Origin of the sequence: Macrococcus hajekii (genome assembly GCF_004359505.1) — a bacterium.
Classification (GTDB): domain Bacteria; phylum Bacillota; class Bacilli; order Staphylococcales; family Staphylococcaceae; genus Macrococcus; species Macrococcus hajekii.
Map to the genome: position 1 here is coordinate 1 of NZ_SCWE01000001.1, position 114,183 is coordinate 114,183.

At 40.2% G+C, this 114,183-nt stretch carries 112 protein-coding genes, 32 tRNA genes, 1 rRNA gene and 3 riboswitches (1 of these 148 only partly in view); of the genes, 112 read left to right on the forward strand and 33 right to left on the reverse strand.

Annotation, left to right across the window (positions count from 1 at the left end):
• Positions 1-119 precede the first annotated feature (119 nt).
• From rrf to ERX37_RS00120, 24 genes are all read left to right on the forward strand, one after another.
• Positions 120-234, forward strand: a 5S ribosomal RNA gene (gene rrf, locus ERX37_RS00005).
• Positions 235-245: 11 nt separating this feature from the next.
• Positions 246-321, forward strand: a tRNA-Val gene (locus ERX37_RS00010).
• Positions 322-332: 11 nt separating this feature from the next.
• Positions 333-408: transfer RNA gene (locus ERX37_RS00015), tRNA-Thr, on the forward strand.
• A gap of 5 nt (positions 409-413) precedes the next feature.
• A tRNA-Lys gene (locus ERX37_RS00020) sits at positions 414-489 on the forward strand.
• A gap of 20 nt (positions 490-509) precedes the next feature.
• Positions 510-593: transfer RNA gene (locus ERX37_RS00025), tRNA-Leu, on the forward strand.
• A 5-nt stretch (positions 594-598) separates the two neighbouring features.
• A tRNA-Gly gene (locus tag ERX37_RS00030) sits at positions 599-673 on the forward strand.
• Positions 674-710: 37 nt separating this feature from the next.
• A tRNA-Leu gene (locus ERX37_RS00035) sits at positions 711-799 on the forward strand.
• A 13-nt stretch (positions 800-812) separates the two neighbouring features.
• A tRNA-Arg gene (locus ERX37_RS00040) sits at positions 813-889 on the forward strand.
• A gap of 11 nt (positions 890-900) precedes the next feature.
• Positions 901-974, forward strand: a tRNA-Pro gene (locus ERX37_RS00045).
• Positions 975-1,001: 27 nt separating this feature from the next.
• A tRNA-Ala gene (locus ERX37_RS00050) sits at positions 1,002-1,077 on the forward strand.
• Positions 1,078-1,096: 19 nt separating this feature from the next.
• A tRNA-Met gene (locus tag ERX37_RS00055) sits at positions 1,097-1,170 on the forward strand.
• Between the two features lie 30 nt (positions 1,171-1,200).
• A tRNA-Ile gene (locus ERX37_RS00060) sits at positions 1,201-1,274 on the forward strand.
• A 10-nt stretch (positions 1,275-1,284) separates the two neighbouring features.
• Positions 1,285-1,377: transfer RNA gene (locus ERX37_RS00065), tRNA-Ser, on the forward strand.
• A 51-nt stretch (positions 1,378-1,428) separates the two neighbouring features.
• Positions 1,429-1,502: transfer RNA gene (locus ERX37_RS00070), tRNA-Met, on the forward strand.
• Between the two features lie 4 nt (positions 1,503-1,506).
• Positions 1,507-1,582, forward strand: a tRNA-Asp gene (locus tag ERX37_RS00075).
• Positions 1,583-1,587: 5 nt separating this feature from the next.
• Positions 1,588-1,660 (forward strand) — tRNA-Phe (locus tag ERX37_RS00080).
• 12 nt (positions 1,661-1,672) lie between these two features.
• Positions 1,673-1,748: transfer RNA gene (locus ERX37_RS00085), tRNA-Thr, on the forward strand.
• A 5-nt stretch (positions 1,749-1,753) separates the two neighbouring features.
• A tRNA-Tyr gene (locus ERX37_RS00090) sits at positions 1,754-1,837 on the forward strand.
• Positions 1,838-1,874: 37 nt separating this feature from the next.
• Positions 1,875-1,948, forward strand: a tRNA-Trp gene (locus ERX37_RS00095).
• 2 nt (positions 1,949-1,950) lie between these two features.
• Positions 1,951-2,023: transfer RNA gene (locus tag ERX37_RS00100), tRNA-His, on the forward strand.
• Positions 2,024-2,032: 9 nt separating this feature from the next.
• A tRNA-Gln gene (locus ERX37_RS00105) sits at positions 2,033-2,104 on the forward strand.
• 10 nt (positions 2,105-2,114) lie between these two features.
• Positions 2,115-2,188 (forward strand) — tRNA-Cys (locus ERX37_RS00110).
• 58 nt (positions 2,189-2,246) lie between these two features.
• Positions 2,247-2,328, forward strand: a tRNA-Leu gene (locus ERX37_RS00115).
• A 169-nt stretch (positions 2,329-2,497) separates the two neighbouring features.
• Positions 2,498-2,764, forward strand: a complete 267-nt coding sequence (locus tag ERX37_RS00120; RefSeq protein ID WP_165981918.1) for a hypothetical protein — start codon at positions 2,498-2,500, stop codon at positions 2,762-2,764.
• A 35-nt stretch (positions 2,765-2,799) separates the two neighbouring features.
• Here the strand turns inward: ERX37_RS00120 and ERX37_RS00125 are convergent, their stop codons facing one another.
• The 3 genes from ERX37_RS00125 to ERX37_RS00135 form a co-directional block, all read right to left on the reverse strand.
• Positions 2,800-4,335 carry a TcaA second domain-containing protein gene (locus ERX37_RS00125; protein WP_133428626.1) on the reverse strand — a complete coding sequence of 512 codons (1,536 nt, stop codon included), beginning with the start codon at positions 4,333-4,335 and terminating at the stop codon, positions 2,800-2,802.
• Between the two features lie 9 nt (positions 4,336-4,344).
• Entirely contained in the window at positions 4,345-5,205 is an 861-nt protein-coding gene (locus ERX37_RS00130) for a zinc ribbon domain-containing protein (RefSeq protein ID WP_133428627.1), read from the reverse strand.
• Between the two features lie 171 nt (positions 5,206-5,376).
• A complete protein-coding gene (locus tag ERX37_RS00135; RefSeq protein WP_165981919.1) occupies positions 5,377-5,703 on the reverse strand; it encodes a hypothetical protein in 327 nt (108 codons plus the stop codon).
• 228 nt (positions 5,704-5,931) lie between these two features.
• Here ERX37_RS00135 and ERX37_RS00145 point away from each other — a divergent pair, with 228 nt between their 5' ends.
• Complete coding sequence (locus tag ERX37_RS00145; RefSeq protein ID WP_133428630.1) at positions 5,932-6,210, forward strand: hypothetical protein; 279 nt, start codon at positions 5,932-5,934, stop codon at positions 6,208-6,210.
• 86 nt (positions 6,211-6,296) lie between these two features.
• On the opposite strand, the gene ERX37_RS00150 is transcribed toward ERX37_RS00145, so the two are convergent.
• Positions 6,297-6,836, reverse strand: coding sequence for a TM2 domain-containing protein (locus ERX37_RS00150; RefSeq protein ID WP_133428631.1), 540 nt, complete (start codon positions 6,834-6,836; stop codon positions 6,297-6,299).
• Between the two features lie 415 nt (positions 6,837-7,251).
• Positions 7,252-7,350, forward strand: a riboswitch (SAM riboswitch).
• A 54-nt stretch (positions 7,351-7,404) separates the two neighbouring features.
• Between ERX37_RS00150 and ERX37_RS00155 the strand changes: the two genes are divergently transcribed.
• The 7 genes from ERX37_RS00155 to ERX37_RS00185 all read left to right on the forward strand — a co-directional run bounded on the left by ERX37_RS00155 (position 7,405) and on the right by ERX37_RS00185 (position 17,527).
• Positions 7,405-8,748: an amino acid permease gene (locus ERX37_RS00155; protein WP_133428632.1), complete on the forward strand. Its 1,344-nt coding sequence runs from the start codon at positions 7,405-7,407 to the stop codon at positions 8,746-8,748.
• On the forward strand, positions 8,732-9,640 hold the full coding sequence (gene mmuM / locus ERX37_RS00160; RefSeq protein WP_133428633.1) for a homocysteine S-methyltransferase: 909 nt from the start codon (positions 8,732-8,734) through the stop codon (positions 9,638-9,640). Before ERX37_RS00155 ends, mmuM begins: the two co-directional genes overlap by 17 nt.
• 145 nt (positions 9,641-9,785) lie before the next feature.
• Positions 9,786-10,847, forward strand: coding sequence for a hypothetical protein (locus tag ERX37_RS00165; RefSeq protein WP_133428634.1), 1,062 nt, complete (start codon positions 9,786-9,788; stop codon positions 10,845-10,847).
• A gap of 9 nt (positions 10,848-10,856) precedes the next feature.
• On the forward strand, positions 10,857-11,699 hold the full coding sequence (locus tag ERX37_RS00170) for a hypothetical protein (protein ID WP_133428635.1): 843 nt from the start codon (positions 10,857-10,859) through the stop codon (positions 11,697-11,699).
• A 1-nt stretch (position 11,700) separates the two neighbouring features.
• The gene (locus ERX37_RS00175) at positions 11,701-13,221 is read left to right on the forward strand and encodes a class I SAM-dependent DNA methyltransferase (protein ID WP_133428636.1); all 1,521 of its coding nucleotides are present in this window, start codon (positions 11,701-11,703) and stop codon (positions 13,219-13,221) included.
• Positions 13,211-14,416, forward strand: a complete 1,206-nt coding sequence (locus ERX37_RS00180; RefSeq protein ID WP_133428637.1) for a restriction endonuclease subunit S — start codon at positions 13,211-13,213, stop codon at positions 14,414-14,416. The genes ERX37_RS00175 and ERX37_RS00180 overlap by 11 nt, the downstream gene beginning before the upstream one ends.
• Before the next feature lie 3 nt (positions 14,417-14,419).
• Positions 14,420-17,527, forward strand: coding sequence for a type I restriction endonuclease subunit R (locus tag ERX37_RS00185; protein ID WP_133428638.1), 3,108 nt, complete (start codon positions 14,420-14,422; stop codon positions 17,525-17,527).
• Positions 17,528-17,540: 13 nt separating this feature from the next.
• On the opposite strand, the gene ERX37_RS00190 is transcribed toward ERX37_RS00185, so the two are convergent.
• Positions 17,541-18,500 (reverse strand): IS30 family transposase, encoded by a 960-nt coding sequence (locus ERX37_RS00190; RefSeq protein ID WP_133428639.1) that lies wholly within the window; start codon positions 18,498-18,500, stop codon positions 17,541-17,543.
• Between the two features lie 296 nt (positions 18,501-18,796).
• On the opposite strand from ERX37_RS00190, the gene ERX37_RS00195 reads away from it, so the two are divergent.
• The 4 genes from ERX37_RS00195 to ERX37_RS11365 all read left to right on the forward strand — a co-directional run bounded on the left by ERX37_RS00195 (position 18,797) and on the right by ERX37_RS11365 (position 22,233).
• Positions 18,797-20,401, forward strand: a complete 1,605-nt coding sequence (locus ERX37_RS00195; protein WP_133428640.1) for an AAA family ATPase — start codon at positions 18,797-18,799, stop codon at positions 20,399-20,401.
• 19 nt (positions 20,402-20,420) lie between these two features.
• Positions 20,421-21,530, forward strand: a complete 1,110-nt coding sequence (locus ERX37_RS00200) for an HNH endonuclease (RefSeq protein ID WP_133428641.1) — start codon at positions 20,421-20,423, stop codon at positions 21,528-21,530.
• A gap of 7 nt (positions 21,531-21,537) precedes the next feature.
• Complete coding sequence (locus tag ERX37_RS00205; RefSeq protein ID WP_133428642.1) at positions 21,538-21,957, forward strand: 5-methylcytosine restriction system specificity protein McrC; 420 nt, start codon at positions 21,538-21,540, stop codon at positions 21,955-21,957.
• 132 nt (positions 21,958-22,089) lie between these two features.
• Entirely contained in the window at positions 22,090-22,233 is a 144-nt protein-coding gene (locus tag ERX37_RS11365) for a hypothetical protein (RefSeq protein ID WP_165981920.1), read from the forward strand.
• Between the two features lie 9 nt (positions 22,234-22,242).
• Here ERX37_RS11365 and ERX37_RS00210 read toward each other — a convergent pair whose 3' ends face one another.
• On the reverse strand, positions 22,243-22,683 hold the full coding sequence (locus ERX37_RS00210; RefSeq protein ID WP_133428643.1) for a hypothetical protein: 441 nt from the start codon (positions 22,681-22,683) through the stop codon (positions 22,243-22,245).
• Between the two features lie 174 nt (positions 22,684-22,857).
• Between ERX37_RS00210 and ERX37_RS00215 the strand changes: the two genes are divergently transcribed.
• The 6 genes from ERX37_RS00215 (at position 22,858) to ERX37_RS00240 (ending at position 28,106) form a co-directional block, all read left to right on the forward strand.
• Positions 22,858-23,667: an alpha/beta fold hydrolase gene (locus ERX37_RS00215; protein ID WP_165981921.1), complete on the forward strand. Its 810-nt coding sequence runs from the start codon at positions 22,858-22,860 to the stop codon at positions 23,665-23,667.
• A 67-nt stretch (positions 23,668-23,734) separates the two neighbouring features.
• Positions 23,735-24,769 carry a PTS sugar transporter subunit IIC gene (locus tag ERX37_RS00220; protein ID WP_133428645.1) on the forward strand — a complete coding sequence of 345 codons (1,035 nt, stop codon included), beginning with the start codon at positions 23,735-23,737 and terminating at the stop codon, positions 24,767-24,769.
• A gap of 93 nt (positions 24,770-24,862) precedes the next feature.
• The gene (queG, locus tag ERX37_RS00225; RefSeq protein WP_133428646.1) at positions 24,863-25,987 is read left to right on the forward strand and encodes a tRNA epoxyqueuosine(34) reductase QueG; all 1,125 of its coding nucleotides are present in this window, start codon (positions 24,863-24,865) and stop codon (positions 25,985-25,987) included.
• Positions 25,987-26,460: a tRNA (uridine(34)/cytosine(34)/5-carboxymethylaminomethyluridine(34)-2'-O)-methyltransferase TrmL gene (gene trmL, locus ERX37_RS00230; protein ID WP_133428647.1), complete on the forward strand. Its 474-nt coding sequence runs from the start codon at positions 25,987-25,989 to the stop codon at positions 26,458-26,460. The genes queG and trmL overlap by 1 nt, the downstream gene beginning before the upstream one ends.
• A gap of 12 nt (positions 26,461-26,472) precedes the next feature.
• On the forward strand, positions 26,473-27,213 hold the full coding sequence (gene nfsA, locus ERX37_RS00235; RefSeq protein WP_133428648.1) for an oxygen-insensitive NADPH nitroreductase: 741 nt from the start codon (positions 26,473-26,475) through the stop codon (positions 27,211-27,213).
• Between the two features lie 275 nt (positions 27,214-27,488).
• Positions 27,489-28,106: a 6-phosphogluconolactonase gene (locus ERX37_RS00240; RefSeq protein ID WP_133428649.1), complete on the forward strand. Its 618-nt coding sequence runs from the start codon at positions 27,489-27,491 to the stop codon at positions 28,104-28,106.
• A 358-nt stretch (positions 28,107-28,464) separates the two neighbouring features.
• Here ERX37_RS00240 and ERX37_RS00245 read toward each other — a convergent pair whose 3' ends face one another.
• Positions 28,465-29,367, reverse strand: a complete 903-nt coding sequence (locus tag ERX37_RS00245; RefSeq protein WP_133428650.1) for a nuclease-related domain-containing protein — start codon at positions 29,365-29,367, stop codon at positions 28,465-28,467.
• 80 nt (positions 29,368-29,447) lie between these two features.
• Here ERX37_RS00245 and ERX37_RS11370 point away from each other — a divergent pair, with 80 nt between their 5' ends.
• The 4 genes from ERX37_RS11370 (at position 29,448) to ERX37_RS00260 (ending at position 34,838) form a co-directional block, all read left to right on the forward strand.
• Positions 29,448-29,597: an SAS053 family DNA gyrase inhibitor gene (locus tag ERX37_RS11370; RefSeq protein ID WP_165981922.1), complete on the forward strand. Its 150-nt coding sequence runs from the start codon at positions 29,448-29,450 to the stop codon at positions 29,595-29,597.
• 83 nt (positions 29,598-29,680) lie between these two features.
• Complete coding sequence (gene fumC, locus ERX37_RS00250) at positions 29,681-31,066, forward strand: class II fumarate hydratase (RefSeq protein WP_133428651.1); 1,386 nt, start codon at positions 29,681-29,683, stop codon at positions 31,064-31,066.
• A gap of 20 nt (positions 31,067-31,086) precedes the next feature.
• The gene (locus tag ERX37_RS00255; protein WP_165981923.1) at positions 31,087-32,622 is read left to right on the forward strand and encodes a Ppx/GppA family phosphatase; all 1,536 of its coding nucleotides are present in this window, start codon (positions 31,087-31,089) and stop codon (positions 32,620-32,622) included.
• A gap of 53 nt (positions 32,623-32,675) precedes the next feature.
• Positions 32,676-34,838, forward strand: a complete 2,163-nt coding sequence (locus ERX37_RS00260; RefSeq protein WP_133428653.1) for an RNA degradosome polyphosphate kinase — start codon at positions 32,676-32,678, stop codon at positions 34,836-34,838.
• Positions 34,839-34,880: 42 nt separating this feature from the next.
• Here ERX37_RS00260 and ERX37_RS00265 read toward each other — a convergent pair whose 3' ends face one another.
• Both ERX37_RS00265 and ERX37_RS00270 read right to left on the reverse strand, forming a co-directional pair.
• Positions 34,881-35,486, reverse strand: coding sequence for a nitroreductase family protein (locus tag ERX37_RS00265; protein WP_133428654.1), 606 nt, complete (start codon positions 35,484-35,486; stop codon positions 34,881-34,883).
• Between the two features lie 55 nt (positions 35,487-35,541).
• A complete protein-coding gene (locus tag ERX37_RS00270; RefSeq protein WP_133428655.1) occupies positions 35,542-36,363 on the reverse strand; it encodes an RluA family pseudouridine synthase in 822 nt (273 codons plus the stop codon).
• A 78-nt stretch (positions 36,364-36,441) separates the two neighbouring features.
• On the opposite strand from ERX37_RS00270, the gene ERX37_RS00275 reads away from it, so the two are divergent.
• Genes ERX37_RS00275 through ERX37_RS00285 form a run of 3 tightly spaced genes read left to right on the forward strand, consistent with a single transcriptional unit; the run spans position 36,442 to position 39,712 of the window.
• Positions 36,442-37,980, forward strand: coding sequence for a bifunctional GNAT family N-acetyltransferase/carbon-nitrogen hydrolase family protein (locus ERX37_RS00275; protein WP_133428656.1), 1,539 nt, complete (start codon positions 36,442-36,444; stop codon positions 37,978-37,980).
• A 9-nt stretch (positions 37,981-37,989) separates the two neighbouring features.
• Positions 37,990-39,078: a GAF domain-containing sensor histidine kinase gene (locus ERX37_RS00280; protein ID WP_229713127.1), complete on the forward strand. Its 1,089-nt coding sequence runs from the start codon at positions 37,990-37,992 to the stop codon at positions 39,076-39,078.
• Positions 39,079-39,082: 4 nt separating this feature from the next.
• On the forward strand, positions 39,083-39,712 hold the full coding sequence (locus tag ERX37_RS00285) for a response regulator transcription factor (RefSeq protein ID WP_133428657.1): 630 nt from the start codon (positions 39,083-39,085) through the stop codon (positions 39,710-39,712).
• 40 nt (positions 39,713-39,752) lie between these two features.
• Here ERX37_RS00285 and ERX37_RS00290 read toward each other — a convergent pair whose 3' ends face one another.
• Together ERX37_RS00290 and ERX37_RS00295 are read right to left on the reverse strand one after the other, a co-directional pair.
• Complete coding sequence (locus ERX37_RS00290; RefSeq protein ID WP_133428658.1) at positions 39,753-40,451, reverse strand: SDR family oxidoreductase; 699 nt, start codon at positions 40,449-40,451, stop codon at positions 39,753-39,755.
• Positions 40,438-41,325, reverse strand: a complete 888-nt coding sequence (locus ERX37_RS00295; protein WP_133428659.1) for a cation diffusion facilitator family transporter — start codon at positions 41,323-41,325, stop codon at positions 40,438-40,440. The genes ERX37_RS00290 and ERX37_RS00295 overlap by 14 nt, the downstream gene beginning before the upstream one ends.
• Before the next feature lie 138 nt (positions 41,326-41,463).
• Between ERX37_RS00295 and ERX37_RS00300 the strand changes: the two genes are divergently transcribed.
• The 8 genes from ERX37_RS00300 (at position 41,464) to yhaM (ending at position 51,559) form a co-directional block, all read left to right on the forward strand.
• Positions 41,464-42,753, forward strand: coding sequence for a dicarboxylate/amino acid:cation symporter (locus ERX37_RS00300; protein ID WP_133428660.1), 1,290 nt, complete (start codon positions 41,464-41,466; stop codon positions 42,751-42,753).
• Positions 42,754-42,923: 170 nt separating this feature from the next.
• The gene (xdrA, locus tag ERX37_RS00305; RefSeq protein ID WP_133428661.1) at positions 42,924-43,388 is read left to right on the forward strand and encodes an XRE family transcriptional regulator XdrA; all 465 of its coding nucleotides are present in this window, start codon (positions 42,924-42,926) and stop codon (positions 43,386-43,388) included.
• Between the two features lie 45 nt (positions 43,389-43,433).
• On the forward strand, positions 43,434-44,564 hold the full coding sequence (locus ERX37_RS00310) for a DUF445 domain-containing protein (RefSeq protein ID WP_165981924.1): 1,131 nt from the start codon (positions 43,434-43,436) through the stop codon (positions 44,562-44,564).
• A gap of 64 nt (positions 44,565-44,628) precedes the next feature.
• The gene (locus tag ERX37_RS00315) at positions 44,629-44,985 is read left to right on the forward strand and encodes a YlbF/YmcA family competence regulator (RefSeq protein WP_133428663.1); all 357 of its coding nucleotides are present in this window, start codon (positions 44,629-44,631) and stop codon (positions 44,983-44,985) included.
• A gap of 58 nt (positions 44,986-45,043) precedes the next feature.
• A complete protein-coding gene (locus tag ERX37_RS00320; protein ID WP_133428664.1) occupies positions 45,044-46,510 on the forward strand; it encodes a coproporphyrinogen III oxidase in 1,467 nt (488 codons plus the stop codon).
• 72 nt (positions 46,511-46,582) lie between these two features.
• Positions 46,583-47,722, forward strand: coding sequence for a metallophosphoesterase family protein (locus tag ERX37_RS00325; protein WP_133428665.1), 1,140 nt, complete (start codon positions 46,583-46,585; stop codon positions 47,720-47,722).
• Positions 47,712-50,618, forward strand: coding sequence for an ATP-binding protein (locus ERX37_RS00330; RefSeq protein ID WP_133428666.1), 2,907 nt, complete (start codon positions 47,712-47,714; stop codon positions 50,616-50,618). Before ERX37_RS00325 ends, ERX37_RS00330 begins: the two co-directional genes overlap by 11 nt.
• A complete protein-coding gene (yhaM, locus tag ERX37_RS00335; RefSeq protein ID WP_133428667.1) occupies positions 50,618-51,559 on the forward strand; it encodes a 3'-5' exoribonuclease YhaM in 942 nt (313 codons plus the stop codon). The genes ERX37_RS00330 and yhaM overlap by 1 nt, the downstream gene beginning before the upstream one ends.
• A gap of 49 nt (positions 51,560-51,608) precedes the next feature.
• On the opposite strand, the gene ERX37_RS00340 is transcribed toward yhaM, so the two are convergent.
• The 5 genes from ERX37_RS00340 to ERX37_RS00360 all read right to left on the reverse strand — a co-directional run bounded on the left by ERX37_RS00340 (position 51,609) and on the right by ERX37_RS00360 (position 54,639).
• On the reverse strand, positions 51,609-52,535 hold the full coding sequence (locus ERX37_RS00340; RefSeq protein WP_133428668.1) for a foldase protein PrsA: 927 nt from the start codon (positions 52,533-52,535) through the stop codon (positions 51,609-51,611).
• Between the two features lie 61 nt (positions 52,536-52,596).
• Positions 52,597-53,142 carry a DUF3267 domain-containing protein gene (locus tag ERX37_RS00345; protein WP_133428669.1) on the reverse strand — a complete coding sequence of 182 codons (546 nt, stop codon included), beginning with the start codon at positions 53,140-53,142 and terminating at the stop codon, positions 52,597-52,599.
• 36 nt (positions 53,143-53,178) lie between these two features.
• Positions 53,179-53,724: an HTH-type transcriptional regulator Hpr gene (locus ERX37_RS00350; protein ID WP_268234319.1), complete on the reverse strand. Its 546-nt coding sequence runs from the start codon at positions 53,722-53,724 to the stop codon at positions 53,179-53,181.
• 87 nt (positions 53,725-53,811) lie between these two features.
• Entirely contained in the window at positions 53,812-54,165 is a 354-nt protein-coding gene (locus ERX37_RS00355) for a YtxH domain-containing protein (RefSeq protein WP_133428670.1), read from the reverse strand.
• Positions 54,166-54,219: 54 nt separating this feature from the next.
• The gene (locus tag ERX37_RS00360; RefSeq protein ID WP_133428671.1) at positions 54,220-54,639 is read right to left on the reverse strand and encodes an HIT family protein; all 420 of its coding nucleotides are present in this window, start codon (positions 54,637-54,639) and stop codon (positions 54,220-54,222) included.
• A 104-nt stretch (positions 54,640-54,743) separates the two neighbouring features.
• Between ERX37_RS00360 and ERX37_RS00365 the strand changes: the two genes are divergently transcribed.
• Together ERX37_RS00365 and ERX37_RS00370 are read left to right on the forward strand one after the other, a co-directional pair.
• Positions 54,744-55,481: an ABC transporter ATP-binding protein gene (locus ERX37_RS00365; protein WP_133428672.1), complete on the forward strand. Its 738-nt coding sequence runs from the start codon at positions 54,744-54,746 to the stop codon at positions 55,479-55,481.
• Entirely contained in the window at positions 55,474-56,688 is a 1,215-nt protein-coding gene (locus ERX37_RS00370; protein ID WP_133428673.1) for an ABC transporter permease, read from the forward strand. Before ERX37_RS00365 ends, ERX37_RS00370 begins: the two co-directional genes overlap by 8 nt.
• 36 nt (positions 56,689-56,724) lie before the next feature.
• On the opposite strand, the gene ERX37_RS00375 is transcribed toward ERX37_RS00370, so the two are convergent.
• Positions 56,725-57,228: an antibiotic biosynthesis monooxygenase gene (locus tag ERX37_RS00375; protein ID WP_133428674.1), complete on the reverse strand. Its 504-nt coding sequence runs from the start codon at positions 57,226-57,228 to the stop codon at positions 56,725-56,727.
• Positions 57,229-57,376: 148 nt separating this feature from the next.
• Here ERX37_RS00375 and hemE point away from each other — a divergent pair, with 148 nt between their 5' ends.
• From hemE to lplA, 4 genes are all read left to right on the forward strand, one after another.
• Positions 57,377-58,414: a uroporphyrinogen decarboxylase gene (gene hemE / locus ERX37_RS00380; RefSeq protein WP_133428675.1), complete on the forward strand. Its 1,038-nt coding sequence runs from the start codon at positions 57,377-57,379 to the stop codon at positions 58,412-58,414.
• Positions 58,415-58,423: 9 nt separating this feature from the next.
• Positions 58,424-59,347 carry a ferrochelatase gene (gene hemH, locus ERX37_RS00385; RefSeq protein ID WP_229713158.1) on the forward strand — a complete coding sequence of 308 codons (924 nt, stop codon included), beginning with the start codon at positions 58,424-58,426 and terminating at the stop codon, positions 59,345-59,347.
• 18 nt (positions 59,348-59,365) lie between these two features.
• A complete protein-coding gene (hemY, locus tag ERX37_RS00390) occupies positions 59,366-60,730 on the forward strand; it encodes a protoporphyrinogen oxidase (protein ID WP_133428677.1) in 1,365 nt (454 codons plus the stop codon).
• 77 nt (positions 60,731-60,807) lie between these two features.
• Positions 60,808-61,788 (forward strand): lipoate--protein ligase, encoded by a 981-nt coding sequence (lplA, locus tag ERX37_RS00395; protein ID WP_133428678.1) that lies wholly within the window; start codon positions 60,808-60,810, stop codon positions 61,786-61,788.
• 60 nt (positions 61,789-61,848) lie between these two features.
• Here lplA and ERX37_RS00400 read toward each other — a convergent pair whose 3' ends face one another.
• Positions 61,849-62,049, reverse strand: coding sequence for an IDEAL domain-containing protein (locus ERX37_RS00400; protein WP_133428679.1), 201 nt, complete (start codon positions 62,047-62,049; stop codon positions 61,849-61,851).
• A 190-nt stretch (positions 62,050-62,239) separates the two neighbouring features.
• Between ERX37_RS00400 and ERX37_RS00405 the strand changes: the two genes are divergently transcribed.
• From ERX37_RS00405 to ERX37_RS00470, 14 genes are all read left to right on the forward strand, one after another.
• The gene (locus tag ERX37_RS00405) at positions 62,240-62,800 is read left to right on the forward strand and encodes a competence protein ComK (RefSeq protein ID WP_133428680.1); all 561 of its coding nucleotides are present in this window, start codon (positions 62,240-62,242) and stop codon (positions 62,798-62,800) included.
• Positions 62,801-62,878: 78 nt separating this feature from the next.
• Positions 62,879-62,953, forward strand: a tRNA-Asn gene (locus tag ERX37_RS00410).
• A gap of 1 nt (position 62,954) precedes the next feature.
• Positions 62,955-63,043 (forward strand) — tRNA-Ser (locus ERX37_RS00415).
• Between the two features lie 93 nt (positions 63,044-63,136).
• On the forward strand, positions 63,137-66,157 hold the full coding sequence (locus ERX37_RS00420) for an efflux RND transporter permease subunit (RefSeq protein ID WP_133428681.1): 3,021 nt from the start codon (positions 63,137-63,139) through the stop codon (positions 66,155-66,157).
• Between the two features lie 212 nt (positions 66,158-66,369).
• A tRNA-Met gene (locus tag ERX37_RS00425) sits at positions 66,370-66,443 on the forward strand.
• 4 nt (positions 66,444-66,447) lie between these two features.
• Positions 66,448-66,520, forward strand: a tRNA-Asp gene (locus ERX37_RS00430).
• A 10-nt stretch (positions 66,521-66,530) separates the two neighbouring features.
• Positions 66,531-66,603: transfer RNA gene (locus ERX37_RS00435), tRNA-Phe, on the forward strand.
• Positions 66,604-66,610: 7 nt separating this feature from the next.
• Positions 66,611-66,683 (forward strand) — tRNA-His (locus ERX37_RS00440).
• Positions 66,684-66,699: 16 nt separating this feature from the next.
• Positions 66,700-66,773, forward strand: a tRNA-Gly gene (locus ERX37_RS00445).
• 7 nt (positions 66,774-66,780) lie between these two features.
• A tRNA-Asn gene (locus tag ERX37_RS00450) sits at positions 66,781-66,855 on the forward strand.
• Positions 66,856-66,927, forward strand: a tRNA-Glu gene (locus ERX37_RS00455).
• A 42-nt stretch (positions 66,928-66,969) separates the two neighbouring features.
• Positions 66,970-67,058, forward strand: a tRNA-Ser gene (locus tag ERX37_RS00460).
• 106 nt (positions 67,059-67,164) lie between these two features.
• The gene (locus ERX37_RS00465) at positions 67,165-67,638 is read left to right on the forward strand and encodes a PH domain-containing protein (RefSeq protein ID WP_165981925.1); all 474 of its coding nucleotides are present in this window, start codon (positions 67,165-67,167) and stop codon (positions 67,636-67,638) included.
• A gap of 18 nt (positions 67,639-67,656) precedes the next feature.
• Positions 67,657-67,917 carry a hypothetical protein gene (locus tag ERX37_RS00470; protein ID WP_133428683.1) on the forward strand — a complete coding sequence of 87 codons (261 nt, stop codon included), beginning with the start codon at positions 67,657-67,659 and terminating at the stop codon, positions 67,915-67,917.
• Positions 67,918-67,970: 53 nt separating this feature from the next.
• Here the strand turns inward: ERX37_RS00470 and ERX37_RS00475 are convergent, their stop codons facing one another.
• Positions 67,971-68,891: a 1,4-dihydroxy-2-naphthoate polyprenyltransferase gene (locus ERX37_RS00475; RefSeq protein ID WP_133428684.1), complete on the reverse strand. Its 921-nt coding sequence runs from the start codon at positions 68,889-68,891 to the stop codon at positions 67,971-67,973.
• Positions 68,892-69,032: 141 nt separating this feature from the next.
• Between ERX37_RS00475 and ERX37_RS00480 the strand changes: the two genes are divergently transcribed.
• From ERX37_RS00480 to ERX37_RS00505, 6 genes are all read left to right on the forward strand, one after another.
• Complete coding sequence (locus ERX37_RS00480; protein WP_133428685.1) at positions 69,033-70,265, forward strand: isochorismate synthase; 1,233 nt, start codon at positions 69,033-69,035, stop codon at positions 70,263-70,265.
• Positions 70,262-71,926, forward strand: coding sequence for a 2-succinyl-5-enolpyruvyl-6-hydroxy-3-cyclohexene-1-carboxylic-acid synthase (gene menD / locus ERX37_RS00485; RefSeq protein WP_133428686.1), 1,665 nt, complete (start codon positions 70,262-70,264; stop codon positions 71,924-71,926). Before ERX37_RS00480 ends, menD begins: the two co-directional genes overlap by 4 nt.
• Complete coding sequence (menH, locus tag ERX37_RS00490; RefSeq protein WP_133428687.1) at positions 71,904-72,692, forward strand: 2-succinyl-6-hydroxy-2,4-cyclohexadiene-1-carboxylate synthase; 789 nt, start codon at positions 71,904-71,906, stop codon at positions 72,690-72,692. The genes menD and menH overlap by 23 nt, the downstream gene beginning before the upstream one ends.
• Positions 72,685-73,503 carry a 1,4-dihydroxy-2-naphthoyl-CoA synthase gene (menB, locus tag ERX37_RS00495; protein ID WP_133428688.1) on the forward strand — a complete coding sequence of 273 codons (819 nt, stop codon included), beginning with the start codon at positions 72,685-72,687 and terminating at the stop codon, positions 73,501-73,503. Before menH ends, menB begins: the two co-directional genes overlap by 8 nt.
• 65 nt (positions 73,504-73,568) lie before the next feature.
• Positions 73,569-74,954 (forward strand): o-succinylbenzoate--CoA ligase, encoded by a 1,386-nt coding sequence (gene menE, locus ERX37_RS00500; RefSeq protein ID WP_165981926.1) that lies wholly within the window; start codon positions 73,569-73,571, stop codon positions 74,952-74,954.
• Entirely contained in the window at positions 74,944-75,909 is a 966-nt protein-coding gene (locus ERX37_RS00505; protein ID WP_133428690.1) for an enolase C-terminal domain-like protein, read from the forward strand. The genes menE and ERX37_RS00505 overlap by 11 nt, the downstream gene beginning before the upstream one ends.
• A 609-nt stretch (positions 75,910-76,518) precedes the next feature.
• On the opposite strand, the gene yidD is transcribed toward ERX37_RS00505, so the two are convergent.
• Positions 76,519-76,743 (reverse strand): membrane protein insertion efficiency factor YidD, encoded by a 225-nt coding sequence (gene yidD / locus ERX37_RS00510; RefSeq protein WP_133428691.1) that lies wholly within the window; start codon positions 76,741-76,743, stop codon positions 76,519-76,521.
• Positions 76,744-76,854: 111 nt separating this feature from the next.
• Here yidD and ERX37_RS00515 point away from each other — a divergent pair, with 111 nt between their 5' ends.
• Both ERX37_RS00515 and ERX37_RS00520 read left to right on the forward strand, forming a co-directional pair.
• Positions 76,855-77,310: an NUDIX domain-containing protein gene (locus tag ERX37_RS00515; RefSeq protein WP_133428692.1), complete on the forward strand. Its 456-nt coding sequence runs from the start codon at positions 76,855-76,857 to the stop codon at positions 77,308-77,310.
• Positions 77,286-78,044, forward strand: coding sequence for an alpha/beta hydrolase family protein (locus ERX37_RS00520; RefSeq protein WP_133428693.1), 759 nt, complete (start codon positions 77,286-77,288; stop codon positions 78,042-78,044). Before ERX37_RS00515 ends, ERX37_RS00520 begins: the two co-directional genes overlap by 25 nt.
• 47 nt (positions 78,045-78,091) lie before the next feature.
• Here ERX37_RS00520 and pckA read toward each other — a convergent pair whose 3' ends face one another.
• Positions 78,092-79,675, reverse strand: a complete 1,584-nt coding sequence (pckA, locus tag ERX37_RS00525) for a phosphoenolpyruvate carboxykinase (ATP) (protein WP_133428694.1) — start codon at positions 79,673-79,675, stop codon at positions 78,092-78,094.
• A 188-nt stretch (positions 79,676-79,863) separates the two neighbouring features.
• A riboswitch (SAM riboswitch) is annotated at positions 79,864-79,963 on the forward strand.
• A 104-nt stretch (positions 79,964-80,067) separates the two neighbouring features.
• Between pckA and metK the strand changes: the two genes are divergently transcribed.
• From metK to ERX37_RS00540, 3 genes are all read left to right on the forward strand, one after another.
• Positions 80,068-81,261, forward strand: a complete 1,194-nt coding sequence (metK, locus tag ERX37_RS00530; protein ID WP_133428695.1) for a methionine adenosyltransferase — start codon at positions 80,068-80,070, stop codon at positions 81,259-81,261.
• A 137-nt stretch (positions 81,262-81,398) separates the two neighbouring features.
• A complete protein-coding gene (locus ERX37_RS00535) occupies positions 81,399-82,316 on the forward strand; it encodes a nuclease-related domain-containing protein (protein WP_133428696.1) in 918 nt (305 codons plus the stop codon).
• A 118-nt stretch (positions 82,317-82,434) separates the two neighbouring features.
• Complete coding sequence (locus ERX37_RS00540) at positions 82,435-83,277, forward strand: aldo/keto reductase (RefSeq protein WP_133428697.1); 843 nt, start codon at positions 82,435-82,437, stop codon at positions 83,275-83,277.
• A gap of 41 nt (positions 83,278-83,318) precedes the next feature.
• Here the strand turns inward: ERX37_RS00540 and ERX37_RS11375 are convergent, their stop codons facing one another.
• Complete coding sequence (locus ERX37_RS11375; RefSeq protein WP_165981927.1) at positions 83,319-83,492, reverse strand: hypothetical protein; 174 nt, start codon at positions 83,490-83,492, stop codon at positions 83,319-83,321.
• 157 nt (positions 83,493-83,649) lie between these two features.
• On the opposite strand from ERX37_RS11375, the gene ERX37_RS00545 reads away from it, so the two are divergent.
• Positions 83,650-84,879 carry an aminoacyltransferase gene (locus ERX37_RS00545; RefSeq protein WP_133428698.1) on the forward strand — a complete coding sequence of 410 codons (1,230 nt, stop codon included), beginning with the start codon at positions 83,650-83,652 and terminating at the stop codon, positions 84,877-84,879.
• A 118-nt stretch (positions 84,880-84,997) separates the two neighbouring features.
• Here the strand turns inward: ERX37_RS00545 and ERX37_RS00550 are convergent, their stop codons facing one another.
• The 4 genes from ERX37_RS00550 to ERX37_RS00565 all read right to left on the reverse strand — a co-directional run bounded on the left by ERX37_RS00550 (position 84,998) and on the right by ERX37_RS00565 (position 87,744).
• The gene (locus ERX37_RS00550) at positions 84,998-86,659 is read right to left on the reverse strand and encodes a 5'-nucleotidase C-terminal domain-containing protein (protein ID WP_306440577.1); all 1,662 of its coding nucleotides are present in this window, start codon (positions 86,657-86,659) and stop codon (positions 84,998-85,000) included.
• 94 nt (positions 86,660-86,753) lie between these two features.
• Positions 86,754-87,068 (reverse strand): fluoride efflux transporter FluC, encoded by a 315-nt coding sequence (locus ERX37_RS00555; protein ID WP_133428699.1) that lies wholly within the window; start codon positions 87,066-87,068, stop codon positions 86,754-86,756.
• Positions 87,062-87,409: a fluoride efflux transporter FluC gene (locus tag ERX37_RS00560; protein ID WP_133428700.1), complete on the reverse strand. Its 348-nt coding sequence runs from the start codon at positions 87,407-87,409 to the stop codon at positions 87,062-87,064. The genes ERX37_RS00555 and ERX37_RS00560 overlap by 7 nt, the downstream gene beginning before the upstream one ends.
• A gap of 41 nt (positions 87,410-87,450) precedes the next feature.
• Positions 87,451-87,744 (reverse strand): hypothetical protein, encoded by a 294-nt coding sequence (locus tag ERX37_RS00565; RefSeq protein WP_133428701.1) that lies wholly within the window; start codon positions 87,742-87,744, stop codon positions 87,451-87,453.
• Positions 87,745-87,857: 113 nt separating this feature from the next.
• Between ERX37_RS00565 and ERX37_RS00570 the strand changes: the two genes are divergently transcribed.
• From ERX37_RS00570 to ERX37_RS00585, 4 genes are all read left to right on the forward strand, one after another.
• A complete protein-coding gene (locus tag ERX37_RS00570) occupies positions 87,858-88,568 on the forward strand; it encodes a transaldolase (protein ID WP_133428702.1) in 711 nt (236 codons plus the stop codon).
• A 136-nt stretch (positions 88,569-88,704) separates the two neighbouring features.
• Positions 88,705-89,556 carry a helix-turn-helix domain-containing protein gene (locus ERX37_RS00575; RefSeq protein ID WP_133428703.1) on the forward strand — a complete coding sequence of 284 codons (852 nt, stop codon included), beginning with the start codon at positions 88,705-88,707 and terminating at the stop codon, positions 89,554-89,556.
• Between the two features lie 246 nt (positions 89,557-89,802).
• Positions 89,803-90,660 (forward strand): N-acetylglucosaminidase, encoded by an 858-nt coding sequence (locus ERX37_RS00580; protein ID WP_133428704.1) that lies wholly within the window; start codon positions 89,803-89,805, stop codon positions 90,658-90,660.
• A 17-nt stretch (positions 90,661-90,677) separates the two neighbouring features.
• A complete protein-coding gene (locus tag ERX37_RS00585; RefSeq protein ID WP_133428705.1) occupies positions 90,678-91,217 on the forward strand; it encodes a hypothetical protein in 540 nt (179 codons plus the stop codon).
• A gap of 33 nt (positions 91,218-91,250) precedes the next feature.
• On the opposite strand, the gene ERX37_RS00590 is transcribed toward ERX37_RS00585, so the two are convergent.
• A complete protein-coding gene (locus tag ERX37_RS00590; protein WP_133428706.1) occupies positions 91,251-92,444 on the reverse strand; it encodes an amidohydrolase in 1,194 nt (397 codons plus the stop codon).
• 135 nt (positions 92,445-92,579) lie between these two features.
• Between ERX37_RS00590 and ERX37_RS00595 the strand changes: the two genes are divergently transcribed.
• The 5 genes from ERX37_RS00595 to ERX37_RS00615 all read left to right on the forward strand — a co-directional run bounded on the left by ERX37_RS00595 (position 92,580) and on the right by ERX37_RS00615 (position 98,293).
• Complete coding sequence (locus ERX37_RS00595; RefSeq protein ID WP_133428707.1) at positions 92,580-92,930, forward strand: TIGR04104 family putative zinc finger protein; 351 nt, start codon at positions 92,580-92,582, stop codon at positions 92,928-92,930.
• A gap of 78 nt (positions 92,931-93,008) precedes the next feature.
• The gene (locus ERX37_RS00600) at positions 93,009-93,554 is read left to right on the forward strand and encodes a DUF805 domain-containing protein (protein ID WP_133428708.1); all 546 of its coding nucleotides are present in this window, start codon (positions 93,009-93,011) and stop codon (positions 93,552-93,554) included.
• Complete coding sequence (locus ERX37_RS00605; RefSeq protein WP_133428709.1) at positions 93,555-94,127, forward strand: DUF805 domain-containing protein; 573 nt, start codon at positions 93,555-93,557, stop codon at positions 94,125-94,127.
• Positions 94,128-94,304: 177 nt separating this feature from the next.
• A complete protein-coding gene (locus tag ERX37_RS00610) occupies positions 94,305-94,598 on the forward strand; it encodes a hypothetical protein (RefSeq protein WP_133428710.1) in 294 nt (97 codons plus the stop codon).
• Between the two features lie 563 nt (positions 94,599-95,161).
• Positions 95,162-98,293 carry a DUF3427 domain-containing protein gene (locus tag ERX37_RS00615; RefSeq protein ID WP_165981928.1) on the forward strand — a complete coding sequence of 1,044 codons (3,132 nt, stop codon included), beginning with the start codon at positions 95,162-95,164 and terminating at the stop codon, positions 98,291-98,293.
• 11 nt (positions 98,294-98,304) lie between these two features.
• Here ERX37_RS00615 and ERX37_RS00620 read toward each other — a convergent pair whose 3' ends face one another.
• A complete protein-coding gene (locus ERX37_RS00620) occupies positions 98,305-98,697 on the reverse strand; it encodes a (deoxy)nucleoside triphosphate pyrophosphohydrolase (protein WP_133428712.1) in 393 nt (130 codons plus the stop codon).
• Positions 98,698-98,918: 221 nt separating this feature from the next.
• Between ERX37_RS00620 and ERX37_RS00625 the strand changes: the two genes are divergently transcribed.
• The 6 genes from ERX37_RS00625 to ERX37_RS00650 all read left to right on the forward strand — a co-directional run bounded on the left by ERX37_RS00625 (position 98,919) and on the right by ERX37_RS00650 (position 102,316).
• Positions 98,919-99,137 (forward strand): helix-turn-helix domain-containing protein, encoded by a 219-nt coding sequence (locus ERX37_RS00625; protein WP_133428713.1) that lies wholly within the window; start codon positions 98,919-98,921, stop codon positions 99,135-99,137.
• A gap of 246 nt (positions 99,138-99,383) precedes the next feature.
• Positions 99,384-99,620 (forward strand): hypothetical protein, encoded by a 237-nt coding sequence (locus ERX37_RS00630; protein WP_133428714.1) that lies wholly within the window; start codon positions 99,384-99,386, stop codon positions 99,618-99,620.
• 277 nt (positions 99,621-99,897) lie between these two features.
• Positions 99,898-100,098, forward strand: a complete 201-nt coding sequence (locus ERX37_RS00635; RefSeq protein ID WP_133428715.1) for a DUF6366 family protein — start codon at positions 99,898-99,900, stop codon at positions 100,096-100,098.
• Between the two features lie 108 nt (positions 100,099-100,206).
• Entirely contained in the window at positions 100,207-101,643 is a 1,437-nt protein-coding gene (locus ERX37_RS00640; RefSeq protein WP_133428716.1) for a 6-phospho-beta-glucosidase, read from the forward strand.
• 3 nt (positions 101,644-101,646) lie between these two features.
• Positions 101,647-101,823 (forward strand): HAD hydrolase family protein, encoded by a 177-nt coding sequence (locus ERX37_RS00645; protein ID WP_133428717.1) that lies wholly within the window; start codon positions 101,647-101,649, stop codon positions 101,821-101,823.
• Positions 101,824-101,956: 133 nt separating this feature from the next.
• Positions 101,957-102,316: a hypothetical protein gene (locus ERX37_RS00650; protein ID WP_165981929.1), complete on the forward strand. Its 360-nt coding sequence runs from the start codon at positions 101,957-101,959 to the stop codon at positions 102,314-102,316.
• Between the two features lie 33 nt (positions 102,317-102,349).
• Here the strand turns inward: ERX37_RS00650 and ERX37_RS00655 are convergent, their stop codons facing one another.
• Both ERX37_RS00655 and ERX37_RS00660 read right to left on the reverse strand, forming a co-directional pair.
• Positions 102,350-102,655, reverse strand: coding sequence for an arsenic metallochaperone ArsD family protein (locus ERX37_RS00655; RefSeq protein ID WP_133428719.1), 306 nt, complete (start codon positions 102,653-102,655; stop codon positions 102,350-102,352).
• Positions 102,656-102,725: 70 nt separating this feature from the next.
• Positions 102,726-103,079, reverse strand: coding sequence for a hypothetical protein (locus ERX37_RS00660; protein ID WP_133428720.1), 354 nt, complete (start codon positions 103,077-103,079; stop codon positions 102,726-102,728).
• A 149-nt stretch (positions 103,080-103,228) separates the two neighbouring features.
• Here ERX37_RS00660 and ERX37_RS00665 point away from each other — a divergent pair, with 149 nt between their 5' ends.
• Positions 103,229-104,725, forward strand: a complete 1,497-nt coding sequence (locus ERX37_RS00665) for an N-6 DNA methylase (protein ID WP_165981930.1) — start codon at positions 103,229-103,231, stop codon at positions 104,723-104,725.
• A gap of 83 nt (positions 104,726-104,808) precedes the next feature.
• On the forward strand, positions 104,809-106,227 hold the full coding sequence (locus ERX37_RS00670) for an MDR family MFS transporter (protein ID WP_133428722.1): 1,419 nt from the start codon (positions 104,809-104,811) through the stop codon (positions 106,225-106,227).
• Between the two features lie 62 nt (positions 106,228-106,289).
• On the opposite strand, the gene ERX37_RS00675 is transcribed toward ERX37_RS00670, so the two are convergent.
• Positions 106,290-107,003 carry a hypothetical protein gene (locus tag ERX37_RS00675; RefSeq protein WP_133428723.1) on the reverse strand — a complete coding sequence of 238 codons (714 nt, stop codon included), beginning with the start codon at positions 107,001-107,003 and terminating at the stop codon, positions 106,290-106,292.
• Positions 107,004-107,089: 86 nt separating this feature from the next.
• Here ERX37_RS00675 and ERX37_RS00680 point away from each other — a divergent pair, with 86 nt between their 5' ends.
• The 5 genes from ERX37_RS00680 to ribH all read left to right on the forward strand — a co-directional run bounded on the left by ERX37_RS00680 (position 107,090) and on the right by ribH (position 112,091).
• Complete coding sequence (locus ERX37_RS00680) at positions 107,090-108,547, forward strand: FAD/NAD(P)-binding protein (protein WP_133428724.1); 1,458 nt, start codon at positions 107,090-107,092, stop codon at positions 108,545-108,547.
• Between the two features lie 67 nt (positions 108,548-108,614).
• Positions 108,615-108,744, forward strand: a riboswitch (FMN riboswitch).
• Positions 108,745-108,855: 111 nt separating this feature from the next.
• Entirely contained in the window at positions 108,856-109,884 is a 1,029-nt protein-coding gene (ribD, locus tag ERX37_RS00685; protein WP_133428725.1) for a bifunctional diaminohydroxyphosphoribosylaminopyrimidine deaminase/5-amino-6-(5-phosphoribosylamino)uracil reductase RibD, read from the forward strand.
• The gene (locus tag ERX37_RS00690) at positions 109,865-110,464 is read left to right on the forward strand and encodes a riboflavin synthase (protein WP_133428726.1); all 600 of its coding nucleotides are present in this window, start codon (positions 109,865-109,867) and stop codon (positions 110,462-110,464) included. Before ribD ends, ERX37_RS00690 begins: the two co-directional genes overlap by 20 nt.
• A complete protein-coding gene (gene ribA / locus ERX37_RS00695; protein WP_133428727.1) occupies positions 110,449-111,633 on the forward strand; it encodes a GTP cyclohydrolase II in 1,185 nt (394 codons plus the stop codon). The genes ERX37_RS00690 and ribA overlap by 16 nt, the downstream gene beginning before the upstream one ends.
• Positions 111,630-112,091: a 6,7-dimethyl-8-ribityllumazine synthase gene (ribH, locus tag ERX37_RS00700; RefSeq protein WP_133428728.1), complete on the forward strand. Its 462-nt coding sequence runs from the start codon at positions 111,630-111,632 to the stop codon at positions 112,089-112,091. The genes ribA and ribH overlap by 4 nt, the downstream gene beginning before the upstream one ends.
• Positions 112,092-112,134: 43 nt before the next feature.
• Here ribH and ERX37_RS00705 read toward each other — a convergent pair whose 3' ends face one another.
• Positions 112,135-113,133 carry a proline dehydrogenase family protein gene (locus tag ERX37_RS00705; RefSeq protein ID WP_133428729.1) on the reverse strand — a complete coding sequence of 333 codons (999 nt, stop codon included), beginning with the start codon at positions 113,131-113,133 and terminating at the stop codon, positions 112,135-112,137.
• 131 nt (positions 113,134-113,264) lie between these two features.
• Positions 113,265-113,393, reverse strand: coding sequence for a hypothetical protein (locus ERX37_RS11690; RefSeq protein WP_268234320.1), 129 nt, complete (start codon positions 113,391-113,393; stop codon positions 113,265-113,267).
• A gap of 146 nt (positions 113,394-113,539) precedes the next feature.
• Between ERX37_RS11690 and ERX37_RS00710 the strand changes: the two genes are divergently transcribed.
• On the forward strand, positions 113,540-114,183 hold the 5' portion of the coding sequence (locus ERX37_RS00710) for an AAA family ATPase (protein WP_133429642.1). 436 nt of this gene lie beyond the right edge of the window; the window shows 644 of its 1,080 coding nt (coding positions 1-644); the start codon lies at positions 113,540-113,542; its stop codon lies beyond the right edge, outside the window.

Here is a 114,183-nt window from a genome sequence, read left to right on the forward strand (position 1 = left end):
GTGGAGCTGACGGATACTAATCGATCGAAGACTTAATCAATTTTAAGATTTTTTAGCTCGGTGAGCTTGGAATCGATTTTTCTTACTTATCTAGTTTTGAGAGTATAATTCTCAATTTGTCTGGTGACGATGGCAGAGAGGTCACACCTGTTCCCATACCGAACACAGAAGTTAAGCTCTCTAGCGCCGATGGTAGTTGGACTTACGTTCCGCGAGAGTAGGACGTTGCCGGGCAATTTTAAAATGGAGGATTAGCTCAGCTGGGAGAGCATCTGCCTTACAAGCAGAGGGTCGGCGGTTCGATCCCGTCATCCTCCACCATTTAATATTATGCCGGAATAGCTCAACTGGTAGAGCAACTGACTTGTAATCAGTAGGTTGAGGGTTCAAGTCCTTTTTCCGGCACCATGTTAGAGCCATTAGCTCAGTTGGTAGAGCATTTGACTTTTAATCAAAGGGTCAGAGGTTCGAATCCTCTATGGCTCACCATTATTTTTATCATTCATTTAGCGGGTGTGGCGGAACTGGCAGACGCACTAGACTTAGGATCTAGCGCCTACGGCGTGGGGGTTCGACTCCCTTCACCCGCACCATAAATGCGGAAGTAGTTCAGTGGTAGAATACAACCTTGCCAAGGTTGGGGTCACGGGTTCGAATCCCGTCTTCCGCTCCATTATTTTTTTGACTACAATTGATATTTATTATACATTGCCGGGGTGGCGGAACTGGCAGACGCACAGGACTTAAAATCCTGCGGTAAGTGATTACCGTACCGGTTCGATTCCGGTCCTCGGCACCATTTAGTTTTATATGCGCCCGTAGCTCAATTGGATAGAGCGTTTGACTACGGATCAAAAGGTTAGGGGTTCGACTCCTCTCGGGCGCGCCATTTATTAGCTACGGGAAGTAGCTCAGCTTGGTAGAGCACTTGGTTTGGGACCAAGGGGTCGCAGGTTCGAATCCTGTCTTCCCGACTTACTTCTTGAAAGCAAAATTTATTTGGGGGCTTAGCTCAGCTGGGAGAGCGCCTGCTTTGCACGCAGGAGGTCAGCGGTTCGATCCCGCTAGTCTCCACCATTTAAATTAATACCATTTCGGCGGCGTAGCTCAGCTGGCTAGAGCGTACGGTTCATACCCGTGAGGTCGGGGGTTCGATCCCCTCTGCCGCCACTTATTTTTAATAGTGAAACCTTGGAATTAGGACCTTTAGCTCAGTTGGTTAGAGCAAACGGCTCATAACCGTTGGGTCGCAGGTTCGAGTCCTGCAAGGTCCACTTATATAATGGAGGAATACCCAAGTCCGGCTGAAGGGATCGGTCTTGAAAACCGACAGGGGCTTAACGGCTCGCGGGGGTTCGAATCCCTCTTCCTCCGCCATTATTTTTTACTTCAGCAAACAGCAATAAATGTGTCATTATTTTCTATTAACGCGGGATGGAGCAGTCTGGTAGCTCGTCGGGCTCATAACCCGAAGGTCGGTGGTTCAAATCCGCCTCCCGCAACTTTGGTCCCGTGGTGTAGCGGTTAACATGCCTGCCTGTCACGCAGGAGATCGCCGGTTCGATCCCGGTCGGGACCGCCATGTATGGCTCAGTAGCTCAGTCGGTAGAGCAATGGATTGAAAATCCATGTGTCGGCGGTTCGATTCCGTCCTGAGCCATCTTTTTATTATGCCGGAATAGCTCAACTGGTAGAGCAACTGACTTGTAATCAGTAGGTTGAGGGTTCAAGTCCTTTTTCCGGCACCATTCACGGAGGGGTAGCGAAGTGGCTAAACGCGGCGGACTGTAAATCCGCTCCTTCGGGTTCGGCAGTTCGAATCTGCCCCCCTCCACCATTTATTTTCTTAGATAATTTATAAATAAATCATAAATAGGGGCATAGTTTAACGGTAGAATAGAGGTCTCCAAAACCTTTGATGTGGGTTCGATTCCTACTGCCCCTGCCATGGCGATTGTGGCGAAGTGGTTAACGCACCGGATTGTGGTTCCGGCATTCGTGGGTTCGATTCCCATCAGTCGCCCTTAATCATTGGGGTATAGCCAAGCGGTAAGGCAACGGACTTTGACTCCGTCACTCGTTGGTTCGAATCCAGCTACCCCAGCTTTTCGTAAGGCGCCATAGCCAAGTGGTAAGGCCGAGGTCTGCAACACCTCTATCATCGGTTCAAATCCGGTTGGCGCCTCCATCTTAATTTAAATGAGTTATGATGCAGGAGGAATCCTGTTTTTTTATATATTTATCAGGCCACCGTGGCGGAATTGGCAGACGCGCCGGACTCAAAATCCGGTTCCTCACGGAGTGTCGGTTCGACCCCGACCGGTGGTATCGAAGAAAACCTATCCAGCAATTCAGTTGGATAGGGTTTTTTGTTTATGTGTTTCTCATTTGTGAAATTGCTGTTTCTCATTTCTTATTTTGCGATGTTGATCAATGATGTTAATGCTAAAAATAAACATGAACTTGCAGAGATGTTTACGGAAGTGTGACTTATACAATGCAGCAGGCAGAATTTGATAATGAAGCGATTAAGCTGTGCTTTGAATGTGCAGGTACTGCAGGTACTGTTGAAGTCGGAGTGGGTCATAATCGCCGCACGAATGGCTATATTAATGATGCGCGTGAAATGCTCAGCTACCATGGCATACAGAAAGATGTGCCGTATTCGTTTAACGAGATTGAGTATATTAATAAAATGCCAATATATAAATTAAAGAGTATCAGCGTTGAACTGATGAAAGAAACGGTGGAGAAGCTCGTATAAAAAATAACCCCATCCGAAGTGGATGGGGTTTCATGCTATTGACGCCATGGGTCTGATGACTCTTCAGGTTTCTGGTACATATAATCGATATAGCCGTTATCATCCATAAGGATGACAATGACAAAACCATTATTCATATTACCATCCATGTAGTAACGTTTATGGCCATCTTCGTCTGTATCATTATACATAGGTTTACCATAATGCTCATTGAGTTCATCGTAATCAATATCCATATAGTCATCCGGCACAATCAGGATATTTTTAACTTTATCGTCATCTGTATATTCGATGCCAAAGTTACCGCAGCGACGTAAGTTGTCCTTAGATGTATCAATATAAGATGAATCAGAACCTAGTAAGTCTTCTGCTTCATCCTTCGTCATCCCCACTTTTACACTTTTAAACTCATCAAGATGTGGACCTTTCATATAATCCATGAAGAATTGCTCAGATGTAACATCAATATTACGTCTATCAGAACGTTCTTCTTCTTTTAATGCTTCTTTTTCCCTATTATCACTGACATAATTCTGCATTTCATCCTCATCGAATTCGATATCAGCAAGGTTAGCATCAGCATCTTTAGTGACTTTGACAGCTTGTGTCGATGATTTGAAGTTCTTACCGTCAATATCTGTTTCAGCGTGAACTTTCACTTCTTTATCCGTGTCAAACGGTCCGATTTTATTGGTATCATTATTTAAGTTCACTTCTTTGCCGTCAGCGAAATAGTTGATGCTATCTGTTGATAGACCATATGCATTGGTCAGATTAACAGTGATGTAGCCTAAGTTGAAGTCTTCAGTGACTTCATTGTCATTACTCATTTTGATATTTAAGTTGCCTTTGAAAGATTTATCATTAATCTTCTTCGTTGCAGGAATTTCATAATCGCCTAACACGAAATGGCCGAGCTCAGCCTCTTCAGATGAGACATTCTTAATAATCTGGTCTTTATCATTATGTTTGAACTGAAGAGTAGAGTCATCGTTAGCATAATATGAAATGTTCTTTTTAGGAACATCAAATTGGTATTTCTTGAAAAGACCTAATGCTTTACCATCTTTGGAGAGTGTCAATGCTTTTTCATTATTTGCATAGATTTCAGTAGAGAACTGATTGAAGCGGTTCAGTGTATCAACCTGTGATTTTAAATCGTAAGTAAATTGATTCCCATTATCAGTTGCTTTGATATATTTGATGAAAGCAGCTGCTTCGTCTTTAGAAATCGCTTTGTTTTCACTTTCAACGAGACCTTTCAATTTGTCAGCATTTTCCTCATTGATGGCTTGTGTAATTTTATTTGCTTGTCCGACAACTGAATACTGGCTCTCAAGAAGCTTATAAACACCAAATAATAATAGCAGTCCGAGCAAACTAGCTAGTAAGATGATTTTTGTTCTTTTTGGCATCGGTTGTTTAGGTTCTTTGTGTACAGGCGTCGTGTATGTGGTAGTTTCAGCTGCTGTTGTGCTAGTCGCTGTTAAATCTTCAACAGGCGTGCCACATTTCGTGCAGACTTTCTGTCCTTCTTTTAGTTCAGCGCCACAATTCTTACAGAATTTCATAATTGCCTCCTAATAATTATTGAAGTAGCCGTTACCGATACCTTCTAATACATTCTGGAAGATAGAGGAGAACGAACCTGCTAATGATGTAATGAGTGAATCTTTAAAGACATTGAGGATGATACAAATTAAGGCGATGTAGATGATTGCGGCATAAAAGCTCGGCATTGACGGTTTAGTATGTGAAGAATATTTGCCGATCATATAAAGAGGCGAAAACATAAAGAGGAGTCCACCCAGGAAAATAAGACCGCTGCCGAAATTAAAGAGATCAATAGCCAGAAGTAAAATACCGACTAAGAAAATAATGAAAGAGAACACATTGACAAGTACATAGTCAGATAAGACTTTCTGGAAAGTCAGTGCATGATTGATTGTAAATTTAGTCAGTAGGAAAGTTGAACCGATAATAACAGCAAGCAGAATTAATAAATAGAAGCATAGTTTGAAAAGAACAGAAGACTTAGTGACCCCCATATAAGAGATGCTTTCAGGAATCTTCATGCCAAGAAGTATAGCTGTCAGAATAAGACCGGCTAAGATAAGAACAGCAGATAGGATAAATGAAAATTTGTGAGTGCCAGAGAAGACAGTGTCATGATTCTTAAATGCCTGACGGAAGAATCCTTTTCCTTCATCGACAAGTTCACGAGACTGAGCATTCAGCTGCTCCTTATCAACAAGTAGCTTAGACGGTTCATGTCCTGGTGTAGTGAATACTTGCTTCTCAATTGTTTCACCCTGAACTGACTGTTTTTCAACAGACACTTGTCCGGCATCAGTTGTTTCATTGCTTTGTACTTTTGTTCCACATTCGCCGCAGAAGAGATCAGACGGCCCGAGCTTATGCCCGCAATTTGTACAAATCATCAAATAAAACCTCCTCAAAAGTATATGTATCAAGTAAATTATAATGTATATCTCTAAAAATAAAGTAATATTTTACAAAAAGTTAAAATATTTAAAATATATATAATGAGTACCATGGTAAATAGAAGAAGAAAGGCCTTATTTATAGATCTATATATAATATAAGATTGTTCATCCTGAAGATTTATCAAGTTGCAAATTGTGTATAGCCTGCTGTGAAGATCCACCTCCTGTTCTGACCAGTGCCTCTACATACTTAAGTCCATGTTGAGCGGCAATGTCACGGGCAAGGTCAGTCGTCAGATGAGAGCTCACACTCATCGGCACGCACACAGCACCGCTCCTGCTTGATATCGACTTTCTGAACCACAAGCCGAACGTCAGCATGTGGATTGAATTCGCGCTGCACACCGCTATCAGCCTGGCAATCGCCTGGACAATCGGCATACTGTATGAAAGTCGCACAACAATACGGACGGTTATGACAGGTCTGTTCATTTTCTTTATTGTGCTATTCCCGCTCATGATAATGATGGCGCAATCGCCGCTTTATACCTTGTCGATAACAGAATATACTGTCTGGATGATCGGCCAGGCGATTTATCTGTTGAGCTTATATCTATTAATGAGAAAAATGTTTTAACGTGGATAAATTGAAAGGAAGTGTTCATTTGACAAAGTCGTTCAATAAAATAGAATTCAGCTACATATTACCAGTCGTATTTCTTGCAAGGTATATTGGGCTCCGTCTTCGGCTATATCTTTGCACTTATCTTCACCACTACAATCGCATGCCTGCTGTGTAATGAAAAGCGAGACTCAGCTGTCTTAAGAGGCAATATTATATCAATGATTGTATCAATTATCCTGCCCCTCATCATGATACAGTCCGGACCAGACGGCACCTTCTTTAAACCATTCGGCTTTGTGGTCTTTCTGACAGTTGTACTGACTATTCTGCAGTTTGTGGTGGGGAAGGTGATGGTTGGTATAAAGAAAGGATGATGCAGGGAAAAGTGCATCAACTAAAGCATGTTTAAAATAAAAAAACTCTAAGTAACTGGAAAATCACTTAGAGTTCTTTCATATCATTATATTTCTTTAATTTTTTGTTCTTCATGATCATTAGTGGTTACCGGTGATACAACTTCTTGTACGGGTATTTGAGATAAACCTGGTTGAACAGGCTCTTTACTTTCGCCGGCAGTGAATACTTTTTTTTCCACTACTTTATCAGGTTCAGCCACTTCTTCTGTTTTATCATGAGTGGTTTTGTCAGCGCTGTGATGAATATTCACCGATACTGCTGAAGGAGCAGATGTATTGTCAGTCTGTTTATAAAGAGCTAACTCGTTTTGAGCATTGTATCTAACACGTGCCTCATTTTCTCTTAACCAGCCAGGAATCAGAAAGGCATCGACAATAACCCAGATAGCTGTAGGAATGAAGAACATCCACCAGTTAATCAGCAAAGTAACAGCAATCATGACAATACCCGAAACAGTCTTGCCCATATAAAAACGATGAGCACCTAATGAACCGAGGAAAAACCACAATAAATAAGCAATTGGACCGCTCTTTTTCTGAGCAGCCACTTTTGATTCGATAAAAGACATTTCTTGAATATTCATTACCATTCCTCATTTCAAATTATTAAAATTTATTCCATCTTTTTGAAGTATAAATACATGTTAATGATACATTATTTCTCCATTTGAAACAATAAGCAATTATTTGATAATCACAAAGGGGCCATTTATGCTGACAGAAATGCATAAAGAGTTTCGGATGACTGAAGTAAAAAGGGCGATTGAGGCAACTTGTGTTAGATGAAATATCGCTACCTTATGATTACATCATTCTGGAAAGCTATCAAACCGAAGAACTGTTTAATAAAACGGTGCTGATCTATAGACCGAAGGAACAACGCCTAACTTTAGTAAGAGAGATGAAAGATTATCAGCATATAATTTTTCACAACCAATAATATCTAAATATATATTGACCTTCTTAAATTTTAAGTGTTATGCTGTATAACAATTAAATAACTTATAAAGAGCAGACGGAGGGAATTGGCCCGATGAAGTCTCAGCAACCGGCAGCTGCACGGTGCTAAATCCAACAGGTTCGCCTGAAATATGAGTGTATACTTTGATACCCCTCTTTTTCAGAGGGGTATTTTTTATGGGAGGAATTAAGATGGCAAATGAATTTAGAAGAGGATTGGAACAGCGTCATGTCATGATGCTGAGTTTTGGCGGTGTAATTGGAACGGGTCTGTTCCTCAGTACAGGTTATACGCTGCAGCAGGCAGGGCCGATCGGCACAGTGGTCAGTTATATTGTCGGGGCCCTGCTTGTCTATATGATCATGAAATGTCTCGGAGCACTAGCTGTCAAACACCCGGATGTCGGTGGTTTTCATACTTATGCGAATATCTATATCCATCCGTCTGTGGGTCATGTCGTTGCCTGGAGTTACTGGCTCTGCTGGACCATCGCAATCGGCTCAGAGATAACGGCAGGCGGGATATTGTTTCAGAAATGGCTGCCGAATTTCCCGGTCTGGCTCTTCAGCCTGATTTTCATCGCTATTATTATCGCCATCAATCTGACGTCCAGCAGGATTTACGGTGAAGCGGAGTTCTGGCTGTCACTCGTTAAAGTCCTCGCTATTGTAGCGTTCATTCTGATAGGTCTATTGATTTTGTTTAATGTCATTCCATCATCACTTAAACCGGTAACAGCAAGCACACAGCTATTCGATGTACCGAATGGTCTCTTTGGTATCTTCATCACTATGCTTGCCGTCAACTATGCCTTCAGCGGGACGGAACTGATTGCGATTGCAGCGGGTGAGACGAAGAATCCTGAAAGCGTCATCCCGAAGGCCATCCGGGCGACCATCTGGCGACTCGTCTTACTCTTCATCGGGACGATTGTCATTATGGTCCTGCTACTGCCGACGGACAAGGCGAATCTCCTGGAAAGTCCTTTTGTCTCCATTCTGGATAGTGTCGGTGTTCCGTATGCAGGTGACATCATGAACTTCATTATTCTGACGGCTCTGTTATCCGCCGCGAACTCAGGCCTTTATGCCGCAAGCCGGATGCTGTGGAGCCTGTCAGAACAGGACAATATCCTGCCGGTTGCGAAGAAACTGAGCAGTAAAGGGATGCCTGTCAATGCCACACTCATCAGTCTAGCAGGTGCGCTATTAAGTCTGTTATCGAGTGTCATCGCCCCGACGATGGTCTACCTCGTCCTCGTCTCAGTCGCAGGCTTCGCAGTGGTCGTTGTCTGGATGAGCATCTGTCTGTCACGTATCAACCAGCTGAAAGCAGAAGGCGTCCGGAAGCGTTCAGCCTACATTCTGCCGGTCACAGCCTTCACCTTGTGCCTCGTCTCATGTATCGGTGTCCTCTTTGACCCGAACCAGCGACTCGCGACACTGATCGGTCTGCCATTCTGTCTCATCGTCTGGCTGATTCACTACACCCTCACACAGAAGAAAGGAGACGGAATCCATGAAACTGCAAGATAAACTGAAAGAGACGATGACTATCCTGGACGGCGGATTCGGCACGACAGTCGAGCAGTTCGGCTACGACGTCAAGCATCCGCTCTGGTCATCGAACTTGATCAAGCATCAGCCGGAAGCGGTATACAATGTCCATAAGGCCTTTGTCGACAGCGGTGCAGACATCATTCTGACCAACACCTATCAGGCAGCTGTCCCGTCATTCCTGAATATCGAACTGACAAGAGAAGATGCAGCTTACTACCTGCAGCAGGCAGTGACACTCGCAAGACGTGCGGCAACAGACCAGACCATCGTCGCAGGCTCACTCGGACCGTACGGCGCGATGCTTGGTAACGGCGCAGAATATACGGGCGATTATCAGCTGACCCAGGAGGACTATATACATTATCACAAAGAACGACTGGATACCCTGATAGAAACAGGTCTCACAGTCTTCGCCTTTGAGACCATCCCGAACATAGAGGAGATCAAGGCAATCAAGACGCTGCTTGAAGACTATACTGACATCGAATGCTGGCTGTCCGTTACGCTGAAAGATAGCACTCATCTGTCTGACGGGACAAAGCTTGAAGAAGCATGCAACGTCGTTAATACGATCAAGAACGTCTATGCATTCGGTGTCAATTGTACGAGTGTCAAAGTCATCGATGCAGCGCTCGAAGGTCTTCTGGAGTACAGTAAGCATCGACTTATCCTCTATCCGAACGGCGGCAGAAAATATGATGCAGTAAATAAACGATGGATTGATCAGACGGACGGTTCACTGGTGGAAGCGGCAGTCAGATGGCAGGCACAAGGCGTTAAGATTATTGGAGGCTGCTGCCAGGTGGGACCGGAGGAGATAGAGGAGCTTGGTTTTAGTCTAAAAGGTAATGAGCAACTGAATAAATGATGACAGGAAGAGAAGTCTATTTAGCTTCTCTTTTTAGTTTCATTAGACTTTTATAATTAAATTGTTATCCGCTTACATTTTCTATTCCTTATATTAGTAATAGAGCATATAATTATATGTAACAATGAATATAAGGGGTGTAATGATGGAGAATTATCTATTTCAGACTTATCATCAACGGGAAAATGTTTTAACCGCTAACTTCTTATTCTTCTTATCGAATGTTCGTAGAATTTCTGAGAAAGCTTATAAGGAATTTCTTTTTACTTTATATGAGCGTGATATCGAAACAGATAATAACTTGTTGTCTCCTAAATTTGTTAACCAAGACAAACGTAAAGGACATGACAGTATTCCGGATGCTACTATCACTCAAGGTTCTAGTAACATTATTATTGAGACAAAGGGTAATGGAGCTTTCTTTAACCAGCAGCAGTTGGAAGCTCATATCGCAAGATTTAACGATGAAGATTTGATGTTATTGATTACGCTAGATAAGTATATGATGGATACAAAATTGCTAGAAATCACTCAACATCTGATTGATGAAAAAAATAAAACATTTAATAATGTGCTTGTTCATAGACATCTTAAATTCGAGGAAGTAATTAAGATAATGAAGTCTATTGTGAATAATCAGAGAGAATTCGATTTGGTAGATTTAATAGATGATTATGAACGCTATCTTGTACAAGAAGGATTAATAGATGATATCGAAGGTAAAATGAGAATGCCTTTAGCGTCAAGCTCCATGGATTCTAATATTAAACATAATATTTACTATCATCCAGCTGATAAAAAAGGATATCGATTTACACCGGTTGAATATATAGGTCTTTATAGTAATAAAGCTATCCGTCAAATCGGCAAAGTGAAATATGTGATCAAGAGTAGCTTTGAGAATAGTGAAATAAAGTTTGAAGCAGTCTATCCTAAGAATTTTTCATTATCTGAAGAGCAGCAATTCGATCTAAAAGAAAAGATTGCGGAAACTGTAAAAGATACAGGCTGGCACACTGTAGCTGAAATGCCCCATTATTTCTATGTAGTTGAAAAATTTGTTGAAACTAACTTTGCAAAAACCACACCAGGTGGAGCAATGGGTGCTCGTTATTTCTCATTGAAGGAGTTATTAAATCAAGAATCATTGTATGACTTTAGTATGGAAGAGATAGCCGAAAAATTGAGTCAAATTAGTTGGAAGTAGAGGTCAGTGATGATTAAGAAAAAACAAGATATTTCTGATGTAACTAAAGAATCAATATTAGATGGGTTTATTCAAGCATCTACTGAGCACATAGCTGATAGTGCAAAAAATACTACTACATCTCTTTTAGGCGATTTATTGATTGATACAACAGCAGGAGCTATTCCAGGGATAGGAGGAGCACTTCAAGGAATCAAACTAAAAAGATTAGAAAAAAACATTCATAAACTTATTTTTGAACTAGCATCACGATTAAGCGAAGTCAATGAAGATTTGAAAAAAAGAATCACAGATCACGATGAGCAATTAAATGAAGCATTTGAATATATTTTTGAATATGCAGCCGAAGAAAAACAAGAAGAAAAAATTAAATATATGGTTAATGGTTTCCTCAATTTAGCAAAGTATGACGGAGTAATTAGTAATGAATTCATAATCACTTATTATGATGTTTTAAAGACATTACGATTAATAGATATTGGAGTACTGAAGTTTATGTACGATGTCAAATATAGACCATTTGACAATGAGCATGATTTAAAGGACTTACTTAATACTTTTAATATCAATTACGATCAGTATCAATCTGTTAGAGTTAATCTTGAAAGAATGGGATTACTAAGTACTAAGATTCAGTCTAATATAGTGAAGGATTTAGACGAAATATCTGACAAAATAGATGAGATTCATAAATATCTAAGCGTATTAGATGACCCTAAAAAGTTAAAAAGGCTATCAAAACCTAAATCATTAAAATTTAAATCTACAGATAAATTTGAAATATCAAAGTTTGGAAGAGAATTTGTAAAGTTTTTTATAGAAGAAGAGAAAAAGAATGGTGAGGATTATTAACATGGCTACAGCTAATCTAGGTTTCGAAGAAAAATTATGGCAGATGGCGGATAAATTGAGAGGATCGATGGATTCTGGGGAGTATAAGAATGTGGTACTGGGATTACTCTTCTTAAAATATGTTTCTGATTCCTTTGTGGAAAAATATAATGAGTTACAACAGGACGAGTGGGCTGACGAAGAGGACCGTGATGAATATGCGGCTGACAACATCTTCTTCGTACCGAAAGAGGCGCGCTGGTCATATATCAAAGACAACGCGAAGAAATCGGAAATCGGTCAGATTATTGATGCGGCGATGGTAGCGATTGAAAAAGAGAATAAATCACTGCAAGGTGTTCTGCCTAAATCATTCTCTCGTCCAGAACTTGATAAAACACGTCTCGGTGAAACAATTGACTTGTTCTCCTTTAAAGTGGGCGATACAGAGAATCGTGACAAAGATACGTTAGGTCGCGTATATGAATACTTCCTCAGCAAGTTTGCCGGTGCTGAAGGCAAGAATGGTGGAGAGTTCTATACACCATCTACAGTCGTCCAATTATTAGTTGAGATGCTAGAGCCATACAAAGGACGTGTCTATGACCCTGCATGTGGCTCAGGTGGACTGTTCGTGCAATCTTCTAAATTTGTACAGGAACATCAAGGAAGAATTGATAATCTGTCAGTCTATGGTCAGGAATCCAATCCGACCACGTGGAAGCTGGCGAAGATGAACTTAGCGATTCGCGGTATTGACTCCAACCTCGGCGAACATAACGCAGATACTTTCCATAATGACCTTCATAAAGGACTGAAGGCAGACTACATACTAGCCAATCCACCGTTTAATATCAGTGACTGGGGTCAGGAGAAACTGACTGAAGACGTCAGATGGCAATACGGTATTCCACCAAAAGGGAATGCCAACTTCGCTTGGGTACAACATATGATATCCAAACTGTCCCCAAGAGGTACTGCAGGATTTGTCCTCGCAAATGGATCGATGTCTTCTAATGCATCAGGTGAAGGGGAAATCAGAAAGAACATCGTAGAAGCGGATTTAGTAGAGTGTATCATTACATTACCAGGACAGTTATTTTATTCAACACCTATACCAGTCTGTCTATGGTTCCTATCTAAAGATAAAAGTAAGACTGGAAAGCGTGAACGAAAAGACAAAGTCCTCTTTATAGATGCGAGAAACCTGGGATTTATGTCCACACGTACTAATAAGGAGTTCAGTGCTGAAGATATCGCTAAAGTAGCGGACACTTTCCATGCATGGCGCGGCACTAATGAAAATGAGTATAAAGATGTATTAGGATTTGCAAAAGAAGTCACATTAGAAGAAATAAAAGAAAATGATTACATCCTGACACCAGGACGTTATGTCGGGCTTGAAGAAGCTGAAGAAGATCAGGAAGTATTTGAAGAGAAAATGGAACGACTAACAAGTGAACTACATGAACAATTTGCAAAATCGCGAGAACTAGAAGACCAAATCCGAAAAGCATTGGAGGGGATTGGTTTTGGAATTTAAAACACTGTTATTAGGTGATTTAGCTAAATACAATAGTGAAAAAATCCTTGTCAATGAAACAAATGAAAAATACTATATTTCCACTGACAATATGCTCGCAGATAAAAAAGGAGTTAGTGGTGTGAGTAAACTGCCTGAAAAAGGAAAGGTTAATTATTATAGAAAGGAAAATATTTTAATATCAAATATAAGACCGTATTTTAAAAAAATATGGTTTTCAGAGTCAGAAGGTGGCCACTCATCAGATGTTTTAAATTTTAGAATCTATAATAATAATATAATTCCTAAATATCTTTATTATTGTTTATTTCAAGATGAATTTTTTAATTATATGATGTCTACAGCAAAAGGAACAAAGATGCCACGTGGTGATAAAAACGCTATAATGAAATTTCCTATTTTTGTCCCGGAAATTCATGAGCAACGTAAAATAGTAAAGCTTTTATCAAATCTTGATGAAAATATAAATGTTAATAATGAAATGATAAACAACTTAGAACAAATCTCTCAAACTCTTTTTAAACGATGGTTCATTGATTTCGAATTTCCGAATGAAGAAGGGCAGCCCTATAAATCAAGTGGCGGTGAAATGGTGGAGAGTGAGTTGGGAGAGATACCAATGGGATGGGAAAGTAGTAGACTTTCTCATTTAGCAGAAATCATTATGGGACAATCTCCTAAAAGCGATACATACAATAATAATAACGTAGGTCTACCCTTAATTAATGGTGCAGCAGATATCAAAAATAGTGTGATTAGTGCTAATAAATACACTACGGCTCCTAAAAAAATAGGTGTAACAGGAGATTATGTCTTTGGGGTACGTGCAACTATTGGATTAGTAACACGTTTAGATACCGAATATGCAATTGGTAGAGGAGTAGGAATTGCTCGAGGTAAAAATGATATTGTAGATGAGTACTTATTTGAATTATTAAATATTGCATTTGAAAAGTTTAAGATAACGGCAAGTGGTAGTGTATATCTCAATGTATCAAGGAATGATTTGAATAATTACAAATTCATACTACCAACGGATTCAATCCTTGTTAAATATCATCAGTTATTGGAACCATTTTTTGAGCAAAAAATGAGTTTATATAAAGAAATTCAAAACTTAGAACAACTCCGCGATACCATTCTGCCTAAACTACTTTCCGGAGAAATTGAAATTCCTGACGATTTGGAGGTGTAATGGTTGAGTCTTTTTAATGAGTCTTATTTAGAAGAAGCTTGTTTTGAGTGGCTTGAAGAGATTGGTTATGAGATTATTTCTGGTCCTGAGATTGCGCCTGATGGTGATTATCCTAAGCGTTCTTCTTATCGTGATGTAGTACTTGAAGAGCGTCTTCGTAATGCTTTGTTTCGGATTAATCCTGATGTTAGTCGTTCTGTCATTGATGAAGCAGTACGTAAGGTAATTGCGAATACGTCTCCTAATATTGTAGTGAATAACCGTAATTTTCATCGTCTTGTGACGAATGGGGTAGATATTCAGACGATTAGTGATGACGGCGTTAATCCGACAGTTAAGGTCTATTTGTTTGATGAGGAGAATATCTATAACAATGATTTTGCTGCTGTTAGTCAGTTCACGATTGTCCAGGACAATGTCAATAAACGCCCTGATGTTATTCTCTTTGTTAATGGTTTACCTCTTGTTGTCATTGAACTGAAGAATGCATCGAATGAAGATGTTTCTATTTCAAGTGCTTATCATCAGCTGCAGACGTATAAGGATAAGATATCTAGTCTATTCAGATTCAATGAGATGATGATTATCAGTGATGGGGTCAATGCACGTGTAGGTTCGCTGACTGCGAATGAGGAACGTTTCATGAAATGGCGGACAGTCGATGGTCAGACCAAGGCTGAGTCTAATATGATGGAGCTTGAAGTGATGATTAGAGGCATGCTGACGCCTGAACGTCTGCTTGATATTGTGAAGCATTTTGTGCTGTTCCAGACAGATGGTGAAAAGGTCTATAAGATTCTGGCTGCTTATCATCAGTACTTCGCAGTGAATAAGGCTGTTGAAAAGGCGAAACTTGCCAGTAGTGCTGAAGGTGATAAGAAGATTGGGGTTGTCTGGCATACACAAGGATCAGGAAAGAGTCTGTCCATGGTTTTCTATGCAGGTAAGTTAGTACAGGAATTAAATAATCCGACCATTGTTGTACTTACTGATAGAAACGACTTGGATGGTCAGCTCTATGATACCTTTAGCAAGTCACAGGAGATTCTCCGTAATTCACCGCGTCAGGCTGAGTCCAGTGAGCATTTACGTGAACTGCTGAATGTTGAGGCTGGGGGTATCATCTTCTCGACACTGCAGAAGTTTTCACCTGATGCTGATGGTAAGATGCCTTCACTCACTGAACGGAGCAACGTCATTGTTATGGCGGATGAGGCCCACCGTTCACAATACGGTTTTGGTGCTCATTTGTCGCGTGCCAAGGATTCTGAAGGTGAAGTGAAATATGGCTTCGCTAAATATGTCCGTGATGCCCTTCCTAACGCTTCATTTGTTGGCTTCACCGGTACACCTGTTGAGACATCGGATAAGAACACACCGGCTGTCTTTGGTGACTATATTGATATCTATGACATGACACAGGCAGTAGAAGACGGTGCGACGGTCAAGATTTATTATGAGTCTCGTATCATTCCATTGGTGTTACCAGAAGATATTCAGCTTGATGATGACTATGAAGATATCACTGAAGATCAGGAAGAGGCAGTGAAAGACAAACTGAAATCTAAATGGTCCCGAATAGAAGCGGTCGCAGGTTCAACTTCAAGGCTTGAGAAGTTCGCCAGTGATATGGTGACGCATTTTGAAGAACGTCTTGAAGGTATGGATGGTAAGGCGATGGCAGTAGTCATGAGCCGACGCATCGCAGTGAATTTATACAAGGAAATTATTAAATTGAGACCAGAATGGCATTCTGAAGATGATGATAAAGGCGTCATCAAAGTGGTGATGACTGGCTCCTCCAGCGATCCTGAAGACATGCAGCCGTTCGTTAAATCAAAGGCAGTGCGTAAACTATATGAGCGGCGTATGAAGGATGTGAATGACCCGCTTAAGATTGTCATTGTGCGTGATATGTGGCTGACAGGATTTGATGTACCATCAATGCATACAATGTATATCGACAAACCGATGCAAGGACATAACCTGATGCAGGCTATTGCACGCGTCAACCGTGTATTCAAGGATAAGCCGGGTGGTCTGATTGTCGACTATATTGGTATTGCTGATAGCTTGAAAGAAGCATTGAAGCAGTATACAGAGAAAGACAAGGGTAATACAGGCATCAATACAGAACTCGTTGCTGATCTGATGATGGAGAAGTATCAGTTAATCAAGGAGATGCTGCATGGTCATGATTATGCAGGCTTCAATTCTGAAAAAGCTTCAGTTCGTATGCAGTCACTGATTAATACCATGGATTTCGTCATCGGCTTAGGAGAGAGTGAAAAGAAGCGTTTCCTGAATACAGTGACTGAACTGGCAAAGGCTTATGCCCTGTGTACAACGACTGATGAGGCACAGGCAATCAATGATGAAATTGCCTACTTCAAAGCGGTGAAAGCGACAATAGTTAAAAAGCTAGGCGGAGGCAAAGAACGTAAGACGTCAGATCAGCTTGATTATGAGTTGAATCAATTGATTTCTAAATCAGTGATATCAGAAGAGGTGATTGATATCTACAAGGAACTTGGCATTGATAACCCAGATTTATCGATACTGTCTGATAAGTTCCTGGAAGATGTAAAAGCCCTACCACAGAAGAATCTGGCAATTGCACTGTTAGATCGGTTACTGGCAGGTAAAGTTAAGAGTATTGAGCGAACAAACTTAGTCCAGGCACGTAAGTTCTCAGAGATGCTAAGCGATTCATTGAACCGGTACAATAAGCGGACTATCGAGACATCAAAAGTCATCGAAGAGTTAATTACGCTCGCTAAAGAAATGGATGCCGCCCACAAACGGGGTGAGCATACAGGAATGATACGTGAAGAAATCGCCTTTTATGATGCGCTTGCATCTCACGAGACAGCAGAACAGGTGTTAGGCGATGATGTACTGAAAGCTATTGCGCATGAACTGACTAAATCCATTAAAGACAATATGAGTGTTGACTGGAACTTAAGAGAAAATGCACGTGCTAAAATGAGAGTCGTCGTCAAACGATTGCTAAAGAAATACGGTTATCCACCAGATCTGCAGAAAATGGCTATAGACACGGTAATCGAGCAGGCGGAGTTAATGGCAGAGCAGATGAGTTGGGAGTTATAGAACTTTTCGTTTGTCAAAATAAGCTAGACAACTTCTCATCTTCGATGAAACTCATAAATACTTCCAATGGTGTCCTATAACCAAGAGATTTTCTAGGTCGATTATTTAGGGAATGTGCAACTTGAATAATATAGTCGTCTGTAACTGTGTTGAAATCCATATCTTTGTCCAGACCGTTTCTTCTAAGCATTCCATTTGAATGTTCATTAAGACCACGCTGCGAAGGTGTGCCTGGATCAGCAAAAAAGATAGATATATCGTGTTGGTTACTGATTAACTCCCAGCTGGAAAACTCTTTACCGCAGTCGAATGTAATGGATTTAAAGAGACGATAAGGTAAAGCCGAAAACATACTGTTTAATGCTTTTTCAATGTCGGATGCCTTGCGACCTTCCGGTCGTAGGGTGATGATCATCTTAGAAACGCGTTCAACAAGGGTGATGACTGCGCTACCATGACGACGACCAACAATCGTATCGCCTTCAAGATGACCGAACTCCTTATCAAAGTCGGGAAATTCAACTGTTCTTTCTGAAATGTGACGTTTGAAAGTCTGACGACCTCTTTTCTCATGATGACCGTTAGGTTTTCTTTTCCCTTTCATCGGAAGTGATTGAACAGGAAGAATATCTTCCCTGAACATTCTGTACAGAGTTTTGACAGAACAGCTGATAGGTTCTTCATTTCTGCCTATGATGGTGTCAGGTGTCCAGCCGTCGGCTATCCTTTTTTGAATATAACTGATCTGATGCTTAGGAAGGACGATTCTACGTCTTCCACAACGGGATTTTCTTTTCTTATAGTTCTGATAGAATTCCAGTGCAGATATACCTGCTTTGAATGCATTAATTACATTATAGACGGTCTGTCTTGAACGCTTAATTCTCCGGCAGATCTCACTGACCGAAATTTTCTGGTGGTAATATGATTCTATGAACGCAAGTTCATCCGTGGTAAGATGTGTATAGGCCATTTGTGCTAACTCCTTATGTTTTCTTTGGTCGGAAATACATATTGAGTTTAGCACAGAAGGCTTTTTTAGTTGTTTAGCTTAATTTTACAATCGGCGACTATTAAATATAAAGGTTAAAATTAAGGTAAAGTTTGTTAAAAAACAATTTTTAAACAGTATGTAGTACGAAACTATCTCGAAAAACAATAGGTGCTTGAAAGTTTAGTAAGTGGAGGTTAAAAGTATTGCGTTGTAGCATAGATAATATTGAAAAAAATCTATATTAAGAAGATAGGGAGATAGTATCGGAGGTTCATATGAGAATAAAAAAAATTGATTATATACTTGAAAATGAAAAAAGTGTTATACATTTAAATGAAAATGAAAAATATTTTAACGATAATAATACTTATACTCTTTTATTAGGGGAAAATGGTACTGGAAAAAGTAAGTTATTAGAAAATATTATGATTTACTATAGTGGAAAAAATAGTTTAGTAATGCATATGGAGTTTGAAAATCAAATAGAACCTACGAATTTGATATATTCAACTTATACTCCTTTTGACAGATTGAGGATTAACAAAGAATTTCGCTATTCAAACAATGGAATTAGAAAAAATATATATTATCCTAGTAGAAATCATAATGATCTAATTAATTTAACTTGTATTTCATATTTAAAATGTAGACTAATAAATCATAGTAGATTCAAAAAAATTGCAAATGTTTTAAACAAAACAATGAATTTTAATATTTTAGATGGAGAACTATTGATTGAGAGTATAAATCACATAGGCTATGAATCTTTAGGTAGAAAGGCTCATAGTACTTCAAAAATCATGAAGAAAGAATACATTTCAAAAATACAACTGAGAAAAAAAGAATTATTATCATACTTTAAAAATTTTACGTCTTTTATTGAAGAAAATTATTTCTTAGAAGAGCTAGTAGATGAAATAATTAATAAAAACCGTTTTCCTATTTTTTATAATGAATCAGGTGACAGTAAAACTGAATTAATGATTTTATTAAGTATTATAAATGCGAAATTAGATGACAAAGATTTTGAGAAAATAATTTCATTTATTAGAAAAAGTGATATTTATTATGACATAGAATTGTATTTAATCTCTATCACTATTAAATTGGATTATATAGAACTGAAACAAAATTATGGACATCTTAAGAATTATAAAAATAAAAATAAAATGTTTTTAAAATTAGAAGATATATTGTATTTTTTTGAGAAGAAATATAATTTAGATAGATCAATAGAATTCATAAATAATGATATTGAAATATTAGAGTTTTTAAATATAAAAATGATTGATGACCTTTTATTTGAAGGAAATTTTGAAACTAAAGTTTTAACTATGTTTAGTTCAGGAGAGTTTTCTCTTTTTACTAGAATTTTTGAAATTAATTTGTATATTAATAAACACTCATTAATACTTATCGATGAACCTGAGGTTCATTTGAATCCAAAATGGATAAACGATTTCTATTATATTTTAAGAAGTTGCTTTCAAAATCTAGAATGTCACTTTATTATTGCTTCACAATCTCCTTTTATAGTTAAAATGATGACAAAAGAACAAGTGTATATTTTCAAGCGTAAAAATAATTCAGTAAAAATTGAAAATATAAATTTCGCCACATTTAATGCAAAATATGATGCTATAGTAAATAGATTATTTAATTTAAGTAACTATAATTCAGAAATAAAGGAAAAGATGAATCTAATTGAAAGAAATTTGAATTCTTCTGAAGATGCTAATGAATTTATGGAAAACCTTAAGGTTTTGAACTCAATGGCTGGAAGTTATGAAAAATATGCATTAGTTGATAATGTTATCAATATTGAGAAATTAAATGAATTGGAAGAGTTAATCAAGAATGAGGAGAAAAGAAGAAAGTGATCTTTAGAGGGTTTATAATATGATTGATGAGATTAGTAAAGATTTTCAACTTGTAATTAATAATATTTGTGATTTAATGACTGAAAAGAATCCACCTAATCAGGCTATAAAAAAACATCGATACGACATTATTTATGAACACTATAAAAATAGTGAAAAATTTAAAAATTTAGTTAATAATTTATATTACAGTGACTTAAAAGATTATTTTATCTACTTAAACACCTATTTTAAAAAAAATTACTTCAAGTTTTGTAATTACTCAGGCAATATCAAAAATTTTAATAATCTTATTAATGTAAATAATTCAAACTTGGTCTATGACACTTATACAATTTATACAAACTTTAAACATGATTATTATTTTAAATTACTTCCTGATATATATGATTTGATTAATAATAAATCACAAACTGAAAAATTAAGGCACTTTATCAAGGAATGGAAAAATGTTTTAGAAGAATGCAATAATTTTAAATATTTATGTCCTTTTTGTCAATCTAGAGATATTGAATATAAAGAATTAGATCATTTTCTTCCTAAAACGGTAATTCCTATTTTATCGATTCATTTAGATAATCTTGTGCCTGTATGCAAAACTTGCAATTCAAAAAGAGTTAAAGGAAATAGGTACCCTTCGTTTCCGATTATTCATCCATATGATTCCAATGTTAAGGAAATTGGCATGCCTATAGACTTTGTTAAGTTCGATTTTAATGGAATAAAAGACGGAGTAGAAGTAGGATGTGAACATTTTGTATCGAATAATCAAAATGAACAACCTAATAGGCAAGCTGTAAATAATTATATCGATTTATTTTTAATAAAAGAACGATATGAAAAATTATATAAAGTACTTGTAAGTGATGTTTTAGAAAAAATTAAGGAGTATATTATTATTTATATTTCTCAAACTCCTTCATCTAACAGACTACAATATAATGAATTTTTAAAAATTGTTATATCTTCGAGAGATTCTTTAGAAAGATATTATTCAAACTCAAATCAAGAATACAATAAATTTAAAAAAGATTTTATTTCTTCTCTTGATGTAAATACACTCAGAAAGTTAGCAATAATGTTTTATGAAGAGCTAATATCAGAACATTTGTCTGGAGAAAGTGTTTGAGTCTTATATGGCGCATCACCTGGAAAAAAGGCTAGGCAGTGATACCGTTCAAGCACAAGAAAAACGTTATTATCTCTTTAAGGATGGTAAAGAAAGAGGGAATTACAGGCTCAGACCGGATATCGTAGTGAGAAAGAATAATGAGACTCGTGAAGTCATCATCATAGATACGAAATGGAAACGCCTCGATTCAACGGGACCTTCACAGGCCGATCTCTATCAGATGTATGCCTACTATACGAGATATCATCACCACCAGCAGAATGTGAAGAAAGTCGTGCTCCTTTATCCTTCCAGTCCTTTATTCAAGGAACTTCAGTATGTGAGTAGGGGACTTGATATGGCAGAAGAAGCAGTCGTGGAAGTGTGTTATGTTGACTCACTGAACCCAGAATGGCAAGGTAAACTGATGAAGATATTAGAATAGATGTTAAAAATGCAAAATCTCCTCTGAAACATTCTCAGAGGAGATTTTTTACTTTGTCCTATCCCCTAACAACTACGTCATTTCTTGTCACGACCATATCATATACTCCTCTAAAAAGGAGGTCGTTCGCACATGGATAAATTCAAGAAGATGCTGTTTGACTACTTTGTCGTCCTGGAGGAGGAATATGAGCCGCCGTCCATTAATGCTATTCTGCTATTTCTCATGGTTCATACTCTTGTCTCTGCTTGGGTATTTTATCTAGGTAATTTGTAATAAGGCATCTTAAATTCTAAAGCCTGTTTTACTTTCTCCTCCCATCCATCTTCTTCTTTGCCGCCATTCCCGGTAAATGTTATAGAAGCACAGCAGTATCCAGAGAAGACTCAGTATGCGCCATAACCACTCGTCACTCAGATAAAAGGTGAGGTAATAACAGATGGCGGCGAAGGCGATGATGCAGAGTCCCTGAACGATTGTATTGATCCATGACCAGCGCAGCCGGACTGAGAGGGGATAGTGTCTGCTGTAATCTTCGCGGTTCAGGGTATTGGTGAAAATGTTTGTGCCGAAGCCTGCGACGAGTGTCAGTGCGCCGAGTAGCATAAAGAGACCGTATAGATTATCCGGTGTCAGTCCTGATCTGATGATGTCAGGTAAGTACAGCAAGCCGAGGATAAGCATGCCGATCTGGCTGAAAAGAAGAATAGCATCGGTTCTATTCATAGGCGTCTCCTTTACTGGTTAAGAGTAATTTTATCCATGTTATCATATATTTGGCAGATGCTGTATGATGAAATATCTACCTATATATTTTTCACGTTTATTCATTTTATAACGGATTATTTCATCTTCTGAGGGGTATAATTTCTTGTTATCAAAATGGAAGGACGTGATGAGATGCAAATAAAGATTAAAAATGTCACCTTGAACTATCAGGAGGTCGGCACGGGTAGGCCGGTCTACTTCATCCATGGCAACGGGCTGAATCTGTCCAGTCAGTATCAGCTGTATGATCATTTATTTGAGGATTCATTCAGACGTATCTATCTGGATCTGCCTGGCATGGGTGAGTCGGAGGCGGATCTATCTATCACGACAACGAATGATATGCTGGATATTATTATGGCATTCATCGATACACTGACGCCGCATCAGGATATCATCCTGTTCGGTCATTCATACGGTGCCTATATGTGTCTCGGTCTGATGGATCGCTGGAAGAACCGTATTACGGGCGCGTATCTGACTTGTCCGGTTGTTGAAGGTCAGTACAGTAAACGCAACCGGGAACAGCTTGAACAGCGGGTTGAGGCGCGTGTAGATGTCCAGGCGGATGCGGATTACTACGATGAGTATACTGATACGACGGTCATCATCAATCAGCAGACATGGGAACGGTACCGCAATCAGATTGTGCCGGGTATCAAGCAGGCTGATAAGACTTTCATGAAAGAACTGAGACGCGACGCGAGTGTCTACTATCAGTTCCGTTGTGAAGATGTGATTGATATCGGTGACGCTACTGTGCTGCATGTCGTCGTCAGTAAACAGGATACAGTTGTCGGATACAAGGACCAGTTGTCGTTCTTTAGCAAAGAACCGAATGCCACTGTAACACTTGTAGCGAACGCCGGCCATAACCCGATGATAGAGGAGATGGAACTGATTCAATCTCTCGCAAAAATATTTCTTTTTAAACTCAAGTAAAGATTGTACAGCCTTCACTTTTAGTCTATGATAAATGACTAGGTAACGATTTAAAGGAGTGAAGTATATGCAGAGATTCAAGTCTTTTTTCTTTAAGATATTAAATGGTATGGCAACAGGTATAGTGGTTGCATTGATACCTAATGCGATGCTAGGTGAACTGTTCAAATATTTAGCACAGTATCATGATATTTTTAATGTGCTATTACAGTTCCTTCTTATTTTTCAGTTTAGTGCATCGATTATCATCGGTACATTAGTGGGTCATCAATTTAAGATGAACGGACCACAAAGTGCGATTATCGGGGGGGCAGCCTTTATTGGCTCTGGAGCTGTCAAGTTTACAGAACAGGGTGCTGCATTAAATGGTATAGGCGATTTAATTAATATCCTGCTGACTATTGCATTATCAGTGTTGATCATTCAGTTGATAGGTAATCGTCTAGGGACGCTTAATCTTGTCTTTCTACCTATCTTAGCGGGTATCCTGCCTGGTATCATCGGTTCGTTAACGCTGCCTTACGTCAAGATGATCACAGGCTCATTAGGACAGCTGATCCATCACTTTACAACGCTTAATCCTCTTCTGATGTGTGTTCTGATATGCGTATCGTATTCTTTACTGATGGCTACACCCATTTCACTCGTAGCGATTGCGACAGTTATCAACTTATCTGGTTTAGGCAGTGGCGCAGCTAATCTGGGTATCGCGGCTTGCTGCTACACATTTATTGTCGGATCATGGCTTGTAAATGATAAAGGTGTTAATACAACGCTCGTTATCGGAGCAGCTAAAATGATGATGCCTGCATACTTCAAAAACCCTATCATTATGCTGCCACTCGCTCTTAATGGTATCGTAGGTGGACTCATGGCTTATTACATGGGTATTCAGGGGACGCCTATGTCAGCTGGATTTGGTTATACAGGACTTGTAGGTCCATTGAATGCACTGCCGACAATGGAGGGGAATGTATTACTTAAGCTGCTACTTGCTTATCTGATTGTTCCATTACCAGCAGCTATCCTATTCCACTATTTACTTAGGAAGTTAGTTCCTCAATATAAAGATGAAATCTATCGTTTTACTCCAGAAGTTTAATAGTGATGATTAAAAGTATTCAAAAAAAGCACAACACCTCAGTGTTGTGTCTTTTTTATGGTAAAATAGGTGCATTGATTTGGAGGTGAGAAGATGTCTGTTGCACTGAAAAATGACATCATTGCTTTCAGCAAGACGATTGGTATTGATGCAATACGATTTACAACAGCAGAACCATTTGAAGAGCTGAGGCCAAAGCTGATTGACTATTTTAGTAAAGGTTATGCTTCTGGATTTGAAGAGTCAGACATCGAACTCAGAATTGATCCGAAGAAATCTCTCGCATCGGCTGAAACCATCATTGCAATAGCAGTCGGCTATCCGAACAAGCTGCCTGATGCACCGAAAAGTGTACGAGGAGGTCGGCGCGGCATATTCGCTCGAGCATCGTGGGGAATGGACTATCATTCACTTTTAAGAAAGCGACTCGAACAACTTGAAGCATTTATCAGGGAGCGGGTACCTGAAGCGGAATGTATGTCTATGGTCGATACAGGAGTCCTTAGTGACCGGGCAGTTGCAGAACGTGCGGGTCTCGGTTACGCTGCAAAGAATGGCTTTATATTGAATAAGGAGCTTGGAACGTGGACTTATCTCGGTGAACTACTGATATCGATTAAACTGCCGCCGGATGCTCCTGTGCTTGATAGCTGTCTGGACTGCACAATCTGTATTGACCGGTGCCCAACTGGTGCTTTAGTCGGTAATGGTCAGCTCAATTCACAGAAGTGTATCAGCTTTCTGACACAGACGAAAGGCTTTATGCCTGATGAATATCGTAGTAAAATCGGCAACCGTCTGTATGGCTGTGATACATGTCAGCAAGTCTGCCCGAAAAACCGGGGGATTAATACGACCCATTCAGATATTGTACTGGAGCCACTTAAGCTGAAACCCCTGCTTGAACCTCTTTTGACAATGAGTAATAAGATGTTTAAAAATGAATATGGCGATTTAGCGGGTAGCTGGCGCGGTAAGAAACCGATTCAACGTAACGCGATTCTGGCACTTGCACATTTTAAGGAAGAAAGCGCATTACCTGTTCTGAAAGAAGTGGCTGTGAATGATGAGCGTCCTGTTATCAAGGGGACTGCCTACTGGGCAATTGGCCGGATCGCCGGGGCGGGCGAAAAAGGATTTTTAGATGAGCGATTTGAAGTGGAACAAGATCCAGAAGTGAAGAACGAAATATTAAAAGGATTAGAGGAGATATATTAATGTCTATTAACGTCGTATTATATCAGCCGGAAATACCGGCGAACACTGGAAATATTGCAAGAACATGTGCTGCTACAGACACAACCTTACACTTAATCCGTCCACTCGGTTTTTCGACAGATGATAAAATGTTACGCCGAGCAGGTCTGGATTACTGGAAGTTTGTGAATATCGTTTATTACGATAGTATTGAAGAATTTTTTGAAAAAACTGAAGGAGGACAGTATTATCTCCTGACGAAGTTCGGTAAAAAACCGCATACAACATTTGATTATTCTGATACAGCTGTGCAGCATTATTTTATCTTCGGACGCGAGACGACTGGTCTGCCTGACTGGGTAAAGGAAAAGTATATGGATACAGCATTACGTATTCCAATGAATGATAATGTCAGATCGCTTAATTTATCGAATACGGCTGCTATTTTAGTATACGAAGCACTCAGACAGCAGGATTACCCGAATCTTAAATAAGAGGTGAAGACAATGAGTGAAATGATCAATCAGTTAATGAACCATCGTTCTATTCGCACATTTACAGACGACAGACTGAGCACTGAGCAAGTGCGTACGCTTGTTGAAGCTGCACAAATGGCTTCAACATCAAGTTATTTGCAGGCCTATTCCATTATGGGTGTAACAGATGTTGAAAAAAAGAAAGCACTGAAAGAAATAAGCGGTCAGAATTATGTGGAAGAGAATGGTCATTTATTTGTATTTGTAGCGGATTTCTATCGCCATAAACGCATGAGTGATCAACTCGGAGTCAGTATAGAGGATTATCTCGGGGCGACGGAAAGCTTCCTTGTAGGAACAGTAGATGCGACGCTCGCCGCACAGAACCTGGCAGTAGCTGCTGAAAGCATGGCATTAGGTATTTGTTATATCGGCAGTTTGCGTAATGATATGCAGCGAGTGATTGATATACTGGATTTACCTGCACATGTCTATCCTTTATTCGGTATGGTTGTAGGATATCCGGCTGATAGCGGCAGTCAGAAAGAGCGTCTGCCGTTTGAGCATATTTATCATGAAAACGGCTATGACAGCAGCCATTATGATGAAGAAATTCAGGCATATGATAAGCGTATTATGCAGTATTATCAAGAGCGTACAGATGGCAAACGCGCTGATAAATGGAGCGAGCAAGTGATAGGGATGCTGAGCGGGAAAACACGTCTTGACGTCGATGAAGTCGTCAAGAACCAAGGATTTTTAAAGCAATAAAAAAAGATTGGCATCTGCCAATCTTTTTATTTTAAGTCTTTAAGTTCTTCGTCGCGGATACCGTAAGTAGATTCACGACCAGCTGTTAACATCGCTGTAACGAATGATAAGCCGACCATACAGAGCAATAAAGCTTTCATAATTGAATGCCCTCCTCAAAAGTAATTACTCTTATTATATACCATAACAATTAAGAGCGAAACACTATGTTTCAATGATATACTATTAAGGGTATAAGTAATTTAATAAAAAAGTGGGCTCAGGAGGAAAATATCATGGCAATGAATTTTAAGATTTTTGAAACTGAAGGTATCGCATCACAATACGCAGCAGATATTGTCAGAAAACAATTCAATAATAATCCAACATCAATCGTCGTCTTTGCTCTTAATGACGAGCAAAAACATTTTTACCGTCAATTGCATGAAGAAATTGCTGAAAACCCGGTAGATGCAAGTCAAATTCATATTTTTGATTACGATAGTGCAAGTGCAGACTTTCTGAATATGGGAATGGTGAAAGATCAGCTTCACAGTGTGAAAAAAACTGTGGATATCGAAGGCGAAATTAAAGATAAAGCTAAAACAAAAGAGAATAAAGGCAAGTTGACAATGTTTGTCGGCACGCTTAACGCTGATGGTACAGTAGGATATCGTGAAGTGAACGCTGATTCAGATAAAGGATTACTGACAGCACGTGAAATTGTTCTCTTAGTAACAGGTTCACATAAAGCGGATGTTATCGCTAAACTTTATAGTTCAAACGAAACGAATACTGACTTTGAAGCAGGTAACCTAAAATCACACCGTATGACAACAGTTATACTCGACTGGCAAGCAGCACAAGGTCTGCCAACTGATGTGCGCGACTACTATTACTCAGTATTTTCATAAAATGAAACACCGACTTGATTGGAAGTCGGTGTTTTTTTATGGGGAATTTTGGAGTGAAGAGATGGAATAGGCGTAAGTAAGTATGAATGTCGTGAACCGCGCCACTCAGAGAGGAATCTGCATGCGAGTGACGTGAACCGCGCCACTCAGAGAGGAATCTGCACGTGAGTGACGTGAACCGCGCCACTCAGAGAGGAATCTGCATGCGAGTGACGTGAACCGCGCCACTCAGAGAGGAATCTGCACGCGAGTGACGTGTGCCGCGCCACTCAGAGAGGAATCTGCACGTGAGTGACGTGAACCGCGCCACTCAGAGAGGAATCTGCACGCGAGTGACGTGTGCCGCGCCACTCAGGCTCTATTCTCTTTTACTATAGGACCGACTCTCTTTTTCATACACATAGTGTTCAGCAAGTATTCGCTGAAGTGTCCGATGACTTATCTCTCCTGCCACCCATTCATGCAGAACCCTGGTTGTTAACTGCCGATCACTAAATAGATGTCTAAATACATCGATTTGATGATTTACTATGCATTGAGTGCTGAAATGCTTATCACAAGTTTCACAATAATAATTTCTTTGGGATTTCTTGATGATTTTAAGGTGACACTTCGGACAGTAGATGCCTTTTGCTACATGAGAATAATCAATTTCAAATTTTCGATTAAAGTCATTTTCCTGGTTTAAAGAAATAAGATAGTCAGCAATTGCCTGATTGCCCGGCTTTTTATCAACAAATTTTCTTAATACATGCCGGAAGTTTACAGGAGTCAGGACAGGACCATCCACTAGCACACCGTGAACCGATTGATTCACATCAACAAAAAACGGCATCACCTTCACTTCGATATGCATATCATATGACTGCAGTGCTTTAGTGATGAGCCGTGCTAGTTTACTGAGCTGATTATTTAAGCCGGTCAAAGGCTCACCGGCTATTGAATAAAACTGTCCATTTTGACAGCGAATGTCCATACTATAGTTTTTAACTTCCAGCACAATGACCGAATTATGAAAAACAATGGCACTATCAATCTGTACTTGTTCATAATCTACATTTAATCTCAGATCATTCACATAAAAACAATCACAGTCAGCAAAAAATTCAGTCAGCCATCGCTCCGCCTGTTCTTCGCCTTGAATCCCTTTTCCGATTCTTTTCATTTTTTCATGGCTATCTAAAGTAAAGTCGTAACGATATTCCAGCATTTGGTAGCTTAAAAATTGATGAATAAGGGTACGTGAATGATAGATAATCATTATAGGCTCCTCAGTATATTTAACAATTCCAATATATACCACAAGTGAGCGACTGACAATTTTTAAGGAGGTAAAATTACATGACTGAAAAGCAGTTTGATCCTGAAAATGAAATGGTTACAAATTTCGATGAAGTAGTGGAACTCGGCAAAGAAATGGAACAGATTTCTGAGCAGAACGCAGAAGAACATCAGTATGATGGCGACCAGGACGAACGAGAAGACAGCTGACACGTCAGCTGTTTTTTTTCTGGTGAATGTAAGCGTTATTTAAGGTAGAATAGAGGTATTAAAGAGGATAAGGGGAGAAGAAGATGTCTGTAAGAATTGAACATGATACATTTGGTGAAATTGAAGTACCTGCTGATAAATACTGGGGTGCTCAGACTCAAAGAAGTAAACAGAACTTTCCAGTGGGTAAAGAACAGATGCCTATTGAAGTGATTTATGGTTTTGCTCATTTAAAACGAGCAGCGGCAGTGGTCAATAAGGAACTAGGTAAATTATCAGAAGTTAAATCTGATGCTATCGTTAAAGCATGTGACGATGTACTTGCAGGTAGGCTGGACGCTCATTTTCCATTAGTTGTCTGGCAGACAGGAAGCGGTACACAGAGCAATATGAATACGAATGAAGTCATTGCCTTTGCTGCGAATCAGTATTTAAAGGAAGCGGGCAGCGAGGAATCTGTTCATCCGAATGATGATGTCAATAAATCACAAAGTTCAAATGATACTTATCCAACAGCGATGCATGTCGCACTCTACAATGAAATTGAAGTCAAATTAATGCCGGCTCTCGATAAACTGCGCAATACTTTAAAGGAAAAAGAAGAGCAGTTCGCTCATATTATTAAAATTGGACGTACTCACTTGCAGGATGCAACGCCGTTAACATTGGGTCAGGAGATATCGGGCTGGCGCTACATGTTAGATAAATGCGAAGAACTGCTGAATACATCTAAAAAAGAACTGCTTAATCTTGCAATCGGCGGGACAGCAGTTGGTACGGGTATTAACGCACATCCGGAGTTCGGAGATCGCGTGGCAGCACAAATTAAAAAGCAGACTAGTTTTGACTTTGTGTCATCGCCAAATAAATTCCATGCATTAACAGCTCATGACGAAGTAACGTTTGTACATGGCGCATTAAAAGCGCTTGCTGCTGACTTGATGAAAATCGCCAATGATGTTCGCTGGTTAGCATCAGGACCTCGTGCAGGTCTCGGTGAACTATCAATCCCTGAAAATGAACCGGGTTCTTCTATTATGCCGGGTAAAGTCAATCCGACACAGAGTGAAATGCTGACGATGGTTGCTGTGCAGGTAATGGGTAATGATACAGTAATCGGCATCGCTGCCAGTCAAGGAAACTTCGAACTGAACGTTTTCAAACCGGTGATTATGTATAATACGCTGCAATCGATTTACTTGCTTGCAGACGGCATGAATTCATTTAATGATAACTGTGCAGTTGGCATTGAACCGATTGAGGAGAACATCAGTCATTATCTCAACCAATCATTGATGCTGGTCACTGCCCTTAATCCGCATATTGGTTATGAAAAGGCAGCGCATATTGCTAAAACGGCGCACAAAGAAGGGCTGACACTTAAAGAATCTGCTCTGCAAAGTGGCTATCTCACTGAAGAGGAATTCAATGAGTGGATTAAGCCAGAGGAAATGATCCACCCGAAATAAATGCTTGAAGAAAGAGGTTTATGATGAAAAGAATAGGATTAGTAGACATCGGATCAAATACAATCCGCCTTGTTATTTTTGAATACTCTGAGAAGACAGGACTTGTAGAACTTCAGAATATTAAAACACCTGCGCGACTTTATCAATATCTTGACGAAGATAAGGTGATGAAGGAAGAAGGTATTGAAGTGCTCTGTGATACGCTGGAAAGTTTCCAGAAGGTAGCTGATAAATTTGAAGTAGCAGCCTTGTATCCTGTAGCGACTGCTGCTGTCCGACAATCTGAGAATATCACTGAAGTGATTGATAAAGTTAAAGCGCATACGGGTATTAAGATGCGTATCATCTCTGAAAAAGAAGAAGCGTACTATGGTTTTTATGCTGTTGTCAATACGCTGGACTATGAAGATGGTGTAACAGTAGATATAGGTGGAGGAAGCACGGAAGTCACTTATTATGAAGACAAGGAACTTAAGTTCTCTCATAGTTTTCCATTTGGAGTCGTGACATTACAGAAACTATTCTTTAAGGGAAAAAATCACAATGATTCAGAAGCCATTGAAGAAGCGAGAGCGTTTGTTAAGGAGCAGCTCAGCTCCCTTAAATGGCTTGGTATGCGTAAAGTACCTATTATCGCTATAGGTGGATCTGCGCGTAACTTTGCGCGTATTCATCAGTCTCTGAGTGAATATCCTATTGCAGGCGTGCATGGCTATTCAATGACTAAAGAAAATCTGGAGTATGTCTTCAGTACATTAGTGGATTCAACAATGGATCAGCTTGAGGATCTGGATGGTCTGAGTAAAGATCGGCAGGATATCATTGTACCGTCTGGTATCGTCTTCACAACGTTATATGAAGAAGTGACGGCAACAGAGTTCATCTTCTCAAGAAAAGGACTTAGAGAAGGAATTACCATGTCTATTCTGGAAGAAGATTATAAACATCCTTTTGATAAAAATGAAGTGTTCAAGGAAAGTCTGCGCAATCTGGCATACACTTATAATATTCATCATGAAGATGCAATGCAGCGTCAGAAGCTTGCAGATCTGCTGTACTTTGAACTTGAGAAACAGGGCATTATTGAAGGAGATAAGCATCAGAAAAAATTGATGCTTCAGGCAGCATATCTATTCTATCTAGGCAGTTATATCGATTCGGATGCTTCAAGTCAGCACACTTACTATATTATTTCTAATTCCAGCTTGAATGGTGTCGACCACCGGGAGCGTGTCAAACTAGCGCTTCTTGCCAGCTATAAGAGTAAATCATTACTCAAATTCTATATGGATGAGACTAAATGGTTCTCTGATAAGGAAAAATCAGAGATTCAGATGCTGGGCAGCATTCTCAAGTTTGCACATGCGTTAAACGTGAGTAATACACAGGTCGTCCATTCACTTTATCTTGAAAAACAGAAAGATCATTATGATTTAGTGATCAACTATAAAGGTGACCCTATCGCAGAAGAATATCAGGCTGACCGTCAGAAGAAGCATCTCGAAAAAATAACAAAGTCAAAAATTCACATTATCTTTACAGAAAATTTACATTAGTTAGTTATAACTGAATAGGTAGAGTTAATTATGACTTAATTGAGGTGACTAAAATGGAGACGAACAATCAGATAGATTTGAATAATAAAGCCTATTACAACAATAGAGAAGTCAGTTGGGTCGCTTTCAATTATCGTGTAATCGAAGAATCGATGGATATTAAAAATCCACTACTTGAGCGTCTTAAATTTCTTGCCATCGCATCTTCTAATTTAGATGAATTTTTTATGGTACGTGTCGCTGGTCTTAAGGATCAGGTTAAACTGAATTTCACCGAACGTGAGAATAAGACTCAGATGACACCGACAGAACAGCTGATTGAAATCGATCGTAATAATCGTGAAAATGTACGGATTCAATATGAACAGTATCAGAAATTAACTAAAGAACTGGAAAGTTTTCAAGTATTTTTCAAAACACCTGAAGAATTATCACCTGAAAATTATGACATGATCAAACAGAAATTTGAATTTGAAATCTTGCCGACTTTAACACCCCTTGGTATTGATGCCTATCGTCCATTTCCTAAGCTGGCGAATAAATCACTCAATATTTTTGTGGATGTTGAAGATGACTCAGGTGAGAAGAAATCAGCAATCGTTCAAATTCCAGCTCTTTTAAACCGTGTAATTGAAATTAAGGACGACCAGCGCCTGATTTATGTCCTGCTGGAAGATGTCATCACTCATTTTATTGGACGTTTATTCAGCGGCTTTGAAGTGACTCGAACATTCGTATTCAGAATTACACGTAATGCTGATTTGACCATCCATGAGGACGGAGCAGAAGATTTACTTATCGAAATCGAGAAGTTTCTGAAGAAGCGGAAAAGTGGTGCAGCAGTTCGTCTGGAGATTGATGTCCGACATGATCCGACCATCAATGGCTCGTTTCTGACCAAGGAACTGGATATCGAAGAGCGTGATATCTATAAATTGGACGGCCCACTCGACTTAACGATGCTGTTCCAGCTGACCGGACGAGTAGCGAAGAAATATCCGCAGCTTGAATTTAAATCATTTACAGCGGCACCTCCTATGAGTCTGAACAACCGGAACATTTATGAGGCAGCTAAAGAACGTGATATTTTCTTCCATCATCCTTATGAATCATTTCAACCGATTGTTGATTTCATTAAAGAAGCTTCAGAAGATCCGAACACGCTTGCCATTAAACAGACTTTATACCGTGTATCCAGTGATTCTCCTATCATCGATGCCTTGAAAAATGCAGCTGAATCAGGTAAACAGGTCACTGTTCTGGTGGAATTGAAGGCGCGCTTTGATGAAGAAAATAACGTTCACTGGGCGAAGATGCTTGAAGAAGCTGGATGCCATGTCATCTATGGTATGACACACTTAAAAACGCACAGTAAAATCACATTGGTTGTTAAGCGTGAGAATGATGAACTGATTCCGTATGTTCATTTAGGTACGGGCAATTATAACGACAAAACAGCTAAAATCTATACGGACATGGGTATCATTACGACTCATAAAGAGATTGGTCAGGATGCGATGAATTTCTTTAACTATTTAAGTGGTTATTCAGAGAAACCTGAATATAAGAAACTTCACGTAGCGCCGTTTGAGATTCGTGATGAATTTCTTGACCATATCGATCAGGAGATTGCATCGCATAAAGAGAATGATAATGGACTGATAATTGCGAAGATGAATTCCCTGACAGATAAGGCTGTCATCAAGAAGTTATTCGAAGCAAGTCAGGCAGGTGTCAAAGTCAACCTTATTATCCGAGGTATCTGCTGTTTGAAACCGGGTATTCCAGGTGTGAGTGAAAATATCCGTGTTATCAGTATTGTAGGTCGTTTCCTTGAGCATTCCCGTATCTATTATTTCTATCATAATGGTGAGGAAAGAATGTACTTATCCTCAGCGGATATGATGACCCGTAATATGATTAAACGTGTGGAAATTCTTTTCCCAGTGCTTGATGAAGTGATTATCGCACGTCTGAAAGACAGTATTGCGCTGCAACTGAATGACAACTTGAAGGCACGTGAACAGGATAGTGAAGGTATCTACCATTATGTTAAAAATGAGCAGGAACCGACTAATTCACAGGAAAAACTTGTTCAGGAAGCAGAGCAGTACAAGCGAAGCCTTGTGAAGAAAAAAGAAGAACCCCCAAGACCATTGATGTCAAAACGTGCACGTTTATTTGACCGTGTACGTGCACGTATCAGAAGAAACTAAAAAATCGTCCCTGCCAGTTGTAGTGCAGGGACGATTTTTCGATTATAGGAATGTAGCCGTTTCCTCCACGGATAAGCGTGAAGTTGAACGAGGTTCCTTCGCTGATTTACCGACTGGAATTAACATAATAGGTAAATAGCGATCTTCAATATTGAATGTTTCAATCAGTTCAGTACGATTGAAACCGCCGATTGGACATGTGGACAGACCAGCGAGTGTAGCAGCGTTCATAAATTGCATAGCTGCCAGAGAGGCATTGAGTACACCTGCTTCAAATGCATACTCAGGGTTAGAATGAGCGCCGTTGATCTGGCCTGCAAGACGCTCTTTCAATTCGGCTGGCATACGTCCGGCTTCAACATCTGGATTGAAGACAGCATCTATATTTCTCTCTGCTTCTTTGTCAGCAAGGACGATAACTGTCGCACTTGCATCAACAATCTGCTTCTGATTGAATGCAAGAGGAAGCAATCGTTCTTTCATTTGATCACTATGTACAACGATGTATTTCCAGTGCTGCAAGTTCCAGGCAGAAGGCGCACGATTGGCTTTCTCCAGTAAATCAATTAATGCTTCTTTTGATAATTGATATGAGGCGTCATATTCTTTGACGGCTTTTCTATCTGTGAAAATATTGAACTCTGTCATATTCATCCTCCTTATACGTCATTTATAGTAAGGGAATCTGCTTAAAATTTCAATTTTACTGTTTGAGTTCAGCTTCGACAGGCTGATGAGTGATAGGATGTTCAAAAGTCAGTTTATAACCAGTCAACTGCAGCTGTCTCAGCTTTGAATCACTATAAAGTGGATCGCCAAGAACAGGATGCCCAATTGCAGCGAGATGGACACGGATCTGATGGGTACGTCCTGTATCGAGTTTAAGCTCAACTTCAGTTATACCGTCACCAAGTACTTTAGAACCAATGATATGTGTCACAGCATGCTGGCCGCTATCTGAGATACGACGTTTATTCGGATGAAATTTATCTTTACCGATGGGCAGTTCGATCGTCTGATTTTTAATCGGCAGTAAGCTGCGTACTTTGGCTTTGTAAGTACGATTGATCTGACGTTCTTCCAGCATACGATCCAGAATTTTTTTGACCAGTGGATTTTTAGCGACAAGGACAAGACCTACTGTCTCCTGGTCCAGTCGGTGAATCGGTTCGACATAATCTGATTTAAGTGTATAAATCGCATGATTGAGCAGTGTATTCGTCTCCATCATATCGTTAGGATGTGTTTTAACGCCTTTTGGTTTAACGAGAATAGCGAGATATTCATCTTCATAAACGACTTCGCAGAGACGATAAGAAGATTTATACTGACTCTTTTCTTCAGCAATCGGCAGCATAAGTGTATCATCTGTATGTAGCACAGTGCTGAAAGTAGCTGCATCCCCGTTCACGGTCAGTTCTTTAGACATTCTTAGCTCGTGAATCATCTTCTTCGGCAGCACCCAGTGTTTTAGGAGCTGTTCGATGGTCATGCCATCAAATGCCTGATTAATTATAATATTCATTGTATCCTCCATTTAATGTTTAGTGACTGCAGCAGTCGTGTATAATATTTATTATAGATGAAATAGAGGAGTATGAACATGACTGAAGAATTAAACTTAGAGAATTTCAATAAATCAATCGAATCAAGACTGATGACATTTGACGATATAGATGATGTCATTAAACTGCAGGAAGTCTGCTTCCCTGGTATGGAGCCGTGGAAAAAAGAACAGCTTGAATCCCATTTAAATCTTTTTCCACGTGGCCAGGTAGTGATTGAATATGAAGGAACTTTAATCGGATCATCCTCCAGTTTAATCATTAACTTCGATGAATACGATGATCGACATACTTGGGATGATATTACGGATAAAGGCTATATCACGAATCATAATGAAAACGGCCATAACTTATATGGTATCGAAGTCATGGTACATCCTGACTTCCGCGGCATGCGTGTAGGGCAACGTCTCTACGAAGCACGACGTGAGATCGCTTATGAGCTCAACCTGAAGAGTATCATCATTGGTGGACGTATTCCGAATTATCATCTGTACAAAGATGAACTGACACCCCGTGAATATGTGACAGACGTCATGAAACGTAAAATTAAGGATCCAGTGCTGACGTTCCAGTTTATGAACGGCTTTACTTTAATGCGTATTAATCCAGGTTATCTGCCGGACGATGTGAAGAGTAATAAATATGCGACATTAATGGAATGGAATAATCCTGACTTCGTTGCGAAAAGCAATCTGCACTTTAAGACGAGTTATCCGGTCCGTATCTGTACGGTTAACTATATGATGCGTAAAATTGATTCATTTGAAGAATTTGCGAATCAGATTGAATACTTTGTCGATGTTGCTTATGACGCAGGAAGTGACTTTGTTGTCTTCCCTGAACTGCTTACCACACAGCTGATGAGTTTTGATGAAAGACGTAATCCTGCTGAATCAATTCGTCACCTGACGAAATATACTGAACAATATATCGAGATGTTCAACAGTTTTGCGATGCGCTATAACATCAATATTATTGGCGGATCTCACTTCGTTGAGGAAGATGATGAAATCTACAATATCTCATACTTATTCCGTCGCGATGGTTCTATCGAAAAACAATATAAAATTCATGTGACGCCGAACGAACGACGCTGGTGGGGGATTTCACCAGGTAACAAAGTTGAGGTGTTTGATACAGACTGCGGTAAAATTGCGATTCAGATTTGTTATGACAGTGAGTTCCCTGAGATGGCACGTATCGCAACTGAAAAAGGGGCAAAAATCATCTTTACACCATTCTCTACTGAAGACCGTCAGAGCTACCTGCGCGTAAAATACTGTTCAATGGCACGTGCGATTGAAAACCAGATTTACACAGTGACAAGTGGTACTTGTGGTAACCTGCCGCAGACTGAGAACATGGACATCCAGTATTCAGCATCAGGCATCTACACACCGAGCGACTTCGGTTTTGCGCGTGATGGTATCATGGGTGAGACAGGCGAAAATATGGAGATGGTCATGATTGGAGATATTGACCTGGAAGTATTACGTCGTGGCCGTGAAGATGGCACTGTCCGTCAATTACGCGACCGACGCCATGATCTGTATCACATCCAATATAAGAGATAAGGTGAATGTGTGAAATCGAAGACAGCACTACTCAAGGAAATTGCAGAATTTCTGAATGAAGAGACAGAAATCCAGTCCATGATGGCGGGTGCTTTGAAGCGGCTGGTAGAGGGAAGTGAATTTTCTACAGGCTGGATTTTCTTCATTGATGCAGAAGGACAGCATCAACTTGTATCAGACTATCATCTTCCTCAGGCTCTGGAACGCAACAGTTGTCAGTACATGACTGAAGGACCTTGCTGGTGCGTATCGAGATACCATCAAGGAAAGTTGACGAAAGCATCAAATATCATTACTTGCTCTCGTATCGTTAAAGCAAATAGAAAATTTCCAGCTGAGACTGAAGGCATCACGCATCATGCGACGGTGCCTCTTCAGTCTGGACTGGAAAAGTTCGGCCTATTGAATGTCGCAACGCCTGATAAAGAGACTTATAGTCCCGAGGAACTGGATTTACTCGAATCAGTAGCCTTTCAGATTGGGAGTGCAATTAAGAGAATTGTACTGACTGAAAAAGAAAGAGAAATTGCTCTGACGAACGAACGGAATAGACTGGCTCGTGATCTACATGATTCAGTTAATCAGATGCTTTTTTCACTCAAACTAACAGCGCATGCAGCCGGTGCTCAAGCAGAAGATGAACGGGCAAGAATTGCATTCTCTATCATAGAAGAAACAAGTCAGAATGCAGTTAATGAGATGCGTGCACTCATCTGGCAATTAAAACCTATTGGACTTGAAGAAGGTCTTGCGCAAGCAATCAGACAATATGCCCAAGTCCTCGGACTGAAGATAACAGTCCATGTTGAAGGACTCGTTCAATTTGATAATAAAGAAGAAACAACGATCTTCAGAATTGTACAGGAAGCTCTGAATAATATTAGAAAACATGCGGAGACAGAGGAAGCAGTCATTTCTATCAGCTCAGAACGAATAATGATTGAGGATAGAGGCAAAGGGTTTATTGTAACTTCTGCCACTCAGCTGCCGACCCATGGAATTGGTAATATGCAGCAGCGAGCTGAGTCGATAGGTGGTAAACTCAAAATAGCAAGCAGTGAAGAAGGTACAACTATTCAACTGCAGCTGAAAGGGTGAGACGATGACCGCTCTTATATTAGTGGATGATCATCACATTGTGAGACAGGGATTAAAGTTTCTGGTCGCATCGATGACGGATTATGAAGTGATGGCAGATTTTAGTGATGGTAGTGAAGTAATAGAATACTTGAAAGAAAATGAACAACCTGACTGTATTCTGATGGATCTTGTCATGCCTAAAATGAACGGTATTGAAACAACAAAATATATCAAGCAGTATTATCCGCAAATTAAAGTACTGATTTTATCCAGTTATGTGGATGAAGAACACGTTATCGGTGTAATGGAAGCGGGCGCAGATGGCTATGAGGTTAAAGACGCAGAACCAAGCGAGCTGATTGAGACCATTCATCAAGTCGTCCAAGGAAAACGAGTTTTTCATCCGTCAGTGATGACTGCAGCAGAAAGTGCAGAATCATTACCTCACTTGAACAACCGATTATCAAAGCGGGAACTGGAAGTGCTAGAGCAGATGACAAAAGGTCTGACCAACAAGGAAATTGCGGATATTCTATTCGTCTCTGAAAAGACGATCAAAACACATATCAGTCACATCTTTACGAAACTAGAAGTGACAGATCGCACGCAGGCCGCTATATATGCGATGAAATATAATTTAATTCATAAATAAAAACAACTCGTATAACGTGAAGTTATATGAGTTGTTTGGCTTATCCTTCATATGTCCAGCCTTGATCATTATGATAAATCATCTGCTTTGTCATACCACCGTCTACTGTCATGACTTGACCGGTGATGAATGAGGCTTTATCAGAAGCAAGGAATAATATCATTTCGACAATATCTTCAGGGCGGCCGACACGTCCTGCGGGATGCTGGGTGTTATTGGCACCATTAAACTCGCTGTCTGTTGTATCAATCCAGCCGGGAGCTATCGCATTGACACGGATATTCAGACTGACTGCAAGCGCGTGTGTCAGGCTTGACATACCGCCTTTAGCTGCTGAATAACTTTCTGTCTGTGACTGACTCATCTCAGCACGTGTAGAAGTGATATTGACGATAGAGCCTCCAGGTCTGAAATGATCTTTGAATAATTTACTTAAGTAGTAAGGTGCAGCTACACCGACTTTCTGTGCGTATAAAAACTCTTCGTAGCTGCAGTCATCAATTCCTTTCATGAGAGGCAGTGCATTATTGATGAGAATATCAATATGACCGAAATCGTGAATCACTTTATCATAGAACTGTTCAAGGATGTCTGGCCTGCTGATATCACCTGTAAAATAATCATTGTTCTCGATATCAATCAGAGCAACATGTGCGCCGTCAGAGCGGAATCTTTCAACTGCTGCTGCACCAATACCATTTGCGCCGCCTGTGATAACAACTACTTTATCTTTGAACATCTATGTATTTCTCCTCAGGTTCTATATGAACAATTGTTTCAATCGAACCGAATTCTGCTTTCATCTGTTCTTCAATTGTCTCTGCGATATCATGACTTTCCTTAACGGTCAGAAGTGGATTTACTGTGACGGTCACATCAGCAAAAGTGATAACGCCGTGATTGCGACCTTTAAGGTCGACGACATTGATGACGCCTGGAATAGTCGCGACATGTCGTTTCATTTTATAGAGGGTCTCGACGTCGAATCCATCTGTTAATGTAATCGCTGTATCCTTGAAGATATCGATAGATGTCTTCATAATAATCAGGCCTACAACGATGGCGGCAATCGTATCCAGAGTGCGGAAACCGAACATAACACCTGCGATGCCGGCAAGTGTACCAAAACTAACAAGGGCGTCAGATAGATTATCATATGCAGCTGCTTTCAAAGCGCTTGATCCTACTCTACGGGCTAAGTTACGATTGTAGAAGTAGACACCGAGCATCAAAAGGGCAGATACCAATGCGACGACAGCTGCTTCAATAGTCGGTTGAGAGTAATCCTTATTGATGAAATGAGTAACACCCTGGATGAGGACCTGCACGGAGACTGCGAACATAATGAACGAAGCAATCAGGGACGAGACAAACTCTGAGCGGTAATGACCATAGTTATGATTGGAATCGGCTGGACGCATTGAAATCGATAGACCGATTAAGAGAGCTATAGAAGAAATGACGTCTGTAGCATTGTTCAGTCCGTCAGCAGTAAGCGCACGTGACTCCGCCAGGAAGCCGTAAGCGAGTTTCAGCACTGTCAGCAGTACATACATCATAATGCTGACGCGTGCGCCTTTTTTTGCTTGTTCCAGTTTATCTTTAATATGCATGTCATCACGCCTTTACTTAGAGTACTTATTTATTATGAATTAAAAGGGACTATTTTTCTACTAACTGAATTTGTATTTAGTGAAAATACAATTGTATATTTATGATAAAAATGTATAATTAATAATGAGGTGAATTAAATGAAAATTAAAAATAATATGACGATTCGAATTATTATTGCTTTGATTTTAGGTGTGGCAATCGGTTCGTTTATGAACTTGTATGCAGGAGAATCATGGGTCACAGCTACAAATCAATATGTCTTTAATGTGTTAGGTCAAATTTTTCTTAACTTAATATTTATGCTTGTTGTACCCGTTGTATTCGTCTCCATCGTACTCGGAGTAGTGGGGGTCGGTGACCCAAAACTACTCGGTAGCATTGGTATTAAGACAGTTTTGTTCTTCCTGACAACGACCGCGATGGCCATTACAATTGCAATGGTTCTGGCGCTTGTCTTCAAACCAGGTGAGGGTCATGCGAACCTACTTGCCAGTGATGATGTTAAGAAATATGAACAGCAGCAGAAGCAAAAAGTAGAAGAAGCAAAGGCACAGGGGATGGCTACTGAACAGACATTTGATCAGACCTTAATCAACTTGTTCCCTAAAAATCCTGTACAAGCGATGGCTGATACTAATATGCTGCAGATTATCACGTTCTCTATCTTTATCGGCATCGGAATGATTGCTCTTGGTGATAAAGTGGCAGGGATACGAAATCTATTCGAACAGGCTAACGAGATACTGATGTATATCGTCATGATGATTATGAAATACTTTGCGCCATTCGGTACATTTGGTCTTGTCGCCACCGCATTTACGAATGCGGGATTTGGTGCTATCAGACAGCTCTTTATGTATTTCTTCGTTGTATTACTCGCACTTGCGGTCCATATGGTAGTCGTCTACGGCGGAGCGATCAAACTTCTCGCGAGAAAGAGTCCGATCTGGTTCTTCAAAGGGTTTGCTCCAGCAATGACAGTCGGTTTCAGTTCATCAAGCTCAAATGCGACTCTTCCTATCTCACTTGAGTGTGCACAGGATAATCTCGGCGTTCGTAAAGAGATTTCATCATTTGTCCAGCCACTTGGTGCTACTATCAATATGGATGGCACAGCAATCATGCAAGGGGTAGCTACTATCTTTATTGCACAGATATCAGGTGTTGACCTTTCAATCGGTCAGATGGCAACAGTTGTTCTTGTTGCTGTTGTAGCTTCGATTGGTACAGCCGGTGTTCCCGGTGTCGGTCTTGTCATGCTGGCGATGGTGTTGACAGCGGTCGGACTTAATCCAGCTGCTATCGGTATTATCCTTGGCATTGACCGATTACTGGACATGACACGTACGGCCGTCAATATTTCAGGGGATGCTGCATGTGCAGTAGTTATCTCGGAAGCTGAAAAGCGCAAATTATCAGTTAATTAACAGAGAATAGACACATATTATCAAAAGAGAAAAATCCTCGGGTTTTTCTCTTTTAATTTTTTGTAAACTATATTAAGATGGTAAATGTGACTTATTTAAATGTGTATTATTTCAATTTAATGCTAACTACATTTATTGATGAGTAAATTATAAATGAAAGGTCGAATATAATGGATAAACAAAATTTTACAGATTTATTGCAGACAAAATTTAAAATGGTCAGAATTGAAGCTGGCTATACACAAGATACAATGGCTCAGACGATCGGTCTTTCTAAGAAAACATTGGTACAGATTGAAAAAGAACGCGTCTTACCTAACTGGACGACATGTGTATCACTTTGTGCATTGTTCAGAGACTCTGAAGTACTGCAGACCACACTTGGCGGAGATCCTCTTGAAGTTGTTCAAGTGATTTCACGTGGTGCATGCGCTTACCCTCAGAATGATAACTTAGATGAACTCTGGTGGGAAACGAAGCGGGAAGAAGCAGGCTTCACTCTGCAGTTCAATAAAATTTCTAATCTATATCGTGTCATCGATCAATCTAACCAACCGTTATACGGTTCTAATAAAGAACGTGAAGCTGAGATGTTCTTCTCAAAAAAGACAGCAGAACAACTGGTTAATGTTTAAGCAAACGTCATGACGTTTGCTTTTTTCATATAAAGGAGGAAAATGATGCAGGCTTTATTACTCATATTATTTATGGGGCTGATTGGTGCTTTAATCGGTGGCTTCACTAATTATATAGCGATTAAGATGCTCTTCAGACCTTATCATGCGGTCTATCTGTTCGGTTTTAAACTCCCGTTTACGCCGGGCCTGATTCCAAAAAGACGCGACGAACTATCTGTTAAAATCGGAGAGATGGTAACGAAACACTTACTGACGCCTGACGTATTCAAGCAGAAGGTGCTGACTCCGGAAACAAGACAATTTCTTGAAAAAGCACTGAGACAACAAGTAGAAATATTAAAAGAAGATCGCTATACGATTAAATATTTTGCTGATCAATGGCATTATGATATAGAAGGTAAGCTGAAGACGACGATTGAAGAAAAGATTCAGACTGAGCTATTAAAAATAATCGACCAGCACCAGAAAGAAACGTTTAAAGCATTGCTGCCTGAAGCAGTTCAACAGGAGTTGGCAGTAAAAGTAAAAGGGACATCGGAGCTATTACTTGAAAAATTCCAGCATTATATCCGTTCTGATAAAGGTTACAATGATATTCTGAATATGGTTGAGAACTTCTTTACGCAAAAGGGAAAACTGATCAGTATGCTGAAGATGCTGATGACAGCTGAAGCTATTGCTGACCGGGTGCAGCGAGAAATGCTGAAGCTGACAAGCGAAGAAAAAATTAAAGCCATTATTCAAAGTGAAATTGATGCAGAGTATCATCGTCTGATGGGGACAGCACCAGCTGACTACATAACGGACGGCCAAGTTGAGATGGCAGTGAATCAAGTCGCATCATCAGTCACAGGTCATCTGAATGTTGCACATTATACTCGTACGCCACTCAGCACACTGTTTCCTCAGGGCTTTAATTATATGGAGACAACAGGTATTGATGCTGTTCTGGATAAAGGACTTGTGCGTCTGGCAGATCATATACCTGCTATTCTGGAAAAGATTCATATTGCGGCGTTAATTAAGGATCAGATTGATCGATTTGAACTTTCGTTTATTGAGCAGCTCGTTATAGAAATTGCAAGTAAAGAACTGAAATTAATTACGCTGCTTGGCTTTATCCTCGGTGGAATTATCGGTCTGCTGCAAGGTATGATTGCACTCCTGATCTAATCGGATGATAAAGCATCACAAGTATGTTAAATTAGAGAAAACACTTATTTAAAGGAGAATGAATATGTCAGTTAATATTTATGATGAAGCAAACAAATTAGAAAGTGCATTACGTCAAAGTGACGAGTACCAAACAGTTAAATCTCAGCTTGAAGCAGTTAACAACAATGAGGAATCAAAAAAAGTATTCGCTGAATTCCGTGAAATCCAAATGACATTACAAGAAAAACAAATGAGCGGTCAGGAAATTACTGAAGAAGATATTGCTAAAGCAAATGAACTTGCCGGCAAAATTGAGCAGGATGAAAATATTTCTAAATTGATGCAGGCAGAACAACGTATGGGCCAAGTCATCGAAGACTTAAACCGCATCATCTTAAAACCGCTTCAAGATTTATATGGACAAGAAGAAAATCAATAAGAACATTTAAAATAAACGAAACGTTGTTTTCGTTTATTTTTTTTAAAGAGGTCATTCAATGAAAATATTTCTTAAGAATAAAGAACTGGAAAATAATCTTCTTTTCCTGCAGAATATCATCAATCTTTACTTTGAAGATTCCTTCATTCTCATAGGTGAGGGTGACAATCAGCTATATTTCGATATTGAGTCAGCTCATGAAGTCTCTGTCACAGCCCATCTTATATTAGAGGGCGGGACTTATAAGGCGAGTGCCCGTAGAAACAGTGCTGATAAGAAGCAGATGAAGCAGGCGATAGCAGAGACACTGGTTACCGTGCTGACAGCGCATACGGGTATCATTCAAAGCTGGGGGACGCTTACAGGTATTAGACCTACAAAGCTTTATCATCGCTATTTCCGTCAAGGTCTCAGTCATGAAGCTATCAGCGACAGGCTAAAGACAGATTACTTGATCAGTCAGGAAAAACTGGATTTGATGCAGGAGATTGTTCATATTCAGAATGTGGCAATTCCCGATTTATATGATCTACGACGTGAAGTCAGTATATATATCGGAATCCCGTTCTGTCCGACTAAATGTGCTTACTGTACATTCCCTGCCTATAGCATACTCGTACATAAAAATGATGTGCCTGAATTTCTTGTCGGACTGCTGCATGAAATAGCTGTGACAGGAAAATGGCTGAAGGACCATGATATTAAAGTGACGACTATTTATTTCGGTGGCGGAACACCGACATCAATCACACCGAAAGACTTGAAGATGTTACTTGAACAATGTTACGCATCATTCGATATGACAGCGGTCAGAGAGGTGACTGTTGAAGCGGGTCGACCTGATACGATTGATGAGGAGACACTGCGCGTCCTTAATGACTTTAATATCGATAGAATCAGCATTAACCCTCAAAGTTTTACAGATGAGACGTTAAAAGCAATCGGTCGACATCACTCCGTACAGGAGACGATTGACAAGTTCAAGCTTGCCCGGACATTCAATATGAATAATATCAATATGGATCTGATCATCGGTCTTCCTAATGAGAATCGACAGCATGTACAGCATTCTCTTGAAGAGACACAGAAGTTAAGACCTGAATCGCTGACTGTCCATACATTAAGTTTTAAAAGAGCCAGTGAAATGACGCGCAATAAAGAAAAGTATCCCGTTGCACAGCGTGATGAAATCATGCATATGATGGATATGACACGTCGGTTTGCGGCACAGGAAGGTTATAAGCCATATTATCTCTATCGTCAGAAAAATATTTTAGGCAATTTAGAGAATATCGGTTACTCCATTGAGCAGGAATATTCTCTCTATAATATTTTGATAATGGAAGAGATGCAGACCATTTTAGGAATTGGTTGTGGTGCCTCTAGTAAATTCATCCATCCTAAAACGGGTAAAATTGAAAACTATCTTAATCCTAAAGATCCAAAAAGCTATAATAAGAGTTACGAGCATTATACTGAAGAAAAAATTAATAAATTAAATGAAATATTTAAAGTCGAAGACTAATCTTCGGCTTTTTCTGCTATTTAAGGCTGATTTATTGTAAAATAAAGTGAAGTCACTAAACGAGGTAGAGCGATGATTAAATTTATTCACTGTGCAGATTTATATTTAGATGCGCCATTTCAGTTAAACGGTTATGTCTCTGAGTCTATTATGTCAGATATATGCCGTGCCAGTTTCGAAAGTTTCAGCAAACTTATTAAAGACGCGATTATGCAGCAGGTTGATTTTGTATTAATCGCAAGTAATGTGCTGTCAAAAGACAATCAGACCCTTAAAACGATTGTGTATCTCAAAAAACAGTTTCAACGTCTGAAGGATGCAGGTATCTATGTCTATATGATACTCGGTGAGATGGATGATCAATTAAGGACAGTTCAGTGGCCGGATAATGTCATTATTTTTAATAATCAAGTTGAAAGCTATCAGTTCATCACTAAAGAGGGAGATACAGTCTATATTCATGGTGTGAGTCAAGGACACGCGCTTGAGTATTTCCCGACTAATCAGGTGGATACGAGTATTCATATTGGTATGCTGAACGGACGTCTAGGAGATGCTGATCTTCACCAGGAGGCATTGAATCAGAAACTCTATCATTACTGGGCACTAGGCGGTAGTGTGCAGCGTCAGTTAGTGAGTGAGCTGCCTCATATTCATTATCCTGGAAATATTCAAGGCTTTGAAGCGGACCAGACGGGACGAAAAGGTTACTTAATGGTCGAAGGGAATCATATTGAAATGAAGGTCGTCTTTGTACCGACACAGCATATTAAGTTTGGTCAATCAGAACTTGTAGTAGAGGACCGGACTAAAAATGGTCTACTCAAGCTAATTGAAGATTTCAAAAATGAACAACGAGCAGAAGGAAAAAGTATTTATCAGCTGACCCTTATTAACGAAGATGAGCAGCTGCTCAACATGATGCTGGTTGACCAGGTGCTTAAGCTTGCACAGCAGCATGAAGTGCATGAAAATCACTTCGTCTGGGTGGATAAGATGATGATAGAACAGAACGATATGACGACACTGCACCGGGAATTTGATAAGGATATGCTGGCAGATCGTTCATTGTTTGAACGTGCCGTGCAGCCTCTCTATCATCATGCAGATATGAATCGCTTTCTGGATAGCTATGAAGATCTGAGTAGCAGTGACCTCATACAGACTGGTGAAATTAAGCTGAAGGCGAGGATGCAGTCTGATGAAAATTAAAAAACTTGAGATCTATGGTTACGGTCGACTTGAGGAACAGAACTTCACTTTAAACCAATCCTTTACGCAGATATATGGAGAGAATGAAACAGGCAAGTCCACTATGCAGACATTTATTCATGCTATTCTGTTTGGTTTTGATCATTCTGAAAAGCCGCTCTATATCCCTCGTTTTTCAAATTCATATGGTGGACAGATGGTCATCGATGATGGGACGGCAGACCTTTATATTGAACGCCTGTATGAAGAAGGTCAGGAGAAGACGACGATTCTATATCGCGATCAACCTAAAGATTTAGAATGGTTAAATCAAAAATTTAACTTTATGACATATGATGCCTATGAAAAGATATTTTCATTTGACGTTCTCGGTTTGCAGCAAGTCCATAATCTGACAGAAGATAAGCTTCAGGATTACTTGATGCAGGCGGGGGTGTTCGGCTCTACTGAATTCTCCAGTCTGGAAACCAAGCTTGAACAGGAAAAAAACCGTTTACTGACACCTGATTATGCTGAAGGGGAATTAAGCGAACATATCACCGAGATTCTGAACCTGGAACTGCAGATCAGAGATGAAGCTCTTAAACTGGAACGCTATGAACAACTTGAATCGGAATATTACGAAAGAGCGCAGAAAATCGATGAAGTGAAGGTTCATATCCAGGAGTTGACCCAGCTGCAGGAGAAGAAACAAAAAGAGATGATGTACCATAGTGATGCTAAAACATGGAAACAGCTGGAAATCAAGCTGAATATAGAGCCGCTTGTTTTCCCTGATCACGGTATTGAACGTTATGAAGGATTGAAACGTCAGCTGCAGTCCGCTAAACGGGATATTGCGCTTAGAGAAGAGAAAGTAGGACAGCTTGAGCGCGAAAAAGCAGCGATTCAATTAATCGAGAAATCTGACTATGATTATGCGGAACGTCTGCTTCAAGAAGAACCACAGATTAAAATGCATCAGAAGTCTTTCGAAACGCTTGAACGGGAAATAGCAGATAAAGCAGCAACGATTGAAAGATTGCAGCATGATATCGGCTGGCAGCAGTATCACGATATTGTTGTGGATGAACCACTAAAAGATCATCTGATTTATTCATTGTCCGATAAAGAGCAGCGGGTTATGAAAACAAATCAACTTGAACGGGAAATTCAGCAATTAGAACGAGAGGAAAACTTAAATACAGAAAAACAAAATGATATTGCACCCCATATCGTTACAGATGAGCTTTTTGCAACAGGTATTCAGCTTGCTGAACAAAGACTTGAACTGAGTCAGAAGACTGAACTTTATCACAAGCTGGAGTCAGAACAGCAGCGTACTGCGGAAGTGCAGGAACAGAAAAGAAAGACATTGAATATTATTTATTCATTAAGTGGCGTGTTAGGACTCTTGATATCAGTATACTTCTTCTATACAGGTCTCGTTATCCCTGCATCTGTGCTGCTTGTGATTCCACTGATCATGATTGTTTTAATATGGCAGAATAAACCTGTAGAGGATAATCGCAATCATATTATGCAGGATGAAATTCATGAGCTTGAGGACTCAATCAACACATTATCTTCACAATTAGATGAGCAATTTGATCTGGACAGACAACGTACATTGCGCGATCAAATGTTACGTCTGAAAGATGAACAGGCAGCTCAGCGTCGTAAGAAAGATCAGCTGATTGATTTACATCAGCAGGATACGGCTGCACTGAAAACAGTGAATGATACATTGAACAGAACAAAAGATATGCTGAAACTCAAACTCAGCTATGAAGATAGTCTGTTACCTGATGCTTTCCGTACGATTTACCGTATTCAGCAGACTTATCAGCAGCTTGAGCAATTAAAAAAGAGTCTGAATGAAGAACAGAAGAAGTTAAATGCATTCTCACAAAAAGTGCAGTACTTCAGATTAGTTTCTTCTGATGAAACCTTAAGTATGATTTTCACTGCACTAGGTCGACTGGTCAAGTCTGAGAATCGTAATCGTAAGGAGTATCAGCGTGTCATTGAGCAGCTGCATCTTGCTAAAAAAGAACTTGCTGTTCTTAAAGAAGCATATACTGAGATGGATGAGGAACAAAAAGCTCTCTTTGATGAGGCAGGGGTTAACCACGAATCAGAATATTATAGTCAGCATGCGGCCTTCACTGATTACCATCATAATCTGACTCAGCATCAGCAGCTGAGTCACAAGCTGGAGGAAGAGAACTTCACCTATGAGATGAGTTCACATCTTGCAGAGCAGACTGCTGAAGATCTAAGATTAATGGAAGGACGCATCAATGATCAACTGAATGCATATCGCAGCCAGCTTAAAGATGAAGAATTTGAGTTATATCATACGCAGCAGCAGATGAAGATGCTTGAGGATGACCATACATTGTCAGAGCTGAATCATCGTTACGCGATAGAACGCAATATCATCAATCAGCTCGCGCATGACTACAGCGCACTTCATTATATTGAACTGCTGATTGAATCACACCGTGAGAAAGTAAAGAGCGAACGCATTCCGAGAATTATCAGATCAGCCTCTGATATCTTTAAGCAGTTGACGGAAGGCAGATACATCGATGTGATTTATCGTGATGCACTACTTGTTAAACATAAGAATGGACAGATCTTCCATCCGACTGAACTGTCACAATCGACGAAAGAACTGCTGTATATTACGATGAGATTGAGTCTGGTAGAGCATCTTAGATATTTGTATCCTTTCCCGATTATAATTGACGATGCATTCGTGCATTTTGACAAATATCGAAAAGAGCTGATTATTGATTATCTGATGAAACAGCAGGATAACCAGTATCTCTACTTTACTTGTAATCGTTCGATGAATATTCCCGCTAAAAATACATTAGTACTTGAGCGTCATGAGAAGGAGCTAAAATAATGAGAACTATAGAAACATTGAAACCAGGTGAGACAGTCGAAGCATTCTTTTTGATTCATCGTGCAGTCCAGGGTGTGACGAATCAAGGAAAACCTTATATGACTTTATATCTGAAAGATAAAAGTGGTGATATTGAAGCGAAAGTATGGACAGTATCAGAGAACGATATCAAAATACTACTGCCGGAGAAATTGATTAAGGTTAAAGGCGATATCATAGATTACCGGGGCCGCAAACAGATGAAAGTCAATCAGTTCCGCTTGGCGACTGAAGAGGACGGGGTAAAGCTTGAACATTTTCTTGAAGCGGCACCTCTGTCAGCACAGGAGATGTCTGATCAGCTGATGACGTATGTAATGGATATTGAAAATGCAAATCTGCAGCGCATGACTCGTCTTTTACTGAAGAAGTATCAGCAGGAGTTTGTAGTCTATCCAGCAGCAAGTTCTAATCATCATAACTTTGTATCGGGTCTTCTCTATCATGTTTTGACGATGCTGAAGCAGGCTGAAGCTCTATGTGCAATATACCCATCATTGAATAAGAGTCTGCTATATGCAGGTATTATTTTACATGACATGGGTAAAGTGAAGGAACTCTCCGGTCCTGTCGCAACCAGCTACACCGTAGAAGGCAATTTACTGGGACATATTTCTATTATGAGTGATGAAGTAGCTGAGATAGCGCGTGAACATGGTATCGAAGGTGAAGAAGTCATGTTACTCAGACATCTGATACTCTCACATCATGGTAAACTGGAGTATGGTTCACCGAAGCTGCCGATGGTGAAGGAAGCGGAGATTCTTCACTTCATTGATAATATTGATGCACGGATGCAGATGTTTGATAAACACCTGCGAAAAGTAGAAAAAGGCCAGTTCTCTGAGCGTATCTTTGCGCTGGAAGGCAGACAATTCTACAAACCGGAGACATTAGATTAATAAAAAAAGCCTTATTAAAATGATAAACATTTTAATAAGGCTCTTTTTATTATTGTTGAGCAGCGCTTGCATTTAAGATTTTTTCGTCGATGATTCTCTTCAGATCTTCATCTTTATATTCGACGTTATATTCTTTAAGCATTTTTTTGTAGGCATCCATCATCAGTGCCGGTTTTTCCTGAACTTTTGCCTGACGCAGTTTTTCTTTCAGGTTTTCTTTTTCTTTATTGAAATCATCTTGTTTCTCTGCCTTGATGATATGATAACCGTAGTCAGTTTTGACAAGGTCTGACATTTCACCTTCTTTTAATTTAAAGAGTGCTTTTTCAAACTCAGCGACTGTGTCCCCTTTTACGACATAGCCTAATGAGCCGCCTTTTTCCTTAGTACCCGTATCACCGGATTCCTTTTTAGCAATTTCAGCGAACTTGTCTGGGTTTTTCTTCAGTTCAGCGAGAATGTCCTGAGCTTTTGCCTTTGCTTTTTCATCAGTGAGACCTGTTGGATCGCTTTCTGATTTTACTTTAATCAGAATATGGGAAGCTTTTTTAGTACTGTTCTTAATGTCTTCATCAGTTATTTTGACTGTATCATTCATCAATTGCTTTTGATAAGCTTCTGTGATGCGTGATTCTTTATATTTATCAACCGTCATACCTGGTTGCTGTTGCTGTAGGAGAGCGAGAAACTGCTCTTCACCGCCATATTTTTTTATATCAGCATCTACTTGTTCTTTTATTTTTTTATCATCAACTTGTTTACCATATTTATCTTTAAGAATATCTTTTAATAAAATCTGGAATGCATTCTGCGCAATCTCATCCTTGCCGAGCTGATCTAATACATTTGTTGTCGTTACATCGCCTGCTTTAGAAGTGATTAATGTCTTACCTTCTTCAGCATTGCCGCAAGCTGTAAGGCCGAGGACTGAAACTGAGAGTAAAGCAGGTACTATCGCTTTTTTGATCTTTTTCATCGTAATTCTCCTTTTGTGTGTTGAATCTAGCATATCATTCAATTATGAAAATCACATTAAATTATATATCGAATTTTGTCAGTAATTCCAGTCCGTGTTTACGCTCTTCGACAAATGAACAGCCACGAGACTTCAATAAATACTTGAAATAGATGAAATCAACAAACGAAATACCAATATTCATCGAGAACAGAAATAAGAAGTAGTGTGCGTATAAGGGATATAAAAATGCTGCCGTAAGTGTCACTATACTGATTACACTGAAAGGCATGATCAGTACTACCATGAAATGGCCTTTTTTAATAGGGTGGTTCAATCTGATATTAAGGATAGGCAGAAATCCTTTCGCAGTCACCCGCTGAACAATAATAGAGTTAAAATCATTCATGAACAAAAGAATATGACATAATTTATGGACCGGATAGACAGCTAAACAACTCAGAATAAATAATAGAAAATACTTATCGCTGAAGTGATCGTTAATGAAGGAACTGAAAACCTCAAAACTGATCAGAAAAGTGATGACCGTAATGAGAAAAGAACTGAAAATCAATCGCTGGCTGCCGTAAGCATGCTTCAGATTAAGTTTCTTTGTACATGAATACATGAGAGTGCTCCTTAAAAGGTAATATTATCTAATGCATTATGCCTTATTGTCTTCATTTTCGTCAAGCAGAATTTCAAGCAGATCATGATGGCTTTTATCCAGTTGTTCAATGAAGTCTTTACCGTATATTTGAGCCACTACATACTTGAGGTCACTGAAGGCTGGCATAGCCATCATAACCTGCTGATATTCAAGGGCTGCATCATAAATACGATCATTGATGTTCTCATAGTTTTTGTATGTCTCATAAAGCAGTTCCTTACCTTTATCAGTCAGTTCAAGATATGTATTCCGCTTATCAGATTCGCTTTTCGGCATGCGAAGATAACCGCGTTTCTCCAGATTTTTTGCAAAGTTAAAAACGGTGGAGACATGCATCACACCAAACTGAGAGACTTGAGAAATAGTCGCTTTCTCCAGATTGCGGATAATGACGAGAATATGATGCTCATTAATATTCAGGTCATAAGGTTTAACCCAGTTCTGCCAATCTTTTTCCACCGTCTTCCACAATGCTTTACTCAGTTGAGAAATATGATGGGTGAATAACATTTTTTCGATGACTTCACGATCTCTCTTCAACTCATAACCCCCTTACTTCATAGAGAAAGCATGATGCGATAACATCATGCTCTCTTCTTACAGTTGATTCATTTTAACATATAGATATTATTTCGAAAATGTTTCTTTTACTTCATCAGCACGATTTTTTACGTTTTCGATATTGGATTTCAGATGTTTGACGTTAGGGTCGATATCAGTCTTATAGTTAGCGATCATCTCTTTTACTTCAGTTCCAAGTTCTTTGATGAGTTTCTGACTTTCTTCTTTTGTCTGCATTGCGTAGTTTTTAAGATCGGCTACTTCAGTCTTCAATTGATTAGCCTGCGCTTTAACATCTGTTGAATTTGCGACAAAATTGCGCTGCATTTCAGTGCCGGGTTTAGCTGCATTCATTAATGCAGTCGCTGCACCTGCAATCGTACCAACTGCAAAGCCAGCTGCGATATGTGAAATTTTCATAATAATGATTCCTCCAAATTAGTTTTCTTTAGTTATACCCATAATACCTGGCTATCAAGCACCTTTTATCTGTTCAGTGAGAGCAGTCATTTCCTGCTGACTAAAAGTGTCCGGGTGAGTCTGCCACTTGTAACCGAAACCATCGATATCATCTTTATAGCGGGGCATGATATGGAAGTGAAGGTGGAAGACGCTCTGATCGGCGAATGCACGGTTGTTCTGAATGATGTTGATGCCATCAGGATTAAGTGATTTATCAATCATCTGAGCGACTTTCTGTACAGATTTGATGACATGGGCAAGCACTTCGCTATCTGTTTCAAGTAAATCCTGACTATGTGTTTTAGGGATGACGAGAGTATGACCTTTGGCAACTTGTGAAATATCCAGGAAGGCGAGAGTATAATCATCTTCGTATACTTTATAGGCTGGGATGTCACCATTGATAATCTTGCAGAAAATACAGTCTGTCATATTACGACCTCCTTAGGGTGATATATTCATATTTTAGCCATATCTATAGGTGAATACAAAGAATATTTGATACAATATGAAATAAATTGAGCGGAGGTGCAGATGTGACAGTAGAAGTTAGACATCTAACAGGAGGTTATGGTAATCAGCCTGTGATTCATGATATTGATTTCACATTAAAGAAAGGTGAGATTGTGGGTCTGATTGGACTGAATGGTGCGGGGAAAAGTACGACAATCAAGAATATGCTAGGTCTGCTGCGACCGATGAAAGGCGATATCTCTATCAATGGTATCACGCTGAGTGATGCACCTTACGAATACCGGAAATTGATCAGCTATATTCCGGAGTCGCCTGTTCTTTATGATGAGCTCACGCTTGAAGAACATATTGATATGACTGCGATGGCTTACGGACTGACGAAGGAAGAAGCCATGGAGCGCAGTAAACCGATGCTTGAAATCTTCAGATTGCAAGATAAGCTCAAGCAGTTTCCGCAGAATTTCTCTAAAGGGATGAAGCAGAAGGTTATGATTATCTGTGCCTTTATCAGTCAGCCGGAACTTCATATTATTGACGAACCTTTCTTAGGGCTTGATCCATTAGGCATTCAGTCTATGCTCGAGCTGATGGTGCAGGCGAGAGAAGCCGGGCGAACTGTGTTGATGAGTACTCACATTCTGGCGACTGCTGAGAAATACTGTGATTACTTTCTCATTATGCATCAGGGACAACTGGTGGCGAAAGGGACCATCAGAGACTTACAGGAACAGCTGAATATGCCAGGTTCTGCACTGGATACAATCTATATTCGACTCACACAAGGTGATACCCATGCTTAATGCGCGTTCCCTTTATCAGCGAAGAGCTACAGTTAATAGCAGGGAAGTGGCTCGTTATAGTAAGTTTATCTTCAATGGACATTTTATTATCTTTCTGTCTATTGTATTCGGTGCGCTGATGCTGCAATACAGTCAGTTGCTGAAAGCCTTACCTGAAGGTATCAACTATCCTCTGATTATCAGTATGATATTGGCGCTGGCAGCTGTTGCGCCACTCAGAACATACTTCAGAGAAGCAGACCAGGTTTTTCTGCTGCCGTATGAACGACAGCTGGATAGTTATATTCAGCGCAGCATCATAGAGTCCAGTGTGAGAAGAATCATCATTTTTACGGCATTATTTGTAGTGCTGCTGCCGCTTTATCATGCGGGAGATACTTTTTCGGTGCAGCGTGCTGTCACGGTGTATGTTATAGGCGTTGCTGGGATTGTTGCAGGACTTGTTTTCAGGTTTCACGCTATGAAGATAGAGCTTTCGAACGTCAGTATTTTTATTGTTCTTTTCGTGATATTGTTATCCAGTTTTTATACGACGCTTGATGCCAAAGGACTGTGGTCAGGTATCTCTACTATTGTTATGCTGCCGGGTTTACTGCTGCTGGTCAGAAATATAGCGACTAAAAGAGTGTATCCATGGCAGTCACTTATCGAATACGAGCAGGAGCTGACACAACGGCAGTATAAAATCATCAATATGTTTACAGATGTCAAAGGACTTAAGGATAATGTCAGACGACGTTCTTATCTTGATATTTTATTGAATGATAAACCGTACAATCATGACGGAATGTTTTTATTTTTGTTCAAGCGTAATTTCCTGCGCAGTAAAGATGCGTTCTGGATCATTATTAGGCTGGTCATCATCGGAGGTCTTATTATCTGGTTCGTTCACCAGCCTATTATTGCAGCGGTCATGGGTGTCTTTATCGTTTATATTGTTGTACTGCAATCTTCACAGTTTTATAAACAGCAGGCATATCAGCTCTGGCCGCAAGTATGGCCCGTTGCTGAGAACAAGGTGATCGAAGGCTTTCAGAAATTTTTATGGCAGCTTTCTGTTGGTGTGACTTTATTAGTGAGTCTCATTTTTATTTTGATATATCCCGCTTCTTTCTACTATATCTTTGTGTTCTTTGCAGTGATGTGGTGGACAAATCGACAAGTCATGGCTAAATTAAAACGAAAAATGACATTGCTGAAAGATTAGCTCAAAGATATAAAAGCCGGCAGATGCCGGCTTTTATTATGCTTCCAATGATGAATAAGGATGAAGTATTTTTGTGAACTGGATGTTTGAGACGAAGTCAGCAGATTGATACTGCTTCAATGTTTCATCATAACGTTCGCGGTAGACAGAACTTTTCTTGAAATCTTCAAGTGATTCCGGGTCACTGAACTGAAAGAGGGAGATATAGGTCTGTCCACGAAGCGGTCTAAGTAATTGATAGGACTGGTAGCCCTCATATTGGTTGAAATCACCATGATCGGCAAGTGCATTTTCAGCTACTTTCACTTTTTCCTCGCTGACTTGGAAATAGCGCATCATGATAGGGCCTTTATCTGTTACCTCCCCATTTTGTTCAATGACTTCATATGCTTCTCCCGAACTGAAGACTGTTTTTAACTCGGTCGCTTCATAGAGCACAATATCGTCAGGTCCTGCAAATTTAAGAATGGATCTATCCGGATGTTTATCAATCAAACGGTTCATATAGTAATCTGAGCCATGTGTAAGATAGACGTTCATTTATTATCAACTCCTTTTATCTTTATTATCTATTACCACACTTCATCATTTTTATGTCATCTTTATGACAAATACTGAATTGAATACGGTGTTACAGCGATTATGGTAAAATAGTTTATATTCATTACAAATTAGGAGGACTGGTTAAATGCCATTCAACGATACGATTTTAAAGGCTGCCTACGGGGAGAAAACGACGCATACACCTGTCTGGTTCATGCGTCAGGCAGGAAGAAGCCAGCCGGAATACAGAAAGATTAAAGAGACTCACTCATTATTTGAAATTACACATGATCCAGAGCTATGTGCTTATGTTACGAAGTTACCGGTAGATCAATATAATACTGACGCAGCGATTCTCTATAAAGACATCATGTCTCCACTCGGTGCAATCGGGGTGGATGTTGAGATCAAGTCAGGTATCGGTCCGGTCATCGGCAATCCTATCCGCTCTATCAAGGATGTGGAACGTTTGGGTGAAATCAATCCTGAACAAGATGTGCCTTATATTATGGATACCATCAAGTTACTGACTACTGAACAACTCAATGTGCCACTTATCGGCTTCACAGGTGCTCCTTTCACACTGGCCAGTTATATGATTGAAGGCGGTCCTTCTAAAAATTACAATAAAACGAAGGCTATGATGTATGAGCAGCCTGAAGCATGGCATATGCTGATGGAGAAACTGGCTGATATGTGTATCACCTATACACATGCACAAATAGATGCAGGATGTAAGATGATTCAAGTGTTCGACTCATGGGTCGGCGCACTGAATAAAGAAGATTATCGTCAGTTTATTGCACCGCACATGCACCGCATTTTTGCAGGTATTAAAGAGAAGCATGTACCTGTGACAACATTCGGTGTCGGCGCGAGCCATTTAATCGAAGAATGGAATGCTCTGCCGGTTGATGTACTCGGTCTTGACTGGCGTCTGCAGATAGATGAAGCACGTGCAAAAGGTATTACAAAAACATTGCAAGGTAATCTGGATCCAGCACTACTTCTGGCACCGTGGACTGTCATCGAATCACAGTTAAAACGCATTTTAGATCAAGGTCTGAAGACTGATCATTATATCTTCAATCTGGGACATGGTGTCTTCCCGGAAGTTCAACCGGATACATTAAGACGTGTCTCTGAATTCGTTCACGATTATTCAGCACAATATAAAAAATAAAGGAGTATCATCATGGGGAAAAAAGGGTTACTCGTAATGGCGTACGGTACGCCTTACAAAGAAGAAGATATTGAACCATATTACACACATATCAGACGCGGCAGAAAGCCGTCTGAAGAAGCGTTACAGGACTTAAAAGATCGCTATAAAGCAATCGGCGGCATTTCGCCACTTGCTGGTATGACCGAGCGTCAGGCAGAAGAATTGCGCGATGCTTTGAATAAAGCGACAGGTGAAGATTATACGCTTTACATCGGCTTAAAGCATATCGCACCATTTATTGAAGATGCGGTGAAACAGATGGCGGATGACGGTATCACAGAAGCTGTGACCCTTGTTCTGGCACCTCATTTCTCAAACTTCTCAGTAGGTTCTTATAATAAGCGCGCTGCTGAAGAAGCTGATAAATATGGTATCAAACTGCACCACGTCAATGACTTCTATAAACAGGATAAGTTTATCCAGTACTGGACAGAACGAATTGATACAGAACTTGAACGTATTACAGAAGCGGAATGGAACGACACAGTACTTATCGTCAGTGCACATAGTCTGCCGGAGAAAATCAAGGAATCCGGCGACCCATATCCTGACCAGCTTGCGGAAACTGCCCGGCTTATTGCAGAGCGTTCAAACATCATTCATGTGGAACGTGGCTGGCAGTCTGAAGGGAATACACCTGATCCATGGCTTGGACCTGATGTGCAGGATCTGACACGTGCTCTTCACGAACAGAAAGGTTATAAAAATTATATCTATACACCGGTCGGCTTCGTCTGTGAACATTTAGAAGTGTTATATGATAACGATGTAGAATGTAAAGTGATCTGTGATGAATTAGGCCTTAACTATTACCGTCCAGAGATGCCCGGCACACATCCTTTATTTATTGGAGCAATGGTTGACGAGATACAAGCGGTCTTAAAATTTTAAGAAAAGAAGTGAGATGCAATGAAGAAAGTCGCGATTATTGGCGCAGGTATTACAGGATTGTCAGCTGCGTACTATCTCGAAAATGCTGACATTGATATTCTTGAACAATCTGACCGTCCAGGTGGTAAAGTCAAGACCTACCAGCGCGATGGCTATACGATTGAACTCGGACCTGAATCTTATATCGCGCGTAAGACGATTATGACTGAACTCGCGACAGCTATAGGGCTCGGCGATGATATTGTCAAAAATGAAACGGGACAATCCTATGTCTATGCTAACAACAAACTTTATCCGATACCAGGTGGATCAATTATGGGTATTCCGACTGAAATCGGTCCGTTTCTTGAGACGAAGCTCTTGTCTCCGGTGGGTAAAGTGAGAGCAGGGCTTGATTACTTTATTAAACCGAAACCGATGACAACAGATGTCTCTGTTGGTGCATTTTTCAGAAAACGTCTGGGAAATGAAGCGCTGGAAAACTTGATTGAACCTTTACTGTCAGGTATATACGGTGCTGATATCGATAAGTTAAGTCTGAAATCAACTTTTCCGAACTTTAAGGAGCAGGAAGAGGCATACGGCAGCCTTATTAAAGGGATGCGTGCTCAGAAGAAAATTGCCCCTAAAGTAAAAGCAGAAGCGAAAAAAGTAGGCCAGTTCAGACAGTTTAAAAACGGACTTCAGAGTTTTATCGATAGACTGGCGGAAGTGGTGACTGACCAAGGCGCACATATTCAATATAACAGTACGGTGTCAGCAATCCGCAAGGTGGCAGAGGGTTATGAAGTGACGGTCAACGGTAAGCCTGCTTTATATGATCATGTGATTGTCACAGTCCCTCACACAGTCTTCAGCAGCTGGTTTGAAGACACACCACTTCGTTACTTCAAGCATATGGAGACAACGAGCGTGGCAACCGTAGTGATGGCATTTGATGAGTCACAGGTCAACAACGAAGAGAACGGTACCGGATTCGTAATCGCACGTAACTCCGATACAGTCATCACTGCCTGTACGTGGACGAGTAAGAAATGGGCTCACTCCACACCGGAAGGTAAGGTGCTGCTGAGAGCTTATGTTGGGCGTCCGGGAGATACGGTCGTTAAAGATAATGACGATGAATCACTTATCAAGCTTGCACGACAGGATCTAGATAAGATGATGGACATTAAAGGCGAACCGGATTTCGCGATTGTGACACGTCTGATGAACAGTATGCCACAATATGAAGTCGGACATATTGACCGAGTTCGTCATATCCAGCGCTACATGGCTGAGCATTATCCAGGTCTTATACTGACAGGTGCCTCATTCGAAGCGGTCGGTCTACCTGACTGTATTTCACAAGCTAAAGCAGCGGCAGAACAGCTCAATCATTAGGTTAAGACAATTACTTGGCGTCATTGTCTTTCTTTTGGTACTGTCAGATTAAAGGATTGTATAAGGGAGGAACTAGCTTGAAGTTTATCAGTAATAATAATATAACGGATCCGCGCATCAATCTCGCGATGGAGGAGTATGTACTGAATCATCTGACAGACGACTCTTATTTTCTATTCTATGTCAATGAACCTTCTATTATCATCGGAAAAAATCAGAATACGTATGCAGAAGTTAATCAGAAGTATGTTGACGAAAATAACATTCATATTGTAAGACGAATTTCAGGCGGCGGCGCAGTCTATCATGATCTTGGAAACCTTAACTTCAGCTTTGTGACGCATGCAGATGCTGACAGTTTTCATAACTTCAAGAAGTTCACGATGCCAATAGTTGAAGCACTTCATTCAATGGGCGTTAAGGCAGAGATGTCAGGTCGTAACGATCTGCAGGTCGGTAGCCGTAAAATATCTGGCAATGCGATGTTCCAGGCAAAGGACCGGATGTTCTCTCACGGCACATTGATGCTCGACAGTAATATAGATGAAGTCGTCAGAAGTTTATCGGTCAGTGAAGAGAAGTTAATAACAAAAGGTATCCGTTCCATCCGTTCGCGTGTTGCAAATATCACGGAATTTCTGGATGAACCGATACCAATGGATGATTTTAAACAGAAACTACTGAATTATATTTTTGATGGTCATGTAGAGGAGTATGTTCTTTCTGAGGACGACTGGCAGGCTATTCAGAAACTGAGCGAAGACAAGTATCAGACGTTTGAATGGAACTATGGTCAAAATCCGGACTATAACTTTGAAACAAAAGAGAAGTTCCCAGGAGGACTCGTCGATCTTAAACTGAATGTCAGCAAGGGTCGCATTACAGAAGCCAGAATTTTTGGTGATTTCTTCGGAGTAGGAGAGATCAAGGAGATTGAGGATAAATTAATTGGTGTTCCCCATAACACTGAAGCTGTAGCAGAAGCAATTAAGGATATTGATTTCGCTCATTATTTCGGTCGAGTAGAACGTGAAGAATTTTTAAGTTTAATCGCATAAAAAATAAGAGGTTAATCACTAGGTGGTTAATCTCTTATTTCTATTCTACCGCTATTACCATTATATAGCCGTCAGCTTTTTAAGCGCTGCTGTATATTGCATAAATGCTGTTTTGTCATGTTTAAGTAATGCATCTTCAATTAACTGGGCATATTCTTTCTTCTGGTGTTCACGTAATGCATCCTCAATCAATAATTCTATATATAAGTCATTCAGATTCTCAATAAACATCTCAAGTCCGTTCTGATTTAACTGTTGCATCGTTAACGCCCCCTTTTGAATGATTGTTCCCAGTATAGCGAAAAATTAAACCCAAAACAACAATATTCTGAAAATTCTAAATAAAATTTTGTTTTTTAAATATCATGTAAAAATTGTAAAAAAATGATTTATTTGCACTTTTTAATATATAAAATAAGTATAATGAATAAAACACTTACTGGAGGCCGGAATGGCGACATATCGCTATATCATTCGCGAAACGACAATGTTTATTCGTCCTGTGATGGAGAATCATAAGCTGAAATCAGAAGTAAAAGAAATGGGGAAGCCCCCCTTTATTATTGAACAGAAGCCGCTGACCATTATTGAGCAGTCCTGCCATTTCTATAATACGACTTATACAGCACGTAAAGAGACTACACGAATCATCGCAGATATTTGTCACAAACCGCCTATTATTATTAAACCTGAAACTTCTACTTATTTCTTTCCGAGTCATAGTGACCGAGTAGCAGAATGCTACTGGTTTAATTTAGGTCTGATCAAATCGTACTGTAAAGGGAAATTTAATGATAGCCGTATTGAGTTTGATGATGATACGATTGAGATTTTTCCGATCAGTCATCACATCATCAATACGCAGTATCTGCATAGCATCAAATTAGAGTACTGCCTGCGCACAAAGTCGATTAAGAATAACCATATAGATAAGGAAGTAGATTACAAGAGATCGTCACTTAGTATATACGAAGTACTCGCAATGTATGCAATGATTGAGAAGAGAGTGTAAATTTTCTGTAAAAAAATTTACTAAAAGACTTGTAAAATAATCTGTAATTGTTATAATAAATCTTGTCTTAAAAATTAATCCACAGTAGCTCAGTGGTAGAGCTATCGGCTGTTAACCGATCGGTCGTAGGTTCGAGTCCTACCTGTGGAGCCATGGAGATGTACTCAAGTTGGCTGAAGAGGCGCCCCTGCTAAGGGTGTAGGTCGGGAAACTGGCGCGAGAGTTCGAATCTCTCCATCTCCGTTAACGAAACCATCACAATTGTGATGGTTTTTTTTGTTTATACGTGACCTATCTGACTTTTTAAGGAATAATAGAGATAAATAAGGAGGCGCTATGAATCTAATTAAACTGAGTATTAAACGTCCTGTACTAACAATAATTACGATGCTGCTTGTGATTATATTAGGTGTTATTTCCTTGACACGTATCCCGCTGAAACTGATACCAGACATCAGTCCACCTGTGGCTGTGGTCGTGACGAGTTATCCGAATGCTGGCCCTGAAGAGGTGAATCAGAAGGTGTCGACACCTCTTGAAAGGGAACTCTCGACTGTGCAGGGACTGGACGAAATCTCCACCCAGTCCCAGGAGGGCTCTAGTCTGATTTTGCTTAAACTGGATTGGAATACAAATGTGAAGGATATTGAGACAGATGTCCTGCAGAAAATCAGTAATGTCAATCTCCCTGACGATAGTCAAAAACCAAGGTTTTTAAAATTTGATCCCTCACAGCTACCCGTCATTCAGTTTGGACTGAGTTCAGATCTGCCGGCTAATCAGTTTAATGGTAAAGTAGACCAGTTGACTGAGGAACTGAAAAGAATTGATGGAGTTGCGTCAGTAGATACAAATGGTAGTCTGTCAAAAGAAATTGAAATTACGGTTAAACCGGAGGATTTAAAGAAGAGCGGTCTGACATTCAGTCAGCTTTCGAAGCTGATTGCGAGTCAGGACATCAGTCTTGCCGGTACTAATATTGTGCAGGATGATCGTGTGATTTCTACGCGTATCCTGTCGGATGTTGATAGTTTAAAACAGCTGAAAGATTTACCTATCACTGAAGTGATGAGTCAGACGGTCAGGTTATCCGATGTAGCGACAGTGGAGGAGAAAACTGTTCAACCTGAGAGTATTACGAGAGCAGCAGGGCAGCCTGCTGTTCTGGTCAATGTGCTGGAAATGTCAAATGCAAATACGACAGCAGTTGCGAATCAATTTCAGCAGACGCTGGATGACAAGTTAAATTCATCTGCATACAAGGGAATGGAAGCCACTGTATTGTTCAGTCAAGGGGATTATATTAATCGTTCAATCAAGTCTATCGGCACATCATTGCTGCTCGGTGCAGTTTTTGCGATGGCCGTCCTGTTTGTCTTCCTGCGCAATATCAGAAGTCCACTGATTATCGCAGTCGCTATTCCATACTCTGTGATTTTTACATTTGTACTGATGTTCTTTTCCGGTTTTACACTGAATATACTGACTCTCGGTGGACTGGCACTGGGTGTAGGGATGCTGGTCGATAATGCAATTGTTGTGATTGAGAATATCAACAGACATTTATCGATGAGAAAAACCCCGAAGATGGCTGCCTACGATGGTGCAGTAGAAGTTGCTGGTGCCATTACAGGCTCAACATTGACGACTGTCGTTGTCTTTTTGCCTGTCGTCTTTATATCAGGTATTATAGGAGATATTTTCAAGGAATTCTCTGCTACGATTGCATTCAGTCTTATTGCCTCACTCGTAGTGGCTCTGACAGTAGTGCCTATGCTTGCAAGTCGCTTTCTCAAGGAACCTAAGGAAGTGGGTAGGCCTGCATACCAGAAACTGATTAATCGCGTTCTGATGGCAGCTATCCGCCATAAAATCATGACACTGGCAGTCGTTATAGGTCTGATTGTACTCAGTGCCTTCAGTTTAATTAAAGCAGGCATGATTTTCCTGCCGGAGACTGATGAAGGTTTTATGACGGTCAATGTAGACATGGGTAACGGTGTCGAGAAATCCGTGACACGTGATGCACTTGAAGAGATGACAAAACAGCTTGATCAGGAATCGTCGATTGATTATGTTTTAAGTGTTGCTGCGGTATCTTCACGTGGTGGTATGGGTGGTTCAGTTAATGAGAATGAAGGTGCTATCTATATTAAAATGAAGCCGCTGAGTGATCGTTCTGTATCGACGAGTGAACTGAGTGATCGTATACAGCCTGAGCTTCAGAAGATAGCTCGTCAATATGAATCGCAGGCGGAAGTTACTCTGCAAAGTTCGAATTCAACGGGCACAGATGCCAAAAGTTATACATTCAATCTCTCGCATCCGTCGAGACAGTTGCTGCTGAAGGACGAAAAGAAACTGACTTCAGCACTAGGCAAAATTGAGGGTGTCACAGCTGTAGAAAACAACCTGACGGATACAACTGAAGAGCAGGTTATCGTGCTGGACAGAGAGAAGATTGCAGCGAATCAGCTGAATACGAGCGAAATTGCATCAGAAATCAGTACATTGATGCGAGGACAGTTTTTATTTACACTGCCGTTGAATGACCAGCTTGAGGATGTTTATATTAGAATGCCTGAAGAAACAATCACTGAGCGATTGGATGATATAGTGATCGGTAGAAATGGCAGTAAGGTGATTACACTGAAAGAAATATCTGAAGTGAGAAGAATGGATAGTCCGGAGAAAATAGAGACAATCAATAAAAACCAGGCACTACAGTACACACTGACGTTAAAGTCAGGCACATCTTCTTCAGAGATTAAGGATGCTGTAGATAAAGTGGCAGCAGAGCAGAAGCTGGATATTGAGACACAGCTGACAGCTTCAGGGGACCAGGCACTTATTGATGATGCCAAGGATGATTTGATTCTGGCACTTATACTTGCCGTACTGCTAGTCTATTTTGTAATGGCTGCGCAGTTTGAGTCATTTAAATATCCGTTCATCATATTGATGACGGTACCACTGACTATTATTGGAATAGCACTGAGTATGTTCGTCACACGTATACCCCTCAGCTTATCAGTTATGATTGGTATGCTCGTGCTGGTCGGTATTGTAGTGAATAATGGTATTGTACTAGTAGATTTCATTAATCAGAGGCGACGTGAAGGTCTCACTAAATTAGAAGCAGTTACTGAATCCGTTACACTTCGTACGAGACCTATTCTAATGACTGCACTCACCACTATTCTGGGTCTTATCCCGGTTGCGCTTGGTCTAGGAGACGGCGGAGAAATCAATCAGCCTATGGGAATCGTAGTGATCGGTGGACTGTTATTCAGTACATTCCTGACGTTGATTATTATTCCAGTAATTTATCTGCTCTTTGAGTTCAGAAAAAATTAATGAGTTAAACAGACGAAACAATAAAATGGTTCGTCTGTTTTTTTATATTGATGTAAATTTACCTGTTGACGTCTTTACAATTTCTTTATATACTTAAAAAGTCCTTTAAAAAGTAGCGGATTGGTACAGTTCAATATAACCCATTACACTTTTTAATGTTTGACTATAGTGCTCTATAAATGATATATTTACTGAGTAACATTTTTTATTAACGCGGGATGGAGCAGTCTGGTAGCTCGTCGGGCTCATAACCCGAAGGTCGGTGGTTCAAATCCGCCTCCCGCAACTTTGGTCCCGTGGTGTAGCGGTTAACATGCCTGCCTGTCACGCAGGAGATCGCCGGTTCGATCCCGGTCGGGACCGCTTTTTTTATGGCTCAGTAGCTCAGTCGGTAGAGCAATGGATTGAAAATCCATGTGTCGGCGGTTCGATTCCGTCCTGAGCCACCTTTTGGCGATTGTGGCGAAGTGGTTAACGCACCGGATTGTGGTTCCGGCATTCGTGGGTTCGATTCCCATCAGTCGCCCTTATATTTTAAAATTGCGGGTGTAGTTAAATGGTATAACCTCAGCCTTCCAAGCTGATGTCGTCGGTTCGATTCCGATCACCCGCTCCATTATTATTCCACAGTAGCTCAGTGGTAGAGCTATCGGCTGTTAACCGATCGGTCGTAGGTTCGAGTCCTACCTGTGGAGCCAGGCCCCTTGGTCAAGCGGTTAAGACACCGCCCTTTCACGGCGGTAACACGGGTTCGAATCCCGTAGGGGTCATATATCAGAGGTGAAATATCGCTTCTGATTTTTTTATATTATGGAGGGTTGTCCGAGCTGGCCGAAGGAGCACGCCTGGAAAGTGTGTAAACGTCACAAGCGTTTCGAGGGTTCGAATCCCTTGCCCTCCGTTAATCGAAGCTTTCATCTGATGAAAGCTTTTTTCTTTTGCCGTAGTAACTGATGCATATTTTAGCTATAATAAATATAATTATTTCATAAAGAATGGTGTCTGATATGAAGAAAAAGAAGGTAACAATCCGTAAAGCATTAGAGCAAACTGAATATCCGATTGTCTATAAGAAATTTTCCAAGATGTTTAAGGTGATTAAAAAGAGCGAACGCCGTTTCTTTATTAAGCTTTTAAAGGTCTTCTGTACGGAAATTAAAAATAATGAACAGATTTATTATGCTTCAGCCAGTCAGCTTAATTTGAATCAGCGAGGCCTTATTCTGTTATTGAATAACCGTTTACTGCTTGTTCATAGTAAAGAACGTTCAAAAATTATTCATTTTGATCAGATTAAGTTCAGCAAAATCAGTGAGATAGACTTCGAAAGAGATGATAGTGATATGAGTGACGAGAAATATGGCTCGCTCTTCTTAAAAGTTGCCCGTAAAAATATGGGCAGCCGTAACTATAATATTCGGGGGATTCTAAAAGAAGACTTGCCTGAAGTGACAGAATTCATTAAAATAAAAATGTCATAATGATGAGGAGACAAAGGGATGAATATTGATAAACTTGTACAATATGCAGAATTAAAAGCAGGACAATTTGGTGTGGACTACCGTGAGAATCACGAGGAAGACACAGTAGCTGAAATTGAGCCGAGCAAAATCACAGCACAAGGCACATCGATTGTACTTGATTATGATAAGCAATCTTACACAATTGATCTGACACATTCTGGTGTAGCGGGTACGGTAACGAATGAAGATGCTCAAATTGTAGCTGAGCGGATGAATGAGTTTTATCGTTATAGTTAATAAAGTAATCAAAAAAGCGCAAAATCAACTGATTTTGCGCTTTTTTGATTGAATTAAATACCGGTAATCGCCGATAAATAGATTCCGATGGCGAGTAAGAAACCGAAGATAGTATTAAACTGACCTGTTACTTTCATTGCAGGCATTAACTCCAGCGGCTGATCCGCTGCAAAAAAGCGTCTGACAGCTTTAATCGGCAGATTAGCGCTCAGGATAACAATCAAAAGGAACAATGAACCATAATCTTTAGTGAATGTCACATAGAAGATGACAAGAAAGCTGATAAGATAAAGGAGAGCCATAGTGATGATAGCAATCGTCTTACCGACCAGAATAACAAATGTTCTACGACCGCTTGCTTTATCTTTGATGCGGTCCCGGATATTATTAGCCATATTGATCATACCGATGTTGATGGAAACTGGTATGCTCATGATCGCTGGATAGAAACTGAGATGACCGGTGTGGATATAGAACGTAATCATGATGATGACGAAGCCCATGAAAAAGCCTGCGAAAATTTCTCCGAACGGTGTCCATGATATAGGGACGGGACCACCTGTATAGAGGTAGCCGACAGCCATACAGACAATACCTACGATCAGTATCAGCCATGATGACTGTGAACAAATATAGAGACCGAGTATAGCAGCGACAATATAAAAGGCGACGGCAAGATTATAGACAGACTTCGGTGACATGCCGTTACGGACGATAGCCCCGCCGATACCCACTGAAGTATGGTCATCCAGACCGCGCTTGTAATCGAAGTATTCATTGAACATATTCGTTGCTGCCTGTATCAGTAGGCATGCAATCAACATGACCATAAGCAGGTCAACTCGAACATCACCAAACATTTTGGCTGCTGCAGTACCGACCAGTACCGGTACAAATGAAGCAGTGAGTGTATGCGGACGCATCAGGTGATAATATTTTTTGAAACCAGTCTGAGCTGTAAGGTGTTCTGACATTTCAAATCTCCTATTCTACAATATCTGCTTAAATTCTATGCTTTATTGAAATCTTAGTCAATGGAGGAGCGAGAATCTCACGCAGGAAGCTGAAAAATGTTAAAATAGTTAAGACTATAAGAATTGAAGGAAGCTGAACGTATGTCGAAGGAAAAAATACAGGTAATAGAGCGAATAGGAGCAGCCGCATCTCCTGATCAATTATTTAATATGACTGCCGATTTTAAAGGTGCACGTTATTTCTACATGAATAAAGACCGAAGTGAATGGCTCATAGGTCTGGGCCATGCTTATATCATTAAAGAAGAGTCGCGCTCACCTGAAAAAATCAGTGAAGCGTATCAGGCATTGCTGGCACGAGTAGATGGAGACCACCATGTCCGTCTGTTTGGTGGATTTCAGTTTGACGATGGCACAAGTGAGCTCTTCGAAGGTTTCGGGCACAGTCATTTTATCTGGCCGAAAATCCAGATTCTCTACCGGAATAATGAACTGCTGTTCAGCTACACGGATATGACAGAAGAAGAAATCGATGGCTGGTATCATGAGCACCATGCTGACAGACCTGTCATCCAGACAATCAGTAATTTAGATGAGGAAAAGTTCCTTAACAATGTCAGAATGGCTGTTGAAGCAATGGACAATCAGCTGTTTGATAAAGTGGTGCTATCCAGACAGAAGAAAATTGTGGCCGAAAATCAGATCGACAGCAGCTGGCTGATTGAAAACGGGCTCAAAAACTTAGAGAACAGCTATCTAGTGCTGCTGGAAGAAGGGAATAAGTTATTTGTCTCCCGGACACCTGAACAGTTAGTGAAAGTGGAGAACAATCAGCTGTCAACCAATGCTATTGCTGGGACCATGTCGCGCAGTATAGCAGACGCTGAAAAAAAATTATTGGCTGATGGCAAGAATTTATTTGAACATCAGATTGTTGTCAATAGTATAACGGCGGATATTCAGGATTTTACAACAGGACTTAAAATACCGGAGACACCGGGTATACTCGCTAATAACTTCTTTTACCATCTGTATACACCTATTGAAGCAATTATTGAAGAAGGCGATATCCTATCAGTCAGTGATGCACTTCATCCGACGCCGGCACTAGGGGGTTACCCTAAAGAAGAGGCGGCACGTTTTATTGAACGAGTTGAAGGAGACCGCGGATTTTATGGTGCGCCGATGGGTTATATCACGCCTGATATGGACGGAGAATTCGTGGTTGCCATTCGTTCAATGCTGGTGGAGGGTAATACTGCTGTATTATTCGCTGGATGCGGAGTTGTTAAAGACAGCATACCTGAATCAGAATTATACGAAACTGAGATCAAATTTAAACCGATGCTTCAGTTACTGGGGGTTTCACAATGAAAAATGAAGCACTAACTCGGCAAGTTTTCCATGTGATTAAAAGACTATATGATTATGGTGTGCGCGAAGTGGTCATTGCACCAGGGTCCCGCTCTACACCACTTGCGATGGCGTTTGAAGTTCATTCTGAACTGAAAACATATATTCATCCGGATGAACGAGGAGCTGCGTTTTTTGCACTGGGTTTAATTAAAGCAACTGAACGTCCTGTTGCGGTTATTTGTACTTCCGGCACAGCTGCGAGTAATTTCACACCTGCAGTATCTGAAGCATTTATCAGTGGATTACCACTCATTATTTTGACGGGTGATCGTCCGCATGAACTGCGGAACGTAGGTGCGCCTCAAGCAATCGATCAAGTTAGAATGTTTTCAAACTTTATTAAGTTCGAGATTGACTTCCCGATTGCTGATTTATTTGAATCGCCGCATGATTTAATTGAAGCGACTTTTCTGCAGGCCTCTCATTACTTTACGGGCTCGGACCGGGGACCTGTCCACTTCAATCTGCCTTTCCGTGAACCGCTGATCCCTGATCTGGATGCAGTGGAGCTGCTGCAGGCGGAACCGGTCACTTCTTTTGATGTAGGTCAATCCGTTGATTTATCAGGACTGAAGACACTTATTCAGAAGGGCAATGGTATCATGGTCGTCGGAGATTGTCAGCATCAGTCATTAGGATCTATTCTCCAAGCAGCTGAACACTATAGGCTGCCGATCATTGCGGATATTTTAAGTCATCTGAGGCAGCATGAGCATCATCATATTATTCGTACCGGAGATACGCTGTTTAAATGTCAGCCGGATATTGCTGCTGATTTTATTATACGAGTAGGTAAACCCGTCGTATCCAAGCAATTAAATCAATGGCTGGCAAAACAGAAGTGTCCGCAGATTTTAGTCCAGGAAAAAAGTGAGCCGGATACATTTCCTGTCGTACCGGACTATCATTTCAATATGAAGCCTGCTGCGTTTTTCAGCTCGATGCTAAATATGGATGTTGAAGTTCATAATAGTCTCGTAGATCTATTCAAGCAGTACGATGACTGTCTGACAGAGGTGATTGATGCGCACGTAGAAAGTGTGGACGATGAAGGTACAGTAGTGGCCAGACTGCTTGAGCAGATACCTGAAGATGAGATTGTTTTCTTCGGTAATAGTATGCCGATTCGAGACGGCGATACCTTTATGATTCATAGTCGTGCACGAGTCTTCTGTAATCGCGGTGCAAACGGCATAGATGGCGTGGTCTCAACAGCTTTAGGTATGGCAGCACACAGCATGGTCAATCTTTTTATTGGTGATATCTCTATGTATCATGATATGAATGGTCTCATCATGCATAAACTTGAGCGTTTTAATATCCGCTTTATCGTGCTTAATAATAACGGTGGAGGGATATTCAGCTATTTACCTCAGAAAAAAGAGGAGCAGTTATTTGAACGTCTATATGGCACGCCGCTTAACCTTGATTTCAGTCATGCAGCGGCACTATATGAACTCGATTATACATCAGCCGCTCAGAGCGACGAAATCACACTGCCAGAGAGTACACATGCACTCTACGAAGTCATAACAGATCGTGAAGAAAATTATCAGGCCCATCAGTCACTTTACCGGAAAGCGAAGGTTGCACTCGGTGCATTATCAGCTGACTCATAATGGGCATGACCATGTCATGATTATGCTGCATGGCTTTATGGGTGATAGTCGTGCCTTTGAGCAAGCGGCAGGCAGATTGAGTCATGAGATGGATATTCTACGTATAGACCTGCCGGGCCATGGGACTGATGAGAGTGAGAGAAGCATTATCTGGTCTTTTGACTGGCTTATTGAGCAGTTGAATCAATTGATTGAGCCATTGCGGCAGAATTATAAAAAGCTGACGCTTTACGGCTATTCGATGGGAGGGCGCATTGCACTTTATTATGCGCTGAACTATTCAGTCGATGCGCTGATACTTGAGAGTACGTCTCCCGGATTGAAGCAATCAACTGAGCGACAGGCAAGGCAGCATATTGATGAAGCACGAAGTGTCAGACTGGAGACGGACTACCAGCAATTCGTTGAAGAATGGGAGCAACTCCCTCTTTTTAAGCCGGCAGCACCTCTGTCTGACACAACGGCCGCAAAACTTCATACGATGCGCAGTAGTCAGGATCCACAAGGTCTTGCTAAAGCCCTCCGTGATTATGGAACCGGCAGTCAGCCCGATTTATGGCCGAAGCTCTCATTATTGACGATACCGGTGCTGCTTCTGACAGGTAGACAGGATGAGAAGTTTAAAATAATCAATCAGGAAATGGCAGAGCATCTTCCAGCATGTCAGCATACAGAAGTATCAGCGGGTCATTCAATTCATGTGGAACATCCGGAAATATTTGATACAATAGTATTAGAATTTATTAAGGAGGCATACTATGTCTAGAGTGTGGGAAACAGTTAAAGAATATAAAGAGATTAAATATGAATACTTCGAAGGAATCGGTAAGATCACAATCAATCGTCCTGAAGTACGTAATGCATTCACACCCAATACTGTAATGGAAATGATTGATGCATTCAGTCGTGCACGTGATGATCAGAGAATCGGTGTCATCATCTTAACAGGTGAAGGCGATATGGCATTCTGTTCAGGCGGTGACCAAAAGGTACGTGGGCATGGTGGTTATGTCGGAGATGATAATATTCCTCGTCTTAACGTATTGGATTTACAGCGTTTAATCCGTGTTATTCCTAAGCCGGTAATCGCGATGGTCCGTGGCTATGCAATCGGTGGTGGACATGTTCTTCATATCGTCTGTGACTTAACGATTGCAGCAGACAATGCACGTTTCGGTCAGACAGGTCCTAAAGTCGGTTCATTTGATGCTGGATACGGTTCTGGCTACTTAGCTCGTATTGTCGGCCATAAAAAAGCACGTGAAATCTGGTACTTATGCCGTCAGTACAATGCACAGGAAGCACTCGACATGGGCTTAGTTAATACAGTGGTACCTCTTGCAGAGATCGAAGATGAGACAGTGAAATGGTGTAAAGAAATTCTTCAGCACTCACCAACGGCACTGCGATTCCTGAAAGCTGCGATGAATGCAGATACTGATGGACTTGCAGGTCTTCAGCAGTTTGCAGGCGATGCCACACTTCTTTACTACACATCTGATGAAGCAAAAGAAGGTCGTGACGCTTTCAAAGAAAAACGTCAGCCGGACTTCGATCAGTTCCCTAAATTCCCATAAGAATCAATCAACTTACGCGTCTGCTTATTAAGCAAGCGCGTATTTTAATAAAGGAGAGAAGGTCAGTGCAACATAACTTAGCCGTACAGGCACTTAAACGTCCCGATGATATCGCTATACAATTTAACGACAGCACGCTGACCTTTCAGGCACTATACGAAAAAGCAAGTGCTGTCAGCGATCAGCTGCTCGAAATGAATCTCCCGTCAAGAATTGCTATTCAGCCTGACAATCAGCTGAATTCAGTGATTATCATTCATGGGCTTATCCTTGCGCATATTGAGATGGTGATGGTCAACAAGCATCTGACAGAACACGAAGTGAAGCGTCAGCTTGATTCCATCGATGTATCTATCATTATTACAGAGAATAACTATACGTCCCTCAGCTGTATAATGCCGGAGACATTATTTGCAGGTGCAGCAGATAGAACGGCAGTGACGACTTATAATCCTGAGGATATCCTGTCCATTATGTTCACGTCAGGTACTACAGGCGTACAAAAGGCAGTCCCTCATACATTCCGCAACCATATCGCAAGTGCAGAGCGCTGCAAAGAGAGCTTTCCATATGATTCAGAGTCGAAATGGCTGTTAGTTCTGCCGCTTTATCATATATCAGGACTCAGTGTACTGCTGAGAAGTGTAATAGAAGGTTTTACGGTTATATTGTTTGAGAAATTTGACGCTGAAGCAATCATCCAGTCTATCCAAGAGGACGGTGTGACACATATTTCGCTGGTCCCTCAGACACTTGAATGGTTACTCGCTGCCGACCTTGAACGACACAAGCTTCAAGGGTTGCTGATTGGTGGTGCAAAACTGGATGCCAGAACGCTGGAAGAATGTCTAAAGCGTGAACTGCCAGTCTATACTTCATTTGGTATGACTGAGACCGCGTCACAATTTATCACTGCATCGCCTGACGATATGATCAATCATCCGAACTCAGTGGGGCCGGTGACCGATGACATCAAAGTAGCAGCACCGCTCAACGGAGCAGGTGAGATATTAGTACGGGGTGGCAATGTGATGGAAGGTTATCTTTATCCTGAGGAGGCGAATCAAGTTGCATTTTCGGATGACTTCTTTATGACAGGTGATATCGGGCAGGTGAAGAACGGTTATCTCTACGTTCTGGATCGCCGCAAAGACTTGATTATATCTGGCGGAGAAAATATTTATCCCAGTGAGATTGAACAATTAGTGCTTAGTATCCCTGATGTTAGTGCCTGTTCAGTGGTCGGCATTCCAGATGAGAAATGGGGAGAAGTACCGGCACTTGTCTACGAAAGTGACAATGAGCATGATAGACAGATTGATGAAGTCCTGCAGAATATTGCCAAGTATAAGCGGCCAGTGCTATACAAACGTATATCAGAACTGCAGCGCACGAGTAATGGCAAAATCTCACGACATCGTGTGAAGGAGTGGCTGCTAAATGAGATTTAGTAATCTGAAGTGCTTCACCTTCACTGCACCCTTCAAAACACCGATCCGGACAGTGAAAGCAGATATGACGGAACGTAAAGTTTTGATTATATCACTTGAAGTGGACGGCGAAACTTACTATGCAGAATCGAATGCTTTTGAGACAGATTGGTATCACGAGGAAACGATTGAATCTGTACATGCAGCAGTTAAGAAAATCTTTGCAGCTATTAAAGATAAAGAATGGACTGATTATACTACACTCGGCAGCATACTCGCATACTATCGCAGTACACCCCATGCGATAGCTTTATTTGACTATATCGGTTGGCAGAGTCTGAATGACTGTAAACCTGTTACTGTCCCGCTTGGCTATACACTTCATCCAGGACAGCAGCTTGAACTTCAGAATCGTGTGAAGCTCAAGTGGCATGATGATATTGTGAATGAGATTAAAAAAATAAGACTGCAATACGCAGATATCAAAATCGTAGTAGATGCAAACGGAAGTTTATCAGAAGATGATGTACCCACACTTGAAGCAATGGCTGATGATGTCGATTATTTCGAGGAACTTTTCAGTGATATCGCACTCTATGCAAAGTATAGCCACCTGCCCCTTGCAATTGATGAATCAGCAACGAACATCGAGGCTATTATTCGTTACTACGGCGTCGGAGTGAGGATCATTGTTGCTAAATATGCGCGACTCGGTGGTGGTTATCCGATCAAGGCGATCAAAGAAGCCATTCCTGATATGAGGATTATCGCAGGGGGGATGTATGAGTTTGGTTTAAGCAAGTACTTCACCGCACAATTAGCCGCTGAATTTGGTACCATACCGGACCTGACGCCACGAGGCACGTACTTCAGTGAAGATTATGCAACATACGAAGAAATAATAGAGAATGGTCAGCTGATGATGACATATCCAGTTGTTGATGTCACAAAACTGCAGGAGATTATAAATAAGTAAGATGATTGAATATATTACCAATAATTGATAAAATTAGAGGTGATGATTGCAAGAATATCAAATTTACTTTTTTCGTCTGTTCACTTATTCTATTTATGGCAACAGCTGCCATTTAGTTAGTATTTGTGCCTCCTTTCTCAGAAGTGGAAGGAGCGAGTTCGTTGGGACAAATCTATGTTTTTCTTCCGTCTTTCCTAATATATCTCATCCTATTTCCATTAATATGGATTTTACTTGTCATCTATCTAGTTAAGCAAAAACATACAACTACAAATGATTATTTTTTTGCTTTAGTCGCCTTTATTGTGCCGTTCATTTTCTGTATTTTACTTTTCGTCATGAAAGTGATGATATCATACTGGATTATTTTCGGAGTTATGAACTTAGCCACTATTTTAATGAGTGTTATTTCATACAGAATGTATAAAGAGCACCTGGCTTAGCAAGTAATGCTTTATGTAAACTTTTATTCATATTAAAAAATTGAATGCGAATCGTCATATCCAGGAATAAAAATAAGCTCTGTTCTCTTTTTGGGGACAGAGCTTATTTTTATGTTGGAAAAGGGGTAGATAAACTTAATTTAAATACCACTTTACACTCTAATCTCTATTCATCTTTCTTCGGTGGTACTGGATCAAAGCCGCCCGGGTGGAAGGGGTGACATTTCAGGATGCGGACTGTTGTTAAGTAGCTGCCTTTTAAAGCGCCATGTGTTTCAATGGCTTCCATACCGTACTGCGAACAGGTTGGATGAAAACGACATGTTGGAGGGGTCATCGGTGATATATAGTTGCGATAAAACCGGATAATGGCAAGTAGGATTGTTTTCATTTTAAGCTCCTTCGTTAATCGTTGTATTTATTATAGTGCAGTTGATCCGACTTTTCAGTTCTGGTGCTTATATATGATAAACTGATAAAAAGACTTAGAGCGAGGTAGTGTATGGAATTTAGAGATGTTGAAGGCAATCAGGTGATACTGAAAAAGGATGAACCCGTGCATCATCATGTGCTGATTATCCCTTTTGTAGAAGGCGATTATCTGCTGACTCATCATAAAGAGCGGGGGATTGAATTTCCGGGCGGTAAACGTGAGGCAGGAGAGTCAGCAGTTGAAGCGGCACATCGGGAATTATTTGAAGAGACGGGTGCAACAGGCGAGCTGAAATATATTACGAGTTACACGGTGATGACGGATCCGCCTTTTACTAAAGATGTATTTAAAGCAGTGATTGATCATATCTCACCTCAGACTCATTATCATGAAACAGCCGGACCGATTATTGTCAGCAACTTAGATGATATTGATGAAAGTGAACAAAGCAGATTGCTTAAAGATGCATGTATTCAGTATATTGTAAGGGAGATGATAGCATGTGGCTCAGCAAAACAAGAGTAGCAGCTGATTATTTTGATCATCCGTTTTATGAAGTGACGTATCAGTCAGATGAGCTTGAAGTGAAAGCAATGCTGCTGGATACAGCGGAACCAGAACGAATTGTCATCTATCTACGAGGTGGCAAGGGCGGTGTAGGTATGGTGCGTCCAGTTCGACTCATGCAGTTTGCAGGTCCGAAGACACTGGTTGTCGGTCCTTATTACCGGGGTACGAATGGAAATGGTAAAGATGAGTTTGGTGGAGCGGATCTGGAAGATGTCCGTGCACTTGTACGTGAACTGAGAAATCAGCACGGATTAATACCGATGCATTTAGTCGGTTTCTCACGCGGTGGAATTCAAGGGTTACTGACGTATCAGGATGTGGATGCGACTTCTTTCATTATATGGGGTGGCGTCAGCGATATTTATTATATGTATGAAGAACGAGAAGATTTACGCGGCATGATGAAGCGGCTAATTGGCAAACCAGGGCAGAATGAGAGTGAATATGATAAACGTAATGGCTATAGGCATGTCACTCGTAATAGTCCACCCGTTATGATTATTCATGGCACAGAGGATATGCATGTCAGTATAAAACATGCGTATATACTGGAAGAACGACTGAAAGAATTAAATGTCCCTTATGAAATGCATATTTACGAAGGGGAGGCCCATACCTTTATACCGCCGAAAGAACGTGAAATATTACAGAAAGTTCAAGCATGGATGGATAAGGTGGAAGATCAATAACATGAAAAAAACAGCTGAAATCTTTTGATTTCAGCTGTTTTTATATCTTAGCCTCTGTACTTGAATCCACCTTTTTCTTCGATTTCAGGTGATTCAAATTGTTTGAAGTTGTCCTGGAACATAAGTGCCAGTTTATGTGCTGTTTCGTCATAAGCATCATCTGATATCCATGTATTACGAGGCATTAATAGTTCAGTAGGTACGCCTGGTACGTGTGTCGGGATGTTCAAGCCGAAGACATCATCCTGAACATATTCAGCATCTTCCAGTGCACCGCTGATGGCACGACGGACCATGGAGCGTGTATATTTCAGATTCATACGGCTGCCGACCCCATATTCGCCGCCTGTCCAGCCTGTATTGACAAGATAGACTTTAACGTTATGCTTGTCGATCAGTTCACCCAGCATATTGGCATAAACAGTCGCATGAAGCGGCAGGAATGGCGAACCGAAACATGTTGAGAAGACAGGTTGTGGACTTGTAACGCCACGCTCTGTTCCAGCAAGTTTTGATGTGAATCCGCTTAAGAAATGGTACATCGCCTGATCTTTTGTCAGTTTTGAGATAGGAGGGAGTACGCCGAACGCATCAGCTGTTAAGAAAATGATCGTCTTAGCATGTCCTGCGTATGATGGCAGAACAATATTATCGATATTGTCAATCGGATAGGCTGCACGTGTATTTTCTGTCAATGATTTATCAGAGTAGTCAGGTGTACCGTCTTCTTCGATTTTCACATTTTCTAAAATGGCTCCATAACGGATCGCATCATAGATTTGTGGTTCTTTTTCACGAGTTAAATCGATTGTTTTAGCATAACAGCCACCTTCGATATTGAAGACGCCGTCGTCATTCCAGCCATGCTCATCGTCACCGATCAGCTTACGCTGTGGATCAGCTGATAACGTTGTTTTACCTGTACCTGATAAACCGAAGAATAAGGCAACGTCTTTATTTTCACCGACGTTTGCAGAACAGTGCATACTCATGATACCTTGTACAGGTAAGTAGTAGTTCATGACACCGAAGATACCTTTTTTCATTTCGCCGGCATATTCAGTGCCACCGATCAGAATGATTTTATGTTTGAAGCTTGTAATGATAAATGTCTCTGTCTTTGTACCATCAACAGCTGGGTCAGCTTTGAAGTGAGGTGCAGAGATAATTGTGAATTCAGGATCAATCGCCAGTCCTTCTTCTTTTGTTTCAGGACGGATGAACATCGTGTGGGCAAACATATTATGCCATGCGAGTTCGTTGATGACACGCAGCTTTAATTGAGATGATTTACTTGCACCCGCATAACCATTGAAGACATATACTTTTTCTTTATCATTTAGATAGTTAAGGACTTTATCTGTTAACTTCAGGAAGACTTCTTCTTCGATCGGTTGATTGACTTTACCCCAGTCAATCTTATCTTCAGTATCAGCTTCGCGCACGATAAAACGGTCTTTAGGCGAACGACCTGTATATTTGCCTGTCTCAGTGCGTACAGCACCTGCTTCAGTCAATTGACCTTCATTATTGTCAAGAATTTCAGTGATGAGCTGTGTGCGAGAAAGTTGGTTTAAAGTAGACGGTTTCTGCAGCAATTCATTGACTTGTTTCGTGTAATTTTCACTCATGAAATAATCCCCCGTTTATTAATTTTGATGCTTGTGTAAGCATTTTCACTCACTAGTATAGCATAATGAAAAAGAGATGCCATCAAGCATCATGAATGTTTGAAAATTCATAAAAGTTTTTCATGTTTTATTTAATCCAAACATGTTGACTCTTTACAATAAGTTTAGTATTATCTTACTTGCGGATTCTCTTATCCAGAGTGGTGGAGGGACATGGACCCTTTGAAGCCCAGCAACCTTTTAAGTAAGGTGCCAAACCGTTTGCAGATTATTTCTGAACGATAAGAGTGAATGGACTTGAATTTATTTAAGCCTTCTCTCTTAACTGTAGGGGAAGGCTTTTTTCTATGGATTGAACCGTAACGACATTGATATATAAAAGGAGAATGACAATGGCAGATCGTAAATTATTTACCTCTGAATCAGTAACAGAAGGACATCCGGATAAAATCGCTGACCAGATTTCTGATGCAATATTAGATGCAATTTTGACAGGAGACCCGAAAGCGCGTGTTGCCTGTGAAACATCTGTAACAACAGGTATGGCCTTAATCGCTGGTGAAATTACAACTTCTACTTATGTAGATATCCCTAAAGTCGTACGTGAAACAGTTAAGGAAATCGGTTATACACGTGCAAAATTCGGTTATGACTTTCAGACGATGGCTGTCTTAACAGCTATCGATGAGCAGTCACCTGATATCGCGCAAGGTGTTGACCGCGCGCTGGAAGACCGTGAAGATTTATCAGACTCAGACATCGAATCAATCGGTGCGGGTGACCAAGGTCTGATGTTCGGTTATGCATGTAATGAGACAGAAAGCTTGATGCCCCTTCCAATTTCACTTGCACATGAACTTGCACGTCGCTTAACAGAAGTTCGTAAGAATGAAACACTTGATTACTTGCGTCCGGATGGTAAAACTCAGGTGACTGTTGAGTATGATGAAAATAATGTGCCTAAACGTATTGATACAATCGTTATTTCTTCACAGCATCATGAGAAAGTTGAACTTGAACAGATTCAGGCTGACATTAAAGAACATGTCATCAAACCGGTTGTGCCAGCTGATTTAATCGATGAAGAAACAAAATACTTCATCAATCCGACTGGCCGTTTCGTTATCGGAGGTCCTCAAGGAGATGCAGGTCTGACTGGCCGTAAAATCATCGTTGATACTTACGGTGGTTATGCACGTCATGGTGGTGGTGCATTCTCAGGTAAAGATGCAACTAAAGTAGACCGTTCAGGTGCTTATGCTGCTCGTTACGTAGCGAAAAACTTAGTAGCAGCAGGTCTCGCTGATAAAGCAGAAGTGCAAGTTGCCTACGCAATCGGTGTTGCCCATCCGGTTTCAATTTCAGTAGATACATTCGGTACAAGCGAACATTCTGAAGTTGAACTTGTTGAAGCAATCCGTCATACATTTGACTTACGTCCGGCAGGCATTATTAAGATGCTTGACCTCCGTCGCCCGATCTACAAGCAGACAGCAGCGTACGGTCACTTCGGTCGTACAGATGTTGAACTGCCATGGGAACAGACTGACAAAGTGGATGCACTTAAAGCAGCGTTACAGAAATAAGATAGAGAAGACAGGGGGCAATAGACCCTGTCTTATTTTTTTGAGAAAATATGACACTAATTTATTAGGAAAAATTACTGAAGTTCCAGCTTAACTCCTTTATAATAGGACTAAGACATTAAAGAAGGAGAGTATATATGGACTTATCACAACTGACACCGCTTCATTATGGTTTAATCGCGCTTGGTGTACTGGCGCTGCTATTTTTAATTCTCTGGCTGCTGTCAGCATCGAAGCGTAAACGCGAGCAGGAAGCACTCCGTCTGCAGCATGAAAGAGAACGGGAGTCACTCGCTGTATCACTTGAGGAGCAGGCAGAGCAGAAACGTCAGGAGCAGGCTGAACAGTTCTCGAGAGAACGTCATGCTCTGAACGATGAACTGTCTAAGCAATCAACGAAGATCGACAGTCTGAAATTATTATCAAAAGATGGCGGTGAATATCTCACAGACTTTACCCTCATTCAATTGAAAGAGCGTCTTGTCAGAAATGAACGTATTCGCCCTGAAGATATGCATGTACTTGCCAATATCTTTTTACCTGGTCGTGATCTGAAGCGTACTGAGCGCCTTTCCCATCTCGTGATGACACGTACAGGCGTTTATCTGCTGGATTCTCATTACTGGAAAGGTCACATCTACCATGGTGTCGATCAGTCACAGTTCTCTGTTGATCCAATGTTCGAACATGTGTTCAATTTACTGGACCTTGATAAATATATCGAGCAGTCCATCGCCATGGAGCGTGATGAAGAGCGCGACATTGTTTACTTCAAATCCTTGAAACATAATATTGAAGACTTGAAACGTCGAGCTGAATTGCTGCAGGAAACCTTGAACTTAAAATATCCAGTCACTCCTATTATGTACTTCAATAAAGAGGGACATGATGCAGGAACAATGGATAACTATTCACGCGATAAAAACGTAAAAGTTATTGTCGGTGAAGAAGAACTTGAAACATTCTTTGAAAAATATGTTTTCCATGGTCGCTTCCAGTATTCGATTGAGGAACTGGCAGGTATGCTGGATGACATTGAGCATTTGAATCCGTAATCAGTGGGGGGTCTTAGGACCTCTCTTTTTTATGGTTACATACTTCAAGGCAGATGATACGTATAGTTAAAATAGATAAGGGTATAATAAAAATATCTAATTTAAAGGAGTGATGACAATGGAACAAGTAGTGACATTTCATAACGGCAATACAATGCCTAAAGTGGGTCTCGGTACATTCCGAGTAGAGGAAGGACAGCAGCTTGTAGAAGCGGTGAAGCATGCGATTGTCTCTGGCTACAGAAGTATTGATACAGCACGTATCTATGATAATGAGAAATCAGTAGGTGAAGGTATCCGTCAAGGTATTGAAGCAGCGGGCATTTCTCGTAGCGATCTCTTCATTACGACTAAGCTCTGGCTGGATGATTTCGGTTATGAGTCAGCACTTGAAGCATATCAGGCTTCTCTGGACAGACTTGGACTGGACTACGTCGATTTGTATTTACTGCACTGGCCGGGTACTGATGAGCAGTTATACTTCGATAGCTGGAAAGCACTTGAGAAATTATATAATGACGGCAAAGTTCGTAATATTGGTGTCAGCAACTTTGCAATTCAGCATTTTGAGCGTTTACTCGAAGTCGCGTCTGTTAAACCAGTGATCAACCAAGTTGAATTTACACCTTACTTGAATCAAAAAGAGTTACGCGATTATATGAAAGAGAAGTTTATCGTCGCAGAATCGTGGTCTCCACTGATGAATGGAGAAATTCTGACAAATGAAGTAGTGATGAATATTGCAGAGAAGCATGGTAAATCACCTGCTCAAATTATTATTCGCTGGAACATTGAGAATGATGTGGTCATCATTCCGAAATCAGTGACACCTGAACGTATTGAAGAAAACTTGAATGTTTATGACTTCGAACTGACGAAGGAAGACCACTATGAGCTTGATCAGCTGAATGAAGACCGTCGTGTCGGTCCGGATCCAGCTGACTATAACGGCAATAACTAAATAAAAAATAAAAATCGAAGTGAATCATTTCACTTCGATTTTTATTTGTCTCCGTCGATAGAAGGTTCTCTTTTGATACTATCTTCGCCGTTTGGCACTACATTTTCAGGTGCTTGCTTCGTTAATTTAAAACCATCCTGATACTCAATACCTTCATTTTCAATATGTTCATCTAGTTCACGTAACGTTTGTTCATGTCTCGTTTCTTCAGTCATTTTCACCACTCCTAAAGTTCTTGATATAAAGTTCTACCCTTTTTAACGGAAAGTTATCATTAAAACCGTCATTTAAGAAAGTAAAATGCATAAAAAGGAATTTTATGGTAGTATGAATACAAATAGATAAAATTTTCCATAAAGGTAAGGTGTTATTATGATTTTCTGTGAGTTAAATCCTGATGAATATGAGTGGTTCGTGAATGAACATTTCAGTCATTATACACAATCGCGTGTACATTATGACTATAGAGCGAAAAAGAGTGAGGTTTATCTGGTCGGAGTCAAGGAAAATGGTCAGCTTCTGGCAGCTTGTTTACTTACGGGTGCGCGTGCCATGAAGCTCTTCACGTACTTTTACTCTCATCGTGGTCCTGTTATGGATTATAATAACCGGGAACTTGTTCAATTTTTCTATACTGAACTTAACCGTTTCCTGAAACAGAAAAAGGGCTTATTTGTGCGAGTTGATCCCCATATTATAGTGAACCATCGTAATCATGACGGAGAAGTGATTGAACATCATGATTTGAGTGACTTTATCAATCAGATGGAATCGTTAGGTTACCATCATCAAGGATTTCCTGAAGGCTACTCGATGGATACACAGGCTCGATTTCTATCGGTTCTTCAACTTGAAGGTAAATCAGAAGAGCAGCTCTTAAAGGAAATGGAGTACAAGACTCGGCGTAATATCAATAAAACATTGGAGATGGGGGTGCAGCTGAGAGATTTATCAATAGATGAGACAGATAAATTTTTCAGGCTGTTCCAGATAGCTGAGAATAAGCATGGCTTTACATTTAGGGATTATGATTATTTCGTCAGAATGCAGAAGACTTATGGCAACCAGTGCAGGCTCGTACTCAGCTATATCGACTTGAATGATTATTTGAGTCGATTAAATGATGATCTTAAAGAGAAGACAGTCATGCTTGATGAAGCAAGTGAACAGCTGAAAGAAAATCCGGATTACCGTAAACTGAAAAATAAAGTGAAAGAACTTGAAAAAACAGTCGCTAACTTGAACAGTAAAATAAAAGAGACCGAACAACTTAAGTCAGCAGAGGGTGACATCCTGGAACTGGCCAGTGCACTTTATATTCATAACGCCCATGAACTCTATTACTTATCAAGTGGCTCTAATCCGAAATATAATCAGTTTATGGGACCTTATAATATGATGTGGCAGATGATTCAATACGCGAAGTCACTCGGCGTGAAGACTTATAATTTTTACGGAGTCAGTGGAATATTTACTGAAGATGCACCGGATTATGGAGTACTGAAATTCAAGAAAGGCTTCAATGCAGTAGTTGAGGAGTACGTAGGGGACTTTGATAAACCTTTAAGACCTGTACTCTATAAATTGTATTCTAAAATCTGATGGGTGTTTGCTTGATGATAGGATTTCGAATGATCATTTTTAATGCTGATATACAAAAAAAGCTCCACGTGACGCGGAAACTGAATTTCCGCGTCACATGGGCTTCTTTAATTCAATACTATGCTGCTTTAACGATTGATTGAACAGCTTGACGTTCTACAATACGAACGGGTTCTGTTGTATTATATTTGGTCATATCTGCTGTCTTCAAGTAGTTGGCGAAGACAGTATCAAGTGATGGACCTTCTTCACGTGGGCCACCTAACATAGAATAGCCGTCTCCACCTGCTGCTGTGAAGTCATTTGTCACAACGTTATAAGTTTTGTTCATATCGAGTGCTACAAATTGTTTCAAGTTACGGTCAAAGACTTGGATATCATAGACACGTTCCCCGGCAGGTTTTGATAAGTCGTAGAAGACACGGATTGACTCTGAAGCGTGCAGGAATCCGCCATTAGCACTCAGCTGCTTTTTACCGTCTTTTTCAATAACGGGTGCACTTAATGAATGTTCGAACATCGCTTTAACATTTGCGCCAGATACCTGAATCTGAGTGATACGGTTACCGAAAGGCAGCACCTTGATAATATCGCCCATCGTTACGTCTTTGTTGCCTTCGATGCTCGCACGGATTCCTCCGCCATTTGTTACAGCGAAGTCACCTTGACTAGCGAAACCAGTATTAGAATATGCTTCCATTGCATCTGTAATGGCATTACCAAGATTAGTTTCTCTAGTACGAACGTAATCACGTTCACCATTTAAGTTGACCGGATTGTGGAAAACGACTTGAGAAGTCAACTTGTCGAAGTTAGCCTTTGCATTCTGTACAATTGAAGTGATAGCAGGGTCACCTGTCAGATTAGCCGTCTCAGCTTCAGTGATCATCTCAGCTTTCTTAACTGATCCGTCCAGTGTATAAGTCAATTTGCCGATATTAGCTAAAGCGGTACCCGTCTGGGCAAGCACTGTGTTGTCTTTAACAATACCATTCTCAATGACTGAATGTGAATGGCCATCGAGCACAATGATAGTCTCCTTATGGAATGCCTTGTTCTTTGCAAGCTGGTCAGTAAGGTATGAGCTGCGCCAGATTTCTTTTGTCGCAGGATCAATGCCTAAGTGACTCAGAATGATAAAAGTATCTACGTGACCTTTCAGTCTGCGCATCTCAGCCAGAACAGATGGAAGCGGGTCGCGGAATGTGACACCGGCAATGTTGTTTGGATGTGTCTTAGTAGCTGTTTCAGGTGTCGTCACACCGATGACACCGAAACGGATACCGTCTTTTTTGATGATAGTGGATGGCTGATAAACTGGTTTGCCATCTTTGTAGATATTAGAGCTTAAAATAGGGAAATTAAGTAATTCTTTATAACGCATCGCCTGATCGAAGCCGAAATCAAATTCATGATTGCCGACCGTCATTGCATCATAACCGACTGCATTCATCGCTTCAGCCATATCTTCACCTTTTGAATAGTTGGAGATAGGAAGTCCCTGGAATGCGTCACCTGAGTCAAACATTAAAGTAGGCTGTTCCATATCTTTCACAGTCTTCACTTTTGCCATGCCGATGACACGGCCAGGCTCGGCCTCTAAGCGACCATGAATATCATTTGTATGGAGAATGCTGATTTCCTTTGATGTATTGAATTTAGCCGGCTTTCCGTGAGCTTTAGCTTTACCATGTGGATGTTCAGCAGCTGACACACTCTGTGCTGAAAGAACCATCGCTATCATCATTAAAAAAGCAAGAAACACATTGAGTCTTTTCACTTATATAATCCTCCTGAGAATAATATGTTTACTTCACTATCATAAATGATATGAGAACATTATTTGATAAAATTGAAGAAAAATTAAATAAAATTTACAAAATTAACACACCTGCAAGAAAACTGAGAGGCGGCAGTAAAGCGGACAGTCCGATATAGACAAGAGCAGCGCGTTTATCCTGACTGAAAAGTGTAACGCTTTCGAGCGCAAAAGTTGAGAAGGTCGTAAATCCCCCCATCATACCAGTACCGAAGAAAAGGAAACTGTCTTCAAGGTGACTGAATAGACCGAGTAAAAATGAGCCTGATACATTGATAAAGAGTGTCATCCATGGAAAGCGGCCATTAAACTGACTCAGAAAAACACGCAGACAAGCACCCACCATGGCGCCCATTCCCACCATTACCATAAAGTCTGACCTCCCTTAATGCCTGCATAGCTAAATAAAAGACCGAACAGGAATGTAGTGACAACATAGGACAGTCCTAGCGCCAGCTGATTCTCGAGCAGGTGAATACTCTCCATACTGAACGTAGAAAAAGTAGTGAAGCTACCCAGCAGACCTGAAGTCAGACCTGTTTTCAGTAAATTATCCTTAAAAGGATAGCTGGACAGAAGCCCGAGTAAAAAAGCACCGACTACATTTACAAATAGAGTACCGATGTATGAATGATCACCCGCCATCAGTGAGATACCATAGCGTGCGGAAGCACCGACAAACGCAAAAAGAGCAATATATAAATACTTCATCACAAAACCTCCATAAAAAAAGACTGTACATATGTACAATCTTAAAGAATACCGAACAAACGCATACCGCTGTAGAGATGGTAGAGAATCACGGCAAGAATGACAAACTGCCAGACTTTAGCCGCTTTATTGTACTGATAACTCGGATATTTCATGGAGCGGGCCAGCGTCAGAACACTGATGATCATTAAGATGGCATTAACAAGTCCTGAGAACAGAATGATAGATGTAACAGAACCGAACAGCTGATTCAGCAGAGGATTTTTTACGCTGAGCAGCATGCTGAGAAAGACGAGAATAACTGATATAAAGAAATAACGACGAGATTGATTCATAAGCGCCTCCAGAGATAGTATAAAGCTATTTTATCACACAGCATCTTACTTGTATTTGTATTTTATAACGGATATAGTGAGGTGGAATGAAGTCCATTGAGGAGGAAATAATGATGAAAGACTTAAATGTAGAAGTATTCGCAGATGGTGCAGATATCGAACAGATGAAATCAGCTTACAACAATAAAGAAGTGGATGGTTTTACGACGAACCCATCACTGATGGCTAAAGCAGGTATTAAGGATTATAAACAATTCGCTGAAGATGCAGTTAAAGCCATTCCTGATGCATCCATTTCATTTGAAGTATTCGCAGATGATATGGAGACGATGCGTAAAGAAGCAGAAATTCTGATGAACTATGGTCAGAACGTCTTCGTCAAAATTCCAGTCGTCAACACAAAAGGTGAATCACTGATTCCGTTGATCAAAGAATTATCAGCTGAAAATGTACAATTAAATGTGACAGCTGTCTATACCATTGAACAAGTCAAAGAAATCGTAGACGCAGTCAAAGAAGGCGTACCTACATACGTATCAGTATTCGCAGGACGTATTGCTGACACAGGCGTAGATCCAATGCCACTGATGAAAGAAGCGGTTGAAGTCTGTCACAGTAAAGAGGGCGTGAAATTACTCTGGGCGAGCTGTCGTGAACTATACAATGTCATTCAGGCAGACGAAATCGGCTGTGACATTATCACTTGCCCTGGTGACGTCGTGAAAAAATTACCGAACATTGGTCGTGATATCAACGAATTATCAGTCGATACAGTCAAAGGATTTGCTAAAGATATCAAGACAAGTGGACTCGCAATCCTATAAGATTCAAACTTCCTCATAGAATGAGGAAGTTTTTTAATGAAAAAAACATAATTTTTCCATTATGATATATTGCATATCAGTTATGAGTGAGGTATATTATTAATAATACGATATATTACACGGAAGGAGGAATAATGTGGCATCAAAGATCGGAGATAAAGTATTATCTAGAAGAAAAGAACTTAAAATGACACAAGCCGATCTTGCCAAAAATATCTGTACTCAGAGCCAGGTCAGCAGGATTGAAAAAAATGAAATTATGCCGAGCTCAGACACACTGTATCAGATAGCATGTCGTTTAAATGTCAGCATGGATTACTTCTTCGGAGTAGAACCTGTCAACAACACGATACGCGGCAAGAAAATCTGTGAAGACTATCTGGAATCAAAAGATTTTGAAACATTGGAAGTTTTCGTAGATGCACAACTTCAGACAGTACTGACAGAATACGAACACCGTTACCTGACATGGGTAAAAGCAGTATGTGCCGGTTATACAAAACCAGATCTCAGACTCGCAATTAAAACATTGGAAGATTTGCTGGAAAATCCTATAAAATATCAGGATTATGAGTTAGAAGCAAGTATTCATAACTCACTGGCTATTTTTTATCGAAAGACAAAAGAAGCAGATAAAGCAGAAACACAGATTAGAAAAGCTAGATATATTATCAATGAAAATCATTTATTCAATGAGACAGCAGCAAAAATTTACTATCAATATGCGACTTTTCTAGTATCGGAAGAAAAATATGAAGAATGCTTAGATATTGCTGATGAAGGTATAGAGATTTGTATTAAATACAATATTTTGTTTCTTCTTGATAATTTGATTTATCTGGCTTGTGGTTCTAAACAAGAACTAGATATTATTTCGCAGAGAGATCGTGATTTATGTGCAGTAGGCTACGGTCTTGCAAAAATGAAGAATAATACTGTGTTAATTGATTTATATGAACAAGAATTAAAAAAATATAATTTATTATAATTAGGAGGAAATACAAATGAAAAAAAATCTTTCAAAAGTACTTTTAACTTTCTCTACAATGGCTATACTTTTCGGATTCGCCGGACCATCATTACACCATAATTTAGATCCATTATATGCATTTAAAGTAGATATCGACGTTCACTAGCCCTTATCTTCTCTAACCGGACTCTTATTTAGGAGTTCGGTTTTTTTATATGCTTTTTTTGGGTATGATAGGAAAGACTGAATTTAGGGAGGGTTATTTTGGCGACTAAGCGAACTTCGATTAAAAGGCTTGAACTACGGAATAAGCTCATTCTGATTGGCATCTTGCTGTTGATTGGTTTTGCAATCTATCTATTAATACAGATTTCTCGTACTGCGATGGAGGAGAAATTCAAGGATCAGCGCGTGACGGTTCAGTACACGTATAAAGAAGCATTGAAACGTCAGATGAATGCTGATGCGGTAGCTTCTGATGGAACGAGCTGGCATGATGCAACGCTTAAAGATGTTGAGCGATACTTGAACCCTGATTCTTTCTACCATCATGCAGAACAGAAGTATCAGTTTCTTAATCTGCGCAAGTCTCAGAATATTAGTGCTGATAAGCTGAATCTATTACTGAAAGGGAAAGGAATTCTCGAAAATCAGGGTCAGGCTTTTCACGATGCAGCACGGGAGGCTGATGTGAACGAGATTTATTTGATTAGTCATGCCTTACTTGAGACAGGTAAAGGTCGTAGTGAGCTGGCTAAAGGCATTAAAGTGAATGGTAAAGGGAAAATCGACTCGCAAGGCACCCCTTACTATAACTTCTACGGCGTCGGTGCCTACGATCATGCGCCAGTGGCTGAAGGCGCTAGATATGCTCAGCAGCAGAACTGGGATACTCCTGAGAAGGCGATTCAGGGAGGCGCTCAGTTTATTGCGGATGAGTACTTATCCCGTGAGAATCAGTATACGCTATACACGATGCGGTTTAATCCGGTAGACCCTGGCAGACATCAATATGCAACAGATGTGATGTGGGCCCATCATAATGCAAGACAGATGGCGCAATATTATCGTCAGCTAGGCATTGAAGGACAGTTCTTTACGCGTCATTATTATAAAAAGTAGTTGAAGGAAGTGACGCATTGAATTATTTAATCTTCTTGATTGTGGCAGCAGAAATGGGTTTCTGGCTGCTGATTTTACTCGGTCTTTATTTTAGATATAAACTTCATAAACCGAAACTCAGTCTGGTATTTTTCATCATGGCGCCTATTGTTGATGTGCTCCTCTTGATTGCGACAGCACTGGATATCAAAAGAGGAGGAACAGTAGGTCTCGCGCATGCATTATCAGCTATCTATATCGGCTTTTCAGTCGGTTTCGGCAGAAATCTGATTGCTAAAGCAGATGTCATGTATAGGGAGTATATCTTGAAAGAGAATGTCCCCTCTGAAAAACTATATGGCAAAGAACACCGTAAAAAATATTTCGAGGGCACGATCCGGCACCTTATTACTTACTTGGTCGGCGCGGGTTTAATGTACGCATTTATCGTATATGTCGGAGATGCTGATAAGACAAGACTCTTCAGCATGATCATTAAAGGATGGACTGTTATATTAGTGATTGATATTCTGATTAATCTCTCATATGTTATTCACCCTAAAAAAAGAAAATCATAACAAAGGATAAATGCCTCTGTTATGATTTTTTTGTTATTTTTCTAGACGGTTGATGACGATATCGCCCATTGATTTCGCACAGATTAACAGTGCTTTTTCGTTCACATCGAATTTCGGGTGATGGTTCGGATAAGGCGTCTCAACACCCTCAGGCTTGGCACCGACGATATAGAAGTTACCAGGTGTCTTAGTCAGATAGTAAGCGAAGTCTTCAGAACCTGATAAAGGTTTACCTTCAGTAACTGTATCGAAGTAAGTGCCTTCCTGCTTCGTCAGAATCTCTCTGATGGCCTGTGTCTGTTCTGGATAGTTATAGAGGACAGGGTAATCATACTTATAATCAAGGTCAACTTCGACACCGTAGCCTGCGACAACACCATCGACTAACTTCTTGATTTCATTATATACAGGAACACGACTGTCTTCATTCAGGTATCTCGCTGTACCGCGCAGCGTCACTTTATCCTGAATGACATTGTAGCCGCCGGGCGCTTCAAATGCACCGACAGTTACAACCACAGCTTCAAGTGGATCCATTCTTCGCGACACAACCGTCTGCAGCTGCATCACGAGCGAAGCGCCTGCTACTAATGCATCATTTGCTGTCTGTGGAATTGCAGCGTGTCCGCCTTTGCCCTGAATCGTAATGTCAAAATTAGAACGACCTGCATAAGACTCCTTCTCGTGCAGTTCAATATGACCAAGATCAACGAACGGGAAGACATGAATACCATAAACTTCATCCAGATTATCCAGCACCCCTGACTCGACGATACCTTTAGCGCCACCTGGGGGTACTTCTTCAGCATGCTGATGGATGACTCTGACAGTACCTGCAAGCTCTGATTTCAGTTCAGCGAGTGACTCAGCGAGAATGAGCATATAGGCAGTATGAGCATCATGACCACAGGCATGCATGATACCTTCATTCTGAGAGGCGAACTCAAGTTCAGTCTCTTCATTGATCGGCAGCGCATCGAAATCGGCACGAATACCAATCGTACGACCCGGTCTATCCCCTTTAATATCGACCACCACTGCATGACCACCACCGACATCAGTCAGTACATCAACATCTAACTCCTTATAGAAATCCTGGATATATCGAGCAGTCTCCACTTCATTGAATGACAGCTCAGGATGCTGGTGCAGATGACGTCTAATATCAATCATGCGCTGTTCCTTTTCTTCAAGCTTCTTGAACAACTGTTCTTGTAAACTAGACATAATATAACCTCCTTGTAAAATGACTTAACTTAATTTTATCGTAAACCAGTGGATAGATGTTGCGGGAAGATTAGAATATAAAATGTATATAAATACCATACATGTTATAATAGAGTAAATAGAGGAGGCGGTGTCATGAGATGTAAAAACTGTGGTTATTATTTTTCATATAAAGAAAAGCTGAAATTAACGTGGGGCTTAACATTTAACAATGAAGTCCAGTGTCCGGATTGTGGCAAGACACATTATCTCTCTCAGAAATCGCTCGCTATGTCATACCTGATTTTATTACTGATGGAAGTCGTGCTCATTCTGGGAATTAATCTCTTTGATATCGGAATAGAGGGCTTATTTGCAGGATTAATCATAGCAACGCTGCTTCTCTTTTTCCTATTTCCATTCACAATGAAAATTGTAGAACAACCAGATGGACTACTTGAACGACAGTTCAGAGAGATGGAGAACAAGAAATTAAAGGGTAAATAGATTATTACAAATTTAAGGAAACTTTAAGGTAAATGGAAATCCTCTTATGTTACGATTGATATAAAGGAGAGAGGCAATATGACTTTAATAGAAGCATACAAACGTTACTGGAAGAAAGCATTCGTCATGAAAGGTCGTGCAAGAAGGAAGGAATACTGGAGTGCGACATTGTTTACGGCGCTGATTAGTATTGTAATAGGTATTATCTTCGCATTTGTGGATTCTGCACTAGGCTATGAGCTCGATACGTCAGCATGGGCACCCTCTGATACAGCGAACGCTATATGGGGACTCATCAACATTGTACCCTCATTCACTGTTACAGCACGACGACTGCAAGATATCAATATCAACGGCTGGTGGAGTATTGTTCCACATTTCGGCTGGCTGCTCGTGGTCATAGGTGCCATTGCTGCATTCATGTTACTTGGAGCAGCAGGGATTGCTGATCCAGCTAACCTAGGAACATGGCTCGTTATCGTCGGCATCCTGTTCTTTATCATGATTATCGTCGCCATCGTCTTCTTCGTCTTCGCGGTACTGGACAGTAAACCAGGACCCAATAAATACGGAGAAGATCCTAAGAGAGATGAACGCTACTACTATCCTGAGGAGGAATTATAGATGACATTTATGGAAGCATACAAACGATACTGGAAAAAAGCCTTTGTCATGAGAGGGCGGGCAAGACGAAAAGAGTACTGGGTGCCGCAGTTGTTTAATCTGATTATCGCTCTTATCTTAATGCTAATCTTTTCATTTGTTGATAGAGCAATGGGTTATAGTATAGACACAATGGCGAGTGATCAACTAACAGCTTCTGCATTTACGAAACCATCCGATATAGCAAACTGGATCTGGTCACTCATTATCCTGATTCCGAGCTTTACAGTTCTCGCAAGAAGATTACAGGATATCAACATCAATGGATGGTGGGCACTTGTATCTTATATTGGTGGAACAGTGATTGGAATAGGAATGATTTTTGCTTTAGTGATGATGATGGCTTCTGGTGCATCGGATTTTGCATCAATTGGCCTGATATTCTTTGGTGGACTTGCTTTACTCCTTATTATGGCTATCGTTTTCTTTGTCTTCACGGTTATGGACAGTAAACCTGGACCGAATAAATACGGAGAAGATCCGAAGAGAAATGAACGTTATTACTATAATGACACTTACGAGGGAAATGAATAGAGTGATCTGTTTTTAATCTTTTTTGGTGCAATGATTTTATTGTAGATGGATAAAATTAAGAGAGAGTTAACTAAAAGGGAAATGATAATAATTGATCTCATTGCAGATAGTGGAAAGCACACTCAATCATTCAAACAGTATCTAATTGATACTGTTTTTTTTAATTAGGAGGAGAAAATGACACATTATTTATATATAGCAGCATCAGGAAAACTGGATAAGGCATTCACTCAATACGGGACAGATGTAAGAGAGTACAGGATGGAAGCAGGAGCGAATTTATATCGTTTCCAATATCAACTGAACTATGAGCCGGACGTCATGACGTTGAATGAGGTGTTGGAACTGATTAGAGAACATCTGAGAAAAAATCCATATGACATTGTTGAACTTACTCATGGACTAAGCAGTGATAGATATCCCTGTATAGTTGAGTCAAAGGCGTCCATGGACATCAATGAGTTACTGTAAATGTGCTGAAGGAACTTGAGACAGATTGAATGATAGAGGTGAGCAATCTGATTGAGTTATCAATTACCTATTAATTGATATTCAGCTTTTCATGATGAAACGAACCACGATAACAGCATCTAAAAGGATGCTGTTTTTTTATGTAAGAATAATGAGCATTCATTACATATTATAAATTAATTCAGTGCTTAAAAGTAAATAATTGCTAATATGGAAATAAAAAGATTTGAAGAATATCTATCTGTTACGTTCGACTTAAAAAGGGGAAATACATGACTCTTAATAGGGAGATAGAACAGTATCTGGAGAAGCATTACCTACTTCATTTTAATAAGAAGGTAAATCTGAAAGTCACTCACTTAGTGGACAGAGGATTTTACTATCAGTTTCATCTGTGGAAAGACAATGTCGTGAGTATTGGTGAGACAGTGTTAAAGGATGATTTGATACAAAAGTTATAAATAAAATGATTAAAGGAACTGGTATCAATTGGTATCGGATTTTTTGTATACTTGTATTAATATAAATTCATGAAGTTGTACTTCATCAAAGTGAGGGATTTTATGCAAATTTTTGGAAAAAATAATAATGATACATATCTTTTTGAAACGTTTGAATCATATCAAACAAAAAATCATGAATATAATATTAATCAAAAAAATTTAGATATAGATAAAACAATTAAATATTACATTAATAATAATGAATTTGAAATTGCGAAAAAAATTCTTAATAAGTCAGACGAAAAAGAATTACTAGAATATATAATTACGTTGGAAAAAGATGTTGAAGAAGTTCCTTTTAATATTAAATTAATTGGTAATGAGGAATTTGAAGTTCATAAAGATTTCCAATTGCTTGAAAGTAAATTAATTATTAATAACTTTGAAACATCAGAAAATTTACTAGAACAATTAATTTCAGAATTAAATACTTGTGATAATTTTGATATAATTGTAAGTTTTATTAAGAATTCTGGATTAAATACACTTGTTAGCACATTCAATAATCTTAATAAACGTGGTATACGCGGAAGAATAATAACAACGACTTATATGAGTGTTACCGATGCAGCAGCCCTTCGCACTTTATTGAATTTTGATAATATTAAATTAAAAATTTATGAAAGCTCTAATAGTTCTGATAGTTTTCACACTAAAGGTTATATTTTTCATCGTCATGATGGTCATAAAGATGGATTAAGTTCAGTAATTATAGGTTCATCAAATCTTTCAGAAGTTGCCCTAAAAACTGCAGAAGAATGGAACTTAAGAACTTATAAACGTGAAAGTGATAATATTTTTGATGAAACCTGGAATAGATTTGAAGCAATATGGAATCATCCGCAAACACATGAAGTCACCGAAGGCTATATAAAGCAATATGAAAAATTTATAAAAGATAAGAATATATTAAGACCTTATTTTTATACGTTTAATTCAACTAAAGAAGAGGATTTTAGTACTTCGCAATCATTGGTTCCGAACTCAATGCAGAAAGAAGCACTTAAAAATTTAGAATTACTCGTGCAGCAAGGAGGAAATAAAGCGTTGGCTATTGCTGCAACAGGTACGGGTAAAACATTTCTTAGTGCATGGTGCGCTAAGCAATTGAACCCTAGTAAAGTTTTATTCATCGCTCACCAAGATGAATTACTAAATGGTGCAATGAAAACATTCAAGCAGGTTTATAATAAATATAGTGATGATCAGTTTGGAAAGTTTAAAGGACAACTGCGTGAAAATAAGAAGTTTACATTTGCTTCAATTCAAACTTTGGCTAACCATTATACAAACTTTTCAAAGGAAGAATTTGATCTGATTATTATTGATGAATTTCATCACGCTAGTGCTAATAGTTATCAAAAAATCATTGATTACTTTGAACCACAATTTTTACTAGGTTTAACCGCTACTCCTGAAAGAGCTGATGGTAATAATATTTATGAGTTAGTTGATAATAATATTATTATTAACGTAAGACTAAGAGAAGCACTTGAACATGAATTACTAGTACCTTTTCAGTATTACGGTATCAATGATGATTATGTAGAACTTGAGCAACGTGATAAATTATCAGAAGAAGAACTTCTTGCAGCATTAGTTAAACATAATAATGAGCGTGTTGATTTTATCATTGATAATATCAATAAATATGCAATTGCTGGAAAAAGGAAATGTATAGGCTTCTGTCAAAATATCAAACATGCAGAAATGATGACTAGAGAATTTAATGAAAAGGGTTTTACTACTGTATGTATAACTGGAAACAACAGTTTTGAAGAAAGAACAACTGCGATCAAGAGACTACAAAATGATAATGATCCATTAGAAATTATTTTCACGGTTGATTTATTTAATGAAGGTGTTGATATACCTCAGATAAATTTGATTTTATTTTTAAGACCTACAAAGTCTCCTGTTATTTTTACACAGCAGTTAGGACGAGGATTACGTAGACATCAATCTAAAGAAATGTTAGTAGTATTAGACTTTGTTATAAATGATTCTAACAATTACATGATTCCCATCGCACTAATTGGAGAGAAAAACTTTAAAAATAAAAGTGAGATAAGAGCTCACGTGAAAAGAAATTTAAAAGATTTATCTAAATATATGCATATTGAATTAGATAAAAAATCTAAAGAGAAAATTTTGAGATCATTAGAAAATTTTAATCCTTATGGTAAAAGAGAAATAATAAAAGAAATAAAAACTTATGTATCAGAGATAAGTAATGATAATCGCTGTAAGCAATTAAATATTTTAGATTTCGAAAATGATAATGCGCCAAATCTTAGTTTAATTTTCAAAGTGAAGGGGCTATCTAACCTTTCTTTAATTAATAAAACGATTAAGAATGAAAGAAAAGTTGATTCCCTTATTAATAAAAGTGAGCGCTTAACAAATCTGTTCAATAATATTACTTACTTTTTACCTGTAAGAAGATTATTTGATTTTATAGTTTATACAAATACTTTAATTAATGGAAAAGTAAATCTTTTATCTCAAAAAGAGTATATTGAGGAAAAGTTAGAAGTCGAATTAAATAATCTTTCTTTAAAAAAACTTGAAATTGCCATTGAAAGAACTGCTAATAAATACAAAGACATCTTTGAAATACAAAGTGACTTTATAGTTTCTAAGGATCAATATGATGAAAAGATATTAAACGAAATTAAAATGTATCAAACATTTGGTTTGAACCAATATCACAAGACAATGAAGGTGGATTACTTAAATCATTTTATACCATTCGAATTTGATAAAGAGTATACAACATTAGATCTTGCTGATATGATGCGGGACAATCCTGCAAGCGGTTCTTGGATGAGAGGATTTGAATCAAGAGGCAATCATCATTTCATTTTAGTAACAATTAATAAAGGTGAAGATAAAAAGAAAGTTAATCATGACTATGAAGATTATTTTATAAATAATAAGAAGTTTCATTGGGAGTCATCTAGTAGTGTGATAGAAACAAATAAAGTAAAAAGTTTAATTCAAAATACAGCAGAGGAACATCATTTTCATCTATTAGTCAGAAGAAAGGCTAAAGATGTTTTTACACAGCCGTACAAATATCATGGAGAAGTTGAATTTGAATCAATGGGTGGAGATCAACCTATTAACGTAATATGGAAATTAAAAAATCCTGTGTCAAAATTTGTGTTAGAGGAATATTTAAATAAGTAATGGAAGATGTATTAAGCATCTTCCATTACTTTTTTTACCGCTGGAATATCAGCGGGAGCCCATTCTAATGAAAATAGTTCATTGGCAGGAAGCCATTTGATCTGTTTATGTTCAGCTAGATAAATATCACCAGAGATAATATTTGAATAATATGTCGTTAATTCGATAGTTGCAAATTCATATTCATGAACTGTTGTAACTACTTTGTCATTCACTAGTATTGTACAGTTCATTTCTTCTTTAAGTTCTCTTTTCAATGCATCTTCTGGCTGTTCATTACTTTCAATTTTCCCGCCTGGAAATTCCCATAGAAGTGGGAGGGACATAGATTCACTACGTTGAGCACATAAGATCATATTGTCTTTTGTTATTACTGCACCAACAACACGAATGTATTTTTTCATAAGTAAGCTCCTAATCATGTAAGTAATGAAGAAATAATTAATCATTATAAACTATTGTAATGTATTTTCTCCTTCGAACTCAAATACTAGAGTAAATATATTTAACTATTAATTATATAACAAATAAATGTTGTGGAGAGGATTATTGCAGAGTTAGCAATAATCCTCTTTTTTACCTATGCCATTGTTAACCTCGCTTATAAAAAAGCGGGGTTTATTTTATGGATAACGCACAAATCATGGCGGCAATTAAGTATCATCGTGAGAATCTGGGCTATACATCAAGTGAAGTTGCAGATGCCATTGGTTATGATGTCTCGAAATATTCGCGTCTCGAAAATAATAAACAGCCTATACTGGGCTCGGAAATGGTCAGCATTGCTCAGTTGTTCAATATGACCCTTGATGAGTTGATTCATATTCCGACCAGAAAGAGATGACGTCGTTTTGTTATAATAGAGCAAAACGAGTGAGGGATGGATATGATCACCTATGATGATTTGAAGTTCTGGCTTAATTACCGCAAGAGTTATCTCGAAGCACAGCTAGCTGGCAAGACTATTTGTTATTCTTCTGCTGGTGATATCGCCCAGTAGCTGGCTGACGTTCAGTCTGCTCTTGAAAATATAGATAATCTAAAGGATGCTGACAGAGAGTCGTTGTTCCAGCGGCTCAAAAAGTTTGATATGGACGGGCGTGAGCCTGTTAGTGTTGATATGCTTGATGATTTGAAGGAAGGTCTCGATTATATTTATCAGGATAAACGGATTAATGACAAGGCTGAGTTATTACAGGAAATCATGAGAAGTACAGATTATAGCCACTATTCTTATATGGAGCAAGATTTGGAGCGTTTCGGCTACGTTCGTCCTTTTGTCCGTGATTTGAGAGGCTGGCTGCAGGGTAACATGGGCTTGTCGTAATCGTGCTGAGGAAGCGAGATACCGAGCAGCTGCAATGTACCGCCAGGGTTATGACGATGATGAGTTATATATTGAGAGATGGGATTAGGGGTGCCTAGCTTGTCTGACTTATAATGAGATAATTGATATATACCTTACATTGACTGGATATATTTATTTGTCGTGACATATATAGGAATTAAGATTCAACTAATGAATAAGTGCGTCCCGTACCTGTATTAAGCAGTATAAGCGTAGGACGCGCTCTTTTTTATAATTATAACTAGGGGGATGCTAAATGAATCATAAGCCATCAGATTCTAGGGAAGAACTAAGACAACAGGAACTGAACAACAGTCTGGGAAACTTAAACGATAGTATGAATGAATCACAGCGTGGGCTGGCTGACTTGACTGGTGGTATGAGTAGTACGGCAATAGGGCTTGTCATACTGTTATTATTACTTTTAGTCTTGATAGGATGGTTATTATTCCAATAACAGACAAGCGTTTTTATAGCGCATGTTGTTTATTTTCAAGACCTTAATTCCTTTTTAACTCTAATACCTTTACAATAAAGACATCAAGTTAACGAAAGGTGGTTTCACATGACAAAATTACCAGAAGATTTTATGTGGGGCGGGGCTTTAGCTGCTCATCAGTTCGAGGGTGGATGGAATCAGGGAGGCAAGGGTCCTTCTGTGGTTGATGTACTGACAGCTGGAGCGCATGGCGTTCCAAGACGTATTACGAATAAAGTTGAGCCGGATGAGTTCTATCCGAATCATGAGGCGATTGATTTTTATTCGAATTATAAGGAAGATATCGCATTGTTTGCCGAATTAGGACTGAAGGTTCTGCGTACTTCCATCGGCTGGACGCGCATTTTTCCACGTGGTGATGAGTCTGAACCGAATGAAGCGGGGTTACAGTTTTATGATGATGTCTTTGACGAACTGCTGAAACATGGTATTAAGCCTGTTATCACACTCAGCCATTTTGAGATTCCGCTTCATCTCGCTCGTGAGTATGGTGGCTTCCGCAGCCGCGAAGTCGTTGACTGCTTTGCACGTTTTGCTGAAGTGGTCTTTGAACGCTATAAAGATAAAGTAGAGTACTGGATGACGTTCAATGAAATCAATAACCAGATGGACGTCAATAACCCGTTATTCCTGTGGACGAATGCAGGGATCCAGGTAGAAGAAGGCGAAGATGCACGTGCTGTCATGTATCAGTCAGCTCATCATCAGTTACTGGCGAGTGCTAAAGCAGTCCAGATCGGTCGTCGTATCAATCCTGACTTCAAGATCGGTGCCATGGTCTCTCATGTGCCGGTCTATCCGTTCTCCTGTCATCCGAAAGACATCATGGCAGCAGAGATTGCGAACCGTGAGCGTTTCTTTTTCCCGGATGTGCAGGTCAGAGGTCACTATCCTGCCTATGCCTTAAAGGAACTGGAGCGTATCGGGGTCAGTCTGCCGATTGAAGCGGGCGACGCAGAGATTCTGGCTGCAGGTACAGTCGATTATCTCGCATTCAGTTATTATATGTCGACAGTCGTCAAGCACGATGCGGTGAATGAGCAAAGTGACAGTATCATCAACGGGGGTCTTGAGAATGGTGTGGATAATCCATACCTGAAAGCTTCTGACTGGGGCTGGACGATTGATCCGGATGGTCTGAGATACACCCTGAATACGCTGTACAATCGTTATCAGCTGCCGCTGTTCATTGTTGAAAATGGTTTCGGCGCTTTTGATGAGGTGGTGGATGGATGTATTCATGACGAGACGCGTATCGAGTATTTCAGAACCCATATTGAAGCACTGAAAGCAGCTGTTAATGAAGATGGCGTTGACTTGTTGGGCTATACACCGTGGGGCATCATTGATGTAGTCTCCTTTACAACGGGTGAGATGAAGAAGCGTTACGGCATGATTTATGTTGATCGTGATAACGCTGGTAACGGCTCAATGAAACGTCTGAAAAAAGATTCGTTTGCCTGGTATAAAAAAGTTATCGAAACAAACGGGGAAGCGTTATAGTCAATGTTTAAATTAATCGCGCTTGATGTTGACGGGACTTTGATTGCAGATGACCGGACGATTACGGAGAGAACGAAAAATGCATTGATTAAAGCGCAGGAGCAAGGCAGAAGATTATTGAGTGTAACAAACCGGCATATAGCCGTTTTTGTTAATAGTTATTTTAGAACAGTACTTTAATTCATAAAATATATACGTATTGTTTTAAACCTTGATATAATAGAGATTAGAAAGAACTAAACTGAAAATCTGAATGAAGATGACTCATCCTTATTCATCAGATGACTCTAGCTTTATTAAGGAGAAGACGATTATGCCTTATTTTGAATTTTTGATTGCCGTAAAAAAGAAAGACATGGAAACAATCGGTATGCTGGTTGGAGATGATGTTTATAGTTCGCTCATCAGAGTAGATGGTACACGTGATGTCCTGAAACGTGAGGAGCTTCTGAAGCATATTCAGCTGAAGCTCGATGAAACACTCAATTGGGACTTTGATATTGTGTATAAAGAAGATGTGCAGGATCGTATCATTGCATTGATGGAAGTGAACCGTGAGCTTATTGAAGATGGCAACAAGAAAGAACGAGTTATATGGTTTCTGACATTCCAGCAGGCAGCGGATAAATATAAGTTAGTCCGGTTCTTCTCGGAATATCTGGATATTAAATAAAAAGCATGAAGCGATTCGCTTCATGCTTTTTTATTAATGACAGCCTTCTGTCGTGCAGCGTTTACCTATGCCGTGTAGTTGATTGACGATAATGAGTTCGCCTGCTTCTTCCTGAGTTAAATAGGCACTCGTTTTAATTACTTCACCATTCATCACTGTGATAGGGAGTTCCTCTGTCTGCATGATTTCTTTGATGGGGTCATTAAACGCTTCAGGTTGTTCATGAATATCATAATGTGTCACTTCAATATGGTTTTGTTCAAGCTGATTGATCATCATAGCGATATTGAAGCGGTCGCTGTCTGAAACTGTTGAAAGATCTTCGTAGATTACGAGCATACTCACACCCCTTTAAGTTTAAGTATACCCGCTTTCATGCTTTTATTTTCTGACGCTTTGGTGACAATTGTCATCCAAGCTTAGCGTTAACTTCCGTCAGAAATTCTTCAAGAAGAATAATCTGCAGTTCGTGTTCCAGGTCGGATAGATGCTTTCTCTTTGCTAGTGCGTGTGCATAGCTTCTGATGGGTTTCTGTTCTTCTGCCAGATAATCAGCAAGTACATGATGCTTAGTCCGATTCAAAGGTTTGGTCTCTACTTGTTCCAGCTGCTCGTCTACTGGATGTTCATCGAACGTATACTGATTGACGCGTGACTTCAGCTGATCATAGCGACTGTAATAGTAGTTGTAGGCAGTACGGCTTCTGTAATGATGTTCTTTAATGGCTTTCATTTCCTGCAGTAATTCTTTTTTTAATGGCAATTCAATCACTCCATTCAGGTTGTTTTTAACCTCTATAATATAAAATAAAAAATATTATTTGTCAACAGGTTACTAATAACCTCTATTGACTTATGGGTGATAAATTATTACGATAGGATGACTGAGTTCATACTGAGGGAGGTTGTATGATGAAATCGATACAGATCAATGAATCTACTGCTGCTCGTCTGATGAGAGGTCTGCAAGGCGACACTGATGCAAATGACTGGTTTAACGAACTCTCTGACAGGGAGGTTGTCGAGTTGTTTGATGAGTGTGCAGCAGCAGGCTTCTATGAGACCACTTTCTTTAAGGAAGGTGAAAAGATTGCCATCGCTTTATTCAAGGCGTTAGGGTCCGGTGGAGATGTGCTTGATATTGGTTCTGGAAGTGGTCATTTCATTCGTCATGCTGGTATCGGCACGTCTTATAAAGGTGAAGAAATTGACGAGCGACAGGTGAAACTGAGCCGTCAGTTGATCGAAAAGGCTGGAATACGTCATGCTGAGATTGAGCAGGTAGATGCTCTTCTGAACTTTGGCTCTCGGCATTATGATCAAGTGTTCTGTAATATGCCTTTTATCAGCCGGATTGATAAACGCTATTTTCAGTCGTTAAGTGAACTATCTGATTACCAGGTCGAAACACGGTCGCTGCCGGACTGGCTGTTTGCTATCCGGGTTGTAGAATCTCTGAAAGAACGAGGGATCGGTATTGCAATCATGCGTTTGAACTCTCTTAACAGCGTGAAAGACCGTGAGATTAGAGAACAGATGATCAAGGGGGGACACATCCGTGCAGTGATTGCGCTACCTGGGCAGTTATCACGATTTACGACCGCTGAGATGGCAGTTGTCGTTTTCGATAAGGGCTACGGGGGCGCTGTGTCATTTGTGGATGCAAGTGAGATGTGGACAAAAACAGAGAGTCGGCACTATAGACAGCTTGCTGCTAGTCAGATTGAAACGATTGTACAGTCAGTGCTGTCTGGTAGTGATATTTCGGTCAGTGCGACTCTTCAGCAGATTGACGGTCAGCACTATCAGATGAGTCCACATCTTTATTTATCAGCCGGACACGACAGTGGGCATCGTTTGGAAGATGTGGCACTTGTATACAGAGGGCGGGATATGACAAAGAAGGAACTGGATGAAGAGGGACAGAAAGAACAGGCAGGTTATCTGCTGAATCTTTCTGAGCTGCAGGACTCTTATATCGGTCAGATGAAACAAGGGCTTAGCGCAGAGATGGTACAGAATCGTGAGAAGTTAAAATTAATAACCGGAGATATTCTTTTAACAGCAAGAGGATCCACATTGAAAATCGCCATGGTAGCAGAACAAATAAGTGCCGGACATGTGATACCGAGTTCCAATATTATGGTGATTCGTTGTCACTCCATTGATCCTTATTTCGTTTTTGCTTACTTGAACAGTCATGAAGGGCGAGCACGCCTGACTCATATGCAGACTGGCAGTTCACTTTTCGTCCTGAGTCTCAAGAATATGCAGCAGCTGATGATTCCATACGAAAATAAGAATGTAGCTGTTCAGATGCACAAGGAACTCTCCGCTTATCAGACATTGATGAAACAAGTCGAACAGTATCATCAGCAGCTGCCAGATATTTATGATGACTTCCAGTAATTAATAGAGGCATTTTCATCCTCTAATGTGATAAAGTTGAATAGGTAGCCCTCTACTTTTATTTTACTGTGAAAGGAAAAACAATGAAGAAATCTAATATTATTATGTATATCTTTATGACAGGCGCGTTTTTCACATTCCTCAATGAGACGCTGTTAAATATCGCCCTGACTGAACTGATGCATTATTTTAAGGTCGATGCACCGACAGTTCAGTGGCTGGCGACTGGTTTTATGCTTGTCATGGGGATGTTGATGCCACTATCCGCATCACTTGTCCAGTGGTTCTCGACCCGCCGAATGTTCATGGGTCTGATGACTGTCTTTCTTATCGGAACGTTGATTGCAGGTTTTGCAGTTAACTTCCAGATGCTGCTGCTAGGCCGGATGATCCAGGCAGCAGGTACAGGCTTACTGATGCCGACGATCATGACGGCGATGTTACTGCTTTTTGAACCACACGAACGAGGTAAAGCGATGGGGAATTTCGGTCTTGTGATGATGTTCGCACCCGCTATCGGTCCGACGTTATCCGGTATTATCGTTGACCTATTAGGCTGGCGCTGGCTGTTCTTTTTAGTCGTACCCTTCGTCATCGGTTCCATTCTGCTCGCTTATCGTTTCCTTGAGAATGTCACAGAAGTCACGAAACCTAAGATTGACCTCGTATCAGGTATACTCTCTTCACTAGGGGTGGCGAGTGTAATTTATGGATTTAGTTCCGTCAGTACGAGTGAAGGGGCATTCTTAAATCCAGTTGTTCTCGCAACTATTATTCTAGGTGCTGCTGCACTGCTCGCCTTTGGTCTGCGACAACGTAAACTTGCAGATCCGATGCTGGATCTCTCTGTTTTCAAGTATCCGAACTATAGCCGGGGCATGTTCATCTTTGTAGTGGTCGTGATGGCGCTCTTCGCATCGAATATTGTCATGCCTATCTATCTGCAGGGACCGATGGCATTCTCAGCCAAAGTGGTCGGCATGATTTTACTGCCAGGTGCTTTATTGAACGGTTTACTTTCACCTGTTATGGGCCGGATATTCGATAGAATCGGGCCTCGTAAAATGATTATCCCGGGCCTTACAGTCCTCGCATCTGTGATGTTATTCTATTCATTTATTCATCCGGGTATTCCCGTTTACATCTTTATCGCGGCTTACATTCTATTGATGGTAAGTATCTCGATGATTATGATGCCGAGTAATACGAATGCACTTAATCAGTTGCCGAAAAAACTTTATCCGCATGGCACGGCCATCAGTAATATGATGCAGCCTATTGCGGGTGCGATGGGAGTCTCCATCTTCATCAGTATCATGACACATGGTCAGAAAAAAGCACTGGAAGGTATCTCAAATCCAACTGCAAGTCAGCTGAATGAAGCACTGACAACAGGCGTGCATCACTCATACTGGTTTGCGACATTCCTTGTGATCAGCGGGCTGATTATGTCATTTTTCATCACACGCAGTACAGCACCAAAAGAAAATACAAATGTATAAAAGAACAAATGACTCAACAACAAATAAAGACCGATTCCCTAAAAAGAAATCGGTCTTTATTTTTATTCGCCTACTGTTTTCGCTTGCTTGACTTCATTCGGAATTTCAAGTTTGACGTTATTGATGTCTGAGAATGTCGTCACAGCATTATTTTCAATTGCTGTTTCTTTGTTTTTCAGTTTCAGGTCATTGGTGATTTTTTCTATCTGATTGTTTTTATTGAAATTAACGGTGATGGTGTTATGGATATCTGGGAACTTTTTCTGCAGGTCTTTGATGGCTTTTTTATCGTTCTCTTGTTGTCCGAATATTTTCAAGTATTGTTCATAGCTTGTGATTGTTTCTGTCAGTGTACCCGATTTGTAATCAGCATCTTTCAGCTTGTCGATCAGTTTAAACTGTTCACTGTAGAGAAGTGGTGTAGTCATAGCAAGCAGCTGTGAGCCGCCTAGTTTTGATGCATCAATCCACTGACCGTCCTGCTGAAGAATGGCTTTATTCTCGTAGACATAGAATTTGCCATTCTCCTCCTGATTTTTTACGGTGACTTCCTGATTGTCATCTTTATCTTTTTTCAGGCTGAGATAGGTTTGGGAGGATTTGCTGTTTTCTTTTGTCTTATTTTTATAAGTAGATGCATACGATTTTACGTCCTGTTTCGTTTCCTGTGCCGCTTTTATCTGCGATGCTGTGTCAGTTACTTGAATGTCTTTGTCTGCCTGACAACCTGCCAGCACTATTGTCGCTAATAAGCCGGCTGTTAATTTTTTATACATATTATGCCTCCGAATTTCGTCTGTCTTTAGTATAATGATAATAATAGCTTATTCGCAACTGAAGTTATAACGAAAAGGAGTCTATTATGAAAATTGCAATTATCGGTGGTGGCGTTGCAGGTACGCATGTCCTCAAATATTTATTGAACAATAAATTGAGCAAAAAGATGGATATTACAGTTTTTGATGATCAGAAGTATATGGGGAAAGGTCGGGCATTTCAATATGAGGATGTAGAGCTGCTGCTGAACTTCCCGGCGAATCAACTGTCTATGAAGCGTAATAAACCAGAGGATTTCCTGAAGTGGGTGGAGAAAAATTATTCTCTTGAGTCTGTACAGGAGCGCGAAGGGGATAATACGAATCAGGAAGGCAATATTTATTTCTCTCGTCAGCTGTTCGGTAATTATATGAATGACCAGTTCGACAGTCTTGTTAAAAAGGGTAAAGTGAGAGTGATTACGGATCATATTAGAACGATTGATAAGGTGAAGGATGGTTATTCACTGTCAACTCAGAATGAAGCCTATACATTTGATTATATATTTATGACAAGTGGTCAGCTTTATCCGCGCGACCCTTATCATCTGAATGGCACTGATAACTATATCTCGTGGCCTTATCCAATGCATACACTGTCTATAGAACCTGATAAGGATTATGCAGTGATTGGTGCAGGACTCAGCGGTCTGGATTGTATTCGATACCTTTATAAAGAAGGTGTAAGAGGTATTACAGTTGCTTCGCATTCCGGTGAAGTTCAGTCGGTGCGGGGCAAGATGGTTAATTATAAATTCAAGTATTTTACTGCGGCTGCCTTCCGTAAAATCCGTCATAAAAATAATGATTTTATTCCGCTTGAGAAGGCAGTCGAACTGTTCAAGAAGGAATGTGAATATCAAGGTATCAATCTTGATCAGTTCTACGGTGTATCGCGTAAAAATCCGTTACAGGCGATGCAGTTCGATCTTAAACATCATGAAGCAATCGGGGCACTGCAGTCAGCCATCTATCAGACGATGTTCGAAGCACCGCTGATCTGGCCGTTTATGACGCGTGAGGATAAAGCAGAGTATCTGGAAACATATGCACCGTTTATTGCTCACTACTCCAATCCAATGCCTGAACCCAGCGCAGAGGAAATGATTGACCAGCTGGAGAATGGTGAAGTGAAAATCAAGCCAGGACTTAAGGCTGTTGAATATAAGTATCGTAAGTTCCGCCTCTATTACGAGGATGGTTCAGAAGATCGTGTCCATTACGTCATCAATGCGACAGGCCCGGCTAAACACTTAAGTCAGACAGAGCCAGGACAGATGGTTAACAGCCTGTTGAATAATGGACTGATTGCAGCACATGCTGATGGTGGTATTCAAGTGATGCCTGAAGATAGCCGCATCATCAGTCCTAAATATGGGGTATTGAATGATTTCATTGCGCTCGGTCAGATGACGGGCGGCGTTAATTACAATAATAACGGTGTCTATGAATTGCTGCTAGAAGCAAGACGTGTAGTGAAAGCATTTTACTCACGTATTAAGTAAGCCTGTTGCATTTACCTGAAAATTTCAGTACGATAGTCATGTTAGGCAACTAACAGAATTCAATATAATATTCTTTCGGGGCAGGGTGTAATTCCCAACCGGCGGTGATAGCCCGCGACCCAGTATCTTTTTTGATGCTGGCTGATTCAGTGTAACTCTGAAGCCGACAGTTAAAGTCTGGATGGGAGAAAGAATAAGACACCATTGTAAAATGGTCTATTTGGAATGGATTTTTTACAAGGTCTTATTTGTGATACCTAAATTTAAGCCGCCCCTCGGGGCGGCTTTTTTATTTTGAGGAGGCACAGATGTATATTGAACAGGCATTTGAACTAGTTAAAATGACGACGGGACAGACAGGACGTAACCCTGCTGTCGGCTGCATTATAGTAAAAGAAGGCGTCATCATCGGTATAGGTGCGCATCTGAAGGAAGGTACAGCTCATGCCGAAGTACAGGCTATCCGCATGGCGGGCGATGCACGTGATGCTACGCTTTATTGCACGCTTGAACCTTGCAACCATAGAGGGAAAACCCCGCCATGTACGGAAGCGATTATTGCTGCAGGTATAAAAAAAGTCGTATTTGCTGAACGTGACACAAGTCTGGATAATACCGGTATCCGTCATATGGAGGCACATGGTATTACAGTCGAGCATCGTCCAAATGAGATTATCAGCCGCTATTATGAGGCATTCTTCATATCGAAGGAAACGAACAGACCATTTGTGACATTGAAGCTGGCGACGACTCTTGATGGTAAACTTGCAGATGATGCAGGCAACAGTAAATGGCTGACAGGTGAAGCGTCACGTCGTGATGTCCACGCGCTGCGACATCGCCATGATGCTGTACTTGTCGGTCGCTCCACATACGAAGTCGACCATCCGAAGCTTGATGCACGTCACGTCAGTGATAAAATACCGGCGAAAGTCATTGTGACACAGTCAGGTGATGTGGAGATCCATAATCAGGATATCGACAGTGCGCAGCGACTGATTGTTATAGGACCGAAGCCGGTTGAACAGGCGGAGACGATTGTAACAGATGACTTCAGACCCGCGCGTATTCTTGAGCTGCTCTTTCAGGCAGGGATCAGTCGATTGATGATTGAAGGTGGCTCAAGGGTGCTCAGTGAATTTATAGAACAGGATTGTTTTGATGAAATCGTCATTTACTATGCCCCGAAATTACTTGGCGGTACACTGAACAATCGCTTTTATCATACGTTGGAAAGTCGGATGATCGATCTCGAGCTGACAGATGTCGCACGCTTCGATGATGATATCAGATTGACCTACAGAAAGGGGCAGACAGATGTTCACAGGACTCATTGAAGAAATAGGTACGGTTGAACGAATCAGGCAGCAGGGTGCAATCAAGATGACAATCGGCTGCAGTAAAATTTTAGAGGATATCAAAATCGGTGATTCTATCGCAGTGGACGGAACGTGTCTGACCGTCACATCGTTTACTGACACATCCTTCGATGTCGATGTGATTATCGGTACTTCTGACCGCACGAAATTTAAGACGGTCAGTACAGGTTACAAAGTAAATCTGGAGCGTGCGCTGCTGCCGACTACACGTTTAGGGGGACACTTTGTCTCAGGACATGTTGATAGTACAGGCAAAGTGCTGCGTAAACTGTCTAAAGGAAATGCTATCGTCTATCATATCAGTCTCGAGCGGAGTGACCTGAAATATGTTATTCCAAAAGGTTCCATCTCAGTGGACGGCACTTCCTTGACCATATTTGATCTGAAAGCTAATTATTTCGAGATTCAGCTGATTCCAGAAACGCAGGCAGCGACTAAACTAACGACCCTGAAACCGGGTGACACGGTTCATCTCGAATTCGATATGCTCGGTAAATACATCGTCAGACAGGAGGCGCTGTCATGTTCGATAGAATAGAAGATGCACTGATTAATCTGAGAATGGGTAAGCCGGTCATCGTGGTTGACTCAGAGGACAGAGAAAATGAGGGAGATCTTGTGGCGGTGACAGAATTCATGAAGCCGGAAGTCCTGAACATGATGATTACAGAAGCACGTGGACTCGTCTGTGCACCTGTCTCAGAAGAAATAGCCGCTAAATTTAACTTAGCACCGATGACGATTCAAAACAATGATCCTCATGGTACAGCCTTTACAGCAAGCATTGATCATGTGACATCGACAACAGGTATTAGTGTAAACGAGCGATATGATACAGTCCGTGCCTTACTCGGGCCTGACACAGCCTGCTTCAATTCACCGGGTCATATCTTTCCGCTCATTGCAAGAGATGGAGGTGTGTTGATTCGTCAAGGTCATACAGAGGCATGTGTGGACTTAGCGACATTATGCGGTGCACAAGCGACAGGGGTGATCTGTGAAATCATTAAGGAAGACGGCACGATGGCGCGTCGTGATGATCTGGTGCTATTTAAACAGCAGCATGACTTGAAGATGATTACGATTGAAGCACTGGTCCATTACCGTAAAAAACATGAAGCACTGGTCGGACGTGCGGCGGTTGTAGATATGCCGACTTTATTCGGACATTTCACAGTCTACGGCTACGAGGAAATCTATAGTGATAAGGAACATGTCGTCTATATGAAACCTTTTGAAGGTATTCCAGATGTGCGCCTGCATTCTGAATGTCTGACGGGTGATGTCTTTCATAGTAAGCGCTGTGATTGCGGCGTACAACTGGAAAATGGATTGCGTCATATCGAAGAGCAGGGCGGCCTACTGATTTATTTAAGACAGGAAGGGCGCGGCATTGGGCTGATCAATAAGCTGAAAGCCTATGAAAAAATTGAACAGGGCTTAGACACAGTAGAGGCGAATGCGGCACTGGGATTTGAAGCGGATCTGCGTGATTACGGAGTAGCAGCTTCAATACTCAAGGATTTGGAAATTCCATCCGTCAATCTTATCACCAATAATCCGCGGAAAATAAAAGGTCTGGAAAGATACGGTATAGACGTCAGACAGCGTATACCGCACCAGTTTTTGAGCAATCCCGCTAACAGTCAGTATCTAGCTACAAAAAAAGATAAATTAGGACATTTACTGGAGGAGAAATTAATATGAAATTTGATGCTAAAGTAACAGGACAAGGACTTAGAATTGCTATCGTCTCTTCACGCTTCAACCATTTTATTACGGATAGATTAAATGAAGGTGCATTAGATACATTGATTCGTCACGGTGTAGAGGAAGCAGACATCGACCAGCTGCTCGTACCGGGTGCATTTGAAATACCTTTCGTCGCGCAAAAACTGGCGAAGCAGGGTAAATATGATGCCATTATCACATTGGGCTGCGTGATTCGCGGTGCCACTACACATTATGATTATGTCTGTAATGAAGTCGCAAAAGGTGTATCCAAAGCGAATGAATTGGGTGTGCCGGTCATCTTTGGTGTACTGACAACTGAATCCATTGAGCAGGCGATTGAACGTGCCGGCACTAAAGCAGGTAATAAAGGCGCAGAAGTGGCTGTAGCAGCGATTGAAATGGCTAACTTAAATAAAATGCTTGAAGCATAAAAAATAAGCCTCAGTGAAAATCACTGAGGCTTATTTTTTTTGATTACTTACGCAGTTTAGTTGCAATAACAGCAAGTGCTGAAACAGCTGCAACAGCGCCGGCACCTACTGCAATATTTTTATTTACTTCTGGTGTGAAGATGGATTTAGTAACGAGCTGTAAGTTCTGCGGACGCTCTGCAAGACGACGCATAAAGTAGCCGTACCAATCCTGTCCGAATGGCACATAGACACAGAACTGATAGCCTTGCTTAGCAATTTCTTCCTGCAGCTCAGTACGGAAACCGTAAAGCATCTGGAATTCAATCAGGTCTTTGTTTAAGTTGTGCTGATTGATGAACTTCTTGGCATGCTCGATAATTTTATCGTCATGTGTGGCAATAGAAGTCATTGTTCTAGCACTAAGGAGACGCTGTTCAATTAACTTAATGAAGTTTTCATCGATATCTTCCTTATTCTGATAAGCCACATCCGGTGTTTCCTTGTAAGCGCCTTTTACTAGACGAAGACGCACATCTCTGTATTTTTCGATATCATCTGTTGCACGGAATAAGTAAGCTTGAATCACTGTACCGATATTTTTGAATTCCCCTTTTAAGCGGTCAAGAATCTCGAAGGTCTGGACAGTATGCTTGTAGTCTTCTGTATCCAGATTGATGTGCATATGACCATGCTGATGTGCGGCCATTAAGATTTCGCGCACGTTCTCATAGCAGAATTCTTTATCGACATCGAGACCAATCTGTGTCAATTTGATTGACATATGGGCTTTAACACCTGAATTATCGAGGGCTTTAATCATCGCAATAATCTCTTCTTTAGCTTTTGTCGCTTCTTCTTTTGAGAAGACGAATTCACCTAAGTTATCGACTGTTGCTGTAATACCTTTACTATTCAGGTCTTTGATCGCAGTGATAGTTGAAGGGATATCGACGCCTGCAACCACTTTATTTGCACCGAGTGACAGACCATATTTCTTTGCTGCTTCGTTTAATGCCTGATTTTCACTCAACATAATGAAGAAATCTTTTGTTAATCCCATGGTGATACCTCCTAATGTTTTCATATAACTTAATACATTTTACTACAAATAATCAAAAAGTTAAGCGTTTTCTTAAAAGTCAGGAGGCGTTATTTTGTGAAAAAATACACTTAACATAATAAAAAAAGTGTCTAATCTTCAGATTGGACACTTTTATCAGCGATAATTCGGCTATCAAGCGGTTGGGCACTAATATCAATCAGTTGTGGTAAAGCGGTCAGCAGGCATAGAACGATAATGGTTTTTTTAATCAGCTGCATAGTATCCTCCTTATGTTCTCTTCTTTTTTAGTTTAGCCTGATAATATAAAGAATAGATTAAGGATTTGTAAATAAATTATATATTTTAGCAGTACAGGTTGTTCAGAAACATGTATAATAATGAAAACGAAAAAGGAGCAGCGACTATGAGAGATCTAGGTGTTTACTTTGGAACATTTGCCCCGTGTCATATCGGACATTTTGAACAGATTGTCAGAGCAAAGCGTGAAAATGAGCGGGCACTTGTTATTGTATCGGGTTATGAAGGGGATAGAGGCGATCTGGCAGGGATGAGTCTTGTCAATCGTACAAAGGCGATGCGCGAGCTGTTGAAAGACGATGATAATGTCACTGTGATGAAACTGGACGAGACGGATATCCCTAAATATCCGGCAGGCTGGCAACCATGGCTTGAACTGCTGCAGGCGCACATTGAAGAGGTTGGCAACTTCAATACTGTGACCTTCTACGTCGGTGAAGATGAGTACATTGAGCCGTTACAGACTTACTTCGATGCAGAGTGGCCGGCGCGCGATGTGATTATTACACGTGTAGATAGAAGAATCACAGGCATCAGCGGAACATCAATCCGTGAGAACCCAATCTATAACTGGGACTATGTCACACGTCCATTCCGCCGCTTCTTTGTGCAGAATGTCCTGATTATTGGTACAGCAAGCACTGGTAAGACAACATTAACCCGCGATTTAGCGCGACGTTATTCCACTTCCTATTCACTTGAATATTCTCGTGAATATCAGACGGAACGACAGGTGAAAGATGATGAACT

What these genes read in the sequence shown, in the direction of transcription:
- ERX37_RS00120 (WP_165981918.1), top strand. Translation starts at nt 2,498, where the DNA reads ATGCAGCAGGCAGAATTTGATAATGAAGCGATTAAGCTGTGCTTTGAA.
- ERX37_RS00125 (WP_133428626.1), bottom strand. Translation starts at nt 4,335, where the DNA reads ATGAAATTCTGTAAGAATTGTGGCGCTGAACTAAAAGAAGGACAGAAA.
- ERX37_RS00130 (WP_133428627.1), bottom strand. Translation starts at nt 5,205, where the DNA reads ATGATTTGTACAAATTGCGGGCATAAGCTCGGGCCGTCTGATCTCTTC.
- ERX37_RS00135 (WP_165981919.1), bottom strand. Translation starts at nt 5,703, where the DNA reads ATGAACAGACCTGTCATAACCGTCCGTATTGTTGTGCGACTTTCATAC.
- ERX37_RS00150 (WP_133428631.1), bottom strand. Translation starts at nt 6,836, where the DNA reads ATGAATATTCAAGAAATGTCTTTTATCGAATCAAAAGTGGCTGCTCAG.
- ERX37_RS00155 (WP_133428632.1), top strand. Translation starts at nt 7,405, where the DNA reads ATGGCAAATGAATTTAGAAGAGGATTGGAACAGCGTCATGTCATGATG.
- mmuM (WP_133428633.1), top strand. Translation starts at nt 8,732, where the DNA reads ATGAAACTGCAAGATAAACTGAAAGAGACGATGACTATCCTGGACGGC.
- ERX37_RS00165 (WP_133428634.1), top strand. Translation starts at nt 9,786, where the DNA reads ATGGAGAATTATCTATTTCAGACTTATCATCAACGGGAAAATGTTTTA.
- ERX37_RS00170 (WP_133428635.1), top strand. Translation starts at nt 10,857, where the DNA reads ATGATTAAGAAAAAACAAGATATTTCTGATGTAACTAAAGAATCAATA.
- ERX37_RS00175 (WP_133428636.1), top strand. Translation starts at nt 11,701, where the DNA reads ATGGCTACAGCTAATCTAGGTTTCGAAGAAAAATTATGGCAGATGGCG.
- ERX37_RS00190 (WP_133428639.1), bottom strand. Translation starts at nt 18,500, where the DNA reads ATGGCCTATACACATCTTACCACGGATGAACTTGCGTTCATAGAATCA.
- ERX37_RS00195 (WP_133428640.1), top strand. Translation starts at nt 18,797, where the DNA reads ATGAGAATAAAAAAAATTGATTATATACTTGAAAATGAAAAAAGTGTT.
- ERX37_RS00200 (WP_133428641.1), top strand. Translation starts at nt 20,421, where the DNA reads ATGATTGATGAGATTAGTAAAGATTTTCAACTTGTAATTAATAATATT.
- ERX37_RS00205 (WP_133428642.1), top strand. Translation starts at nt 21,538, where the DNA reads ATGGCGCATCACCTGGAAAAAAGGCTAGGCAGTGATACCGTTCAAGCA.
- ERX37_RS11365 (WP_165981920.1), top strand. Translation starts at nt 22,090, where the DNA reads ATGGATAAATTCAAGAAGATGCTGTTTGACTACTTTGTCGTCCTGGAG.
- ERX37_RS00210 (WP_133428643.1), bottom strand. Translation starts at nt 22,683, where the DNA reads ATGAATAGAACCGATGCTATTCTTCTTTTCAGCCAGATCGGCATGCTT.
- ERX37_RS00215 (WP_165981921.1), top strand. Translation starts at nt 22,858, where the DNA reads ATGCAAATAAAGATTAAAAATGTCACCTTGAACTATCAGGAGGTCGGC.
- ERX37_RS00220 (WP_133428645.1), top strand. Translation starts at nt 23,735, where the DNA reads ATGCAGAGATTCAAGTCTTTTTTCTTTAAGATATTAAATGGTATGGCA.
- queG (WP_133428646.1), top strand. Translation starts at nt 24,863, where the DNA reads ATGTCTGTTGCACTGAAAAATGACATCATTGCTTTCAGCAAGACGATT.
- trmL (WP_133428647.1), top strand. Translation starts at nt 25,987, where the DNA reads ATGTCTATTAACGTCGTATTATATCAGCCGGAAATACCGGCGAACACT.
- nfsA (WP_133428648.1), top strand. Translation starts at nt 26,473, where the DNA reads ATGAGTGAAATGATCAATCAGTTAATGAACCATCGTTCTATTCGCACA.
- ERX37_RS00240 (WP_133428649.1), top strand. Translation starts at nt 27,489, where the DNA reads ATGGCAATGAATTTTAAGATTTTTGAAACTGAAGGTATCGCATCACAA.
- ERX37_RS00245 (WP_133428650.1), bottom strand. Translation starts at nt 29,367, where the DNA reads ATGATTATCTATCATTCACGTACCCTTATTCATCAATTTTTAAGCTAC.
- ERX37_RS11370 (WP_165981922.1), top strand. Translation starts at nt 29,448, where the DNA reads ATGACTGAAAAGCAGTTTGATCCTGAAAATGAAATGGTTACAAATTTC.
- fumC (WP_133428651.1), top strand. Translation starts at nt 29,681, where the DNA reads ATGTCTGTAAGAATTGAACATGATACATTTGGTGAAATTGAAGTACCT.
- ERX37_RS00255 (WP_165981923.1), top strand. Translation starts at nt 31,087, where the DNA reads ATGATGAAAAGAATAGGATTAGTAGACATCGGATCAAATACAATCCGC.
- ERX37_RS00260 (WP_133428653.1), top strand. Translation starts at nt 32,676, where the DNA reads ATGGAGACGAACAATCAGATAGATTTGAATAATAAAGCCTATTACAAC.
- ERX37_RS00265 (WP_133428654.1), bottom strand. Translation starts at nt 35,486, where the DNA reads ATGACAGAGTTCAATATTTTCACAGATAGAAAAGCCGTCAAAGAATAT.
- ERX37_RS00270 (WP_133428655.1), bottom strand. Translation starts at nt 36,363, where the DNA reads ATGAATATTATAATTAATCAGGCATTTGATGGCATGACCATCGAACAG.
- ERX37_RS00275 (WP_133428656.1), top strand. Translation starts at nt 36,442, where the DNA reads ATGACTGAAGAATTAAACTTAGAGAATTTCAATAAATCAATCGAATCA.
- ERX37_RS00285 (WP_133428657.1), top strand. Translation starts at nt 39,083, where the DNA reads ATGACCGCTCTTATATTAGTGGATGATCATCACATTGTGAGACAGGGA.
- ERX37_RS00290 (WP_133428658.1), bottom strand. Translation starts at nt 40,451, where the DNA reads ATGTTCAAAGATAAAGTAGTTGTTATCACAGGCGGCGCAAATGGTATT.
- ERX37_RS00295 (WP_133428659.1), bottom strand. Translation starts at nt 41,325, where the DNA reads ATGCATATTAAAGATAAACTGGAACAAGCAAAAAAAGGCGCACGCGTC.
- ERX37_RS00300 (WP_133428660.1), top strand. Translation starts at nt 41,464, where the DNA reads ATGAAAATTAAAAATAATATGACGATTCGAATTATTATTGCTTTGATT.
- xdrA (WP_133428661.1), top strand. Translation starts at nt 42,924, where the DNA reads ATGGATAAACAAAATTTTACAGATTTATTGCAGACAAAATTTAAAATG.
- ERX37_RS00310 (WP_165981924.1), top strand. Translation starts at nt 43,434, where the DNA reads ATGCAGGCTTTATTACTCATATTATTTATGGGGCTGATTGGTGCTTTA.
- ERX37_RS00315 (WP_133428663.1), top strand. Translation starts at nt 44,629, where the DNA reads ATGTCAGTTAATATTTATGATGAAGCAAACAAATTAGAAAGTGCATTA.
- ERX37_RS00320 (WP_133428664.1), top strand. Translation starts at nt 45,044, where the DNA reads ATGAAAATATTTCTTAAGAATAAAGAACTGGAAAATAATCTTCTTTTC.
- ERX37_RS00325 (WP_133428665.1), top strand. Translation starts at nt 46,583, where the DNA reads ATGATTAAATTTATTCACTGTGCAGATTTATATTTAGATGCGCCATTT.
- ERX37_RS00330 (WP_133428666.1), top strand. Translation starts at nt 47,712, where the DNA reads ATGAAAATTAAAAAACTTGAGATCTATGGTTACGGTCGACTTGAGGAA.
- yhaM (WP_133428667.1), top strand. Translation starts at nt 50,618, where the DNA reads ATGAGAACTATAGAAACATTGAAACCAGGTGAGACAGTCGAAGCATTC.
- ERX37_RS00340 (WP_133428668.1), bottom strand. Translation starts at nt 52,535, where the DNA reads ATGAAAAAGATCAAAAAAGCGATAGTACCTGCTTTACTCTCAGTTTCA.
- ERX37_RS00345 (WP_133428669.1), bottom strand. Translation starts at nt 53,142, where the DNA reads ATGTATTCATGTACAAAGAAACTTAATCTGAAGCATGCTTACGGCAGC.
- ERX37_RS00355 (WP_133428670.1), bottom strand. Translation starts at nt 54,165, where the DNA reads ATGAAAATTTCACATATCGCAGCTGGCTTTGCAGTTGGTACGATTGCA.
- ERX37_RS00360 (WP_133428671.1), bottom strand. Translation starts at nt 54,639, where the DNA reads ATGACAGACTGTATTTTCTGCAAGATTATCAATGGTGACATCCCAGCC.
- ERX37_RS00370 (WP_133428673.1), top strand. Translation starts at nt 55,474, where the DNA reads ATGCTTAATGCGCGTTCCCTTTATCAGCGAAGAGCTACAGTTAATAGC.
- ERX37_RS00375 (WP_133428674.1), bottom strand. Translation starts at nt 57,228, where the DNA reads ATGAACGTCTATCTTACACATGGCTCAGATTACTATATGAACCGTTTG.
- hemE (WP_133428675.1), top strand. Translation starts at nt 57,377, where the DNA reads ATGCCATTCAACGATACGATTTTAAAGGCTGCCTACGGGGAGAAAACG.
- hemY (WP_133428677.1), top strand. Translation starts at nt 59,366, where the DNA reads ATGAAGAAAGTCGCGATTATTGGCGCAGGTATTACAGGATTGTCAGCT.
- ERX37_RS00400 (WP_133428679.1), bottom strand. Translation starts at nt 62,049, where the DNA reads ATGCAACAGTTAAATCAGAACGGACTTGAGATGTTTATTGAGAATCTG.
- ERX37_RS00405 (WP_133428680.1), top strand. Translation starts at nt 62,240, where the DNA reads ATGGCGACATATCGCTATATCATTCGCGAAACGACAATGTTTATTCGT.
- ERX37_RS00420 (WP_133428681.1), top strand. Translation starts at nt 63,137, where the DNA reads ATGAATCTAATTAAACTGAGTATTAAACGTCCTGTACTAACAATAATT.
- ERX37_RS00465 (WP_165981925.1), top strand. Translation starts at nt 67,165, where the DNA reads ATGAAGAAAAAGAAGGTAACAATCCGTAAAGCATTAGAGCAAACTGAA.
- ERX37_RS00470 (WP_133428683.1), top strand. Translation starts at nt 67,657, where the DNA reads ATGAATATTGATAAACTTGTACAATATGCAGAATTAAAAGCAGGACAA.
- ERX37_RS00475 (WP_133428684.1), bottom strand. Translation starts at nt 68,891, where the DNA reads ATGTCAGAACACCTTACAGCTCAGACTGGTTTCAAAAAATATTATCAC.
- ERX37_RS00480 (WP_133428685.1), top strand. Translation starts at nt 69,033, where the DNA reads ATGTCGAAGGAAAAAATACAGGTAATAGAGCGAATAGGAGCAGCCGCA.
- menD (WP_133428686.1), top strand. Translation starts at nt 70,262, where the DNA reads ATGAAAAATGAAGCACTAACTCGGCAAGTTTTCCATGTGATTAAAAGA.
- menB (WP_133428688.1), top strand. Translation starts at nt 72,685, where the DNA reads ATGTCTAGAGTGTGGGAAACAGTTAAAGAATATAAAGAGATTAAATAT.
- ERX37_RS00505 (WP_133428690.1), top strand. Translation starts at nt 74,944, where the DNA reads ATGAGATTTAGTAATCTGAAGTGCTTCACCTTCACTGCACCCTTCAAA.
- yidD (WP_133428691.1), bottom strand. Translation starts at nt 76,743, where the DNA reads ATGAAAACAATCCTACTTGCCATTATCCGGTTTTATCGCAACTATATA.
- ERX37_RS00515 (WP_133428692.1), top strand. Translation starts at nt 76,855, where the DNA reads ATGGAATTTAGAGATGTTGAAGGCAATCAGGTGATACTGAAAAAGGAT.
- ERX37_RS00520 (WP_133428693.1), top strand. Translation starts at nt 77,286, where the DNA reads ATGTGGCTCAGCAAAACAAGAGTAGCAGCTGATTATTTTGATCATCCG.
- pckA (WP_133428694.1), bottom strand. Translation starts at nt 79,675, where the DNA reads ATGAGTGAAAATTACACGAAACAAGTCAATGAATTGCTGCAGAAACCG.
- metK (WP_133428695.1), top strand. Translation starts at nt 80,068, where the DNA reads ATGGCAGATCGTAAATTATTTACCTCTGAATCAGTAACAGAAGGACAT.
- ERX37_RS00535 (WP_133428696.1), top strand. Translation starts at nt 81,399, where the DNA reads ATGGACTTATCACAACTGACACCGCTTCATTATGGTTTAATCGCGCTT.
- ERX37_RS00540 (WP_133428697.1), top strand. Translation starts at nt 82,435, where the DNA reads ATGGAACAAGTAGTGACATTTCATAACGGCAATACAATGCCTAAAGTG.
- ERX37_RS11375 (WP_165981927.1), bottom strand. Translation starts at nt 83,492, where the DNA reads ATGACTGAAGAAACGAGACATGAACAAACGTTACGTGAACTAGATGAA.
- ERX37_RS00545 (WP_133428698.1), top strand. Translation starts at nt 83,650, where the DNA reads ATGATTTTCTGTGAGTTAAATCCTGATGAATATGAGTGGTTCGTGAAT.
- ERX37_RS00555 (WP_133428699.1), bottom strand. Translation starts at nt 87,068, where the DNA reads ATGGTAATGGTGGGAATGGGCGCCATGGTGGGTGCTTGTCTGCGTGTT.
- ERX37_RS00560 (WP_133428700.1), bottom strand. Translation starts at nt 87,409, where the DNA reads ATGAAGTATTTATATATTGCTCTTTTTGCGTTTGTCGGTGCTTCCGCA.
- ERX37_RS00565 (WP_133428701.1), bottom strand. Translation starts at nt 87,744, where the DNA reads ATGAATCAATCTCGTCGTTATTTCTTTATATCAGTTATTCTCGTCTTT.
- ERX37_RS00570 (WP_133428702.1), top strand. Translation starts at nt 87,858, where the DNA reads ATGAAAGACTTAAATGTAGAAGTATTCGCAGATGGTGCAGATATCGAA.
- ERX37_RS00590 (WP_133428706.1), bottom strand. Translation starts at nt 92,444, where the DNA reads ATGTCTAGTTTACAAGAACAGTTGTTCAAGAAGCTTGAAGAAAAGGAA.
- ERX37_RS00595 (WP_133428707.1), top strand. Translation starts at nt 92,580, where the DNA reads ATGAGATGTAAAAACTGTGGTTATTATTTTTCATATAAAGAAAAGCTG.
- ERX37_RS00600 (WP_133428708.1), top strand. Translation starts at nt 93,009, where the DNA reads ATGACTTTAATAGAAGCATACAAACGTTACTGGAAGAAAGCATTCGTC.
- ERX37_RS00605 (WP_133428709.1), top strand. Translation starts at nt 93,555, where the DNA reads ATGACATTTATGGAAGCATACAAACGATACTGGAAAAAAGCCTTTGTC.
- ERX37_RS00610 (WP_133428710.1), top strand. Translation starts at nt 94,305, where the DNA reads ATGACACATTATTTATATATAGCAGCATCAGGAAAACTGGATAAGGCA.
- ERX37_RS00615 (WP_165981928.1), top strand. Translation starts at nt 95,162, where the DNA reads ATGCAAATTTTTGGAAAAAATAATAATGATACATATCTTTTTGAAACG.
- ERX37_RS00620 (WP_133428712.1), bottom strand. Translation starts at nt 98,697, where the DNA reads ATGAAAAAATACATTCGTGTTGTTGGTGCAGTAATAACAAAAGACAAT.
- ERX37_RS00625 (WP_133428713.1), top strand. Translation starts at nt 98,919, where the DNA reads ATGGATAACGCACAAATCATGGCGGCAATTAAGTATCATCGTGAGAAT.
- ERX37_RS00630 (WP_133428714.1), top strand. Translation starts at nt 99,384, where the DNA reads ATGGACGGGCGTGAGCCTGTTAGTGTTGATATGCTTGATGATTTGAAG.
- ERX37_RS00635 (WP_133428715.1), top strand. Translation starts at nt 99,898, where the DNA reads ATGAATCATAAGCCATCAGATTCTAGGGAAGAACTAAGACAACAGGAA.
- ERX37_RS00640 (WP_133428716.1), top strand. Translation starts at nt 100,207, where the DNA reads ATGACAAAATTACCAGAAGATTTTATGTGGGGCGGGGCTTTAGCTGCT.
- ERX37_RS00645 (WP_133428717.1), top strand. Translation starts at nt 101,647, where the DNA reads ATGTTTAAATTAATCGCGCTTGATGTTGACGGGACTTTGATTGCAGAT.
- ERX37_RS00650 (WP_165981929.1), top strand. Translation starts at nt 101,957, where the DNA reads ATGCCTTATTTTGAATTTTTGATTGCCGTAAAAAAGAAAGACATGGAA.
- ERX37_RS00655 (WP_133428719.1), bottom strand. Translation starts at nt 102,655, where the DNA reads ATGCTCGTAATCTACGAAGATCTTTCAACAGTTTCAGACAGCGACCGC.
- ERX37_RS00665 (WP_165981930.1), top strand. Translation starts at nt 103,229, where the DNA reads ATGAAATCGATACAGATCAATGAATCTACTGCTGCTCGTCTGATGAGA.
- ERX37_RS00670 (WP_133428722.1), top strand. Translation starts at nt 104,809, where the DNA reads ATGAAGAAATCTAATATTATTATGTATATCTTTATGACAGGCGCGTTT.
- ERX37_RS00675 (WP_133428723.1), bottom strand. Translation starts at nt 107,003, where the DNA reads ATGTATAAAAAATTAACAGCCGGCTTATTAGCGACAATAGTGCTGGCA.
- ERX37_RS00680 (WP_133428724.1), top strand. Translation starts at nt 107,090, where the DNA reads ATGAAAATTGCAATTATCGGTGGTGGCGTTGCAGGTACGCATGTCCTC.
- ribD (WP_133428725.1), top strand. Translation starts at nt 108,856, where the DNA reads ATGTATATTGAACAGGCATTTGAACTAGTTAAAATGACGACGGGACAG.
- ERX37_RS00690 (WP_133428726.1), top strand. Translation starts at nt 109,865, where the DNA reads ATGTTCACAGGACTCATTGAAGAAATAGGTACGGTTGAACGAATCAGG.
- ribA (WP_133428727.1), top strand. Translation starts at nt 110,449, where the DNA reads ATGTTCGATAGAATAGAAGATGCACTGATTAATCTGAGAATGGGTAAG.
- ribH (WP_133428728.1), top strand. Translation starts at nt 111,630, where the DNA reads ATGAAATTTGATGCTAAAGTAACAGGACAAGGACTTAGAATTGCTATC.
- ERX37_RS00705 (WP_133428729.1), bottom strand. Translation starts at nt 113,133, where the DNA reads ATGGGATTAACAAAAGATTTCTTCATTATGTTGAGTGAAAATCAGGCA.
- ERX37_RS11690 (WP_268234320.1), bottom strand. Translation starts at nt 113,393, where the DNA reads ATGCAGCTGATTAAAAAAACCATTATCGTTCTATGCCTGCTGACCGCT.